Below are 96,998 nucleotides of genomic sequence, written 5' to 3' on the forward strand. Positions count from 1 at the left end.
CGGCTCGCTGAGCGCCATCCCGTTCATCTGGGGCGCGAACCCGTGCAACTATCGCGCGGACAAAATGGACGCAATCGGGAGCTGGCACGACCTGCTCGACCCGAAGCTCAAGGGGCGCATCACCCTCATCGACGACGCGCTCGCCAACGTCGCGACGGGCGCGCTCGCGCTCGGCCACCAGGATCCCTCGAAGCTGACCAGCGCGCAGCTCGATGAGGTCGGCGGCTTCCTGCGCAAGCTCGTCGATCAGGCCAGAACGGTCGCGCCGAGCTACGGCGACATGCTCGAACTGCTCGTCTCGGGCGAGGCCTACGCCGGTTTCTGCGGGTGGAGCGCGCTCGACCTGCGGGCGAAGGAGAAGGGCGTCGACGTGCGCTCGGCCTACCCCAAGGAGAAGGTGATGGGCGTCGTCGACTCGTTCGCGATCCCGCGCGGCGCCCCGAACAAGGGCACGGCGGCCGCCTACATCAATGAGTTCCTGTCGCCCGAGATGCAGCGCTACGTCGCGACCGACCTCGCGGCCGGTCCCGTGGTGGCGAACGCCGCCGAGGTGCTGAAGGGCGAGAAGAACCTCACCTTCGATCCCGACAAGCTCGACGAGCTCATCAAGGAGAAGCTGCTGTTCATCAAGGCTGCGCCGCTCACTAAGGAGGGCGACTACGTCACCCGCCAGGACTGGCTCGACCTCTGGGAGAAGGTCAAGGCCTGACGGCCGAGGGCCGGTGACGGAGACGTACTGATGAAGAGACTTATAGGCGCGCCGGGAGGCGGCGCGAGGCAGGTCCTCCTGGTCCTGCCGATGACGGCGCTGATCGTCGCCGTGCTGTTCGTGCCGGCGGGCATGGGGCTGTGGAAGTCGTTCCAGTCGAGCAGCATCTACCAGCTCGAGACGACGTTCAGCCTGGCGAACTACACCGAGTTGCTCGGCGACCCCGTGTTCTGGTCGGCCGTGCAAACCTCGGTGTTCATCGGCCTGATGACCGCGCTCGTGACGGTGGTGCTCGGCTACTGGCTCGCGCACTTCATGCGCTTCACCCGGCCGGCTTCGGCTCCGGTCATCTTCTCGGCGCTGCTCGTCGCGCTGATCGGCGGCTACCTCGTGCGCATCTACGCGTGGCGCACCCTTCTCGGCGACTCCGGCGTGATCAACACCGCACTGATGGGCCTCGGCATCGTCAAGGAGCCGCTCGGCGGCCTGCTGTTCTCGCCGTTCGCGATCTTCGTCGCGCTCGGCTCGATCTACCTGCCGTACGCCGCGCTGCTCATCTCCGCGGGCCTCGGAGGCGTCGGCGCCGACGAGATCGAGGCCGCTCGGGATCTCGGCGCGAGCCGATTCCGGACCTACCGCGGAATCGTCGTACCGATGGCCGGGCGTTCGATGTTCCAGGCCTTCATCCTGATCTTCCTGCTAAGCGCCTCGGACTACGTGATCCCGCAGCTCGTCGGCGGGCCGCGCACGCAGATGGTGGGCTCGGTCATTTACACGGCACTCGTGAGCGGCGGCAACGCCGGCCAGGGCGCGGCGATCGCGTTCCTCTCGATGCTGCTGTTCGGGGCGATCATCGGTCTGGTCTGGTTCGCCGCCAGGGGGATCGGCCTGATTCCGAAGGCGGTGGCGGGATGAGGGCCATGCGCAGCGCGGTCGGCTGGTTCGCGGTCGGCGTGCTCATCGTCTACCTGCTGGCGCCGATCATCGTCGTCTTCCTGTTCGCCTTCCAGGGCTCGTCGAACACGACGCTGCCCTTCACCGGCCCGAGCCTGCGCTGGGTGGGGAACGTCTTCGGCGACGAGCGGTTCCGCTCGGCGCTGTTCGCGAGCCTCAGGGTCGGCGCGGCGACCGCGGTGCTCTCGGCGCTGATCGGCCTGCTCGCGGCGCTCGCCACGAGCCGCAAGATGCGGGGCAAGGGCGTGTTCCGCGCGATCGCGATGCTGCCGCTCGTCGTCGCCCCCGTCTTCATCGGCGTCTCGATGCTCGTGAGCGCCGGCGACTTCGGCCTCGACCTCTCGCTCTGGCTCGTGCTCGTCGCGCACGTGCTGCTGACGGCCCCCATCTGCTGGGCCGTGCTCGACTCCGCGTTCGAGCGCTTCGACGTGCTGACCGAGGAGGCGGCGCGGGATCTCGGCGGCAACGCGCTGCAGGCGTTCCTGCACGTCCGCCTGCCGGCCATCTGGCGCTCGCTCGTCGGCGCGGCGATGATCGCATTCGCGTTCTCCATCGAGGAGTTCGCGGTCACCAACTTTGTGGTCGGCTCCACCCCGACCCTGCCGATCCTCGTGTGGGGCAAGATGCGCCGCACGATCGACCCCTCGATCAACGTGGTCGCAGTGACCATCCTGGTGCTGATGCTGCTCGTCGGCATCTTCGGCTGGCTGATGGTGCAGCGGTCGAGCCGGAAGGCGGCTCAGGCGCTCGAACTCGAGGAGGCCCCGGTGCCCGCTCCGGGAACGACCGCGACGGAGCTGATCCTCGTGATGGAACAGGAGAACACACATGTCTGATTCGACGCAGGCGGCCGCGGGGGCCGCTGCGGGCGCCGCGCCCGCGATCGAGATCCGCGGCCTCAAGAAGAGCTACGGCGACTTCACCGCGATCCCGTCGCTCGACCTGACGGTCGAGGAGGGCGAGTTCCTCTCGCTGCTCGGCCCGAGCGGTTGCGGCAAGTCGACCCTGCTGCGCATGATCGCGGGCTTCGTGAGCCAGGACGAGGGCAGGATCCTCGTCCGCGGCCAGGACGTCACCGACCTGCCGCCCGAGCGCCGGCCCTCGAACATGGTGTTCCAGCGCTACGCGCTGTTCCCGCACATGACGGTCGCCGAGAACGTCGGCTACGGGCTGAAGCTCAAGGGCTGGGACCGGAAGCGGATCGCGGCGAGGGTCGCCGAGATGCTCGAGCTCGTGAGCCTGCCCAACGCCGGGCGGAAGATGACCAACGAGATCAGCGGCGGCCAGGCGCAGCGCGTCGCACTCGCGCGGGCGCTCGCCCCTGCGCCGTCGGTGCTGCTGCTCGACGAGCCGCTCTCTGCCCTCGACCGGGCGGTGCGGGCCGACCTTCAGAAGCAGCTGGCTAGGATCCATGCGGAGACCGGGACGACGTTCCTGTACGTCACGCACGACCAGGAGGAGGCGATGTCGCTCTCGACGCGGATCGCGCTCATGGAGGCGGGCGAGATCGTGCAGCTGGGCGCCCCGGCCGAGCTCTACCGCCGGCCCAAGGGCGGCTTCGCGGCCCGTTTCATCGGCGACATCAACATCCTCACCTGCACGCCCGACGCCGGTGCGGCGCCGATCGCGCACTGGGAAGGGCTGACGTTCGGGCTCGACGCGGAGCCGAAGTCCGGCGCCGGCACGGTCGAATGCGTGTTCCGCCCGGAGGATCTGGTGCTGTACGCGGGCGACCGGGTCGGTGCAGGCGGGGCGATCGACGCCGCCGATCCTGCCGGTCCGAGCCTGCCCGTCGAGACCGTCGACAGCACGTACCACGGCTTCTACTGGGTACACCGGGTGCGGGTCGAGCGCACCGACCACTTGCTGACCGTGCGCGAGATGGCCCGCGATTCGATCGTGACGGCTAGCGGCCGGCTGCGGGTGCGCTTCCCAGCGGCCGGCGTGCACAGAATCGACTGAGGACCTCCGCCGGTTGAGCGAGGAGCGCAGCGACGAGTCGGAACCGGCGGCCCTGATTCCGGCTCGCGGGCTCGCTCGACCGGCGGAACGCCAGAATCAACGAACGAACAGAAAGAGGCACAACGTGTCCAACGCATTCGACTCCTACGTCTACCGCCGGCTCCGCGAGCAGGGCATCGAGAAGGAGCTCGCGTTTCCCCGCGAGGAGTACGAGGGCCGGGTGCAGCGCGCGATCCGGACCGCGAACGATCTCGGGCTCGACGCGCTGCTGCTCACGACCACGCCGTCGATCGGGTACGTGACCGGGGCCGACACGTGCATGCCGCCGACCTACCTCGCGGCGCTCGTCACGGCCGACGGCGACCTGGTGATACAGTGCGCCGAGCCGGAGGTCGGCACGATCCTGCGGCACAGCATAGTCGACGACCTCATCGTCTTCCCGTGGACCGACGTGGCGAGCGCCGCCGGCGCGATGGTGCAGCTGCTGCAGGAGCGCGGGCTGTCGTCGGCTAAGATCGGCATGGAGCTGTCGAGCCCCGAGAACTTCGGACCGAGCGGCACCGACGTCGCCACCTATCAGGAGCTCACGAGCCTGCTGACGGGTCTCGAGGTCGTCGACGTCGCCGGTGAGGTGATGGAGCTGCGCCTCATCAAGAGCGCCGCGGAGCTCGACATGATGCGCGCGGCCGGCAGGATCAGCACCGAGGCCGCGCTGCACGCGCTCGGCGTCGCGGCCGAGGGCGTGAGCGAGAACGAAGTCGCGGCCGAGGCGTACGCGTTCGCCACGCGCGCCGGCAGCAACGCCATGTCGATCGATCCCATCGTGGCGACGGGCGAGCGGACCGGGCTGATGCCCCACCTGCCCTACCGCAACAACATCCTGCGCGCTGGCGATCCCGTGTTCCTCGAGATGACCGGGACCGTGTGGCGCTACAACGCCCCGATCATGCGCTCCGCCGTGATCGGCAGGCCGTCGAAGCAGGTCGAGGCGCTCAGCGTCGCGACCCTCGAGGTCCTCGATATCCTGTTCGCGGCGATCAAGCCGGGGCGCACCGGCGATGACATCGCGCGGCTCGCGGTGCCGGTGTGGAAGCAGGTGCCCGACGCGTTCTTCCACGGGGGATACGGCTACGCCATCGGCATGGGCTTCCAGCCGACCTGGACCGAGAACCCCGTGTACATTGAACTCGGCGGCGAGCGCGTGCTCGAGCCCGGCATGACCTTCCACCTCGCCATCAATCCGTGGGTTCCGGGCGGCGAGGGCATCGGTTTCAGCGAGAGCATCGTGGTCACCGAGTCCGGGTGCGAGCTGCTGACGCTCGGCACCGGACGTGAGCTGCTGCGGCGCTGAGGCCGTGGGCGGCGAGGCAGAGGAACGACACAGCGAAGTGGAGCAAGCATGGGGGCTCGGATGACCGGGCGGTGGCCCGGAGGGGGCTGGACGCGCCGCGGCGTGCTCCGCGCGTTCGGTGTCGGGATCTCGGCGATCGGATTCGGGGCCAGCCTGAGCGGCTGCTCCGACCCGCGCCTCTCGCGCGGGCCGATCGACGCGGGAACCGGCGGCGCGTTCCGCGTCGGGGTCCGCGGCGGCAGCAGCGCCGACGTGCTCGACCCGCACCGGATCCAGTCGGACATCGACACGGCGCGCACGATCAACCTGTTTGACTCGCTCGGGCAGATCAACCCCGACGCGACGATGTCGAACCAGCTCGCCCAGGAGATGGTGCAGCGCACCGACGGCATGGAATGGACGTTCCGGCTCAAGGACGGGTTGACGTTCCACAACGGCAAGGACGTGACGGCCGACGACGTCATCGCGACGCTCCGCGGCATCGTCGACCCGAAGAAGCCGAGCCCGTCGGCCCCGCTGCTCTCCGCGATTGATATGAAGGGCCTCGCCAGGGTCGACAAGCTGACCGTGCGGGTGCCCATGCTGCGCCCGAGCGTGATCCTGAGCGACACCCTCGGCCAGTACATGACCTTCGCCGTCGTGCCGGAGGACTTCGACCCGCGGAAGCCGGTCGGGGCCGGCCCGTTCAAGCTGAAGTCGTTCACGCCGGGCAAGGAGAGCGTCTTCGAGCCGTTCGCCGACTACTGGCAGGGCGCGTCGAAGATCGACCAGCTGCACATCCTGAACTTCGCCGACGAGCAGGCGCAGGTGAACGCCGTGATTAACGGGCAGGTCGACGCGGTCGCGGGCCTCACCGCCGGTTCGATGCGCCTCATCCAGGCGCAGAACGAGGTGCGGCTCTCGGTCGAGGACGAGGCGGGATCCTGGGCGGCGCTCACCATGCTGACTACGGTCAAGCCGTTCGACGACGGCCGGGTGCGCGCGGCGCTGCGGCTGTGCGCCGATCGCGAGCAGATGCGGAAGGCCGTCTACAGCGGCCGCGGGACCATCGGCAACGACGTGCCCTCGATCTGGGATCCCATGTACGACCGGCGGATGGCGCAGCGAACCCAAGATCTGCGGCGCTCGCGCGAGCTGCTGCGGGAGGCGGGGCACGACCGCCTGTCGCTCGAGCTCACGGTCGCCGACGTGTTCAGCGGCGCGATCGAGCAGGCCACGGTGTTCGCCGAGCAGGCGCGCGAGGGTGGCTTCGACATCACGCTCAAGAAGCTCGACATCTCGACGTTCTACGCCGACTACGGCAAGTGGCCCTTCTCGGTCGACTGGTTCTACTACAATCCGTACCTGCAGCAGATCTCGATGAGCTACGACTCCGACGCCGGCTACAACACGACCCAGTGGCGGAACGCCCGGTTCCAGGAGCTGCACACCGAGGCGCTGCGCACGGTCGACCGCTCGGCCAGGGAGCGGATCGTGCACGAGATGGTGCGGCTCGAAAACGCGGACGGACCCATGATCCTGTCGCTGTTCGCGCCGACCATCGACGCGGTACGCAAGAACGTCTCCGGCCTGAAGCGCTCGCGGACGGGCATGTCGCTCGGCTGCTACGACTTCCGTGGCGTGACGGTGGGGGTGTGAGATGACCGGGACGACGACCAGGGCCATCGCGGTCCGCGCGAAGGCCGGCGGCGGATCGCGCCGTCACCCGGTACTCGCCATGCTCGCGAGCCGCATCGGGCTCGGGATCCTCACCCTCTGGGTGGTCTCCGCCGTGATCTTCCTCGCGACCAACGTGCTCCCGGGCAACGCGGCCCTCGCGATCGCCGGCCGCGACGCGACGGGCGAGCGGCTCGCGGAGGTCTCGCACCGGCTCGGGCTCGACCGGAGCCTGCCCGAGCAGTACGCGAGCTGGATCGGCGGAGTGCTCCGCGGGGACCTTGGGAACTCGCTCACCTCGGGCCTCCCGGTCTGGGACACGGTCGAGCCGCGGCTCGTGAACTCGGCCGTTCTGGTGCTCGCGGCGGGTGTCATCAGCACCCTGCTCGGGGTCTGGCTCGGCGCGGTCGCGGCCAGGCGCCGCGGTCGGGCGGGCGACTACGCGCTGTCCGTCGGCTGGCTGTCCGTGGCCGCCCTGCCCGAGTTCGTGATCGGCATCGTGCTCGTGATGCTGTTCTCGACCATCGTCGTGCAGTGGTTCCCCGCGGTCGCCCTCATCCCGGCAAACCTGTGGCCGTGGGAGAAGCCCCAGGCGCTGATCCTGCCGATCGCGACCCTCGTGCTCGCGAACACCCCGTACACCTTCCGCATGATGCGCGGGGCGATGGTCGAGGCGCTCGAGAGCGAGTACGTGCAGATGGGGCGGCTCAAGGGGCTCCGCCCGCGCACCATCCTGTGGGTGCACGCCCTGCCGAACGCCCTCGCGCCTATCGTGCAGGCGATCGCGCTGTCGTTCGCGTTCCTCGCGGGCGGCGCGGTCGTGGTCGAGTACCTGTTCGCCTACCCGGGCCTCGGGTACGGCTTCGTGGAGGCGGTGAACCAGCGCGACCTGCCGGTGATCCAGCTCATCGCGCTGCTGCTCGCCGGCTTCTACATTGTCATCAACATCGTGTCCGACGTGCTCGCGCTGCTCGCGAGCCCGCGGCGCAGGATCGGGAGGTAGCCCGTGTTCTTCGACACCATCCGCACCCCGCGCGGGATCGTGGGCCTCGTGCTCACGGCGCTCGTCGTGCTCGTCGCCGCGCTCGGCCCGGTGTTCGCGCCGCACGACCCGGCCGCCTTCGTCGACATCCCGTTCTCCGGGCCCGGGCCGGACGCGCCGTGGGGCACCGACGTGCTGGGCCGCGACGTGCTCAGCCGCGGGCTCGACGGTGGCTGGCAGCTGCTACTGACGGCGTTCGCTGCCGGCGGGGTGGGCGTGCTCGTCGGCGCGCTCGCAGGCATCGCGGCCGGCTATCTCAGGGGGGCCTGGGACGGGACCATCATGCGGCTCGTCGACGTGCTGCTCTCGTTCCCCGCGCTTGTGCTCGCGCTGTTGCTCATGAGCATCGCCGGCGTGAACACCTGGCTCATTGTGCTCGCGGTGGCCGTCGGCCACGCGCCGCAGGTCGCGCGCGTGATGCGCTCCGCGACCCTGAACGTCTCGGAGCGGGACTTCGTGCGCGCGGCCGAGTTGACCGGGCAGCCCCGGTGGCGCACCATCGTGCTGGAGATCCTGCCGAACCTGACGAGCCCGCTGATGGTCGAGCTCGGGCTCCGAATCACCTACTCGCTCGTCATCATCTCGTCGCTCGCGTTCCTCGGCTTCGGCCAGGCGCCGCCCGCCCCGAGCTGGGGCATAATGATCAACGAGAACCGCATGGGGCTCATCGTGAACCCCTGGAGCGTCGTCGTCCCGGTGCTGCTGATCGGCTGCCTGACGATCGGCTTCAACCTGCTGACCGACGCGTTCGCCGAGGTCGCGGTCGGGGTGCGCCGCTCCCGCCGCGCCCGTGCCGACGCGGACGCCGAGGGCAGCGCCGGCGCCGCAGAGACCGTTCGGGAGGCGAGCGATGCCTGAGTCGAGGATCGAGCGGGGCGGCTTCGCCCTCGAGGTCGAGGGGCTGCGCGTGAGCACGGTCCTCGACGACGTCGACATCATCGAGGACGTGTCTTTCCGGGTGCGCGCGGGCGAGATGCTCGGTCTGGTGGGGGAGTCCGGCTCCGGCAAGACGACCGCGGCGCTCGCGCTGCTCGGCTTCGTGCGCCGAGGCCTACAGATCGCCGACGGGACGATCCGGGTCGGCGGAGCGGACGTGCGCGCGACGAGCCCGGAGCGGCTGCGCCGCCTCCGCGGGCGCGAGATCTCCTACGTGCCCCAGGATCCGGCGAGCGCGCTGAACCCCGCGCTCACGATCGGCCGCCAGCTCGCGGAGGTGCTGAACGACGGCCGCGGCCTGCGCTCGCTGTCGGCCGAGCAGCGGGAGCGGCTCGAGCAGATGCTGGCCGAGGTGCGCTTGAACGCCGTGCCGGATCTGCTGCGCAAGTACCCGCACCAGCTCTCGGGCGGCCAGCAGCAGCGCGTCGGCATCGCGATGGCCTTCGCCAACCGGCCGACGGGCATCGTGCTCGACGAGCCGACCACCGGCCTCGACGTGACGACGCAGAAGGTGATCCTCGAGACGATCCGGGAGCTCTGCGCGAGCTACGGCGTCGCCGGCATCTACGTGAGCCACGACCTCGCGGTCGTCTCGAACGTGGCGGCCGAGACCGCCGTCATGTACTCGGGCCGGATCGTGGAGCTCGGGCCGACGGCGTGCGTGCTCGAGCGCCCCACTCACCCCTACACCCGCGCCCTGCTCAAGGCGATCCCGTCGCCGACCGAGGCCGAGGTGCTCGAGGGCGTGCCCGGCTACCCGCCGGCGCCGGACGCGCGACCGGCTGGCTGCGCGTTCGCGCCCCGCTGCGCGCTCGTGGTCGACGCCTGCCGCGCCACGGTGCCGGAACTGCGGCGGGCGCGCGACGGGGTGCTCGTGCGCTGCATCCGGGCGGAGGATCCCGAGAACCTCGGCCTCACGCCGGACCGCCGCCCGGTGATCACGCTCAAGGCGCGCACCGGCGAGCCCGTGCGGCTCGCCGTCTCCGACATGCGGATCCGCTACGGGCAGACCGAGGTCGTGCACGGCGTGAGCTTCGATGCGCGTCCGCGCGAGTGCACCGCGATCGTCGGTGAGTCGGGCAGCGGAAAGACCACGCTCGCGCGCAGCCTCGCCGGTGCGCACTCGAACTGGACCGGCACGGTCGCGCTCGACGGCGCGCCGATCGCCGCCGGCGTGCGGGGGCGCGACCGCGAGACCCTGCGCCGGATCCAGTACGTGTTCCAGAACCCGTACGAGTCGCTCAACCCGCGCCGCACGATCCGGCAGAGCATCGAGCAGCCGCTGCGGCAGTTCACGGGCCTCGGCCGCGCGGAGCGCCAGGCCAGGACCCTCGAGGCGATGGCCTCGGTGTCGCTGCCCGAGCGCTTCCTGAACCGGTACCCCGAGCAGCTGTCCGGCGGCGAGCGGCAACGCGCGGCGCTCGCGCGCGCCATCGCGGCCGAGCCCGAGGTGCTCATCTGCGACGAGGTCACCTCCGCGCTCGACGTCTCCGTGCAGGCCAGCATCATTGATATGCTGCGCCGCCTGCAGCGGGAGCGCGGCCTCGCGATCGTCTTCATCACCCACAACATCGGGGTGGTCCGCAGCATCGCAGACCAGGTGCTCGTCGTCGCCGACGGCGAGGTGGTGGAGCAGGGCTCCGCCGCCGAGGTGCTCGACCACCCGCAGCACCCCTACTCGGTCCGCCTGTTGGCCGACGTCCCCAAGTTCGAAACGGAGTCAGCGCATGTCTGAGACGCGGTACGTATCCATCAATCCGGCGACCGGCGAGGAGTTCGACCGCTTCGCCGAGGCGAGCGACGCCGACATCGAGCGGGCGCTCGCCGCAGCGGCCGCCGCGCAGCGCGAGCTCCGCGAGATCGGCCTCGAGGGGCGGGCGGCGCTGCTGCGCCGGGTCGCCGAGATCTACCGGGAGCGCGCGCAGGAGCTCGGCGAGCTCGTGGTCCGCGAGATGGGCAAGCCCGTCGGCGAGGCGGCCTGGGAGGCCGACCATTGCGGCGACATCTACGGCTACTACGCCGAGCACGGGCCCGCACACCTCGCCGACGAGGAGATGGCCGACCCCTACGGCGGCGGCGTCGGCGTGATCCGCTCCGAGGCACTCGGCCCGCTGCTCGGGATCATGCCCTGGAACTTCCCGTACTACCAGGTGGCCCGGTTCGCGGGGCCGAACCTGCTCGTCGGCAACCCGATCCTGCTCAAGCACGCCCCCATCTGCGGCAGCTCCGCCGCGGCTATGGAGGAGATCTTCCGCGAGGCTGGCTTCCCCGAGGGCGCCTACCGCAACCTCTACGCGAGCCACGGGCAGATCGCGCGGATCATCGCGGACCCCCGCGTGCACGGCGTCTCTCTCACCGGCTCCGAGCGGGCCGGCGCGGAGATCGCGGCGCAGGCCGGCCGCGCTATGAAGAAGGTCGTGCTCGAGCTCGGCGGTTCGGATGCGTTCGTCGTGCTCGACGACGCCGACGTCGACGCCGCCGCCGCGGCGGCGGTGCGCGGGCGGTTCGGCAACGCCGGGCAGGCCTGCACCTCGTCGAAGCGGCTCATCGCGGTCGACGCGGTTTACCACCGCTTCGTCGCCGAGCTCGAGCGGCTGGTCTCCGGGATCGCGATCGGCAATCCGATGGATCCCGGGACGGACATGGGGCCGCTCTCGTCGGCAGCCGCTCGCGACGAGGTCGCGGCGCAGGTCGCCGACGCGGTCGCGCACGGCGCGACCGTGCGGGTCGGCGGCGCCGCCCCCGCCCGTCCCGGCTTCTACTACGAGCCGACGCTCCTCACCGACGTGACGCCCGAGGCGCGCATCTTCCGCGAGGAGGTGTTCGGCCCGGTCGCGGTTGTGTACCGGGTAGCCGACGAGGCCGCGGCCGTCGCGCACGCGAACGACGCCGACTTCGGGCTCGGCGGCACCGTGTTCTCGGGCGACCCCAAGCGCGCCTGGCGGGTCGCCGGGCAGCTCGAGACCGGCATGGTGTGGATCAACAGCGAGCCGCAGTCGGCGATCGACGGGCCGTTCGGCGGTGTCAAGCGCTCGGGCACGGGGCGCGAGCTCGGCCGGTTCGGCCTCGAGGAGTTCTCGGCGCGGAAGATGATCCGCCGCCTGGCCGAAACCTGAGCTATGGCTGTACGGGCGGATTCTTAGTTGGAGGCGCAGCCATTCCTGCCGAAGACCTGCATTTGAGCCCTCTAGCTGTACTGCCCAGGGACGTTGGTTGGGTGAATGTGATGACTCGCTGGAGTCGTTGACTCATGGGTGAGGACCTCCGGTTGCACAGTGGAGTTGCTTAGACAACCGCTGTAGCGACCAGGAGGTCCTCATGTCCCACGCTAATGCCGCTTTGACTCCACGCCAACGACTGCGGGTCGCGCGTCTGATCATTGAGCAAGGATGGCCGGTGTCCCGGGCCGCCGAACAGTTCAACTGCTCCTGGCCCACCGCTAGGCGCTGGTCTGAACGCTACGCCGCGATGGGTGAGCCGGACATGACGGACAGGTCCTCGCGCCCGCACCGGGTGGCGAACCGGACCCCGCAGCAGGTCGTGCGCAAGGTCGTTCATCTGCGCTGGAAGCAAAGGCTGGGACCGGTCGCGATTGGAGCGAAGCTGGCTTTGCCTGCCTCGACGGTTCACGCGGTCCTTGTGCGGTGCCGGCTGAACCGGTTGCATCACGTGGATAAGCGCACCGGAGAGGTCATCCGCCGGTACGAGCACGACAAACTTGGGGCGATGATCCACGTCGACGTGAAGAAACTCGGCAACATCCCGAACGGGGGCGGCTGGCGCTACGTCGGCAAGCAACTGGGTCACCGCAACCGTGCAACGACGCCCGTCAGAACCGGTAGCCGCAGTCACCCCAACATCGGCACGGCCTACGTGCACACGGTAATCGACGACCACTCCCGGGTCGCCTACGCTGAGATCCACGCCGACGAAACCGCCGCCACCGCAGTAGCCGTCCTGAAAAGGGCTGTGTCCTGGTTTGCTTCCCGCGGCGTCACCGTCGAGCGGGTCCTCTCCGACAACGGCTCGATGGCCTACAAATCCCACCTCTGGCGGGATACCTGCAGTGAACTGAACATCAAGGTCAAGAAGACCCGTCCGTAGCAAACAAACGGCAAGATCGAGCGCTTCCAGATCGAAGTCCACCGTGTTTGTGCGGGCGGCGTGTCTGACGCGACATAAAGTCAATTATGTGTGTGTGTAATCAGACATTGCTCGGGGTGATCTCGGTAATGCATCGTGGTGGGTAAGACGGTGACAGCCGTCACAGGAACCAAAGGAGGTGACTGTGCGCAAACAGAGACGCATCAGGCACACACGCATACGACGGACGGTGGCACTGGTCGCAGCGGCAGGGGCAGTGGCGGTCTTCGCGTCCGGCTGCGCGGCCGGGCTCGGCGGGCCGGCGTCGGCGCGGGCGGCCCAAGACGGCGAGGTCCGCTTCACCTTCGCGCCGGACCCCATCTGGGACTACATGCACGACACCGGTTTGGTCGACGAGTGGCAGGACGAGACGGGCTACCGCATCGAAACCAGTGCCACATGGGACGAATTCGGGCTGTTCGCCGGCGGTCACGCCGACATCATCTCCACCGCGTCCTTCGAGGTTCCCTATCTCGAGGAGCAGACACAGCGCGAGACCGTCATCATCGGCCGCTACAACGCCGAGCGCAGCCGCATCCTGGTCCGCTCCGACGACCCGGCGCAATCCCCGGAAGACCTACGGGGCAAGCGACTCGGTGTGTTCACCACGGTCTCGGGCACGCTGGTGTGGAGTGCCCTGATCAAACAGATGCACGACATGAATCTGGTTGACGGTGACTTCGAAGTCGTGGTCGCCGATATCCAGAACCTGTCGAATCTGTTGGCGCGTGGCGAGATCGATGCCTGCATCTGCTATCCCGATCTGTCCGCCCGTGAACTGCGTGACGGTTCGGTGCGCCCGCTCTACGAAGGGAAATCCTCGGCTGACCTGTTCGCCGAACTCAACGCACCCGGCCACGACGGCCCCATGGGCAACGTGTTCGTGGCGCGCAAGGACTGGGTTGACGAACATCCTGACGAAGTGTCGGCGTTTCTGGATCTGTGGGACCGCGGCGTCGCCGAATGGCAGAAACATCGTGAAGAGATGATCGAGATGTATCCCCAGCACTTCGCCGTCGCCACGCCCGAAGACATCGAGTTCATGAAAAAGTATGTGGCTGAACACGACTGGGTGGTCAACGAGGTGCGCTTCGATCAGAAGTGGGCAGAGGACGAGAGTTCGATCTTCGACCTGATGCGCAGCACCGGGATCATCGGCGACGACGTCAAGGATCCGCAGTTCCTGCCGACTCAAGGAGTGCACCAGTGACCCAGACGATCACTCCGCCAGCAACGGGGGCGGAACAACCGGCGCCCCGGGGTCGGTGGAGCAAGAACCCGGGACAACCGACCGGGCCACGCCGGTGGGTGGTCTCGGGCATCGCGTTGATCATGGCGATCGGCGGCTGGGCGACGGTGGCCGCTTGGGTCAACGATCCGATCCTGCCGCGGCCGGCGGAGGTGCTCGAGCATGTCATTCAGATCACCATGTCCGGCGAGGCGTTCACCAACTTCGCATCGAGCATTTCCAAGATCGCGGCCGGTTTCTTGTTCGCCATGGTGGGCGGCCTAGTAATCGGATTCGCCATGGGCAGAAGCAAATTCATGACCTCCTACTTCTCGTTGCCACTGTTCGTGCTCGGCAACATGCCGGGTCTGACGTACGCGGTCTTCGGGTTGCTGATCTTCGGGGTCGGCGCCGGCGGACCCATCGTGGTCTCAGCGCTGGTGGCGCTGCCGTTCATCGCGATGAACGTCGCCGAGGGGGTGCGCTCTGTCGACGGCAACCTGCTGGCGATGTGCGAGGCATTCAACCGCAACCGCCGAGACGTGCTCCGCCATCTCTACTTGCCGGCGTTGGCCACCTTCGTCTTCGCCGGAGTGCGGTACGGCTTTGCGATGGCGTGGAAGGTCGAGGCGCTCACTGAAGTGTTCGGGGCCAGCGACGGAGTTGGCTTCATGATCCGCAAGGCCTACCAGGAGTTCCAAGTTGCCGACATGCTGGCTTGGACAACACTTTTCATCATCACCATGATCCTCATCGAGCGCGGTCTCGCCTACCTTGAAACTCGCTTCTTCGCATGGCGGAAGGACCTCGCATGACCGTGACCATTCCCACCGAACTGCCGGCCTGGCAGCGTCACCTGAAAACCCAGGGCATGTCTGCCATTGCCGTCACAGCCGCGCTGCTCAGCATCCTCGCGGTCTGGCAGATCGCGGTCCTCGTCGGCAACCGGGTGCCGTCACCGGTGCAAACTGTCGAGCGCCTGGTCTCCGAGGCCGCGATCGGCGAACTGTGGCACAACCTGGCCATCAGCATGAACCGCTTCGTCTTTGGATTGGTCCTAGCGCTGGTGGTGGGTGCGGTGATCGGCGTGCTGATGGGCATGTCGAAGCTGGCCGATCTGGCGTTCTCCGATCTCAACGCCGCCGCCCTGGCGATTCCCGCGGTGATCTGGGCACTCTTGACCACCATGTGGTTCGGCTTCGGATGGCTCACGCCGGTCGTGACGGTGTTCCTGTCCGGGCTGCCGTTCGTCATCGTCAACATCGCCAAGGCTACCCGCGCGGTACCAGCTGATCTGGTCTTGATGGCACGGTCGTTCGGCGTCCCTCGAATGCACATCCTGCGCCACATCGTGGGCCCCGCCGTCGCTGGCTCCACCGTGGCGGCCGTCCGGTTCGCCATCATGAGTGCCTGGAACGGTCTGCTGCTGGCGGAATGGTTCGGGTCCACCTCCGGTGTCGGATGGCGGTCCCGGTACTGGTACGACGCCAATCAGCTCGACGGGTTCTTCGCCTGGGTGCTGGTGTTCATCCTGCTGCTCGTCATCGCCGACCTTGTGCTCCTCGGCCCCATCGAGCGCTACGCGACCCGCTGGCGCTCGGCCTAACCCCCCAACTACGAGAGGCAACCCATGGGTTCCATCGAAATTCGTGATCTGGTCAAGGACTTCCACGATCGGCAAGGCAACCGCACCCGCGTCATCGACGGTATCGACCTGACGATCTCCGGCGAGACGTTCGTCTCCGTCGTCGGCCCCTCGGGCAGCGGCAAGACCACCCTGCTCAACATCGTCTCCGGCATCGAGACCCATACCTCGGGCACGGTGAACCTGCGCTCAGACGGCGACGACGCCCGCATCGGCTACGTGTTCCAGGACGCCCGGTTGCTGCCGTGGCGCACGGTGATGGCCAATCTCGGCTTCGTGCAACACGAGCGGGTCGGCTGGCAGGAGCGGGCCCGGCACTACCTGGGCCTGGTGGGGCTGAGCCACTGCGCCGACCGCTACCCGGCTCAGCTGTCCGGCGGACAGCAGCAGCGTATCGGCATCGCGCGGGCGTTCGCGGTGGAGCCCGATGTGCTCCTGATGGACGAGCCGTTCTCCCACCTCGACGCGATGACCTCCCGGACACTGCGTGAACACCTGGAGCGCCTGTGGCTGGAGTCGCGGCGCACCGTCATGTTCGTCACGCATGACGTCACCGAAGCAGTCCAATTGTCCGACCGCATCGTGGTTCTCGAGCCCGGCGGCCGCATCCACGAGATCATCGACGTCGACCTGCCGCGTCCCCGCAAGGCCTCCGATCCGGCCGTCGCGATGCTGCAGGCTGAGGTCCTGGCCCGGTTCGAGGCGCTCGAAGCGCGTCAGGCCGGCGTCGCATGACCTGCATCTCGGTGAGCTCCCGCTGTCCACCGAGACCGAGGCGATGAGCGATCCGGCCCGGATGCTCGCCGACACACTTTATTCGTACCGTCTCAACCTAACCAGTTTGGATGACTGACTAAAAGGAATAATGGAGGGATACCTCCAACAGCTGACTCAGACGACTCGTGGCGACCAGAAACTAATGTTTCTATGCCGGCACGAGTCGTCTGTGGCGGCATAGGAGAATCCAATACGAAGCATTGCCATAGGTGATGGCGCATGCAGCTCTGTGAAGCACCGAGTCAGCAGTTAGCTGTTCGGCAGCCCCCTGGCTACCTTTTTGTAGCGGCCAGCCACTTCGCGTTGAGTGTTCAAGCCCCACTTAGCGTAGATGTGATGGATATAGGTGACGACAGGGCGCGGCTTGCCTTGCCGATCACCGTCCGCATGCGAGACTAAGGTGAGGATTGTACTCCCTTGCATAAACCGCCGATAACAAGCCTTCCATCAAGCTACCGCGGTACCGGCTATAGCGCGTCTGCTCACCGGTGGGGGAGTGTTCTAGTCCAGCTTGGCGTGGCGCACGTACTGGTAGACCGTTTCCCTGCTGATCCCGTAGTCACGGGCAAGGACGGCTTTCGGAACTCCGTTGCCGGCGTGATGGACCAGCTCGGACGCCCGTTCCGGCGTGAGGGTCTTCTTCCGTCCTGTGTAGGCGCCGCGCTGCTTGGCCAGGGCGATGCCTTCGCGTAGGCGTTCCCTGATGAGGGAGCGTTCGAATTCAGCGAAGGCCCCCATGACGGGGAGCATGAGGTCGGCCATGGGGGAGTCCTCGCCGTTGAAGACCAGGCTCTCTTTGACGTATTCCACCCGCACGCCTTTCCGGGTCAGGCCCTGGACGAGAGCACGCAGGTCGTCGAGGTTGCGGGCGAGGCGGTCCATGCTGTGCACGACCGCGGTGTCCCCCCTCGCGGGCGAAACGCAGCAATTCCGTGAACTGCGGCCCGGCTGTGTCTCTGTCGGAGGCCTTGTCTGTTAAAGGCCCTGTCCAGAACCCTGCCTTCGAGCTGTTTCTCGTTCAGGTCAAGCGTGCTCACGCGTACATACCCGATCCGCTGTCCAGTCGCCGCTGCCTCCAAACCCGCATCCTGTCAGGTTGAGTTCTAGGCTCGTCCCAGAGGAAGGTCAAGACCTATCGCTCGGGTTCGTCAGGTTGGGGTGTCCCCCTGCCTGCCAAATGGCATTCCCGTGCTGCGCCCGGTGCCGCAGACGAGTTCCTATGCATCCCGGTAGCGTGCAGCACCTTGGTGTGCCAGCACCGTCATCCCGAGATCCAGTTTCGAGACGATGGAGCGCACGGTGCTGAACGAAACAGACGCCCCAACTTCGGCGGCGGCTGTGCGAACCTTGCGTGCGAGGGCCGCCACCGTCAGGGCAAGTTTCGCCAAGGCTAGGCCTTCGACAAGGGTTACCATCTGCGGATTGGCACGGCTTCAGGGCCCGGTCACGTCCTGGCGAGGCTGGTCAAGCCCCCAGATTTATAGATGGAGTGCAAGTGCTGCAAGGTGCGCTGTACTGCCGCCAGCTGCTCGATCAGGTGCCGGATGGACCGACCGAAGTATCACCGACGAACTCAGGTGCCTCGTAGGTGCTGAGGAGGGGGAGGGACGTCCCCTGGATATTGGGCATATATCTCAATGCCGTCGGTCTTGAAGACCATCTCTCGGGGTGACACGCCCTCCGCAGAGACCCACAATATTGAGCTGTCAAGCATTACTGTCTCTACAGTTCCTGTCCGGATAGTCTTACCGTTGCGTCGGACTTCGACGTGCTGCCCCAGGACGCGCCTCCAATCCGGTTGCAGATGTAGATCCATGTTCTCCCATTTTCTTTTTGATTCGTGGGTGTGCTGGCTCGGTACGGAACGCCCTTTGGGTGGATGCTGATTGGGCGCGTCTACAACTTAAGTCTTGGCGTTGTCGGTGGGCATCAGGTACAAGCCCCCTCCTGAACGGCAAAAGGCGCGGATGCGAACTGCGGGTGGAGGAAGCGGGCGTGCGTCGAAGTGCGTTCTCAATTCTCCGGCGCCCTAGCCAAGAACATGATGAGGCGCTCCCAAACGTGAAGTTATGCTTCACTGCAAGCTGCCCGGAGTTTGCATTGAACCCCACCCGGTAGATGTCTGAGTCACAGAGGTAACGGCCAAGCCTTACGCCCGTTGGCGACCAAATCCGGGCAAGCCATGGATCCAGCGCGAAAAACGGCCGGGAAGGGGGACCCGGTCGGCCGGCAGATAGAAATCCGGATCCGTGCCACCTCCGAGAGGAAGGTAGAACTCCATGGGCGGTGCTGGCGCATGCGCCACTTGGGTCTTGTCCTGCTTTTGCATCTGATCCTCTCGGGGGTGTTAACGATGATCTATTTGAAGTCTGCCGGTTGGACGTACTCCACTCTGTGACAGGCTCTCAAGCGCAGGGCTTACCCATTCGGCCCGCCGCGTAGCGACTGCATGGGATCTCCTATGGTGACCTCTTTTGTGAATTTCTCAGCAACCCGCTGGAGGAGGTCACCCAGTCCCTTCCGACTTGGTCCGACTCTGCACCGATGAGGCGCGACTGCATGAGGAGTGCTGTCATGCCTCTGCCTTCCATGGAACGGCGCTGAAGCCCGTTCCAAGTGCGGAACTAGCGGCTAGGCGTTGGCCGTGCTCGGCGATGTTCGCTAGGGCACTGAGTCTGGTGAGTTCCCACCGTTGCAGCCTCTCGGTTGGCAGGGGCTGGCGGGAGTCCCATCCGCCCAGTGCCAGGGCCAGAATAGTGGCGTCGGCGAAAGCCTTCGAGGTTCCTGATGCGGTATGTGGGCGGACAGTTCCGGCTGCATCACCGATGAGGCAAGCCCTGCCATGCCGCATACGCATCGGCTTCAAATCCTGCACCGGTTGCAGGAACGTTGTGGACGAGAGGACTAGTTTACTGAGCAGTGCTGGCAGAGCTGTTTCTGCCAGGGCATGGAGAGTGCCGAGTACATCAGCTGTCGCAGCACCAGGAGGTAAGAATGCCTTGTACTTCCTCCCCGACCTGCCCGTCAAAATTGGCGCAAGGTCGTTCAACGCCGTGTTGACATACCATACCCAGTTCACACGCCGGTGGCCTGGACGAAGATCACCATCAGCCCCAGGAACTAAATAGCAGAGGAATTGCATGCCCGGGGCAGAATAGGAGGTGAACCGGTTGGCGAGTTCATTCACCATGGCCTCGGGCAGCTCTGCCTCGCGCTCGAGCCCTCTCCACGCCACGTAGCCTGAGTACGTTGGTTTATCCACCCCGCCCAAGAGCGTCCTGGAAGTTGAATTAACCCCGTCGGCAGCAATCAGAATATCCCCGGATGTGCTGTAGCCGTCCGCGAACTCGAGGTTGACTCCGTCGTCCCGGACATTAGCAGCAGTGAGGGCACTGTTCCGTCTATAACAGGAGCCACCGATGAGCCGGCGCAGCACGCCATACATTGTGTCCCACGCTGTCATTTGTTGAGCCATGACGTGAACCGACCGATCACCGGATCGTGTCAGCTGGTGCCGCTCTTCGAGTCGTACAGAGACCGACAAAGGGTCTACTCCTTCTTCTTCAAGAAGCAACTCGATATCTGGCTGCATAACCACGCCTGCGCCCCGCGATTCCATGACGGCAGCCGAGCGCTCGTATACCGCTACATCTGCGCCGATACGACGCAGTCGTACTGCAGCAGCCATTCCGCCTACAGAACCGCCCACGACAACCGCTCGGAATGCTGCCTGGTTCACAGCGGCCCATCCGTCGGGCGTCTCGTCGCCCACTGGCGCCCGTCTGTGAGTGGACCCTCGCATCGGCGGCACCGGAATTGCGCGGCTCGCGAACGGGATGGCAGCGTTTCGCTGGCTGGATTGGTCACTGTTTACTCGCTTCTTTTCACATGGTTACTGCATATGGCTACTGCCGGTCCGTCCTCTGTTCGCGGCGCTTTCGGATGCTTTGGACTTGCGGCTGCCGCCGCTCCGCTCCGTGTGGGGACTGCTTCTCGAGCGGCGGCGCCAAAAATCGGGTGTATAGAAAGATCAGTGCGAGATGGCACGCTCTGCTCCCGCACCGGTCATGGACCGCACTTCCATCTCTGCAGTTTTTGCTACGTCCGGCACCTCCTTTGACAGCACGGTGCCTAGCCAACCCGCCAGAAAGGCCAACGGAACGGACACGATAGCGGGATTGTCGTAGGGGAACCAAGCGAAGGAAGCCTCCGGAAACATGGCGCTGGCCAGGGGCCCTGCTGAGCCGACGGGAGTTGAAATGGTGGGGGAAAATACGATGAGCCCGATAGAACTGACCAGGCCCGTCGAGATTGACCAGAGGGAGCCCTGTGTGTTGAACCGCCTCCAATAGAGCGAAAAGAGAATTGACGGGAGATTCGCGGAGGCCGCGACGGCGAACGCCAACGCAACGAGGAACGCCAGGCTCATGCCTTTTGCGAAAATTCCACCGACAATCGACAGAGCGCCGAGGACCAGTACCGTTATTCTGGCGATTCTGATCTCTTTGGCGGGGTCCGCTTTGCCGTCTTTGATGACGGAGTTGTAGATATCGTGGGCGAAGGAGGCAGCGGCGGTGATGGTCAGGCCGGCAACCACTGCAAGCGTTGTGGCGAAGGCGACGCCGGCCACCACGGCGAGGAACACCGTCCCCCCCACCCCACCACCTGGCAGATAGTACGAAAGGGCCGGGGCTGCGGCGTTCGAGCCGCCGGGCATGAGCTTGATGGCTCCCTGCCCACCGGGTACCAGGGCGGCGGCACCGTATCCGAGGATCAACATGCACATGTAGAAGGCCCCGATAAGGCCGATGGCCCAGGTTACAGACTTGCGCGCCGCGACGGCAGTGGGGACGGTGTAAAAACGCATCAGCACGTGCGGTAGGCCAGCGGTTCCGAACACTAATGCGATGGACAAGGAGATAAAGCCGATCGGATCTTTGTACTTGTCCCCGGGGGCGAGCATTTGAGGCCGGTTGTTTGCTTCCGCCGCGGCACCCATGACGGCGTCAAGGTTGAAGCCGAACAAGGCAAGAACCCACACAGCCATGACCAGGGTGGCCGCGATGAGCATCACGGCCTTGATCATCTGCACCCAGGTTGTCCCCTTCATTCCGCCGATGAGGACGTAAAGAATCATCAGGACGCCCACGACGACGATGACGGCGTTCTGTGCCAGTTCTGACGAGACGCCAAGAAGCAGCGACACCAGTCCGCCAGCTCCGGCCATCTGGGATAGCAGGTACAGGATCGATATGACGAGTGTAGAGATCGCGGCCGCTAGGCGAACGGGCTTTTGTTTCATGCGGAAGCTCAACACATCGGCCATGGTGAACTTGCCCGTGTTGCGTAGCGGCTCGGCTACGAGAAGGAGGGCAACCAGCCACGCGACGAGAAATCCAATCATATAAAGCATGCCGTCGTATCCGTTGAAGGCGATGGCTCCGACAATTCCCAGGATTGAGGCGGCGGAAAGGTAGTCTCCGGCGATGGCCAGGCCATTTTGCCTGCCTGAGAAGGCCGCACCCCCGGTGTAAAACGAACCAGCGGTATTCGATTGTTTGGCGGTGACTCGCACGACAACCGTGAGTGTCACCAGAATAAAGGCCACAAAGATTGCGATGTTGAGTGCCGGGTTTCCGAGGGTTTCGTTCGGGCTCAATGCGCTTCCCCTTCCAAGCTGGCGCGAATACGGTGCGCGATCGGATCAAGCCTTTTGTTGGCGTGGCGGATATAGAGCCCGGTGATTATGAATGTAGTCACGAACTGGAGTAGTCCGAGAAAGTGTCCGATGTTGAAGTAATTGCCGAAGAAGGGGGTGGACATGAAGCCCGTGGCATATACCGACAAGAGAACGAACCCGAAATACCAGGCGAGGAAGAAGGCGGTCATGGGGAAAGCGAAACGGCGGAACGTTCTTCGGAGCTCACGGAATTCATCTGATTCCCTGGCCCTAAGGAAGGCGTCCTGGGGGATTACGGGCTGCTGAATGACCGTTCGTGCTTCCGGAACGGGAGGTGGTTGTAGCATCGAATCTTCCTATGGGTTGTTTTCAACTGCACGTCCCGTCGCCAGGCGTGTAGACGGTAGCGGCTGAGTGGCTGATGCTCTGGCCGATTTGAAGAAGTCCCCAGGGCTCCCTTGGTTCCGGCTACGGTTCGCGTGGTTTTTGAGTTCTCTGAAGTCGCTCGGATCCTTTCGGTTAAATCCGCCGCCCTAGTGTTTGCTTCTGGATGAGGGGTGCCGTGTGGACACCTCCCCTGCGGGGTCCATGAAGGCCGAAGCGCATCGCGGGGTCGCCAGGGGTCCACTTGTTCAGATGTTGAGCGCCGTCGCCCATACGTCCGACACGGTCGACCAGCGCATGCCCGGTTTTAAGCTGGGCGGGTTCCCAGGCAATTAGGGCAGCCTGGACGTCACCGGCCGACTGGCCGAGCGCTTCTGCCAGCGCCCATCCGTCGGCAGCCGCTTTTGCTGTTCCTGCGGCCGCGTGGGGCCTCGCGGCGAAGGCGGCGTCACCCAGGACTGCCACCCGACCGTCAACCATGCTCCAGGACCGGACGTCCACGATCCGCTGGATGTAAGGTTGCGCCGTTCGGCGGATGAGTTCCGTCGCGGCGGGCGCAAGGACGTCTGCCGCATCCTGCATTTCCTGCACATAGCGGTCTTGCACGAGCCCCGGCGGTACAGAGACTCCGCTGCGTGCTCCGAGTTTGTTGATGAACATCTCGTCCACCTCCGGTCCCTCCTGCACGTTGCGGTACCAGACGTAATTTAGAAGTCGGCCGCCAGCGCTAAAGCTCTGCCGCGGCCCGGGGATCGGGTACATGCAGATGTGGGTGTTCGGAGCGAAGGAGTATGTCAGTGCGTTTCCCAGAAGTCCGAACGTCTCTCCCGAGACCTGGCTTTCCGGTACGGTGCCGCGCCATCCGATGTAGCCCGCGTAGGTCGCGGGCACGTCTCCATTGAGACGCTTTCGTCCAACAGAGGAAATCCCATCCGCGAAGACCACGAGCTCGGCACGCTCGGTTCGGCCGCTTGCGAAACGTACCTCCACTGCCTCCGAGTCTTGGACGAAGTCCAAAGCGGATTCGCCCAACACGTAGTTAGCCCGCGAGAAGTCGTAGAGAAGTGCACTGTATAGGGTGCTCCAGGAGCTGTAGCTCCAGTCGGCCGGTTCCTCGTGCAGGATCTCGTTCCCCGGGCCTAGGTACCGTAGCCATTCGGTCGCCGTGCTGACGTCTGCTGGTGTGAGGTGGCTGCGCTCCTTGAACCAGCGCAGCATCTCGGGCTGCAGGACGATACCTCCTCCCCGCCCGTCCAGCTCAGAGGAGCTGCGTTCAAAGATGGTGACCGCGAATCCGAGATCCTGCAGGAGCAGGCCGGCAGTCAGGCCTCCGATAGAGCCGCCGATAACCAGGGCGCGTGCGCCCTCATACGACTTGTTCATGAGATGACCTCCAAAAGCAACACCTGGGACCCTGCGAGCGGTCCCGGATGTTGGCATAACGGTGTGTGTGTCTTCAAGTATGGGGTTTGGAATAGGATCATGCCATGTGCCTGAAGACATACAAATATCGTAACTATGTCTTTGGATACACTGGTATTGATGGCCGTTAAATTGCGTTTTGGGACCATCGGGCATCTTTTGACGCGCTGCCGGCTCACGGCACAGGTCTGCTCGATGCCCGGTTCGAGGGGCAGCCATGGCATCTTCCGAAATTCGTATGGGGCGGGTTGCGTTCACGCTTTGGATATAGTCTGCGGACAGGCCGTGGGGGATCCCTCGATCAGCAGCGCTCGGGCCACGTGGTCGGGGAGCGTAATCGGACAGAAGTCGTACTAAGGGCTGGCCGGCAGAGGAGGCGGCCGTCGGCGGGGCGTCGGAAGACGTACGCCCGCGACGTCGGGGCCCGCGGTAGAACCTGGCCTACCGTTCGCAGGATGGCCAGGCCGTCTGGGAACAGTCGGTCCGGGAAACATCGGCCGCTTTCGGTGCATGGTCCAACGCGTCCAATTTCACCCCGGTCCGCTCGGCGACGTCGCACGTGAGCTGCACAAATCAGCCCCAACCCCGGGCGCTTCCTGTCACACGCCGACGTTGCACTGCCATCGGCACTACCGACCTACGCTCGATTCAAGGACCGTTCAGATGTTCCTCGTCAAGCAGTCGCTCGGTGTCTGTCCACAGTTGCGCTTGCAAGTCGACGTCGTCTCCGGGGCTGATAGGAACGAGGCGCTTAGTGCCCTTCACCGTGTAGTACCCGCCGCTTCGGCCTGTGAAGTCGGGGTCGGTGGCGAGTTTCACGATGAGGCCGGCACCATGGGCAGGGTCGCCAATGTGCAGGCGGGTCAGAATCTTCCCGAGAGGGGCGGCAAAACTGAGTTCGCGGCCGAGTCCGGTGACGTTGAACCCGGGGTCGAGGCAGTTTGCGGTGACGCCGGTGCCATCGATACGTCGTGCGAGTTCGAGAGTGAACATGATGGCAAACAGCTTGCTCTTCCCGTAGAGCGAGGAGGAGCCACGAGCGGTGAATGGTTCCGTGTCGGTGAGGTCTTCGGGCAGCCTAAGCACACCATGCCGACGCGATGCCTCTGAGCCGACGGTCACAATCCGCGCACCGGGAGTGCTGGCAAGGGACGGCAGGAGCTCGCGGGTGAGCAACCAGGCAGCGAAGTAATTCACCATGACCATTTCAGGGTACCCGTCGCGTGTGATGCGTTGCTCGAAGGCGTGGACACCCGCATTGTTAATGAGGACGTCTATGTGGCCATACTGAGAAGCGATCTCTTTCCCGACCCTACGGACATCTGAGGTGCGGGTCAGGTCGACGAGGAAGATGTCAACCTGGGCGCCGGGTGCTACGGTCGTGATCTCGGCGCGCGCGGCTTCAGCTCGTTCGAGGTTCCGGGCGGTCAGGACGAGGTTCGCGCCCCGCTTTGCTAGTTCAATGGCGGCGAGGCGGCCGAGGCCGCTTGTCGCACCGGTAATCACAATAGTTTGGGTGCGTTTGATGGTATCCATGACGTGGCGACTTCCGTTTCAGATGAAGGGTGGCTGGAGTCCGGGTGTCAGTCGGAGGTGAAGGGTGATCTGCTTCGAAGCATGTGGCCGGCGGCTCTGGAGGGACCAGGAGCGCGACTGCGCCGCCGCTGCAAATACTGGCGGGATGAGGATCCTAGTGCTCAATCCGCTTACGAATGCAGTGCTGGTGTGACCCCTAGAGATGGTCCGTGACCTGAATGGTCAATCCACCCAGCCGCACGCACACTCATTGCGGCAATCGGAATCGTTTGTGTGGGGCCGGACATCGGTGTCCCTCAGGGCGAACGCGCCCCGCGATATGATGGGCATTTACCCAACATACGGAAATGATGGAGAAATGTCCACTATATTGCCGTCGAGTGCGGAGCCATCCTCAGATCAGTCTGGGCGCAGGGACGCCGCGCTTGCCCTCGGTGTCGAGCTTAATGCTCTCCTCAGCGCCTCCCGCGCACTCACTGAGCGTACGGCCGCCACATTTCATCCGGATCTACAGCCGGCCGCCTTTCACCTCGCGCGGTGGCTCTATGCCTATGGTCCGGCAAATCCCAGCACGCTAGCCGAAGCGGTGGCGATGGATCGCAGTTCCACGAGCAACCTTATCGGCCGCATGAAAACCCTCGGACTCATTGAAAGCACTCCAGATCCCTCCGATCGTCGCGCGGTCAAAGTCTCGCTCACTTCGGCAGGCGAGTCGCGTGTCGTCGACGCGCTCGACCTCCGAGGGGCCACATTCTTCGAACGAACTAGAGACTGGTCAATTGATAACCTCCGGGCTTTTACTTCATTGCTTCACTCGTTCAACGCATCCCCAGAAAAATAGGAGTCGGGCGACGGCCGATCCGAGGTCCCTCCCATCGAGACGACCAGCGTGTTGAAGGCATGCGGATGCTTTGGTTCGACTGGCATTCTTCCGGATCTAGGTATCCGCCGCGAATACTTGGCTATTTCCCCGTGGGCCGTGGTTGGTGCTTTGCCGCTGCCTGGCTTTGACGACATCTTCGACTTCGAGGGCCATTGAGATGCGCGTGAGGTCGGAAACGCGTGAGAGGTTAAGTGCGAGCAGATCCTCGATCCGCCGACGGGCGTCGACGACGATGTCTTCCGGGGTATGCAGCTGCTCCGCCGTCTTACGCGCATTGAGATTATTATGAATGAGAGCTGACAATGTCGACAGAAGTAGCGAATCTTGGGTTGCGTCGTTGGCACGTAACGGGCCAAGCACGTCGTCGGCATAGTGGCTCAGAGCGGATACATTCGGGAGCTGAAGCAAAAGCCCAACCAATCCTAGATCGCTCAGCATGCGAGTCCCGGGGGGAGCCTTGCGAAGGGCTGCCAGCTCTATGGCTCCGCGGGCCGTTGCAAACGCCGCAGGATAGTCAGCGATGCTTGTGACCGGTCCCGTGATGGCAGCGTGCGCGCCGTCCGTGATTTGGGTTCGTTCTGAAGCGATTCGCCTGACTTCGTCGCCGATGTACCGCACTTCGTTGATCGGCGTCGTTGGCCCCAGCGGCCAGAGAGCAACGGCGTGCCCCTCATGAAATCCGAGCAGCGGTTTTGGTGAGACTTCTCGCGTCATCCGTGCGAACGTGGGGACAAGCCCGTAGGGTATAGCGCCCAGGTTATGGGGTTCAACTCGGGCTGCGACGACTGCGTGGGGAACTGCCAGATCGTGGCCGAGGCGTCCGGCTTGGGCCAAGAGTGCTGTGGGGTGGCCTTTGCCTGAGAGGAGTTCGGAGAGAATCTCGCCAGTGTTCCGCCACTGCGCCTCGGTCTCCATCCGTGTCCGGAGGAGCTCCAGGGCCAGGGGCGCTCCGGCCCGTTCCATCGTCTGGCGATCCAGCGGTCGTAGCTCGGAGACCTTCCCGCTTGTCCATATCCACGCGATAACCTTCTCATTGATCAGCACCGGCACCCGAACAACACTCAGTTCCCCTGTTGGATCCGGCAGATAGACATCGGCCAGCAATCCTGCATTCCCTGCGGACATGACCTCAGGGAGCGGGAGGCCGGCGGCGTCCGCGAGGAGGGCGGTTGGGAGCGAAACGCCATCACGTTCGGTTTGGAAGAGGAACGTCCCGTTGGTCTCGCACACGGCGACAGGACGATCGAGGATCTCGGCAAGGGCTTCGCCAAGGCCTCTGACTCCGCCGCCTTCGAGCGTCAGGGCCATTAACCGCTCATGAATCGCTTCGGCTTGCCTTTGCAGTTCATACCGCTCCTCGAGCGACTCATTCAGCCCGTTGAGGACCATGATCCTCTTCGTCTCTTCGGAGCGCAGACGACTCGTGGTGATGGCTACAGACGCTTGGTCTGCCAACATCAAAAGGCGCGATTCTTCTGGCTTGGTGAAGTGATGGGGGGACCGGGTGTAGCAGTTGATGGTCCCGAGTGTTTCATCTGCGGAGTTTAACGGCACTGAGATCATGGAGCTGAATCCTTGGTCTCTTGCCGCAGCTCTCCACTCGAGCATCGCCGGATTGCTTCCGAATTCTTCGATCTGCACGGGAATGCCCATGGCGAACGCTTGTCCCGACGGCGTGGGGGTGTGCACACCGTGAAGACGGATCGGGTGCGTTGCGTTCACTTCTCGGACGTAGTCGGCCGACAGGCCGTAGGAGCCTTCGATCACCAGGACTTGCGACGTCGCGTCCGGGATAGTGACGGCGCAGAAGTCGTAGGACATCAATTTGCAGGCGGTCTTGGCGATCAGGTCCAACAACTCGCCCAGCGAAACGCCCTGGTTGACTGCCGCACCGATTTGGGCAAGCGCCTGCAACCATCCTTGAAGATGCTGGGCCATACGATCAGGTCCCATTTTCACACTTAGAGTTTTTCACGGTTTCCCCCGCTGGGCGAGAATCCCGAACAACCGGCCGCGGGCACTTACATGCCTCCGCGTCGCAGCCGCGGACCGGCTGGCGGCCGTCTTCCATTGGTCGGGGCGTCTAGCGCCCAGAACACACGGCTTCTCCGCCTGATGTCGCGGGTGGCCGCTCGAACCAGGGCCTCCCACTTGCGAGGATGTGAGGCCCTGGTGGTCTGACGCCTGGGTAGGAAGAGCCCGTTACCCGGTGTAGGGGTCGGCGATGCCGATGTATTGGGTGGTGGTGTATTCGGCGATGCCTTCGGTGCCGCCTTCGCGGCCGAGTCCGGATTGCTTTACCCCGCCGAACGGGGCGGCCGCGTTGGAGATGACGCCGGCGTTGAAGCCGACCATGCCGAATTCGATCTGTTCGGCCACGCGGAGCAGCCGGTTGAAGTCGCGGCTGTAGAGGTAGGAGGCGAGGCCGTATTCGCTGTTGTTGGCGAGGCGGATGGCGTCTTCTTCGGTGGTGAAGGTGGTGACGGGGGCCACGGGTCCGAAGATTTCCTGGCCGAGGATTGCGGCGTTGTTGGGGACGTTGGCGAGGACGGTGGGCGGGTAGAAGTAGCCCGCACCGTCCGGGAGTGTGCCGCCGGTGAGGGCGGTGGCTCCGGCGTCGACGGCGGCGGTGACGAGGGCGTGGACGTCGTCGCGGGCGCCGGCGTCGATCAGGGGTCCGACCTGGGTGGCGGGGTCGGTGCCGCGGCCGGTGGCCAGGGCACCCATGGCGGCGGCGAACTTGGCGGTGAACTCCTGCGCGACGGACTCCTGGACGAGGAACCGGTTGGCGGCGGTGCAGGCCTCGCCCATGTTCCGCATCTTCGCGGCCATGGCACCTTCGACGGCCTTGTCCAGGTCGGCGTCCTCGAAGACGATGAACGGGGCGTTCCCGCCGAGTTCCATCGAGGTGCGAAGGACGTTTTGCGCGGCGTCGGCCATGAGTCGTTTGCCCACCGGGGTGGAGCCGGTGAAGGACACCTTCCGCAGCCGGGAGTCCTTCAGCAGGGGCCCGGAGATCCCGGACGCGGAAGCGGAGGAGACGAGGTTCAGAACTCCGGCGGGCAGGCCGGCGTCGAGCATGGTCTGGGCGAAGTACTGGGCGGTGAGCGGGGTGAGCTTGGCGGGTTTGAGGACCATGGTGCAGCCGGCGGCGATCGCGGGGGCGACCTTGCGGGTGGCCATGGCGAGCGGGAAGTTCCACGGCGTGATCAGCAGGCACGGGCCGACGGGTTTGTGCTGGACCAGGATCTTGTTTTTGCCCTCGGGGGTGGTGAGGTAGCGGCCATAGTCCCGGACGGTCTCTTCCGAGAACCAGCGCAGGAACTCCGCGCCATAGGCCACTTCGCCGCGGCTCTCGGCCAGAGGCTTGCCCATTTCCAAGGTCATCAGCAAGGCGAAGTCCTCGGCCCGTTCGGTGACCAGGTCGAAGGCCCGGCGGAGGATCTCGGCACGAGCCCGCGGGGCGGTGCGCGCCCAGGACGCCTGGACCTTGTCCGCGGCGTCCAAAGCTGCAACCGCGTCCTGACTGGTAGCCGAGGCTAGGGTGGCGAGCACCTCCCCGGTGGAAGGGTCATGGACCTCGAACGTGCCGCCGTCAGATGCATCACGCCACTGGCCGCCAATGAGCAGGCCAGTGGGCACAGTTTCCAGCAGATCGAGTTCAGTAAGTACGGGGACAGACATGTTTTTCCGTTCTCAAGAAGGTTGCAGTGCGCAGCCGTTCGAGGGTAGTTTCAAGCGGCAGAAGCGCTGCAGGCGGCCTTAGTAGGCTTTGACTCTTTGCTCCACCACCAAATGAATGAGCGCGAACACGTGATCTTCGTCGATGGCTCTCAGCGCCGCTTCGATTGCGGCAGGGATGTCGGCATCGCGTTCTACTCTGATGCCGTAGCCGCCGAAGGCCTGGGCCATGAGCGCGAAATCGGGGTTTTTCAGCTGGGTGCCGGAGACCTTTCCGGGGTAGTGGCGTTCCTGGTGGGTGCGGATGGTGCCGTACTCCTGGTTGTCCATCACGATCACCAGAGGAGTGGCGCCATACTGTGCTGCAGTGGCGAGCTCCTGGCCGTTCATGAGGAATTCGCCGTCTCCTGCGATGGTCACTATGCGCCTGCCGGGGTATTCAAGGGAAGCTGCGATGGCGGAGGGAACGGAGTAGCCCATGGAGCCGTTGCGGGCGCTGATCATGGAAGCGTAGCGCTGGGTGGGGAAGTAGCGGTGTGCCCAGTTGGTGTGCTCACCCGCCCCAAGAGTGACCATCGCGTTGGCGGGCAGCGTAGGCACTAGGTTGGCCATCAAAGTGTCCATCCGGGCCGGACCGGAGGACGGGGCCGCTGGCGGGAGGGCTGAGAAGGATTCCTGCTCGGCGCGCATCCTCGTCGTCCAAGCCTTCCATTCCTCCTTGACCGGCAGTTCGATCTTCGCCAGGTCCCTGACGAATACGTCCGGTTTAGCGACGATCTGGTAGGAGACCGGGCCGGAGCGGCCCCGGAGGGACGGGTCGATGGTGACGAGGAAGTTCTTCTTCTTCCAGTCCTGTCGGCAAAGAAAGCCGTCGGTAATAACGTCGCCCGGGACAGTGCCCACAAAAATAAGCAGGTCAGTTTCCTCAAGCAGGTCATACGTGGGGCGGGGCCGGCCGTAGCCTATAGGCCCGACGTAGGAGGGGGAACTGAAGGGGACTGTCCCTTCGGTGCGCCATTCTGCTGCCGCTGGAATGTGGTGTTTTTCCAACCAGGAAGTGAGCTGGTCTGCGCCGCCCTGGGTCCAGTCGTTACCACCGGTGACGAACAGGGGCTTGCTGGATGCGGCCAACGCCTCTGCCAGTGCAGCCGAGTCAACTATGGTCATTCCGCCGGTGGCTACCGGGATGGGGGGATGGAGCTCGGCGGGGATCTGCTGACGGATGACGTCCTCAGGCAGGCCGACGACGACGGGGCCGGGCCGGCCGTTCATGGCCGCGAACAGTGCTTCGGCGACGATTTCGGAGGCCCGCTCTGCATGATCTAGAACCATTACCCGCTTGGCGCCGGTGTCGAACCAGGCTTTGATGTCGAATTCCTGGAAGGCCTCGCGGTCCCGGTGGGCGAAGGGGATCAGCCCCACAAACAGCACCATGGGGGTAGAGTCCTGCCATGCCGTATGCAGCCCGACGTGCGCATTGGCAGCACCCGGACCCCGAGTGACCATCGCAATGCCAGGAATTTGGTTCATCTTGCCGTCGGCCTCGGCCATATAGGTGGAACCACCCTCGTGGCGACAGACGATGGTCTCAATCGGCGAGTCATGAAGACCGTCAAGGACATCGAGAAAACTCTCGCCCGGGACAACGTACGCGCGCTTTGTCCCATGGGCTACCAACGTATCGACAATGACATGTCCAGCTGATTTTGAAGTTACCGCCTGGTTATGCAGAGCAATGGGTGTGCGGTTAGCCATGGTCTGGCTCATAGTTAATGGCTTTCGTTTGATTAATGTTGTTAGAGCGACTGGATGCTTCGCTTCGAGCCTTCAGATGACCGCTATCAAGACCGACTTCCTCGTGGCCCGCAAGCCATAATGCTTGGTAGTAGTCGTGAAACTTCGGTCGAGCACAAAAAACTTTCTTCAGCCCTCCAGCTCCAGGTTCTGGGGTGACATCGATTTTTCAGCGAGGGGAGTGTGCGTTGGCTCAGCAAGCAGCAAGCCATTCGCGCCTTTCAATCCTTTGGCCAAAGGGAACCGCGGAGGTCACTGCTATCGTGAATGACCAATAATCGTGCTGGGTGATCACTACTCCAGCATTGCCGGACAGTTGAGCCTCCAGTCCGGCGATTTCCACTGCCTTGGCTATGTCGGATTCGAGGGTGGCTGCATCGTTGCCGTCGACGCAAAGAACTAATTCTGAAGCTTGGAATATGGTCATCACACTTTCTCCATCATTAGCGCCTATATTCTTCCTGCGGCTTATGCGCGGTGGACGAAGCCACCCTCGAATTCGATGTTCTCGGTGCAGTGCTGCCCGGCGGCACTGCTGCCCTTCGAGTCAGCTGCGGACAACATGAACCTTCGACGGGTTCGAGCTTTTGTACGAGTAAAAGCCCGGTGAGTCATTCATTGCTTACCTATGAAGCACCTGCACTTGCCCTGACGAGTCTTTGGAAGCCGCGGGCGTATTGCTGCGGAAAGCGAATTGGTTCTCCGAGATCAGCCGCCGCCCGCTGCGCCCAGTTTGGGTTGTGAAGCAGCTCCCGTGCGAGGAATACTGCATCAGCACTGCCAGAAGACACGATTTCTGATGCCTGGCCCGGTTCAGTAATCAGTCCGACTGCAGCTGTGGGTATGGCTGCTTCCCGCCGAACCTCTTCGGCGAACTGCACCTGATAGTTCGGCTTCACCGGGATCTTTGCGTCCGGCGCTATGCCGCCGGTCGAGACATCCAATAGATCAACCCCGTGTTCGCCAAGAATCCTTGCCAGCATGACGGTCTCTTCCCTAGTCCAGCCGCGTCGTGGGTCATCTGTGTCGCCGGCAAGCCAGTCTGTGGCCGAGACGCGAAAAAACAGTGGTTTGTCGCCAGGCCACTCGCGCCGTACGGCATCGACGACCTCGATGGCGAACCGCATACGGTTGGTCAGGGAACCCCCATATCGATCGGTGCGGACGTTTGAGAAAGGTGACAGGAACTGATGTATGAGATAACCATGAGCGCCGTGTAGTTCCAGGACATCGAACCCTGCGTTGTGTGCGCGGCGAGCACCTGCTCCGAAGGACTCGACGAGAGAGGAAATTTCGGCCGTTGTCAGCTCTCTTGGCGCCGGAAGGCTACCGAAAGACTCTGAGCTTGGTCCGACACGGTCCCACTGCCTTTCGATATGATTTCCGGCATTCCACGGGCGGCCTGTCGAGGCTTTTCGTCCTGCGTGCACCAGTTGAATGCCAACAGCAGTTCCGTGCTCATGAAGGAAATCGATGATTTTCCCATGGGACCGGGCCTGGTGGTCGTTCCACAGTCCCAGGTCGTACTCACTGCTGCGGCCTTCCGGTTCGATTGCGGTGGCCTCCACCATCGCTAGGCCAACCCCGCCTATTGCACGTGCGGCAAGGTGTTGAAAGTGCCAGTCTGTCGCGATGCCGGTATCGGGCCCGGTGGGGGTGGACGAGAACTGCATCATTGGGGACATCCAGACGCGGTTATTGATCGTCAGTCCACGCAAAGTGATGGGATCGAACAAACTTTTCACAGTGTCACCGACGCAGGTATCTTCGCACCGAGAAAGGTTTCCCCATTGCGCAGCAACGAAGCCCTGTCCAATCCGCAGCGGTCCACAAACGATGCCACGTCAGGTTGGGCCATATCGAACGGGTAGTCCGTTCCGCATAGGATGCGTCTTTCATCGGCGTGGGAACGCAGCAAATCCAAAGTTTGGACGTCGTGGGTGACCGTGTCGAAGTAGGCTGCCTTGAATACTTCCCGCGGGTTTCGTGAACTGTTGGCCCGGACATCCGGTCTTGCCTGCCAGGCGTGTTCCCATCGCCCCAACAGGGCAGGCGCGCATCCGCCGCCGTGGACGAAACATATCCGAAGATCTGGCAGTTCTTCCAGGACGCCGCCCAAGATACTGGATGCTACAGCTGTCGCGGACTCCACCGGATTGCCGATGAGGTTCGATAGGTAGTGGGATGACCATTCGGGTCGAGGTAGCTGCATCGGATGCACTAATACCGCCAAACGGTGCTTTGCAGCGGACTGCAGCACTGCCCGAAGCACTCCGGTATCCAGTGACGCGCCGCGTAAGACGGGGGGAATCGCAATCCCGGCGAGAGTGCCGGCTGCTGCAATGTCAGCTATCTGGTGATCAGCGGCAGCAGAATCATCAAGCCTGACTAGCCCCAGGCCGGAGAGGCGGCCGAAGGACTGGGAGACAACCTTTGCCAAGGCATCGTTATACGTGTTGATGTAGTCCTCAGCCGCAGAGTCCACGGCGAATGCGAAGGGCGGTGGTGACAGTGCCCGAAGTGCGATGCCGTTGGCGTTCATGTCGGCGATGATGGCGCCTGTGTCGCTCATTGCCTCGGCCCGGATTGACAATGGCAGGTCGCCCAAGAACAGCTCGCCGTCCTGATCCCGCATCGCTCCAAACGGAGAGCCCGGGGGGAGCCCGAACAGGTCGGTGGGGAGCCAATGTGCGTGGACGTCTACCAGGTCCGCGGTCATCGGGTCACCAACGCCAGCGGTACGTTTTCGGAGTCGAGGTGTTCGACCGTGGTGAAGATTAGGTCTGAATCACCGATGTTCTCGATGTCGTGAAGAAGGTACTGCCCTGCCACGAAGCGGAAGTGCCGGGTTTCGCCAGCCGAATATGACACGTCACGGGTAGTGCCGTCGTGTGTGTGCTGGCGGCTGGAACCCGCAGTGACTGCGGTCCAGAAGTAGTCCAAGACATGACGGTGCGCATGCCAGCGTTCACCAGGTGAAAGTCGGATTTCCCAGACGCGTACACGGTCGTTCTCGCTGAGGAGCTTCGACCCCACCTCACCGTCATGGGCGTGGGCGTCGAATTCTCTGCGGAGTTCTTCGGACCATCCTTCGAAGTTCTTTCCAACGAGGGTTCCGGCAAGGGGGAGATCACTGAGGAAGCTATCAGTAGTCATGAGTGAGCCTTTCGATGGTGGTTGTGAGCTAGTGGCCCGGTCCGTAAAGACCGAATCGGAGATCCTTGTCTCCTGGAGTCCAGGTGTTGGTGAACTGGGATCGATCGCCCATGGCTTTTACGCGCGTGAGCAGGTTGCTGCTCAGCTCAAGCTGGCCGGGTTCCCACTTCTCCAGGGCCTCGGCTACGTTGCCGGCTGCGGCGGCAAGGGCATCGCTCAGCGCCCACGCGTCGGCGGCAGCTTTGGCTGTGCCGGCAGCAGCATGAGGTCTTACGCCACAGGCTGCGTCTCCAATAAGTGCAACCCGGCCGTTGACCATCCTCGATGCACGGGAATCCCACACGACCTGTATGAAGGGCGCCTCGGTAGCGGTGACCACTTCTGCGGCTGCTGGGGCGAGGATGCGTGTGGCGGAATCGCGCATCTCGTCTACGTATCGATCTTGCACCTGGTTGGGGTGCACTGACACCTTTCCCAGGAATCCCTGTTTGCTGGTGAGCATTTCGTCGAGGTCAGGCCCGGCGGTTACGTTCCGGTACCAGACGTAGTTCATGAGACGTTGGCCCTTGGCGACGCCTCGCTCGCTGGGGATGGGATACATGGTGATTTGGGAGTGAGGAACGACGTTGTAGGTCACTGCATCATTGAGCAGGGCAGCTGTCTCGGGGGTTAGGTTGGCTTCGTCGACCGTTCCGCGCCACCCGATGTAGCCCGAGTAGTCGAGGGTGACATCGGGGTCAATCCGGGCTCGGTTGGCTGATGTTACACCGTCAGCGATCACGACGAGAGATGCCACTTCCCGCCTGCCGCTAACGAAGCGAACGGTCACAGAGTCCTCGTCCTGATCAAATCCGCAGGCAAATTCACCGAGGTGGTAGTGCTCGCGCCCGAAGTCTGCGAGCAGTGCCCTGTAAAATGTCCCCCAGGACGTATGGGACCAGGATCGGGCGTCTCTATCAATTAGGCGGTTGTCGGAATCAATGTACTGGACCCAGCTTGTCGTGGTGCTGACATCTTCTGGTCGCTGTGTACTGCGCTCACGAAACCATCGCAGAGTGTCCGGCTGCAGAACAATACCGCCGCCGCGTCCGTCCAAATCGGATGGTGTCCGTTCATAGATATCGACTTCAAATCCGAGGTCTCGGAGTAGCAGGGCGGCTGTGAGTCCGCCAATGGATCCTCCAATGACAACTGCTCGCGATCCGCTGTAGGCGTTCATTTCGACGCTCCTTCAATTGAAACGGGGTCGGTGGAGAGGTGGGATGGGGCATCAGTTGGGAGTTCGGCGTTGCGAGTTTCAGGGGCGAAATACAAGCCAATAAGGGCGATGACTCCCGTAGCGGCCAATACCGCTGTCGCCACGCCGAGGTTGCCGCCGAACCAGGACGTAGCTATCACGCCTGCGACCAGCGGGCCGGCAGCGGTGATATACCGCCCGATGCTGTTCGCCAAGGCAATCCCGCTCGCCCTCATACTTGGGGAAAACATTTCTGGGCCGTAGACGAAGTTTCCGGAGAGTGCTCCGAACAGTCCGAACCCGACGATGGGGATGACGATCAAGTAAGTGGTGTAGGTGTGTTCGAACGGGAAGAGGTACGCAATGCTGAGCCCTGAAATTATGAAGCTGACCAGGAACGCTTTGCGCCGTCCAATGGCGTCAGCGAGGAAGCCCCATGAGGCATACCCGAGGATTCCGCCGGCGTTGAACAGCATTGATGAGATTGCAACGCGGTGGTTGCCCACTTGGGTGGAGAGCGATTCGGCGAGAGTCATGTCACGAATGATTTGGGGGTACCACGTCGAAACGCTCCAGAATGCCAACAGGGAGCCGGAGGCAAGGGCGGTGCAGATGAGTGTTGCCCGCAGATGTGGTGGTGACAGGAGCCGGCGTAGGACGAATTGGTCTTCTGGTCGGCCTGTGGCTTTACCTTTGCGCTCCTTGCGCTCCTTGATGACCGTTTTGATTTCTTCAGGTTCGGGAACATAGCGGCGCAGGAACCACACGAGAAATGCGGGGACGACTGCCAGGACAAGCATGAACCGCCATCCGTGATCGCTGAGCAGAGCGTATGCCAATGCGGCCATGAAGAAGCCGGCTGCGTAACCAGACATCATCACACCGCAGGCCCGGGCGCGGTACTTGTTGCGCCAGACTTCTGCAACGAGTGCTGCCCCGACCGGCGCTTCAACGCCGGATCCAAGACCGGCAATGAATCGAAGAATGCCGAGCTGCCACCATGTGTCGGCAAATGCCGCCAGTGCTGTGAAGACGGCATAAGTGAGGATGCCGATCGAGAGTACCCGGACTCGACCAAAGTAGTCGGCGAGTACACCGAAAAGGATTCCGCCGGTCGCCCACCCGGCAAGGAACAGGGCTACGGTCAGGCCACCGTAGACTCCGATCTGACCGGGGCTGACGACGATGCCGGAGTGAGGCAGCAGGTCTGTCATGGCAGGCCCTAATACCAGTGCGTAGAGGCTGCCGGCGAATCCGTCGAGTGCCCATCCCATGGTGGTGCCAAAAAGCACTAGCCATTGCACCCGGGTGATTTGCTGCCGCCAGCCGAGACTAGCAGCTGGTCCGCTATTTGATGTCACGATATTGTCCAATCGTCAAGGGGCGAGTGACTCAGTTGAGTCGCTCGGGGGCGTTGGTCCCGTACCAGTCGACGTCATCGTCGGCGATGCGGACCACGATCGTTTTTATCCAGGTGAAGTCGTCAAAGGACTCTGTCCCTGCGTCCTTTCCAGTTCCGGATTCCTTGATGCCGCCCCAAGGCAGCGACGGTTCAAGTCGGTGATGATCATTGACCCAGACCATGCCCGACTCAATGGATGCCGCGACACGATGGCCGCGGGCCAGGTCGCGGGTCCAGACAGCGGCGCCTAAGCCGAAGCGGTTGTCGTTGGCCATTTCAATGGCTTCCGCTTCTGTGTCGAAGGGGACAACGACAGCGACAGGGCCGAAGATTTCCTCTTGGGCGACGCGCATCGAGTTGGTTGCGTCAGCGAAAACTGTGGGCTGCAGGAAGAACCCATCGCGAAGATCGTCCGGCAGGTCCGGAATGCCGCCTCCTGCGGCGAGCCGGGCACCCTCCTGCTGACCGATTTTTATATAGTCAAGAACTTTGCGGCGTTGCAGGTCGCTGATCATCGGCCCGATTTGAGTTTCGGGCTGAGCGGGATCACCAATTCTGATTGCATTTGCCCTCGCAACCAATGCGGAGACAAACTCGTCGTACCTTTCCCGCTGTACAAGGAAGCGTGCGCCGGCGACGCACGACTGCCCGGACGCAACAAACGCGGCGAAGGCAGCTCCCTCGGCCGCAGCCTTCGGGTCGTAATCGCCAAACACTATTACCGGGGTCTTGCCACCTAGTTCAGCTGTAATGCGTGCGAATCGCGCCGCCGTGGTTACGGCAGCGGACCGCCCAGCCTCGGTGCCGCCCGTCAGCGTAATTTTGGCAACGTCAGGGTGTTCGGTTAGTCCGATCCCGGCTTCCCGACCCCCCGTCACAACATTGACCACTCCTTCCGGGACGCCAGCATCCGTGATGATACGGGCGATCGCAAGGGTGGTGAGCGGTGTGAGCTCGGAGGGCTTGATGACAACAGTGTTCCCCGTTGCCAAAGCAGCAGAAAGGCTCCTGGCAAGGATCAGCGCAGGGTGGTTGAAGGGGGTGATGATCCCACAGACTCCAAGGGGAGTCCGCTTCTGATAGGTCAGGTAAGGTCCGTCACTCGGAAGGACTGCTTCCCGTTGGGCAGCGAGCAAAGCCGCATTGTAGCGGAACCATTCCGGCACCCGAGACAGCTGCGCCCTGGTCTCAGTGATTGGACGGCCGTTATTTTGTGTCTCAAGTGTGAACAAGGACTCGCTGGCTACTTCGAGGGCGTCCGCCGCTCGGAGCAGTACTTTCGCTCGCTCCGTCCGGCTCATACGCGGCCACGGACCAGATTCGAAAGCGGTCCTAGCAGCGGCCACGGCCTTGTCAACGTCGACTCGACCCCCGTCAGGTACCGTGGCGATCGCTCGTCCTGTCGCCGGATTTGAGATGGTCAAAGATGCACCGCTGTCGGCGGAAACATCCTTGCCGTCGATAAACATAAAGTGCTCGGTCATGTTTCTCTCGTTTCATGGTGTTCAGCAGCTCTGCTGCCATGTATTCAGGGAAGATCACTACCAGTATGCGATTCAGATCACGTCACGAATATGTCTCTCCGAACATACTTATTGCCTCTTAGTGTTTTTTCCGACACTTATCGGTACAGTGTGACCATGAGGGAATCGATGAGCAAAGCAAGCAATGAGGGCTCGCTCGAGGTCAGGCGATGGCTGGACAGCGTTCGTATCATTACTCAGACCGTTGCAACAGGGCAGCCCCTCATAGAGGTACTCAACCTCATTGCTGAGACGGCCGCGTCCCTGATGGGCTACGAGTTTTGCGGCGTACTTCTACCCGACGCCTCTGGCCGAAAGCTCACCATTGAGGGATCGAGCGGCCTATCTGTGGAATACATCGATCACGTCAACGCAGATCACCCGGTTCTCCTCCAGCAGGATGCTTCCGCCGAAGCCCCCTCCAGTACGGCGTTTCGAACTGGAAAACCTGTCGCTATCGCCGATATCCAGGCCAACCCGCAATTCGCGCCCTGGGGAGGAGTTGCAAAGGAGCAGGGATACCGCTCGATGATCTCTGTCCCCTTGATGGAGTCCCAGGACACCGTCATAGGCACATTGAACTGTTACCGCGCTAGTGTTCACGAGTTCGGGCGCCAAGAAATCGCGCTACTCGCAGTCCTCGCCGACCACGCTGCTATCGCACTCACCACCGCCCGGCTGCGGTCCGCCGAAGCTGCACGGCTGGAGGAACTTGTTCTCCTGAACCGAGAACTTCAACTCCAACGTGACCTGTTGCAGAAGTCCGAGGACATCCACCAAAAGCTCACGGAAATTGCCCTAAGGGGAGCTGGCGTCCCCGGCATTGCCACCGCCCTCTCAATCTTGATTTCACGGGCCATCCTGATCGAAGACATGCAGAGAACCATGATCGGATCTTCAAATCGTGCCGCTAAATTTCCCGACGATCGAACCAGGGCTGACAAGCGTGAGGATGAAACCAGCGAATTCTTGAGGCACCCAGTGTTGCTCGATGAAAACGAAGTTGCTCGAATCTGGATTGCAAGCGGGCCTGAACCACTAACAGCGATCGATAGCCGCGCGGTCGAACATGCAGCAGTGGTCACATCGCTCGAAATCCTACGAATACGTACAGCTGAAGAGGCGCGGTGGAGACTCCAAGGCGAAGTCCTCAATGATCTTCTAAGCGGGGAGCCCTCTGCGATGACGAAGATAGTAGCCCGTGCAGAACGCCTCGGGCACGATTTGACCGTCGAACACTTTATGGTCGGTGTTTCTCTAGCGCCCGTAGGGCAAAGCGACCTGAATGCTGGCCTCCAACAAGCCCTCCGCAGAATCAACGCGTGGACTGAACAGATCAGGCCACGTCCCCTATCCGCGGTGCACCACGATCGGATTATCGTTCTTGTTCCTGCCTCTATTGTTCATTCGATTCAGGAGGCGGATCTAGCCGAGAGAATCCGCAAACTCGCCGCTTCACGTCGCCCCCAAGCCGTCGCGACAGCAGTATCACTTGGGCCCTGTCGAGAACTAAATGCTTACTCTCGGTCCTACCGTTCTGTAGCTGGCGCCCTGGACATGCTCGCACTCACGGGGCGGTCCGATGTGTCGGTCACGCTGGCCGAGCTTGGCCTTGTAGGTTTACTGCTGCAGCTCGACGACGCCAATCAGTTGCTTCAGTATGCAGACCGCACGCTCGGGCCGGTGCGGGCCCACGACTCCTCGCGAAAAACTGAGCTGGTCGAAACCCTTCGAACCTACTTTTCAACCGGGCTAGTAAGTGCTGACACCGCTCGCCTTCTGCAGGTACACCCGAACACGGTTAAACAGCGCCTTAGACGCATCCAGACTCTGACCAATAAAGATCTCACCCACCCCAATGACACTATGGAGCTGGCGGTTGCGCTAACGGTCGGCGACGTTGCTCAGGCAAGCCCTGACCGTTGAGGAGACGTAGTTGCTGCTTCTTTTGGGCAAGGCAACCGAGTGCAGGCCCTTGAAGGTCCGCTCCGGCGCCCTGGCGTGATAGTCGCAGCAGAGGCGGGCGCAGAATGGATGTATCTGACGACATGAGAGGCAGCCAGTCCCGGCAGCAAGACGGATTCAGTACCCGTCTTGTCATCGAACCGACACCGGGCTCAAGGCCTCCGAACCGGAGAACAGTGACCGGAGCGTCCGTGCCCGGCTGATCGGCATGGATCCCACGATCGCCGGCATCAACCTCCACGTCGTGGCCGACTGGGCCTAAGGTTCCGGAGAAAATGCTCGCCGCTTCCGCCCGCACCCGCTCACACCCCAGTTATCAATCCATGCGGTCGCCCTGCCGTCGAGGGCGGATTCACCCCCGATGAGCCGCCTGCACGTTGACGTGCCCACACAACATCGCCCGCACCATCACCGTCAAACGCCGGGTCACGTCAGCGCTGCCTGCACCGGCTGCCGCGCCAGGGCACCTAATAAGTGCCCGTTCCAATTCGGCGCTCATCACCGACAGCATGAGGTTGGCCATGGGGAGTCCTCGCCGGTGAAGGCGCGCTGAGTGCTTGACGCACTCAATGCGCACACCAGGACGCAGCGCGTTTCGTGCCTCGTTTACGCGCGCTTCACCTGTCAGGCCTCGCGGCGTCCCGTCGGCGCCGCGAGACCACTGATAGTCCAAACCCTTAAAACCCTATTCGGTAGCACGCTGGGGTTGAAACGAACGGTCTGGGTTCCAGAAGAAGAGTGGCACGTGACCGCGTACAGCCGGTCAGGTCCGCCGTTGTAAGTGATCTCGAGGCCGAAAGTGTCCGGATCGATCGCGGGCACGGACCACTCGCGCATTTTCCGTCTTGGTGCCTTCGAGCTTGCGCAGCCTTACTTCGCGAGCGAGGTGTCGTAGAAATCCAAGTACCCTTGAAAGTCCATACCGAGGTGCTGGACCTTCCGCCCGGAGGCAACTAGCTGTCCGGCCTCCCATAGGGGGATGACGAAACCCTGCTCGATGAGTGCGTCCTGGACGTCGCCGAAGAGCGCGGCGCGGGCACTCGGGTCGGTCTCTTGGGTAGTTGCGTCGAACAGCGCCAGCACGCCTGAAGATTTGAGCGTCTCGGCGTCCAGGATGCGCGTTGCCGTCGAGCGGACGATGTCGGGATCGACGTCGGTCAGCGACGTGACATAGAAGTCATAGTCGTGTGTGCTGATCGTCTGTAGCAGACCGGCCTGCAGAAGGTCGTTCAGGTTGATGACGATGCCGAGGTCCTTCATCTGCTGTTGGAACAACTGAAGCATCTGCGAATAGGGCGCACCATAGGTTGAAGTGAAGTTGAGGTCGAACTCAGCACGCACTCCATCCTTTTCCCGAACACCATCGGATCCTGCGACCCATCCGGCGTCGGTGAGGGCCTTCTCGGCACGCTCTGGGTTGAATTCAAGCAGCGTGCTCTCGTCCTTGTATTGCGGCAAGTTGGTAGTGAGGACGCTCGAGGCTGCGGCGTAATGATCGCCGAGAATGGCCTTGACGGCGCTAGAGCGGTCGAATCCTGTCCGTAGCGCTTCCAGCATGGCCGTGTCTCTCAGTCCAGGACGTGCGGAGTTGGCGAGCAGTGACACCGCCATTCCGGGCTGGGTGCCGAACATCACCGTCGCGCTCTTCTCCAGCACCGGGATATCCTCTTTCGCGACGTCGATCACGACGTCAGCCTGACCGGACTGCAAGCTGCCACTTCGTGCATTGGACACGTTGACTATTTGGAAATTTATCGCGTCCAGGTGGGCAGGGCCTTCGTGGTCTGCCGTTGCGTTCCCCCACTGGTAGTCCCGACGCTTCACGAGTTTGGCGGTCTGGCCTTGGGTGTATTGATCGAGAGTAAACGGCCCACTCCCGATGTAGTCGCCAGCGCAGCGCTCATCCCGAGTCTTCTTTGCGGACGAGACCGAAAGAATTCCTAGCGTGTTCGTGGTTGCGCCCGCGAGGAAGTGCGGTGCCGGGGCGCCGAGGACCACGCGCGCCGTCTGCGCATCCACGACCTCGGTTTTAACATAGTTCCGAAGATACCCGGCACCGCGGAACGACGAAGTCAGGAGATTCTCGGTGAGGTAGTCAAGCGTGCTCTTGACTGCTTCGGCATCGACCGGCGTTCCGTCGCTGAAAGTGGCTCCACCACGTAGATGAAAAGTGAACTCCGTGGAATTCTCGTTGACTTCCCATTTCTCGGCCAGCCACGACTTGATCTCACCAGTGTCCCGGTCCATTGATACCAGGGAATCTGCAATGGGACGCGCAATGGCGCGCTCGTTCTGGGAGAAAGCCACAGCAGGATCGATGCATGTTGCCTGAGCCGCCAGAAGCACTCGCAGCGTCCCGCCCTCAGCGGGAGGGGAATCAGGATCGGCGGCGCCTCCACCTGGTGTGCATGCTGTCAACGCCATCAGGGACAGCGTCGCCACGGCCGCGGTGCCGATGAGGCGACCGCGAAGGCGGGGGATTACGAAAAGTGTCATGACTAGCCCTTCTATTGCATGGAAAGCAGGAAATCAGCTGCAGTCTCCGATTAGAGCTCGGCCTGGAATGGCCGACAGCAGCGTGCGGGTGTATGGGTCTTGGGGGTTGCCGAACACAGCCGGCGTTTCCCCCTGTTCGACGACTCGCCCCTTTCGCATCACGACGACACGATGGGCGATCTGGCGGATGACCGCTAGATCATGCGAAATGAACAGGAAGGAGACACCGCGCTCCCGCTGGATACGAGCGAGCAATTCTAGAATTTGCGCCTGCACAGAGACATCCAGTGCAGAGACTGCTTCGTCGAGAACGACCAAGCGAGGAGACAACGCCAGCGCGCGCGCGATCGCGACCCGCTGACGTTGCCCACCGGACAGCGTTGCGGGGCTGCGCTCCAGATAGCTTTCGTCCAGCGAAACAAGCTTGATGAGCTCAACAGCGGTTTTCCTGTGCTCGGCCCGATCGCCGATTCGGTGGATGAGGAGCGGTTCCGCGATTGCCTGCCCGACCGTCAGGTGTGGGCTGAGGCTGCCGAACGGGTTTTGGTAGACCATCTGCATCTCGCGGCGCAGCACACGGAGGGCTCGACCCTCCGTATGCTCGATCGCTGTTCCGTCGAACTGGATACTGCCGTTGTCCGCCTGTTCGAGCCGGAGCAGCAGCCGGGCGGCGGTGGATTTGCCGGAGCCTGATTCGCCAACGATGCCGACGGTCTCTCCTGCGAAGACGTCGAACGATACGTCGTCGACCGCAGTGAATTCCTTTCCTCCCTGAGTGCGGAACGTCTTCCGCAACTCGGTCACTTTCAGCAGCGGCCGTCGCTCACCCAGTTGCGGCCACCCCGTGAGCGGCGCGTAGAGAACAGCGCTTGACAGCCCAGGAGCAGCGGCAAGCAGGCGGCGTGTGTACGCATCGCTCGGTGAACCGAGCACCTGATCGGTGGGGCCGTCCTCGACAACGACGCCCTTGTTCATGACGACTAAACGCTGAGCGCGGTCTGCCGCGACCCCGAGATCGTGAGTGATCAGGAGCATCGATGCCCCGATGCTTGCCGTCCTGTCGCTGATGTAGTCAAGAATGTGTTTCTGGACGGTCACGTCGAGCGCGCTGGTCGGTTCGTCTGCAATCACCAGCTCAGGTGTGCACGCAAGGGCAATGGCAATGAGCACTCGCTGCCTCATACCTCCTGAGAGCTGGTGAGGGAACTGCTGCGCGACGCGCGTCGCGTCGGGCAATCCCGCCTCCGCGAGCATGCGAATGACCTGCTCGGTGGGGTCTTCGCCAAGGTGCCCGTGTACGGCGAGAGCTTCAGCTACCTGCCGACCGATCCTGATCAGAGGATTGAGTGAAGCCATCGGGTCCTGCGGTATGAGGGAGATGCGAGCACCACGGATGGCGCGCATTTGCCTGTCCGAGCGTGAGCCGATGTCATTGCCCTGCAGATCGATTCCCCCGCTGTCTATGGTCCCCCGTCCCGGGAGCAGCCGTACGACGGCCTGCGCCGTTGTGCTCTTCCCGGATCCGGATTCCCCCACGATTGCAACCGTCTCTCCGACGCCGACGGAGAGTGAAACGCCGTGTAGAACCTCCGTTTTTACCCGACCGACCTGGTAGGACACCCGAAGGTTCTCTATGGATAGAAGCGGCAATGCGGCTGGGGTCTCAGTCATGTTCATCGTGTGCCTCGGTTCTTCTGGAGCTCGCGGGCAACTCGGTTGACGGACACCGCGAAAACAGCAATTGTCAGGCCAGGCAGGGTGGCGATCCACCACCCGGTTGTCAGATAGGGCTCGCCCGCCGAAACCACGGAGCCCCACTCCGGAGTTGGAGGTGGAGCGCCGAAACCCAGGAAGCTAAGTGCCGCAATTGCCAGGATTGCTTGTACGAAATCGAGCACAGCGAGAACCAGGACGGACCCTATCGAACTAGGCAGCACGTGACGGAAGACGATGTAAGCGACCGGGGCACCCATAGAGCGTTCCGCGTCCACGAAGGTCAGCTGACGAATCCTCAACACCTCCGATCGCATCACACGCGCAACCGAACCAATCATGGCGATGCCGACGCCGATGGCGAGCGGCATCGAGCCGAAGCCGACGGCTGTGACTACGGTCATGGCCAAGACCAGCATCGGGATCGCGAGGACGACGTCCACTACACGCATTAGGAATCCGTCGACAACCGGTCCTAGGAACCCGGCGAGTAAACCGATCAATCCGCCGAAGACGAGTCCGATTGCCACAGCGACGAGCGGCGCGATGAGCGACACCGGGGTTCCTTCGACGACTCGCGAGAATACGTCCCGGCCGAGTTCATCGGTCCCGAAGAGATGGGCCGCACTCGGCGGCAACAGTATTTCGCTGACGTCAGCCCGGATCGGGTCATAAGGGGAGAAGGCGTCCGGCGCAAATGCCCACAGCAGGACCACACCGATAATGATCCCTGAAACGATGAGTGTGGGTTTCCTCAAGAGGTTCACTGCGGCTAACGGCCAGGCACTGCCCTTCTTGTTGCCGGTCGGCGTCGTGTTAGGCAACAGCACAGCAAGGCTGTTCTTATCCCCAGCAACGCTCATGCGCTCACCCTCTCTTCGATTGCGGCCTGCTCTGGCCCGTTGACTGTCGATATTCTTGCCGCCTGCGAACGTAGACGGGGATCGATCAGCGGGTAGAGAAGATCTACAAGGAGCGTCGTGATCACGTAGACGCCGGCCACTAACATCACTGCACCGAGAACCATTGGGATGTCTTTCGATTGCACCGAGTTCTGGAGTGCCATGCCGATCCCGTTACGGGAGAAAATTGTCTCCGAGACGGTCGATGCAGCGAACAGCGACCCGACGATCAAACCCATCACCGTCACCGTCGGCAACAGAGCGTTGCGAGCAGTATGGGACAGGAAGACCCGCAATCTCGACAGGCCCTTCGCTCTTGCTACCGGAACGAAGGGCTCGTTCGAAGCCGTTCGCAGGGATTTCGCGAAGACCTGGGCGATAGTAGCCGCTGCAGGGATGGCCATCGTCACTCCGGGGAGGACGAGCGAAGCAAGCCCCTGTTCCCCTGATGCGGGGAACCAGCCCAGCGTGAACGAGAAAATCTGCATCAGCACCAAACCGACCCAAAAGGTCGGCGTGGCGACACCGATTGGCGGCAGCGCGTCAAGCATCGAGCCCAGCAGGCGCGACCGGGTGTAGGCAGCCAATCCACCGATGAGCAGGCCGAGCGCGACAGCTAGAATCAAAGCGAAGGCTGCCAGTAGGGCCGTGCTGGCGAAGTTCGCTGCAAGTAGCCCCGCCACTGGCTGCTTGAACACGAATGACATGCCCAGATTGAATGTGACCACACCCCAGAGCATGCTGAAGTACTGGACGATTACTGGTTGGTCGAGCCCGTACTGAGCCCTGATCGCAGCTAGCTGCTCTTCAGTTGCTTCAAGCCCGCCGGCACCGCCCGCGATAACTTGTGCGGGGTCTCCTGGCACGATGAAGAGCGTGATGAACACCGCCGTAAAGACTGCCCATAGCACAAGCACAGCGAACATCACCCGCCTCGTGACGTATGACCGGGCAAGCCGGGTTAGGACGTTCATGTGAGGGTCCGCTCCTTGCCAGCACTTATGAGTACTGAGATAGCAGCACGACGCGCCCTCCGGGCTTTGTGTTGCCCTTCGAGGTCTGCGATGGTTGTGGACATTTTGGTCTCCTGCTGTTGCTCTAAGGCGGGCACCTAGAGGGTGATTGGGTTTAGCCTGATGGTTTGCGGTCCGACGGAGGAGTCGAAGGTGACCGCGTACAGTCCGTCGGGTCCGCTGTTGTAGATGATTTCGGTGCCGAGCTCTTTTGTGCTGGCGACATCACCCAGCCACTTCTGAAGGTCGGCTTCGGTGCCGCCGATTTCAATGGATGTGACACCACCGCCTTTGACGTCGCCGGTTCCTTCCTGGATGGGTGCCAGGCTCGAATGCCTGCTCAACTCCGAAACGTAATAGAGGTTTGGCTTCCCCAGCCGCCAGGAGTTCCAAAAATCGGGCGTGTGCGGAATTGGTGGTTTGTCCGCCGTAGGGACCATGGGAACTTTGCCACCGGAAATACCTTCCATTGGCGTGATTCCGTGCGCCTTGGCGAATTCCTGGATTTCGTCTAAAGAGTCGCTGCGCAGGCACAGACCGGCGAAGCAGTCACCGGAAGCTGTTTGACGCTCCAGTTCCAGAGCCATGGGAGTGCGGTCGGTGATCATCCGGTGATCAACAATGCTCTCTACTTCGATGTAAACGTGGTTGCCCAGTGAGACGATTTTTTGGCCCAACCCTAGGCCGGGGAAGTAACCGCCGTCGGAAGAACCGATGCCGGTTTCGCGACTGAGTTCTACCGTGGTGCGGTACAGGTTGTCTGACCAGACAGCAATGTGATCGAGTGTGATCACTTATGGCTCCTTAGGTTTGAGAATTTGCAGGTTCGTCTCCATAGCCCCGAATAAGGACCGTAACGAGGCGGCATCGGCTGGTTTGCTGAATGCACGTGTGTTGGAGGGGGTACTTCAGGGGTCACCCAGGTGCTCGGCCCCTTTGCCCGGTCGGTCCGGCTCATGCGAGTCCATGGCCATGATTCGAAAGCCACCCGGGCGGCAGCCACGGCCTTTGTCGACGTCGACACTGTGGCTACCGGACGAGCCGTTGCAGGGTTTGAGATAGTCAGTAACGCTCCGCTGTCTCAGGAACATCCTTGCCGTCGATGAACATAAATTGCTCGAGTCTGAGTGCCCTCGTTTCTTGCAGTCCGTCGGCGTTCTGGAAAAGAATCCATATCAGTATGCGATTCAAATCACACGAAACGTATGTTTCTAGAAACACAGTCTTGCTATTAATATGTGGTCAGAAATATGACAAGGATATGACTCGAGGGCATAAGCCCCTCCTGGCGTGCTTTCCTTGGGGAGATTGGCTTCGGCGCCCGAGTGCCGATTAGACGCGTCGCGGGTACTTGCCGCGAAGCTCTGGCTGCGGCGATGTACTGGGCATGTGCGGAGGCCGAATCAACGGCGTGGCGTTCATTGTGGTGGGCGCGTAGCCGAGGTCGCAGCGATGATCGCCACGGGCGCGAGCTTTGTGAGATCGCAGAGGGTACCCGAGTCCCGCGGCCCGGGTACTGCATATTCTGCCGAGGCCGTACTGCCAGGTGTCCTAAGTGGATGTGTCGTCCGGGTGAGGCTTCGCGGAATACCCTGTTGCTGCTGGGATGCGAGGCTGTCAGGCCATGTGCCGGGTTGGCGGCGAGTTCCCGCAAAAGCTTGTCGAGCGGGTCCGATTGCCTGATGTGAATGGTCCGAGCTGGATGATGACCAGTTCGTCGGTCACGGTAACGTCGTCCCAGATTAGCCGGGTAATGTTTTCAGCCTGTTGGCCGAAGACCAAGATGGGATCGCCGCGACCCTGTCACGCGCTTGGATACCGTCGTTGTCGATTACTCATTTGAGCGCGTCGTCCTGCCCTGGTTTGGAGAGACTTGGGCTGGTGCCGCGATGGTCAGCCCGGATGGGGCGGCTTTTTGTTTTGATCGCCCATAAGAAAGCGCTCGGCGATTTTTCGGGTTGTTTGGTCCTTCTGCTTGGCAAATGTCCAATGGGACCGCCGCAGCCAATGCAGTTTGATGTCGTGGCTGGTGAGCCAGTGAAGGAGGTCGATGGCGACGGTGACTTCCTGTTTGGCTCGCAGGAAGGTTCCGCGGGTTACCTCGTTCATATGATTCATTCGTCGTTGGTGTGCCAGCGGATGTAGCGGCGGATCACCTCAAGGTTCTGCTTGTCGCTGATGCGTCCGATAGCCTCGGCCATCATCAGTATGGGTTGCAGACCGGGGGCTTCAATATGTTTTTCGAGCCATAATTTTGTCCTTAGCAATGCCTTTTGGTGACATTTCCAACTGACACGCACGTAAGAACAGGCCGCGCCGGGATCCGGTGCGCCGTCGAACAGGCTCGATCCCTGCCTAGGACTCTAGCGCCTAAGCAACCCAAAACGGGGGAAGGCGTATCACCGGGTCCTAATCTGCAAATTCTGCAATCGGATCACTTCTTACTTTACGTAATCGCGGCTAGCGGCAGCGGCTATGGGAATCCGGAGAGTAGCCGGAGCGCGGGACTGAACTTCGCGGCCAGCCCAAGGTTCGGGTCCTCATAATGAACCGAAGCTCCGGTCAACCTCTATTTGTTTGGGGCTTCGCCAATTGACAGGCACGTGGGTGTTGCATCCCGGCGATCCAGATGGCGACCACCAGTGCCGGGCGTCGTTGCGTCGTTGTTTCTAAGTATCCAGCGGAGGTGCTGAGAGGCGCCTTGAAGTGTGCAAGTACCGGTAGCGGACGTCGACGGGCCAAAGTCCTTCTATCTGGAGAAGCTGGGCTTTGTCCTTGACCACGATGTTGAGCACACCCCTGGGATGAGGGTCGAACAGTTGACCCCGCCAGGTTCGGCTGCTTCACTCACCATAGGTACGGGAAAAGACGCTGGCAGCCTGAGGGGCTGCAGCTCGTCGTATCCGAGATCGGAGCGGCGCGCCGAGCTCCTGAGCCGGAGTGCCGATCTCAGTCAGATCCAGGACATGGGCGGCGTGCAGTTTGCCTACTTCGGTGATCCGGATGGCATCCGCTGGGTCATCTAAACAACAACGATTCTGCCGCCAGGGATGTGTATAGTCGGGCCACATCGCAGCTCGCCAAAAAGGCGGTCCTTGTCACCGCCATTTGCGCCGATCCCCGCGTCATTTCTAAGGCCGATAACCTATGTTATGTAAGGTAGTACTCTGCATATCTCATCAGATGAATCGTCCGAGTCCTCTCCCGGCGACGCAGCCAATGAGCTGGGAGAGGTCGCGGATTTCGAGACCATCATCTCCCGGGTTGCGCCGTTAAGGTAGGCGACCACCGCCTCGAGCTTTAGCACGGTGCATAGAGCCTTTTCGTTGCCATCGGAACCAGCCCTTCGATTCTCAGGCGGGATACTGCCCCACCAGCTTCTCGGCAGCAGTTCCCGGCGGCCCAAGCTCTATCCCCGTGTCTTGACTATGGGGCCAAGTGAATTGCACCTCCGAAAGCCGGATTCCCATTTCGAATCCAACTTTCGGAGGTGCAGTTCACTCTTTCGCTCACCATTTCCCTTGTTCTGGCGGGTGTTACGCCCACAGACCCGTTTCCGGGTGGGAACTCTCCACCGTGTAATGCACCGTTTGAGCACTGATCTGACCGTTGCGGAACACGAAGGTGTCGACGCCGTCACGGATCCGGGTTTGAGCACTGGTGGCTGACCAGGTCAGCAAGAGAATGTCGCCGGCGAATTTCGTGGTGAGCTCCCACTTCGCCTCGGGGACAGCCTCGATTAGCGCCGCTAGTCCGGATTTCACCCCGGGTCGCCCGTGCAGCACTCCTGCCGGGGTGAGGAAGACGGCATCCTTGGTGTAGTTCTCGACCACGAAGTCGAGGTTTCCGGTGGCGAGCCGTTGGGTGTGATCGGCGAACACCTCCTGGGGTGAACGCCACGTCGATGTCTTTGTCATCTCACTCTCCGAGGTCGGCGACCGCTGCCGCGGCAAATCTGTGGTCCTGTTCGGGGGCGCCCCCGCCGACACCGATGGCACCGACAAGGCGTCCGCCTCGATGAATCGGGATACCGCCAGCGATAAAAAGAAGAGGCCGGTCAAGCGCGGTCTGCAGTGAGTAGAGCGGACCATCGGGCTTCACTGCGGCCACAACATCGGCGGTTGCTGAATCCAGCTGCAGAGCCGTGTACGCCTTCCGGGTGCTGGTCTCGCCGGAGATAAGCACTGCTCGATCGTCACGAAGGAACGCGAGCAGACCGCCTCCTCCATCTACTACCGAGATGCTCACGGCGACGCCTGCATCTTTTGCGGCGCTCCTTGCTGCGGCGATAAGCCGCTCGGCATCAGCCGTAGTCAAGTGGGTGGTGCTGGTCATGGTGTCTCCTGACGTGGGCAACGGCCATTCTGATTTATTAAAAAAAGGGTGTTCAATTATTGCATGCGCCGTTAATTGATGTGTGCAACATCACGGTGTGTGGTCACAGGGCTTTTTCACGAGGTTAAAAGTGCCCGGTTCGCTGGATCATGCGGTTTTCGGCCCCCTCGACTACGGTCTGGGCCTCAACACGGGGAGGGTTGAGCGCGTCACCAATCATGAAAGCCACGCCAAAAGCATCGCCACCTTCTTCATCGCCGGACAGTCCGGCCTGGCCGAACCGGTGCTCTCCATCGGATCGCTGACCCCGAGGCTCGGCCACAGCGGCGCCCCCACGGCCGTCATTGTTCAATCTGCCTCTACCAGTCCACACCCAGCACCAGATTGCGGGGCAGGCCGTGGACGGGCAACCCGCGAACCACGTTGAACCCGGGGTTCCAGTCCTACGTCAGGCGACCACCACACTTCATACCCTCTAGCCGTTGAATTCTGCGGGGTGGGGACCGGTCCGGCCGTCCCGTTCGAGGCCGTCTACGACGGTCAGTTCGTCCGGGGAAAGTTCGAAGCCAAATACGTTTAGGTTCTCGCGGATCCGCGACGGGGTGACCGATTTGGGGATGATGATGCGTCCTTGCTGCAGGTGCCAGCGCAGGATCACCTGTGCCGGGCTCCGGCCGTGCCGGGTCGCGATTTCAAGGATGGCCGGGTCGTCGAGAAGACCACCCTGCGCCAGAGGGCTCCAGGCCTCGGTGGCAATACCGTAGGCGGCGTTGAACGCCGCGACATCCTCCTGCTGCAGGGCCGGGTGCAGTTCCACCTGGTTCACTGCCGGCACCGTTCCGCCGAGGTCGATCAACTTTTGTACGTGTTCGGGCAGGAAGTTGGAAACGCCGATTGCGCGGACGCGGCCGTCGGCCAGCAGCTTCTCAAGGGCCAGCCAGGACTCCGCATATTTGCCCAGTTCGGGCGCGGGCCAGTGGATGAGGTAGAGGTCCAGGTAGTCGAGGCCGAGCTTGTTCAGGCTGGTCTCGTAGGCCGCGAGGGTGGCTTCGTAACCGAGGTCCGCGATCCAGAGCTTGGAGGTGATGAACAATTCGTCGCGGGCAATCCCGGATTCTGCCAGGGCGCGCCCGGTGCCAGCTTCGTTGCCGTAGATGGCGGCGGTATCGATGCTCCGGTATCCGGCGGCGAGAGCCGCGCTGACCGCGGCGGTGGTGTCGTCGTCGGATACCTGGAAGACGCCGAAACCGAGCTGTGGCATCTGCACGCCGTTGTTGAGGGTGACGTTGGGAATGGTAGTCATGGTTTCTCCTGGGGGTTGCGTTGGTAAACGAGTTGGATGGTCAGAAGGAAGGATGTTTGGCTAGCGCACGGCGGGGGATTCGACGGCTGCCGGTCCCATTGTTGATGCGGCAACGTCTTGCGCTGTCGTCAGGTCATTTTGCAGGCGTCGGGACTCGCGCCGTCTGCCGTCGGCGGCGGCGATGACCATCACGGCCAGGCCCAGCAGGGTGGTGCCGGCGCCGGCCCAGATCGGGGAGGTGTAGCCGAAGCCGGCGGTGATGGTGATTCCGCCGAGCCAGGCGCCGAGGGCGTTGCCGATGTTGAAGGCGCCGATGTTGGCGCCAGAGGCCAGGGTGGGAGCGCTGTCGGCGTACTTCATCACGCGCATCTGCAGGCCCGGGACGGTGGCGAAGCCGAAGCCGCCCAGCAGCACCATGGATACGATCGTCATCGGCTGGTTATTCGAGGTGAGCGCGAAGACGACGAGGACAGCCACCAGCAGGGCAAGCACCACGATCAGGGTGCGGTCGACGTTCTTATCGGCGGCTTTGCCGCCGGCGGTGTTGCCGATGAAGAGGCCGACACCGAAGAGGACGAGCAGCCACGGCACGGTGGAGGCGGCGAATCCCGTGACCTCGGTCAGCGTGAAGGCGATATAGGTGAAGGCGCCGAACATGCCGCCGTAGCCCAGGACCGTGACCAGGATGGAGAGCCACACCTGGCCGGAGCGGAAGGCGCGGAGCTCGCTGCGGAGACCGCCGGGGGCGGCGTCTCCCGCACCTGTCTTGGGGACGAGCGTCAGGATGCCCACGAGCGCAATGACACCGATGCCCGTGATCGCCCAGAAGGTGGACCGCCAACCTGCGGCCTGGCCCAGCATGGTTCCGAACGGAACCCCCAGCACATTTGCTGCGGTCAGGCCCGTGAACATGATGGCAATGGCCCCGGCCTTTTTGGTGGGTGCGACCATGCTGGCAGCTACCACCGTCCCGATGCCGAAGAACGCACCGTGGGACAGGGCGGCGATGACGCGGCCGGCCATCATCAGCCAGTAGTCCGGCGCGATGGCCGAGACCAGGTTGCCGGCAATGAACAGCACCATCAGCACCGCCAGGACCGGCTTGCGCTCGAAGCGCGTCACCGCCGCCGTCAGCAGCAGTGCGCCCACGACGACAGCGAGGGCGTAGCCGGAGATCAGCCAGCCCGCGGAGGCCTCGCTGACCTGGAAGTCCGCGGCCACTTCGGGCAGCAGGCCCATGATGACGAACTCGGTGAGTCCGATCCCGAACCCGCCGAGGGCGAGTGCTATCAGGCCAACAGGCATGGAAAGCTCCTTCAAACTGTACGGAAAGATATATGGGGCGTATGCTTTTAGTTGCAGACGCGTTATTTATTGTTGCACACACAGATAGCATGCGCAAGCAACTACTTTTAGTGCCGGCGCTGGACAGACTGAAGGAGAACGACCCGATGGGCATTAAGGACGACGCCGTTGAAGTCCGAGCACAAGGCTGGCGGGCCCTCGCGGCCCTGCACGGACTGATCGAATCAGAGCTGGAACGCTCGCTGCAGGCCGAGGCCCAGCTCTCCGTCGTGGAATACACCGTGCTCGACGCGCTCAGCCGCCAGGACGGCTGGCATATGCGCATGCAGCAGCTGGCCCGCGCCACGGCGCTCAGCGCCAGCGCCACCACCCGCCTGGTCAACAGACTCGAAGACCGCGGCCTGCTCACTCGCATCCTCTGCGCGGACGACCGCCGCGGAATCTATACGGAGCTCACCCCAAGTGGCATTCAGCTGCTGGAGCAAGCCCGGCCCATCCACGACACCACCCTCGAGCGGGCGCTGGCCCAAGCGCAGGACGTGCCCGAACTCGCGCCCCTGGTAGACACCCTCCCCCGACTGCACGCCGGCGCCTGAATCGGCCGTTCACGATTCATCTCGCAACAACGTTGTTGCCGGCTGACTGTTGCCGCAGTGTGGGGTGCTAAGCCAGCCGAAGCAGGTCTCGTAGGCCGTCAGCACCGACGGGTCGTCGATGTGGGTAATCGGTCCAAATCAGTGAGGGCCTGAACCGATCAGGCAAATTCGGGTCGGTTTCAACCAAGAGGCTCTCGAAAACTTCTTATTCATCTGAACGAATGAAGTCAGCGTCGGCGGCGGATACACATACGAGCCACGCCATTACCGTAATGCCCTCTGAGTCCTTAAAGTCGGCGAAGGAATCCGGAAAGCAGGCCGGACCAGTAACGAAAAAACCTTCCATTTGGCTTCCCGGTACCAAAGGCCCCTTAGGACCCAAGACATCTCCAGCAAGGAGTGGTTTGCAGGCCCTTCGCATTTAGGCATGGTTAGTCGATTTGATCCGGTAGCCGGGAGCGGACGTTTAGCTGGCGGATACTAATGACCGACGCAGGCTTATTGCTTCTGCTGGCCCCCACTTTCGAACCGCGCACGCCGCGAGAACATAAAGCTGGGCCGTCAGCCCTGCCGTGCGACGAGTAAAACGCCCCCAGTCACCCGCCGTCGTCCGCCCAAAAAGAGATGCGGAAGAAGCACTCGTTGGTCAGTCGGTTTCGGGGCCAGTGCAGTACGGGCAGCTCAGATCTGCGGCGCCACCGGTGCATGGCTCGTCATCGATGAGGGAACGCTCCTGTTCGAGGCTTCTCTGGCCAGGATCGGATCGCATACTTACGAGTCCGCGATGGTGACGGCCATGGTGCCCAGCCCCCGTATATCGACCCTAATCCGGTCTCCGGGGTGTACCGGTGTCGGCACTGTCATGGTCCCGCTGAGAATTGTCTGCCCTGCTTCGATGCGCTTCTTTTGCGTAGACAACTGTTCGACCAGCCAACTCACGGCGTGCAGCGGATTGCCCATGACGTTCGTCCCCCTTCCGCTCAAGCTTTGTTGACCGACTTGAACGTCGACCCGAATTGAACTCACATCGAGGTCCGTACTAGAGATGCGCGGGCCCATTACGATTGCAGCTGCATTGGCGTTGTCGGCCACGATCTGACCGAGCCCGGGCTGGCCACCCGACCACCGGCTGTCGACGATCTCGAGCGCTACTGAGATCGTTTCGGTCGCAGCCATTACCTCCCTGGCGGTTACACCTGGGCCCTCCAGTGCCGTGCGCATGATGAATGCCACCTCAACTTCGACCAGGGGGGCATGCATTCCGGCCAAGGATATCCGGTCAGCCCCCTCAAAGACGGACCTTTCCCAAAGTAATCCCGCGATGGGCTGTGATGCTGAGAAAAGCTCCTGGGAAGCGGGTGAAGTGAGGCCGATCTTGTATCCAACGACGTTTTCGCCTGCCTGCTCGCGCAACTGCATGACAGCCTGCTGAATAATGTATCCCGTCTCAACGGTAATATCCCGATCTGAATCTGTCGGCTCCAACCGCCCTAAGCCCCTCTGAGCAGCGGCCAAACTCTCCGATATGCCTTGGACATCGTCCGTCTGTGATGCCGCCACACTGGTAATTCGACCACTCATGATTTTAGTTCCTGACTTATATCTACGAAGTTGACGGGACGGGCGCAGGTTCGTTGGGGCTGTGCCAGATGGAAACAAGAACTTGCGATTCTGTGTCACGTAGCTGCGTTGCGTGAGTGCGTGACGGGACCGAGGGCGTCATTTATTCCAGGCGCCGACATTTCGGACGATGTCTGTTACGTCATACAGCGTACGAGAGCACATTCGCGCAGTCAAGGTTCGTGGCACCTTGGCTCGATTGCGCCGTGCGGTCGACGATGACCCCGCGCCGATTGACCCTAGTCTCACCATGTGCCATTATTTGTTTTACATACCGGAGCTCGTCCTATATATCGGACACCCCAAGGATTTATGTATCACGACGTACGTCCCAGAATCACAACCGAAGGCTGTCCGAGTGCCATGGCGGGCCTCATGCGGAATGGAACTCTCGGCGGGCAGTTCCGGGACCTATCTATTGATTACAAAGGTGACTAGTCAATGAATCTCGGCCTAAAAGACAAGACCGCGCTGGTATGTGCCTCCACATCGGGTCTGGGCCTGGCGACCGCCAGAGCCCTGGCCGCCGAGGGCGCCAGGGTCATCATCACCGGCCGCAGCCAGGACCGCGCCAGTGAAGCGGCAGCGACCATCCCCAATGCCATCGGCATCGGCTGCGATCTCGTCGCCGAAGGCGCCGCCGAAGACCTCCACGCAGCAACCGTGGCCGCCCTGGGCAGCGTCGACATTCTCGTACTCAACGGCCCGGGACCTGCCCCGGGAACAGCGGCCGGGACCACCGGGGACGGCATCAAAGAAGCCATCGCCACCCTGGTCATCCCCCAGCAAAAACTCGTCCAACTGACGCTGCCGGCCATGCGCGAGAACAAATGGGGCCGCGTGCTGAGCATCTCCTCCACCAGCGTTCAATCACCGATAGCCAATCTGGCCCTGTCCAACCTCGGCCGGGCAGCCCTGGCCGGCTACCTCAAAACACTGGCCCCCGAACTCGCCCCCGACGGCATCACCGTCAACATGCTCCTCCCCGGCCGAATCGCCACACCCCGCGCGGCACAAATAGACCAGGCAGCAGCACGACGCACCGGCACCCCCCTGACAGAGATCCAGGCAGCCTCCAAAGCCACCATCCCTGCCGGACGCTACGGCGAACCCGACGAATTCGGCGCCGCAGCAACCTTCCTCTGCAGCACACAAGCCAGCTACATCACAGGCACAGCCCTCCGCTGCGACGGCGGAATGACCCAAACCCTCTAACCAAACCCCACCCCCCCACCCGTGAAACGGCCCGAAGAAGCATCCCTAACAGGATGCCGACCATCGGGTCAGGCCGGTTCAACGTTGCCTCGATGGGCATGGCATGAGGGGGTGTGAAATCCAGAAAGCGGTGAACGACGGCGTGACCGATAACAACAAGACTCAGGTCTCTGAGAGCTCGATTAAACGCGTAGCGGTAGCAGGCCTGATCGGCAGCACCATTGAGTGGTACGACTTCTATATCTACGGGCTCGCTGCTGCTCTGGTGTTCGGGCGTGAATTCTTCCCTGACTTCTCGCCGGTGGCGGGAACGCTGGCCGCCTTCGGAACATTCGCAGTAGGTTTCGTAGCCCGCCCCCTGGGCGGGCTGATTTTCGGGCACTTCGGTGACCGAATCGGGCGCAAGCGCACGCTGGTTCTGACACTTTTCATGATGGGGTTCGCGACAGTCCTGATTGGAATCGTGCCGAACTTCAACACCATTGGTCTCTGGGCGCCGATCATCCTCGTCGTCGTTCGCTTCGTTCAGGGCTTCGCTGTCGGCGGCGAATGGGGCGGGGCGATCACGATGGTCGTGGAATCGTCACCTGTCCGGAAAAGAGGATTCTATGGAAGCCTCCCCCAGATGGGTGTGCCCTTAGGCCTGGTCCTGTCCAGTGTCGCCTTTGCCCTGGCCGGAACGTTGCCGGAGGAGGATTTTGTCAGTTGGGGATGGCGCATTCCCTTCCTTATGAGCGCGGCCCTAATCGGTGTCGGAATGTTCATCAGGTTGCGTATTTCGGAAACACCGGCATTTACTGAGATGAAGAAGAACGGCACCGAATACCGCCTGCCGGCGTGGGAAGCGATCCGCAACCACTGGCGCGCCATCGGACTGACCGCCGGCATGTACCTGGCAGCAGGTGTCCCCTTTTATGTTGTCACCGTTTTCGTCCTGTCCCATGGCACGAATGACTTGGGAATCCCGAGGAGCGTGCTCCTGACCAGCATGCTCATCGCCGCCTGCTTGGAAGCATTCAGCGTCCCGTTCTTCGGTGCCCTCTCCGACAGGCTTGGTCGTAAGCCCGTGTTCATGGGGGGAGCAGTCTTCATGCTCCTTCTGGCGTTTCCCTTCTTCTGGCTTCTGGCTTCCGGCGTGACCGGACTGATCTGGGTCGCGATGATCCTTGCTATAGCGGTGGCGCACGGGGCCATGTACGGACCCACTGCAGCTTTGTACGCAGAAATGTTCGGCGCCGGCGTCCGTTACACGGGAACGTCGCTCGGATACCAGCTCGGTGGCGTGGTAGCCGGATTCGTTCCCATCGGCGCGGGCGCCCTGGTGAGCTCGGCGAATGGCGCTTCATGGCCGGTCGCGCTCATGTGGATGGCGGCCGCGGCAATCGGTGTTATCGCCATCGCGCTGACAAAAGAGACCCGTGGCAATGACCTCCTTGATGTCGCGAGGGTCGGCAACACCGAGCCGTCCAAAGTACTGCAGAAATAGTCATGGCAGCAGAAATACTCGCACGCTCCGGCGACCCCGCAGATCGAACCCCATGTCCGTTTCGGCAGCCCGGTGAACAACCCGACGCCGACACCGTCCAGCAGCGTCACATCGTTCGAAAATGCGTGGTGTCCAGCGCCTGCGTGGTGCCGTAGCAGTTCACTTTTGAACCCCCCCATGCCTGCCCAGAGAGGACATCCCTTGTATAAGTTCGAGAATTTTCCGGTCGAAGCTGAACCAGATCCCGCCATGTCAAACAGACACATCGAACGTCAGTTGCCGAGGTGGGCAGAACTCAAAGATGTGCTGCGGTTCCGTGCACCCGATTTTCACCCTGTCAGGCGTCGGCTCAACGCAGCTTTGAGCATCCAGGACCTCCGACGGATCGCCAAGAAGAACACGCCCTTGGCGGTTTTTGACTACGTGGACGGTGCCGCATGTGCAGAGGTAACAGCTGACCGTAACCGGAGGGCTTTTACTGACGTGCAGTTCATGCCTGAGACGCTGCGATCTGTTGCGGATCCCGACTTCTCCTCGGAATTGCTGGGGAAAAGAATTGCCCTGCCTTTGGTGTTCGCACCCACGGGCTATACCCGCATGATGCACCATGAAGGCGAGATCGCAGTAGCGAGGGTTGCAGCGCGCAGTGGGCTGCCGTACACGCTCTCGACAGTGGGCACGTCCTCCGTGGAGGAGGTGCAGGAGGCTGCACCCACGGGAGAGAACTGGTTCCAGCTCTACCTCACGAATAACGAAGCTCTTAACGCCGACCTGGTGGGTCGGGCGCTGGCGGCAGGCTTCACTACAGTCGTTCTGACGGTAGATACTCCCATTGCAGGGCATCATTTGAAGGACATGCGCAATGGACTCACCATGCCTCCCGCGCTTTCCCTGAAGACGTTCTTCGATATGGCCCGCTATCCGCAGTGGTGTTTCAACAAGCTCACGACGCCCAGCATCGGATTTGCCTCTCTGAGAGAATTCCCGGGGACCTCCGTGGACGTTGCGAAGATTCTTTTCGAACCAGGCCTGAACTTTGACCACCTTGCCTGGCTGAGGCGGACATGGCCTCACAACCTTCTGGTAAAGGGCATTCTGGACACTGAGGACGCTAAGAAGGTGATGGAAATGGGAGCCGACGGTGTCGTTGTCTCCAATCACGGCGGGCGCCAACTGGACCGCACTCCGGCCACACTGCGTGTTCTGCCCGCAATTCGGGAAGCCGTCGGCCCGGAGGCCACGGTCCTCCTGGACAGCGGAATCACCCATGGGCAAGACATCATTGCCGCGCGGGCGTTGGGTGCCGACGCTGTCATGATCGGACGAGCATACCTCTATGGGCTCATGGCAGGCGGGGAGCCCGGCGTACAGCGAGCAATCGAAATACTCAAGGCCGAGTACCGCCAGGGTCTACAACTTCTTGGTTTGAGAGCTACTGAGCAGATCCGTCGACAACACATTTATGACGACCGCCAGCTCACTGAACTGACCTGATGGCCGGACTCTCTGCATACAGACGCCACTAGATGCCCCACCCGCGCGCTGATGGCAGCGTTGGCTCGGCCGGGGGCGGGGTGCGGGGATACCTGCCCCCGGCTCCGCTAGCGTGTTGACAGAGAACCCAGACTCGTGGACACCTCACGCGCCCCCCTCACGACCAGCTTCCGGTAGTCCTCTCTCTGTTTTTCTCCCCATCGCATGGTGGGAGTCGAGATGCTCATAGCCGCGATACAGGCTCCCGAACGGTCAAGGATGGGGGCCGCGACACAGGCGACGTTCTCGTTGGACTCACTGTTCTCTTCGCCCCACCCGCGTTCCCGTGTTGTCTCAAGCTCCGTAAGTAGCCGTTCCTTGCTGTTGATACTCTGCGCAGTCATTGCAGGGAGGGAGTCATCATCGGGGAACAGTGCGTTGACTTCATTCGAGTCCAGGGCCGCGAGAAGCACCTTGCCGCCGGCGGTGCAGTGGGCCGGGATGCTACTTCCCACGTCTGAGACGAGGCGGATGGAGTGAGTGCTGTCAATGCGGACGATGAACACCGCAAATCGCCCCTCCCTGATAGCGACCTGAACCGTCTCCCCGCATTCCGCCGCGACCCTTCGCGCACTTTCGCGGCTCATGCCAACCAGGTCCAGATCCCGCTCGTACGCACCGCCCAGGCGGAATGCCCGCACGCCCAGTGCGTATCGGCTTGGCGGTTCAGAGACTGCCTGAAGGTAACCGCGGTCCGCCAATGCCCCCACCAACTCGTGTGCGCTGGCGCGGGGGATGCCCAGCTTCTCTGTGATTTCAGGGACGCGGAGTCCGTTATTGGGTTCCAAAAACAATTCGAGAATGTCCAGTCCACGACGGAGCGCGGGGGCGGTGATTCGGTTCATGACTTCCTACCTTGAGCTGCCATACCGGAACAAGGCGACATGCGCACCATGTCAGACCATGTCTGATCCATCAGACATAATCATATACTTCATTGACCCAAGAAGGGGGATGCAGGTTCCGGCGCAGAGCCTCAGGAGCGCGAGGACCACGCTAATGACGATGCCAGGACGGTTTGCCGAAAGGTTGCCACCAGCGGGCGCAGGTCCACCTGATGCCATACAGCCCACAGGCGAACAGATACGTCATACCAAGGTAGCTCCCTCAGCACCACCCCATCCGGGGCGCCTCGCATGGCGCTCTTTTGGACCATGGCTGCACCCAAACCTGAGGCCACCAGACCCAGCGCGGTCAGGGGCTCTGTGGTCTCGAGACGTATATCCGGTGTGAACCCGGCCTGGACGCAGGATGCCAGGAACGTATCGCGCCAACCAGGATGCTGGGTATTTTCCACCGCGATCCACGGCTTGTCTTGAAGGTCCGCCGGCGTGATGGTGCTGAGGCAGGCCACCGGGTCGTCCGAGGGCAGGGCCAGCAAGAGTGGGTCCTCCACGAGGTTCACGGAGAGAAGATCCGGGTCATCAGTGTCGGGCGGATCGCAGACGAAGGCGATATCCAGGCTGCGCTGCCGAAGACCCTCGAATTGTTCGGCTGGCTGCATCCCGTACAGGGCCACGTGCACTCCGGGTTTCTCGGTCCGCAATGCCCGGAGCGCCCGGGGCAGCAGACCGGTGTGCATGGCATCCGCTACGTAGCCTATGCACAGCCCGCCTTCCTCGCCACGACCCAAACGCCGGCCGAGGTTTTCGAGCCTGTCTGCATGGCGAATGACGGCCCGGGCTTCGGCCAGGAATATGGCGCCATCGGAGGTCAACCTAATGCGCTGCTGGGCGCGGTCGAAAAGCCGGAGGCCGAGCTGCTTTTCCAGCTTGGCGATTTGTCGGCTCAGGGGTGACTGGGAGATGAGGAGAAGCTCGGCCGCACGGCCGACGTGTTCTTCCTCGGCGACGGCGACGAAATAGCGGAGTTGGCGGAGGTCGATCAATTCGGACCTTTCGGGACTCAAGTATGGCTTTATGAGTCTTGGACGGACTCACATTTTCATCATACGCTGAGTGGCGTCAGGGTCGATGGCGCAGGTTCCAACGCATCTCCCCCAAGGCCTTCCCCCAATTTCTAAGGAAACAAATCTCATGAGCATCAAATCTCTTCTCCCCGGCGCCCTCGGCTTCGGCACAGCCCCGTTGGGCAACATGTTCCGCGCTATCCCTGAAGAAGAGGCTGCCGCAACCGTCGCCGCAGCCTGGGACCAGGGCATCCGGTACTTCGACACCGCTCCGTTCTACGGCGCGGGGCTGGCTGAGATGCGACTCGGTGAAGTGCTCGCCGGTCACTCGCGGGAGGAGTACGTATTAAGCACCAAGGTCGGCCGGGTCATTCTCGATGAAACCGAAGATCCCTCCGCCCGCGATCTGGGCGAAAAGGGCGGCCTGTTCGAGCACGGCCGCCCCAACAAAATGATCAACGACTACACCGCCGATGCGACCACGCGCTCGATCGAGGACAGCCTCAAGCGACTGCAGACAGACCGGCTGGACATCGTCTGGGTCCACGATGTTGCGCAGGACTTCTACGGGGACGAGTGGTTGGCAGTATACGAGTCTGCACGCACCGGGGCCTTCCGCGCCTTGACCCGCCTGCGAGAGGAAGGCGTCATTAAGGCATGGGGTCTCGGCGTCAACCGTGTGGAGGCTCTGGAACTGACCCTGGATCTGGACGAGCCCAAACCCGACGCCTTCCTCCTTGCCGGCAGGTACACCCTCCTGGACCACGATCGGGCACTACAGCGTCTCCTTCCCGCGGCCGCCGAGCATGAGGTTGACATCGTCGTTGGCGGACCGTACAGCTCCGGCGTCCTGGCTGGCGGCCGCCACTTCGAGTACCAAGAGGCCGCTCCGGAAATACTCGCCAAGGTCGAGCGCATCAAGAACCTGGCCCGGCACCACGGAATAAGCATTAAGGCTGCGGCACTGCAGTTCTCACTTGCGCACCCCGCGATCGCTGCGGTTATCCCCGGTGCCACCAAGCCGAGCCGCATTGCCGAAGACGTCGCCGCGCTGAATGAAAAAGTTCCCGCCCCGTTCTGGTCCGCTCTTCGTGAAGAACGGCTGATCTCGCCTTCGGCCCCCGTCCCGGCCGACGCCTAATCCACGCAAGGAGAACAAATCATGGCAACAACCTCGGTATCAGTTGAAGTCCCCGCATCTGCCGAACAGGTATGGCAGCTCATCGGCGGGTTCGATTCATTGCCCGACTGGCTTCCATACATCCCCGGGAGCGTCCTCTCCGAAGGAGGCCGGGTTCGCCGTTTGGAAAGCCAGGAGGGCGGTCTCATCATCGAACGGCTGGAATTCTTCGACGACCGGAACCGCACATACAGCTACTCGATTACCCAGGCACCGTTCCCGGTCACGGCCTACTACTCGACGCTGCGAGTCTACGAACTGCCGGTAAAAGAAACTGCACGAGTGGAATGGTCCGGCACCTTCACCCCGATAAATGTCAGCGACTCCGAGGCCGTGGCCCTGTTCCACGGCATCTATTCAGACGGACTGAAAGCCCTCCAGGAGACGCTCGCGTCCTGACGTTCTGTGACATCCCGGCTACACCCACGATCAGTGGCCAAGGCGCCGTGAAAAGTGACCTCCAGTGGTCCAACGAAAGAACCTGGGAATCACCCTTGAGTTGAAGGGTGGGTGGCGACGCCCACCCTTCAATCCGGGTATCCGCGCCGCTCCGCACTTCCAGACAGCGCCGGGACCCGTCGCTTGAGGCCGGTAGAATTCCAGCAATCCGCCCGCCATCACTCCCCCCGACCCGGCGGTGATCAGCCTCAACCGGTGTGTGCCGGTCCCGGGTTGGCGGGCGACGGCTGAGATTCTCCCGGGGGCGAAAGAATCCTCTGCGTCATCCGATCGCCTCCTGTACGCCGCACAGGGCTGAACGCCCGGGACCCGGCGGCAGGGGTCCGGCAGATGACGTCATCAAAGGCCGCAGACATTGACCAAACACCGCGGCTATGAAATATTTGATCTACATACCGGATGATGTCTTATATATTAGACATGGCAAGGTGGTGCAGATTCTTGGCCCGGCATGTATCCCCGGACGCCAACCGGTTCCATGCCCGTGCCCACGCATCCCTCCGGGACCTATCTATTGATTGCAAAGGTGACTAGTCAATGAATCTCGGCCTAAAAGACAAGACCGCGCTGGTATGTGCCTCCACATCGGGTCTGGGCCTGGCGACCGCCAGAGCCCTGGCCGCCGAGGGCGCCAGGGTCATCATCACCGGCCGCAGCCAGGACCGCGCCAGTGAAGCGGCAGCGACCATCCCCAATGCCATCGGCATCGGCTGCGATCTCGTCGCCGAAGGCGCCGCCGAAGACCTCCACGCAGCAACCGTGGCCGCCCTGGGCAGCGTCGACATTCTCGTACTCAACGGCCCGGGACCTGCCCCGGGAACAGCGGCCGGGACCACCGGGGACGGCATCAAAGAAGCCATCGCCACCCTGGTCATCCCCCAGCAAAAACTCGTCCAACTGACGCTGCCGGCCATGCGCGAGAACAAATGGGGCCGCGTGCTGAGCATCTCCTCCACCAGCGTTCAATCACCGATATCCAATCTGGCCCTGTCCAACCTCGGCCGGGCAGCCCTGGCCGGCTACCTCAAAACACTGGCCCCCGAACTCGCCCCCGACGGCATCACCGTCAACATGCTCCTCCCCGGCCGAATCGCCACACCCCGCGCGGCACAAATAGACCAGGCAGCAGCACGACGCACCGGCACCCCCCTGACAGAGATCCAGGCAGCCTCCAAAGCCACCATCCCTGCCGGACGCTACGGCGAACCCGACGAATTCGGCGCCGCAGCAACCTTCCTCTGCAGCACACAAGCCAGCTACATCACAGGCACAGCCCTCCGCTGCGACGGCGGAATGACCCAAACCCTCTAACCAAACCCCACCCCCCCACCCGTGAAACGGCCCGAATGAAAGTCCTGCAATGAATTTTCCGACCTTAGTGACGGCGTCCGAGGCAGCGACGCGCTTGGAATTAGAGGAACGATTGTCGGCAGCGGTGGCGTCAGCTGTCGAGCTGGCAATGCGGGACAAAAGACGGGGGGTGCTGATCACACGGCACCACGCCTCGCGTTTTACGGTGGAACTTAGCCTGGACGTTCCCTACGGGATGACCCTCGAAGATGATCAGAGCGCCTCAACGAACGCGCACGGATCAAACGGTTCCGCCCGCGCTTAGCCCTTTCCAGCCATCACTCTCTGTGCGCGCACCACGAAGGTTCATGGTCATGAGCCCAAGGGCGCGCCAGAAACCCTGACGGCTGCAGAGACTACAACCCACTTCGCCCTAGCCAACCATTTTCGGAATCAGCAGAAACAGGAACGAAAAATGAAGCCATCCGGCCCCACGAATCCAAATATCCCGAATGCGGAATCGCAGACGGGTTCGCGATGAGCCAGGCCGTGGCTCGTCCCCTGCTCGCCAGGTCTGGCCCGGGCACTGCCACCATACGGAAGTCGGCCGGTCATGTCATTGTCGACTCCCTTGTCTCACATGGGGTCAAGCGGACCCATGTGGTTCCCGGCGAGAGTTTCCTCGACATCCTGGACGGTCTACATGAGTCGGCGATCGAAACGATAGTGTGCCGGCATGAGGGCGGTGCCACATACATGGCCGAAGCCGACGGCAAGATTAACCAGATCCCCGGCGTCGCGATGGTAACCAGGGGCCCGGGCGCCGCCAATGCGCACGTCGGTCTTCATACCGCCTGGCAGGACTCCACCCCGATGGTGCTTTTCGTTGGGCTCATTCCGTTTGCCCACCGGGACCGTGAAGCCTTCCAGGAATTCGATATCAAAGCCTGGTTCGACACCGGCGCCAAGCGCGTCATGGTCCTGGATCACGCTGAGCGGGCTTCGGAAATTGTCGCGGAAGCCTTCTTTGCCGCGATGAGCGGACGGCCGGGCCCGGTCGTCATCGGCGTGCCTGAGGACGTCATCCGAGAACAGATTCCTGCCGAGCTGCACCCGCCAATACCGGTAGCCACCGGCGGGATGACGAGCGTGGATGCCGAAGCCCTCGCTGCCGCCCTGGCCTCGTCCAGCAAACCCCTCTTTGTGACCGGTGGAAATGACTGGACCCAGAAGGGAGCTGACCAGCTCTCGCAGTGGCTGGAAAAGCACCACATTCCCGCGGCCGCGGAGTGGCGTACCGAAGGCACTGTCCCGTTTGACTCCCCCTCCTATGTGGGTCCCATCGGCTACGGACGTCCCCGCCCGACGTACGACCTGTTGGAAGAGACAGACCTGCTGGTCTTTGTAGGGACGGTTCCGGGGGATGTCATCACAGATGGCTTCCTTGTCCGACAGGACTGGGCCAAGAAGAACTTCTTGGTCACCATCGATTCCTCCCTCCGGGGCCGATCAGGTGCCGTTTCCCACCATATTGTCGCCAAGCCCGACGTCTTCGTCCGGGACCTGACGAAGATCGAGCTTCCCGTCAGGGAGGATTGGAAGGTCTGGACAAAACGGATGCGTGCCGAGCAGGAGTCCTTTTCCGCCCTCCCCCCGTCAGCTCCGGGCATCGGACAGGCCCGGATGGATACCCTGATGGCGAACCTCGTACCAACCTTGCCGCCCGACGCCATGGTGACCCTTGGTGCCGGCGAGCACACCAACTGGGCGCACCGGTACTTTCCCACCCAGCGCTACGCCTCCATGATCAGCGCCCGCAACGGATCCATGGGATACTCCGTCCCTTCTGCCATCGCGGCATCCCTTGCCTATCCAGGCCGGCGGGTGGTGACCATCGCCGGTGACGGCGAGTTCCTCATGAACGGTCAGGAACTCGCTACCGCGGCGCAATACGGCGCCACTCCTCTGGTTATCGTGATGGACAACCAGGAATACGGCACCATCCGCACCCACCAGGAACGGCACTACCCCGAACGGATCTCCGGAACCCAGCTCAAGAACCCGGACTTCGCCCTCATGGCCCAGGCCTTCGGCGGCTTCGGGATCAGAGTCGAGCGGGACCACGACGTCCCCGTCGCTATTGATGCAGCCCTGAAAGCCATCGACGAAGACCACGTGTTCGCCCTGATCCACCTGATCGTCGAACAGCGGGTCAAGGCATATTAGGACCCGTGGCCCTTGTCCAAGGGCCCGCACCGCTGAATTCTGAACGCCTCATTGAACGGAAGAAAAACATGTCAGTGCCCGCACTTAGAGAGCTCGAACTGCTGGACTCCGTACCGACGGGCCTTCTCATCAACGGTGAGTGGCTCCCCGCCGCCACCGGGAAAACCGTCGACGTCGAAGACCCTGCCACCGGCAAGATCCTGTTGAGCATCGCCGACGCCGGCGCCGAGGATGGCATGGCTGCCCTGGACGCAGCCGCCGCCGCGCAGGACCACTGGGCGCAGGTCCCGGCACTTGAACGCGGAGAGATCCTCCGCCGCGCCTTTGAACTGCTGACGGAACGCGCCGAGGACTTCGCCCTTTTGATGACCATGGAGATGGGCAAGCCACTGGCCGAGGCCCGCGGCGAGGTCACCTACGCCGCCGAATTCCTGCGCTGGTTCTCCGAGGAAGCCGTCCGTGCCTTCGGCCGCTACTCCGTCTCTCCGGACGGCAAGTCCCGGCTCCTGGTCACTAAAAAGCCCGTAGGTCCCTGTCTGCTGATCACCCCGTGGAACTTCCCGCTGGCGATGGCCACCCGAAAGGTCGCCCCGGCCGTCGCCGCCGGCTGCACCATGGTGCTCAAACCTGCCGCCTTGACGCCGCTAACGTCGCAACTGTTCGCCGCCGTCATGATGGAAGCCGGGCTTCCTGCCGGTGTCCTGAACGTCATACCCACATCCACGGCAGGTGCCACCGCGGGACCGCTGATCAAAGACTCCCGCCTGCGAAAACTCTCCTTCACCGGGTCCACCGAAGTGGGCCGCCGTCTGCTCGCCGACGCCTCCGAGACCGTCCTGCGAACCTCGATGGAACTCGGTGGAAACGCCCCGTTCGTGGTCTTCGAAGACGCCGACATTGATGCCGCCGTCGCCGGGGCGATGCTCGCGAAGCTGCGGAACATGGGCGAGGCCTGCACCGCAGCCAACCGGTTCATCATCCACGAATCGGTCGCGGACGAATTCGCGGAGAAGTTCGCCGCGAAAATGCGTGACATGACCACCGCCCGCGGCACCGAGCCCGAGTCCACGGTCGGGCCACTGATTGATGCCAAGAGCCGGGACAAGGTCCACGAACTCGTCACCGACGCCATCGACTCCGGCGCCACCGCGGTGACCGGTGGGGCTGCAGTGGACGGGCCGGGCTACTTCTACCAGCCCACCATCCTCACCGGCGTCGCCGAGGGCACCCGAATCCTGTCAGAAGAAATCTTCGGACCCGTCGCCCCGATCACCACCTTCTCCACCGAGGACGAGGCCATCCGACTGGCAAACAACACCGAATACGGCCTGGTCGCGTATGTCTTCACCAAGGACCTGAACCGCGGCATCCGGATGGGCGAACGCCTCGAGATCGGCATGCTCGGCCTGAACGCCGGCGTCATCTCCAACGCCGCAGCACCCTTCGGCGGCGTCAAGCAATCCGGCCTCGGACGCGAAGGCGGCCTCGAAGGCATCGAAGAATACCTCTACACCCAATACATCGGCATCGCCGACCCCTACGCAGCGGGCAAGTCCTGACGCTGAAACCCCACTAAACCGCCAAGCCCGGGTCCTGTTGCCTCGCAACTACAGGACCCGGGCCTGGCTCGCTGCGGGAGATCTCGCATAGACCAACCGGTCAAACGCGGCCGAAAACCAGACCCACATGGGAGCCTGCGAAGGTCGGGGGCCCGAGGGCGCATAGCCCGTTTGCGCCAGATAATCCGGCCGGAAATCAAAGCCAGCGCTGTTGTCGCCAAACAGCTGAGCCAAAGTCTGACCGACAGGTTCCCCGTGCTCAGGATACGCACCACTACGTGAAGGACACCGGCGCTTGGTCAGTTAACCCCTGGCCATGACCGAGCGTTGTGCCCACGGCCATGCCAGGCCCTTTGGGTGTGGTCTCATCTCCGGTCGCTAACCGGTGACGATCGGGACCGCAAAAGAACGCACCCCGGCTATACACATGCGTCCATCAGGCTGCCATCATGTCCGCCGGCCAGCGTGTCCGCTGACCGGAGGGAAGGGCCGCAGAATAAGCGCTTCACCGTGGCCTCCGATCCGCACGTCCGCTTTCCGGACGATGCTAACGGACTGCTACGGTATCGACTTGTCAAAGAAGCCGACCTGGCGGATTTACCGTGAACGCCGGCAGGCGCTCAGCAGAGATATCCTTGCTGAGCGCCTGCCTGACTTCGGCGGCCGAATCCGTCCGAGGTGTTACACCGGTCCCGCGAAACCGCCCCGGCCGGAACCCTTCAGGATGTGATTTGGCCGGCGGTCCCGCTGGTTCTCACTCGGGCGTGCCGGGCGTACTTAGGTGTCCATCGACTCGCAGAGTGATCTGCATGGGGTTACTGTCCTGCAACTGGCGGGGCAACAGGTGCTGGGGGACGCCTTGGTAGGCGACAGGACGCAGAAACCGGAAAATTGCTGCCGTTCCGACCGAGGTTGACGTCGGTGCCGTGGTGGCAGGATAGGGGCCACCATGCTGTTGTGCGTATGTCACAGAGACCCCGGTCGGCCACTGATTCCATAGAACTCGTCCCGCCTTACGGGCCAGGAGACGGATGAGTTCGGGCGCCACGGCATCGTCCTCCTCCCCGTGCACGGTGGCGGTCAACTGTCCGTCGATGATGGCAGCAATTTCCACTAGCTCGGACTCTTCGCCATAACGGACCACCAGGGCAGCGGGTCCGAAGCACTCGGTGAGGAGCGCCTCGGGGTCCGCGAGAACATGAGCTGCGGTCGTCTGAACAAGGGTGGGCGCTGGAGGGTTCTCGTAGGCCGCAGGCCCCATCACCACCGGTTTCACGTCTGGATGTGCGGTCAGCGCGGCCAAGGAGTCTGTGTAGCCGGCTTGAATCCGATCGTTCAGCAATAAAGTCGCTTCCGGGAAGGAAGCAGCTGCCAAACCGGAAACGATATCGGAATCAGCGGGAACGAGCAGGATCCCTGGTTTTGTACAAAATTGCCCTGCTCCCGCTGTGAACGAGTCCACGAAGTCGGTGACGATCTGCGCGCCCCTCTTTCGCGCGGCCGAGCGAGTCACGAACGTGGGATTGACACTTCCCAGCTCTCCGTAGAACGGTATTGGCTCCGGGCGAGAATTTGCCAGATCGAAAAGAGCCCTTCCGCCAGGGATGGAGCCTGTGAATGAACTGGCTTTTACCCGGGGGTCAAGGAGGGCAGTCCTGCCTTGCGCGGTGCCGAAGATAACCGCGAACAACCCCGGCGGTGTTCCCGCGTCTGCCAGGGCAGACGCGACGATGTCGGCGGTCAGAAGCGATAGCCGAGGGTGACCGGAATGTGCTTTGACGATAACGGGGCAGCCGGCCGCCAAGGCGGACGCTGTGTCACCGCCGGCGACGCTGAAGGCAAAAGGAAAGTTGCTGGCCGAGAATACAAGCACAGGACCTATCGGCTCCAAACCGCGGCGGATCTCTGGACGGGGGCCCATGCCCCAGGACGGATCCGCGTGATCGATTCGTGCGTCGAGATAACTGCCTTCTTCTACTACGTCGCCGAAGAGGCGCAGCTGGAAGGTTGTTCGTTTGAGTTCCCCTCGGAGCCGCGCGAAGGGGAGGTGGGTTTCCTCATGGGCGACGCCGATAAGTTCCTCAGCCGCCTGATCGAGATAGTCGGCCACGGTCCGGAGTGCCGCTGCGCGTTCAGGTATGCCGGTTTCGGCCCAGGAGGAAGAGGCGGCGGCTGCCTGAGCAAGGATTTGGTCGAGTTCGGTGGTTGTGGTGGGTGCGGGGGTGGTGCTGGTCAATGCCATAGGTTCCTCGATGAGCTGTGGTGGGGGTGGGGTTCTGTCGTTCGCCCTAGGAGCCGCGGGTTGCGAGACGAGGTCAGGCGGAGGGTCAGTGGCGGGGGGCGAGATTAACGTTCGATGTGCTGCCGTGTGGGGTTCAACGACTGGTTGCCTGCCATGGGGTCCGCCTCATCCGGCAAAGGTTCCTGGGACGGGTACTTTTTGCCCAGTTCGGAAAGGCTCAAGCGATAGGTTTCCTTCATCACCAGCACGCAGACGACGGAGACGGCGCACATTGCAACCATGAACAATGCCACTCCGACGTATGACCCCGTCTGGGACATAACGTACGCGGCGACAATCGGTGTGGGTGCGCTGGCGGCAAGTCCGCCGATCGTATAACCGAAGGAGATGCCGGAGTAGCGGATTTTAGTCTCGAATGCTTCTGCGAAGAATGCGGCCATCGGCCCGTATGAAGCGGAAAACACCAAGCAGAAGACGACGAAGCCGATGAGAGCCAGGACATAGGAGCCTGAGTTGACCAGCCAGAACCACGGAAAAGTGAACGCCAGCATGGCAATCACTCCGCCAAGGAACACAGGTTTCCGTCCCAGCTTGTCCGAGAGCCTGCCGAACAGCGGCAAAGCAACGAACGTGACTGCCATGGCAATCAGCACAATGCTCAGCATCTCGTTGCGCGAGAATCCGACTGTCTGAACTCCGTAGCTCAGGCCGAACACAGTGGCGCCGTAGAAGGTGACACCAATGGCGAAGTAGGCGCCGCAGATCAACAGCGACTGCTTCGGGTAGTGGCGGAGCACGACAGCAATCGGCAGTTTCTCGACTTTTTCCTGTTTTTTCAACTGGTCAAACGCCGGGCTTTCAATAACCTTCAACCGGACGATGAGACCGATCACCACGAAAATTCCACCAACCAGGAAGGGTACCCGCCAACCCCAGGCAAGAAATGCCTCCGAGTCGAGCCCAGCCATCAAAAGGAAGACAGCGTTCCCGAGCATCAGCCCGGCAGGGACACCCATCTGCACCCAGCTGCCGTAGTAGCCACGCTTGTTGGGCGGAGCGTGCTCCACCGTCATCAGGATGGCCCCACCGACTTCTCCGCCCAGGGCAAGCCCCTGAACGAAGCGCAAGGAGACAAGGATGATCGGTGCCGCCATCCCGATCGTCTGATACGTGGGAAGGAGACCGATCGCCAACGTCGTTAGTCCCATCAGGGTCAACGTAATGATCAGCATCGACTTTCTGCCAATCCGGTCGCCAAAGTGCCCAAAGACGATGCCTCCGAGCGGACGGGCTATAAAGGCCGCGGAAAAAGTGGCGAACGCCAACAGCGTTCCCACCAACGGGTCGAAATCAGGAAAAAAGATCTTGTTGAATACCAGGCCGGCAGCAGTTCCGTAGATGAAAAAGTCATACCATTCCACCGTAGTTCCGACACCACTGGCCAAAGCGACCTTCTGGATCTGGGACATTTTTGACAACTTAATGGCCTCCTTGCCATAGCGGAAAGTCCGAAAGACGGACTCCCAAGCAGAATCAGGTGTCTTATATTTCAGACACTATCTGATATATAGACACAGTTTCGCACGCCGCAGAACCCGGGGTCAACCACGTCCGTGTCGTACGTCACGGCTTGACCGCCCCAACGGCCGGAGCTACTGTTGTTTCACAGAGCGGACAACGTCTGGCATTTCGGAACAAAAGTAGGGCATCGTCTGCTGGTCCGCAAACCGGCGCATCAGGATTTACTGTCCACGCAGGGCGACCCGATTCGGTCATAATGCCCGACGCCGCCCCGGCTTACCCCCTACTAACCAAACGGAGACCATTATGAGAGCAGCAGTTCTGTTTGAGACGCGGACCCCACTCCGTATCGAGGACCTCGACCTGGAAGGCCCGGCCCGCGGAGAAGTGCAAATCCGTATAAACGCGGCCGGAGTCTGTCACAGCGACTTTCACTACATGAACGGGGACCTTAACGGTCGACTCCCGGCTGTCCTCGGCCACGAAGGGGCCGGAACAGTAGTAAGTGTCGGTGAAGGTGTCACACGGTTTGCGCCCGGTGATTCGGTCATCACGACCTGGCGCCCCCGATGCGGGGACTGTGAATTTTGCACCAGCGGCCGCCCCGCCCTATGTGTCGTGGGAAGGGTGCAGGCCACCACCGGTGGCCTGCTCGACGGCACCTCACGCCTCAGCCTGAACGGTGAAAAGGTTCATCACCTCATGGGAGTTTCGTGCTTCGCCGAAGAAAGCGTCCTTTCCGAGCGGTCGCTGATCCGCATATCCCCCGCCATACCGCCGGAAATCGCGGCAATCACGGGATGCGCCGTCATCACCGGAGTAGGCGCGGCCCTAAATTTGATGAAGGACGCCACGGGCGAAGCTGCCGTGGTCATTGGCGCCGGCGGAGTCGGTCTCAGCGCCATCATGGGTCTGAATCTCATCGGCGCCCACCCCATAATTGCCGTCGACACCGTCGACACGCGCTTGGAACTCGCCCGGCAGGTCGGCGCGACCCACACGATCAACTCGACCAGCCAAGACCTCGAGGCTGAAATCGCCAGCATCTGTCCGAACGGCCTGAAATGGGCGCTGGACGCCGTGGGAATCCAATCCACACTCTCTCAGGCAGTCAACGCCGTGGGTACCTCCGGGACAGTGGTCGCCGTCGGTCTCGGCAGAACTGGTGCATCCTTTGAAGTCCCAATCAACGCCCTCGTCCAGCAGGAAAAGCGGATCATCGGAAGCCTCTATGGCTCATCGAACACCCAGGTGCAGGTACCGAAAATCCTCGATCTCTACACCGCAGGCAAACTCCCGCTCGACAAACTGATCGGGAACACGTTCGATCTCTCGCAGATCAACGACGCCTACGACGCTCTAGCATCAGGCTCCACAGGACGGGCTGTCATTCTTCCCAGAAGTAACTAATGGAGAGCTCGCATCAAACGTGCCGGTCTGATCGTCAACAGCACGGTCCCCGGGAAACAATGCCGTTCCGACCGTCCGGTCCTCTACAAATTGGAAGCCCTCGGACCCGCAGGCGGCTCACGCTCGAGGGGCTCTCTGATTCCCACCTGGGTGGACCTACGCCACAACCTAACGCGTCATGGGTCGCTCGTGGCATGGCATACAAGACCGGGGTCCACAAACTCGAAGTCAACCCCAGCGAGACACTCGTTCCTGGATCCGTCCTTCGATGAGCCAGCTCCACATCCCGTATATCGATGCTGACGAAGTCTTTGCACTGTTGTCGCCTCTGGAGGCTGTCCAGGCTGTGGAGACCGCCCTACTGGGTGGGCTTGATCCTTCAAAGGATTGTCCCCGCGGTGTTGTTCCCGTAAGGAACGGACAGTTCCTGTTGATGCCCGCTGATTCCGGGGCAGTAGCAGGAGTCAAAGTCGCCACGGTATCCCCCGGTAATGCCGCCCTCTCAATCCCACGGATCCAGGGCGTATACGTACTCTTCGATGCTCAGACGCTAACTCCCACGGCAATCCTGGATGGCACAGCTCTCACCACCCTTCGGACCGCGGCCGTTTCCGTTGCTGCCGCCCGGCTCTTCCTTGAACGCAGGCCAGGCCCCCTGAACGTCGTCGTATATGGGACGGGTCCCCAAGGAGTAGCGCATGTCCGTTCCCTTATGGCACTCGAGAGCCTGCACATTCAGCGGGTCACGCACGTAGTTAGGACTCCCCGTGCCGTTAAAAACTATCCCAACATCGTGCTCCGCGTCTGTTTGACCGCTTCAGTCGACGAAGCCCATGCGCTTCAAAATGCCGACGTCGTGATCTGCGCAACGTCCGCCAAGGAGCCTCTCTTCGATTCAGCGCTCCTGCACCGGAATCCTGTCGTTATCGCCGTGGGTTCGCATGAACCCGACGCGCGGGAGGTCGATTCCAACTTCCTCGCCCGCGCTGTTGTGGTTGTTGAGGATGTCGACACAGCACTGCGCGAGTGCGGCGACGTGATCATTGCAGCTGCTGAAGGCAGGATCGATGCCTCCAAGCTCGTTCCTATGACCGCCGTCATCAAGGGCGAAGTCGACCCCCCCGGCGGCCCAATCCTCTTTAAGAGCTCGGGAATGTCATGGGAAGACCTCGTGGTCGCAGAAGCAGTGGCTGCGCGTCAGGTGGGAATCCATGCAGAACCTGTTTCCCCATGAGGTCTGTCTATTAGCCGAGATCTGACGATCATTCTGGGGAACCGGCCCCGCGGCGTGCAGTCTGTCTTGTTAGGCAACACCCCAGACTGACGTCAGCCGGTCACTCAGCCACCGTCAGAATAGGGTCCAAAGTCGATTCCCGCACCGTTCAACCGAGCAGTCTTAGACCCAAACCTGACAGAGTGGCCCGGAAATTCAGCGCCTACGTAAGAAGTGCCCGGGGATTGACCCTGCAGCAGTATCTGGACAACTTGGGTTGGAGCGTTGGAGATGCCGGCCATCGCTTCCCCACGCTCACGTTTTTACGAGGAGAATACGTGCCGTACAGGGCTGCTGAACAGCGCCGTCCACCATGCCGCACTGTTCGCAGTTGTAAGCATCGTGCGCCTGGAATTGAATGTCCCGGACTGCCGCGGCGGACTCTGGGGACATGCCAGGTTGAGTTGTCTAAGGTTTTCTCTGCTCAGCGGATTAGGTGAGACAACCGCTCATCGGAGCTATCTTGCTGGCTATGTCGCACTGTCCACGGAGTCGGCCTCGGCCCATTCGAGGGCGGCGACGATGTGTCCCTCGTCGGGGAGTGCTTTTTGTTCGGCCGGGGGAAGTCGGTCGTAAGTGTAAGCGGCTACCGCCATGGGTGATGTGGAGCGCCCGAGACTGTATCGAACGCTGCGGTCGTTCTTGGTGCCGCAGATGAGGATGCCGATGGTTTCTTTATGGTGGTCGCGCCGGAGCATGTCGTCGACGAGAGCGACGTAGAAGTTGAGTTTGCCGGCGTACTCTGGCTGGAATTTGCCCGTTTTCAGCTCGATGACAACGTAGCGGGATTGTTCGATGTGGAAAAACAGCATGTCCACGTAAAAGTCGTCACCGTCGACGTCGAAGTGGACCTGCCGGCCGACAAAGGCGAATCCCGGACCGAGCTCGCGGAGGGTCTCGGTGATCCTGCTCGTGAGAGCGTTCTCGAGGTCGCGTTCCGCTACTTCGCCGGAGAGGCCGAGGAATTCGAAGTTGTAGGGGTCTTTTGCCACCTGCTGAGCAAGCTCGGAATCTCGCGCAACAAGGTGTTGCGCGAAATTCGAGGGCGCTGCCCCTGTCCGTTCCAGGGTCTTGTTCATGATCATGTTCATGAGGACGTTCCGGGACCACCCGTACTCGACCGCCGCCGATGCGTACCAGTCCCTGTCCTTCTGGCTCTTGATCTTGTCGAGCAGCACAGTGATGTGGCCCCATGGCAATTGCGCAACAGCCTGTTGCGCAATTGAGCTCCCCGTCCAGGCCCTGGCGAAAGTGGTCATATACTGCAGGTTCCGGGGTGAGAATCCCTTCATCTCCGGGAACTCAGCACGGAGGTCCTCGGCCAGTCTTTTGATGACCCCGCTCCCCCAGCCCATTCTGTCCTGCTGTGCACTCACGTCGTTCCCGATAGACCAGTACAGCTCGATCAGTTGGGTGTTCACGGTACGAAGCGCCTGCGTCCGGGCCGCTCGGACTCGGAACTTCAGCTCACCAAGGAGCTCGGTGTAGCCGGTGGGGAGGGAGAGGTCTGCGTCAGCCATAGGCTTGATCCTATCGATAAGCCCTATGCGGGCTGGAGATCCGTAAAGGGTCACCCTGGCACGGCTAAGCAGCGCCCTGGCGGGAATTTGGGCCTGCCGCTGGGCATGGGCCAGCCAGGGGATCGGCCCTCTTTGCCCGGGTAGCCGCCCGCTCAGGCAGCAGCACTTCATCCCAAGAGTGTTGTCAGGGACCGCTGGCCGATCTTAACCTTGGTCCACCTTGGAGAGGAAGAGTTATGGACGGCGGACTCGCACTCCTGGAATCTGAGCCTGCCACCGGCGCCTGCCCACACTAATCGGGGCTCCCACTGTCGCGGCCCAAGACACCGCCTAGCAACCCTGCAAACGCCGCGGGCAGAACTACCGCACCCACAAGTTGCGGTAACAAGCATTCCGGCATCATCATCGATACCCCGCCTACCACCACAGCAGGGGCGCCCACGCAGACTATGATCCACGGCCGGTGACGTCTGAAATACGACCAAAAGGCCGCACCAAGGGAGGTGACTATTCCGCCCAACATCAACAGTCTGCCGATACGCAACTGCTCTGGGCCCGGGCCGACAAGGAAGAAGAAGGTCCGCTCCAAGGCCAAACCGGTGAGGATGATCGATACAACGACCAGGGCAGCCCACAACAACGCCCTCGCCCACCACTTTCGGCGGAGCATCGTGTCAGGGGGCCGCGTTGTCATGACAACTACGTACCCACAACGCTGTATCAGTGTCGGAAGCTGCGACTATTAACTTGTTGACATTGTTCTACCTGCACAGGCCCCGGCTGGCCAGCCTTGTTTTCCCCTGTTGGTTCTGGTGAGCAGCTTCTACTTCCCGCGAGGCAAGTACTGCTGGTTTCGGTGAGGTCGTGGCCCACGTCCCACAGCGCGTTCGCTATGTACGCATGGGCGTTCCCCAGGATCGCGGGACTGTCCTTGAACCGGGCCAGTCCGGTGTTGCAGTTCCGGCAGAGCCGTCGAGGGGTAGAACTCCTTGCATCTGGGGCACATCTCCATCACGCACCTGCTCCGGGGGAAGTCAGGGTCGTCCCGGTGTGTGTCCGAACCGCTCCCGCGCAGTTCGAGCGGACGTGCCGAGGGCGGCACCGATAGCCTCCCAGGAGTCTCCGTTCGCACGGGCTGCGCTGACGGCGGCGTCGAGCTCGGCCTCGGCCTTCGCGGCGGCCGTCCGGGCAGCGGTGATCCGGCGGAAGTCCGCGGCGTCCCTATCAACGTGAGGCGCCGGGCTCAGGCGAAGGAGAGTACCACCCACCCGCAGCGGCACGGCCAGGTGCTCGACGTGCAGGACGTAACCCTCATCGGGCTCCCGCTGTACGTAGACGGTGAGGACGACCTTTCCCTCGCTGTCATCAAAGTCCACTTTCCCGTAGCTCTCACTCGGGCCAACAGGCCAGGGGCGCGGCTTCAACCGCTCTCCAGTTTCGTACGGTGTCGGCTCGTATACGGGCTCTCCGACCCGGAAGCCGGGCGCTTGTGCTTCGCGAGGGGTCATACTGACCGTTCTCCTTCAAGTTGTCTTGCCACTGCACCCCAACGCGTAGGGGCCCCAGCAAGGGCTCTCAGCCGGGTGTGCGATACAGCTTCATATTCGATTCCCTCATCCACTTGATCACTTTGATGTTCGCGGCATGCGGGCAGCGCTCTAGTACAAATACCAGTACAAGTCACCGCCGGTTGAAGCGCACGAGTACCCGGTACTCGATTCTCCCCGCCAGGAGGTAAACGACCATGCAACTGAACAAACGTAAGAAGGGAGACGGTTTGCACCATCTCCCTTCTTATTTTTATTGGTCCTATCGCGTAGGACCATTCTTGGCCCGTTCAGTCCCCACTGCTGCCCCTGTGCGCGACTTTCTGGCCTTGGTAGCACCCTTGCCAGTGGTGACTGCCGCGCTGGGGTGTGTACCCTCGCTGCGTGCGGCAGTGAGTCGCCCTCGGATCTGGGCTTCATTGGCGCCGGTGTCCTCCAGGGCCTCCGCGAATTTTGCGTGGTATTCGGCTGAGCCGTAGCCGGTAGCTGATGCGGTTTCTGCTTTGAGTGCCTGGTCTTTAAGTTGGCTGCTGTCGTTGCCTGTGACGCGGTTTTCGATTTCGCGGCCGACGCCTTCAAGGCGGGCGAAAAGTTCCTTCTCTGCCCGTTCATACCGTTGCTCCACTGATGCCACTTGAGAGCCTGTGAATCCGCCTTCGGCCAGGAGTTTGGTTTCGTGCATCTCCTTGGCTGCTTTCACGAACTGGGGATCAGTGAAGTGGGATTCGTCGGCACCGTTGATGTTCGCGGTGGTTTCTTTGCGCAGCTGCTCAATGTCGGGGCCGTTGATTCCGTCCTTGCCAATGAGGAACAGCCGCTCTTTGATGTCTGTGTCTGCAGCCGCAGCAGCTGTGGGCGTTTTCGCATTATGCGCGCGCTGCAGGGCCTGTGCCAGTTCGGGGTTTGCCAGGTATTCCACGGGTACCTGGTGGCGCTCCATTTCAGGTGCGAGCTTCGTCGCCTGGGCTCGAAGTTCTTCTGCCTGTGCAGCCGCGATCAGCTGCATGGCTTTCTCGTGTTCGGCGGCGGCTTTCCGTGCTTCTTCCTGGCTGCGTGCCAGCTCGTCCTGCCGGGCCTTCTCGGTTGCGATAGTCGCGATTCCCGATTCGGCGGTGTCCGTGCCGACGTCGTGTGTGTCGATGCCGTACCGGGCGAGGACTTCTTCGCGGATCTTTCCGGCCGCTTCAAGGGCGGCAGGGTCGTGGTCTTTCCAGCCTTCCGCGATCGCGTGTGCCGTGGCGATGTCGGCCGGCTGGGCTTTGTCCCACCACTCATCCTTCTGTAGGGGTGCGAGGACAGCGAGGGCTGAACTCCGTTCCGCGGTAAGGCGCGCCTGGGCTTCGTGCGCCGCTTGGGAGTCAAGGTCTTCCTGCTGTCGCTGGGCTTCCTGCCGGCGGCGGGCCAGCGTCTCGGCGATGCGTGAGGCCATCGTCAGGGATTGCCGCATTCCGTTGTCGAAAAAGTCGTCGATGCCGTCTGATTCACTCATGGTGTTCCCCTTGCACTAGTGGTGTGATTCTTATCGGTCGAGTCCCGGCCCAGTATCGCGGCTGGGCTGATAGGTCTTCGGTGGTGTTGCGGGTGTAGGTGTTCTGGCAACCACCGAACCGGGACGGATCGGTGCCATGCCGCGGCGGGCAATATCGATCGCGCTGGGCACCACTGCAGCCTCAGCTGCAGGCTGCTGCTCGGCACCAACCAAAACCGCCTTAGGCATGGTCGCGGTGAACGGGGCCAGCTGCTCCTCAACCACCGAACGGATGCGCTGAGCCTCACGGGTCCGCCCGGACTGGGCGTGCATCTCGTACACCGCGAAGGCCGTGTTGATCAGCTGCACCATAAGTGCTGTTTGAGCCGCTGTTTTGTTCTTACTCGACGCTGCCATGAACAGCATGGCCGTGCCGGCAATGGATGGCAGCGCGACGGGTTTGCCGTGCTGTCGGGGGGCTCGAAGTTGGGCGGTGCGGGACAGTTCGGCAGCTGTGGCGGCCAGCGGCCCTGGCGTAGCCTCCAGCCGGTATGACCAGGCTGCAAAGGCACCGGAAACCTCGCGCGCTGCCTTCGCCCAGGTTGCGTGATCGTCACGCGGAATGGTGCGCAGCTGGTCGGCCAGTGCTGTGGCGTTGCGGGTGTACTCCACCCACACATCAGCTGACGGGGTCGCGTTCTCGGGACCGGTCTTGGAGACCTTGCGCTTGTTGCGCGCTGCCGCATTCCATTCCGCCGCGGCCTCGGTAGCCTGGTGCGGCGAGTCCAGCCATTCTTCACGAAGTGCACCGAGCTTCAGGTCGGAGGCGAGGGTTCCGCCGCCGAACCAGATCGGCCGCTCCCCCGGCTTGGGGCGTTCGGCGACGGAGTAGCCAACGATGACGTCGGTGGTGTTTTTCGCGTAGCGCGGCCGGAGCAACAGGCCGGTGTCGCGGGCGCGGCGGACGAACTCCGCTTCGGTCGCTGACGCGCTGGCGCTGGCGCGGACTTTCCTTGCCAGCGAGGCGCGGTGCATTTCCCGGTCGTCCCGGGCGGCCGTGGCCTTCTCCGCCCGGTCATAGCCACGGGTGGCGTGCACGGACGAGAGCTCTTCGAGCCCGTACTTGGTTTCCAGATCCCGGCAGGTCTTCTGTGCGCGCTGGTAGTCACCGTGGGTGGAGGCCTTGGTGCCGTCTTCACGGACCAGGGACACGGCGATGTGGATGTGGTGGTTGCCGTTCTCACTCGTTCCGTGGTTGATCGCGACCCACCGGCACTGGGCCTTGCCGCTGGCCTCGGTGAAGCCCATGGCGTCAACGAAGTCATTCGCGATGTCCCCCCACTGCTGGTCCGTCAGGGCGCCTTCTTCGGCGCGGAGGCTCAGCGAGCAGTGCCACACATCGGCTGGCTTGTGACCGTTCGGTACGCTTTCTTTCTTGACCGGGTCCCAGCGGAAATCCTTCTGCAGAATCTCGACGCCGAAGGCCTTGCGGGGCTGGTCCAAATGCTTCGCAATCGCGACCGCGTCATCCTTGTCCAGGACACCGTCGTCGTACCAGGCCATGATCGCCGCGTCCCCCGCGACCAGGTGCGGATCCGTGTGCGAGTTCTTCGTCTTGTCCGCGTCAGTGGAGGCCAGGTAGAGCAGCAGCCCGGACATCCGGGAGCCACGGGTGATGTTCGGAATCATTCCTACATCAACCCCTCAATCGTCCGGTCAATCCGCATGGCAACCTCGCGCACATACGCCAGGGCAGCCTTCGCATCCTGGGGGAATTCGTCACCGGCGTTGGCGTGCCGGGCGATCTGGTTCACGTTGTTCGACACCCGGGCCAACAACGTATGGATCGCCATCAGTTCAGCCATCGCCGCCTTACGCTCCGTCGGCGTCTCCGACCCCTCCGACAGCGCTGCCGTGAGGATCAGGTTCGGGACCGTGACCTTCTCCCTGGCAGCCCGGGCAACCAGGGCGGCTTCTTCCTCGGCGGTGACCCAAAGGTCACGGCGCTTCTTGGACCCGGCTGGTTTGTTCTCACGCCGCCGCTTGGAGATGCGGGAACGGGAATCAATCTCCTCAGACACGCACTCCCCCAATCCCTTCAAACGGCCCAGCGCAGCGACCCCGAAATCGGGGACCACACGACCAGTGTGCCAAGCGAACAACCACAGGGCCGTGAGCGACACGCCATTTACACCCGTGTAAATGTATAGCTTGCTCCACCGAAGTTGGCTCACCCTCCTTTCCGCGGCTCAGTCGCTAATCGGGTCTGGAATCGGACCACCGCGCGCGTGGCTCCCCCGAAACGGCCCACTGGTGTGGTTACCGTTGGTGCATGCCAACCATCGATATCGAACAGACCCGCAACCAAGCCCGCGCCCTCCTGGACTCACGCATCGAGTCCGTCACGAACCTGGTCAAGACCAGACAGCGCATCACCGAGCTGCGCGAGCAGCTCGCCGACGCAGAACGTGAAGACAAGCGCGCCTACGTGCGCGCCACCAAAGACGGGTGGAGCCCCGAGGAACTGAAGAAGCTCGGGCTCGAATCCGGCGCCGCCACGCGCCGCCGCAAAACGGCCACCGCCGCCACGTCGAACGACACTTCCCCGTCCTCCACTGGAGGGTCTACCGCGGCGGAGTAGGACTGCCCCTCGACCACATGGGCACGGCAAAAGCTAAAACCTTCGGGCTTTTCCCGCACACATGTGGACGACGGGACCCACCTGACCGGCTGCACACAAACGCCAGGACACCCAAGGCGGGAATGTCACCGCCGGGACCGGCGAATGTGCACAGCCTAGGCACGCTGACATCACCACCGGGCCCCTTCCCCATGGACCAAGACCGGCGTCGCCGGCCAACCCGTCCCGGGGTCAGGTTTCCTTCAGCAGGGACAACACCCATCCGCCGAGCGGGGCAACCTTGAGTGGCGATGGAACCGAACCGATGGCCTGGCTTCTAAGACGCCCGGGGGGCTTCCAGCCCGGTCACCGGCAGGGACAACCACGAACTGCAGGCGACGCTCATCACCACCAAGTACCGCAGGCCCGCGTGATCCAAGTAATGGCATCAACCGCACATCCCAGGCATCACAAACGTCCCCCATGACGTTGAAGGCCGGCACCCGATGGGCGCCGGCCTTCATGCTGCTTTGGGAACTGGATTGGTTAGCTGCCGCCGGGGGCGTCGCCGTCCGGGATCTGCCCTGAAGCGATGCGCTCTGCAGTCTTCTCATACGCGGCTTCAATGTAAGCCTCCAAGTCGTCTTGCCGTACCCGCCAGACGTTCCGTCCGCCGAACTGCGCCGCGCGCAGCTCGCCGCTTTTCACCAGCGCATAAATCGACGGCATGCCCAGGTTCAGGATCTCCTGGACCTGCTCAAGGGACAGCATCCTTGGCAACGGCAACGGCGCCGGGCCCTTCACCTGGTTCATTTCTTCCATCCGCTTTCCCATCGCTATGCGCCCTCGTTCCGGTGTTGCATCTCATCCATAGTTCTCTGCCCACGGCGCAGCTCGCCAGCCTTCACCGGAGGCCACGGCTTGCCGCCGTTGTACTTGCGCTGCAGGCGCTTCACCTCACGCATCGTCGCCCGGACAATGAAGTCCGACACGCTCGCATCGCCTTCCTGCAAACCCGCCGCTCTGAACGCGGCCCGGACCTGCCCGGCCTGCTCCTCGGTGTAGTACGGCGTGAACGCAGGAAACCTTTCCGGCTTCTTCACCATTTATGAACAAACCTGCTTAGACCGCACGCAGTGCCCTCGGCCACGGATGCAGGCTGTCCAAGAATCCCTTCCCCAGGGCCATGGAACCGTCCTCGTTAAAACGGACATCGGAGTGCTCGTGGCTGCCGCCTGCATGAGCGACCGCGGCCAGGACAAGGTCAAGGTTCTCCCTGTCCAGCCCCGACACGAGGTCACCCAGGACGACGGGAACATCCTCCGCCAGCGACGCCGCCAACAACAAAACCCGACGTTCCCCACCGGAGAGCACACCCGTCCCCTCCGGGACAGCTGCGAAATCGATCCATGCATTCACTTGGCCGGGCCCTTGGGGCTCAGTGCTTGTGTGGACCCAAGGGTTACCAGGGGCAGCAAACTTCCCACCAAAGCCCCGGATCAACAGCTCAGTGGCAGCCTCGATCGTGTACACGCCTTTTGCCCAGGCACGGAGGTCATCTGCATGTGTCATGGTGGTTTCCTTTGATCGAAGAAAGGTATGGAATCAGCGGCGGGAGGGATCAGATGCGCTGCATAGAGAGCCCTGACAACCATGGCCCTGGGCCCTAGCCCAGGCGCCGCTTTCCCGGTTACGGTCCCATTCGCACACGGTGGGGGAAGGGGCTCGACGCCGGTTGCCCGTCGCAGAGCTCGCACCCATTTCTGCAGCTCTAGGCTTCCGTGCGGCGGCGAAGAACTGTAACGAGGGTCCAGGCAGCTGAAAGCGCAGCAATGAGCGCGGAAACAGCCATCAGTACGTTGCCGGTCTGGCGCAGTCCGTCCAAACCTGTTCCTGGTTCTATCCATACGGTAAGGGCGCTCGAAACACCGGCAAGGGTGGTCAACAAACTGCCCCAGATCAGCCAGCCTCTGCTGGCACCGATTCGGACCATGAGGAAAAAGCACAGTCCCACAAAGAGGACGACGGCAATGGATGCCAGTGACGTATTCATCGTTTCCATGAGAAACCTTTCGAGTGGATGATTCATCTTGTCCGTTGGGTTTAGCGTATCTGCCGGCCCTGACGGAAAGCGGCTGTTATTCGGTGAGGCTGTTCCGGCCGTCTTCCGAGACGTCACGGGCAAAGAGGTGCCGGGGTGCGTGCCCGTCGGAGGCAGAAACGCCATGCTCCAGTGTCTCTGTTGGTGCGTGCGAGTTCCCTGAGTATCCGGCCAACCCGCGACTTGGTGTGTCCGGGCCAGCGTATCTGCTGACCCCGACAGTTGTACTGCTTAGAACGGGGGCTCGGAATCAGGCCCGCTGCCCCAGCCGCCGCCGACGTTGCTGGTGGCCGGGATGCCCCATGGGTCGTCCTGCGGGGCTGATTGCCCGGCCGAACTGCTGTTGCCCTGGAAGCCGTTGCCATTCCCGCTTTGTCCGCTCTGGGAACTCCGCTGGGTGCGGTTAACCTTGGCGTTCGCGTACCGCAGGGACGGGCCGATCTCGTCCACTTCGAGTTCGATCACGGTGCGTTTCTCCCCTTCCTTCGTTTCGTACGAGCGGGACTTCAGCCGGCCCGAAACGATGACACGCATGCCCTTGGTGAGGGATTCGGCGACGTTCTCGGCAGCTTCCCGCCACACCGCTGCCCGGAGGAAGAGTGTTTCGCCGTCCTTCCACTCATTGGAGGCCCGGTCAAATGTCCTGGGGGTGGAGGCGATGGTGAAGTTTGCCACCGCGGACCCCGAAGGGGTGAACCTGAGTTCGGGATCGTTGGTGAGGTTTCCGATGACGGTGATCGTGGTTTCTCCGGCCATGATGGTTGCTGCCTTCCGTGAGGTGTTGCTGGTGTCGTGTGGGTTCTCGTGCTGTGGCTCGTAGGGGTCTGGCAGGGCTTGGTATGGATCTTCGAAGGGGACGTTGATGGTGCCCTCCGGGTTGGCGTCCAGGCCGAACCAGTCAGCGTCGCTGGATTGCCGTGGGCTGAGTTGGAACCGCTCCCCTGCCGTTGTCTCAGGCATGTGCTGACGCTGCCGTGTGGTTCATGTTCGCCTGAACGAGCTTGTCGCGGCGCAGCCCGGACCAGTGGTCCTGGTCATCGGAGTTGTTCACGACGACGGGCGCCTGGGAATAGCCGAGCTCGGCAGTGATGTATTCCAGGGCAGCCGGCACTTCAGTGATGTCCACGGCCGTGTAGCTGATGCCCTTGTCCTCGAAGTAGGACTTGGTCCTGTCGCAGTTCGGGCATTCTGGTTTGGTGTAGACCGTGTATTCGGTGGGTGAAGAAGTCATTTTCAGTACCTGGTTTCGTATCTCAAATTAGTTTCGTTCGCCTGTCTGACTTGCTGCTTCAATTCTACCAATCATTCAACTGAATGAATAGGCTTTCAGGCGCTGATTCTAGGCATTTTTGGCCTGAATTTTGTGTAAATTTCTGCCATTGCAGTGGCGGGTCCGTCAGCTGACAGGCGTTTAGCCCCGCGCTCCTGGTCCTCGGAATAGAGCCGCAGTAAGAGCTGCCACCCCCACCCAGGACGCTAATCGCCGCCCCCACCCCGGATCCCCTGCCGGTCGTCCATGGACATGTTCTTGAAAAGTAAGCTTGCTTTCTATTAGATTGGGGTGAGCTTCTCCGCATGTCCCCCAATTTGCGGAGCCGGCGCTTAGGAAGACCCCGCATAACTTGACTCGTGCTGCGGGGTTTTCCGCTGTCTGCACCATTCGTGAAAGTTCAACCGTGAGAGGGAGATTTCTATGGCCCAGGGTGATATTGAGACGTACTACGAAGATGGCGCGTGGAAGAACAAGCGCGAAGGCACAGGCCGGGCGTTCGGCGCCGGCTACAGCACCAAGGATGAAGCAGTGGCAGCAGGCCGGGAGGCTGCGCAGGTTGACAAGGTGGAGCACGTCATCAGGAACCAGGACGGCCAGATCGGCTCCAAGAACAGCTACGGCAACGATCCCCGGAATGTCCCGGGCTGATTGCTAAGCGACACCCTGGCGCTCCGGCGCCTGGGACACAAGAAGGGCCGGCTCAAAATGAGTCGGCCCTTCTGCGTTCTCCTCGGCAAAGGAAATCTACGGATTGAGCCTAGCTGAATGTTTTCCTTGGTGCCTGCAGCTTCCGGGTGGACGTCGTGTCCCTGTAGCGCGGCACCTGGTGCTGCGGTTGCTGGGTGCGTTGATCGGCGGTCGGCCGCTGGTGAGTGGCTGCTGTGGTTCGCCTTGGGCGGCGGACCGCCCGACTTCTGAAAGGTTCCTGACCCTTCCGTGGTGAGTGGCCGGGGTCTTGCCGGGCGGGGTTTCCGCCCGGCAAGGGTGTTTATGCGGCCGCGTCGTCCTCGGTTGGCTTCTGGCCGTCGAGGATGATGTTCTCGACCTCGCTGGGGGTGTATCCCCACGTGACCAGCTGGTTCAGGTAGTCCCGGTGGGTCTGGGACGGGGACCGCCATGAGTCTTTGGCGATGGTCTTTTCATATCCTGCGCAGACCAGCGCGATCAGGGAGAACTCGGGCCTCGCTTCGGTTTTGGCGACGTGGTCCCGGAGCGGGTTCCATCCCCACCGGTTAGCCTCTTCGACCTTGGCCCCGACCATTTCGGCCGCGACCTTCCCGTCGTAGCCGCTGGCGGTTTCGGAGTGGTGGGTGATGGCGTGGACGGTGAAGTACTGCCAGCCTTTGGGTGCCTGCTTCCTGGCCAGCAGGGTTTTGACGAACTCGCGGCGGACCTTTGTGGCCGATTCCATGGCCTTGTTGTTGGCGATCAGCGTTTTCCGTTCAGCCTTCTGTTCCTCGGTCATCGGGCCCTTCTGTGCCTGCGTCCCGCTCCCGTTGTAGCGTTCGTACTTTGGGGTGAAGCCCAGTTCCTTCCAGTCGCTGATGACAGGCTGGGCGGTGTGCTGGCCCCGGTAGTCGGTGCTGATCACAAAGGCTTTGGCGTCCTCGTCGGTGGCCGGTTCACCGTCAGCACGTTTGGCCGCTGAGACGTACAGGTTCTCCTCGTCCGCATAGTGTCCGGCGTCTTCGACGATGGCCTTGCCCTGGGCGATCAGTTCTTCGATCAGGGCGGCGAGCTGGGCTTTGGATTCGCGGTCGTCCCGGATTTTCTGGGCGATGTGGTCGAAGTACTGCGGTTCGTCGCGGATGACTGATTCGAGTTCTTCGATGGCGTCCTGGTCTCCTTCGAACTCGGTCATCACCAAGGCCATGTCGAGGGTGTAGCCGCTCTCGAGGGCCTTGGTCCCGGTGGTGGATGCCTTGGCTTTGAGGGCGTTTTCGACTTTGGCCTTGGTCCTGCCGGTTTTCTTGGCGATCGCGGCCGCCGAGACGCCGATCAGGGACAGCTGGTGGTAGGCGTCAGCTTCGTCCGCTTCGGTCAGTTCGGCTCGCTGGATGTTCTCCACGACCTGTGTGACGATGCGTTCTGCTTCCTCGGGTGAGTCGATGAGCAGGACCGGGATGAGGGGCCGTTCGGCTTCGACGGCGGCCCGGGTGCGGCGCTGGCCCATCAGGACGTGGACGGTGCCGTCGTCCTTGCGGTGGGCGATTACCGGTTCCATCACGCCGTGTTCCTTGATGCTGGCGATGAAGTCAGCGGTCAGGGCGGCGTCTTTGCGGACGTTGATGTCCACGGTCAGTGTTGCCGGGTCGAGCACTTCAAGCGTGGGTGTTGCGTTCATGGTGTTGCTCCTTCTTGCCGAGAAGTTGGGTGCGTGGGGCGACCAAAGGTGACCGGCCAGCTCCCCTCTCCCCCGTTGTTTTTTGGCTGCTGGCGAAGCTTGCGGAGCTGTGGCCGACGGAGGCCTGTCTACCCGCAGGGCAAGGCACGGAAAATCTTCGGAGGAAATCAGCGACGCAGGAGCGCCGGAGAAGAATTTCCGGGGTGCAGGCCCCGACGAAGGAGGGGCTAGAAGGGGCCGGAGCGGGCACGTACAATCCGAAGGACAGCAGCCAAAAAACGTCGTAGACACACCAGGTTCAGGGGGTCCGGAGCTCTGCGACGGCGCGCGCTGGACCCAACTGCCGGCCGCGCCAGCGGACGCCCAAACGAGTGCGAGCCCTGCGAGCATGCCTTTGTCCCTGAGTAGGGTGGGGGCATGAGCGATCCATTTCCGCACCTTGGCCGCGGCAGTGAGGCTCGGCGCGGCAGCGCGTGGAAGTCACCACGGGTCCGCCGGATCCTGGCTGTGGTGTTCACTATTGCCGCGTTCGGGTCGGTGGTGCTGGTGGCTGTGGACCTGATCGTTGGTCGGCCTGCTGCCGGCGACCTCTTTATCGCGTTCCTGAACAGTCTCGCGGCCGCGGCCTTGTGGCGGCTTGGTTCTGAAAAGCAGCGGACATGACGAAGGGCCGGCACGTTGACGTGGCCGGCCCTTCGTGGTTTTTCCTCGGCAAAAGGAAATCTGGGTGCAGCGTCAGCGCTGCGCTGGGTTACGGCTCGTCGAGCCGGTGGTCTTCCAGGGGAAAGTCTACGGGGCCGGTGGGTGGGCTGGCGGTGAGCAGGCGCAGCTCCAGGAAGTCTTCGATGGGGCTCGCGTCGGGGGCGACGGTGTCGTCCTCGGTCATGCGGATCTCGTTGGCCACGCCTGTTTCCTTGCCTGCTGTAGGACTGCTTGTGTCCTTTCACAGTAGTGGCAGTTTCTGCGGGCTGGCTGGAAGTGGCTGCGCCCGCGGCAGCGTTATCGCGGCCGGCGGAGCGCTAGCGGGGGAGGCCGCCGCGCACCTGGGGAAGATCCGACGGGGAAGGCCGGACCCCTTGGGTGGGTCCGGCCTGTCCCTTAGCGGTTCAGCTGGCGGTCATAGGACTTCTTCGGGTCCCGCACACAGTCGGCCAGAAGTCCGCGGTTGACCAGTTCGGCGAATAGTTCAGCCAACCGGTATTCGGCGACGTCCTCCAATGCGAGCTTGAAGTACCGGGCGGCGAAGCTGGACTTTCCTTTGAGCCATTCCAGCCAGCCGATCAGGCACAGCATGGGGGCGCGCTGCCCTTCGGGGGTGGCTTTCATCAGTTCGAAGGCGACTTCCTGGGCGGTGTCCACGCGAGCCCAGTCCGGGCGGGTAGGAAACACTCCCAGCATCACCGAGGTGAACTGGTCGGGGGCGTGGGTGATGATGTCACCCATCATGTAGTCCCGGATGGTGGGGTGCTGGAACGCTCCTGCCAGCTCCTGCGCGGTCTGCGTGGTGAGGGTCTTGGGGTTGTCCAGAACCTCGGCCCACTTGGCACGTCTTGCTTCCAGGTCCTCGGGCCAGCCGTCCGGCTTGTGGGCGGCGATCGCTTCACGTACCGTCTCGTCACCGGTGAACGGCGCCGGTGCGGTGAATCCGGTGACGTTGCTTCCCCGGTAGATCAAGGCGGCGTTGCCGTTGCTGGTGGTGATGGCATCCAGCGGCTTGTCCGGGCAGCAGGTCGTGTCCTCGCAGAGGTAGTTCCTCCACAGTTCGGAGGTCACCAGCCATGCGTCCTTCAGGGGCATCCCTGCGGTGTCCAGTTCGGTACGCAGTGCCTGCACGTGTCCGGAGTAGGGGCGCTGGTTGCGGGCGGTGTTTTCGTCCGTGTAGATCACCAGAATGGTCCCGGTCGCTGCCTCGTCAGCGGTCAGGTAGCTGACCAGCGTCTGGGCAAAGGCCACAGGCTCCAGACCGAACGGAGCATCCATGCGGAGGGTGGCGCCGAGCTTGTTGCCCTGCATGGTTACAGCGACGAAGGATTCCGTCGGGGCCTCGCCCAGCGTGTGCGGGATGAAGGCCAGGATGTCGGCCGGGCGGGTGAATTTGATGAAGTCGTTCATGGTGTTGCTCCTTCTTGCCGAGAAGTTGGGTGCGTGGGGCGACCAATGGTGACCGGCCAGCGTCCCCTCTCCCCCGTTGTTTTTTGGTTGCTGGCAAGCTTGCTTGCTCGGCGGCCGACGGAGCCCTGTCTACCTGCAGGGCAAGGTGTGGGAAATTCCCGAAGGAAATCAGCGACGAAGGAGCGCCGCAGGGAAATTCCCGGACCGCAGGCCCCGGAGGAACGGAGGGGCTAGGCGGGGTGGAGCGGACGCCTAGAATCCGCAGGACAGCAACCAGAAAACGTCGTAGACAGACAGGGCCAGGGGGTCCGGAGCTCTGCGACGGGGCGCACTGGACCCAACTGCCGGCCGCGCCAGCGGACGCCCAAACGGGTGCGAGCCCTGCGAGCATGCACTTTTCCCTGGTCTCCCGGATCCGCCCAGTCCGGCCCCAGCTCGGGGCTTGCCGCCGACGCCAGGTGATTTCTTCCCTTCCAATGGCGGGAACGGCGGTCCGCCGCGGGCAACCACCGGCCCGAGCCGGCCACGTGCGGCGGACCGCCCGCACTGTGCCACCCCTGGGTGCGCACAGAAGGGAAGCACCCACCTACCCGCTTGAGTAAGTGGGAGCCTCGGTTGGCTAGTTCATCCTTGGCCGGTGGTCCGAGCGAACAGGACGGCCACCAGCTCGTTGTGCCAGTCCAACGGCAGGGTCAACGCGGGCTCCCGTGATCACGGCGTCGGCCATCGCGCGGATGTGCCCGGCGAGATCTTGCGCGGCGGCCGCGCTGTAGGACTCGGGAGACTTATCGACGAGCTTGGCGAGGGTTTCGAGGAAAACAACAGTCTGCGCGATCTTTTCAGTGATTCGGTGGGTTCTGTCATGGTTCTGGTCCTTTGGTCGGAACGGGCCGGGCCGGGGCCTTGCCGGGCGGGTTTCCGCCCGGCAAGGGTCGCGGCGGTTAGGCGGCGTGGACCGCGTAGGGCATGCGGTACCGGCTGGGCAGCTCGGCGGCGGCTTCGGGCAAGTCCGCCGGGCCGTGGGCCTGGCCGTTCTTCCAGTGGAAGAACGCCTGTTCGGTGATCGCATCCCACTGCCGGGCCTTGGTCCGGTAGTAGGTGCAGGTCACGTCGCCCTCGCAGTACGTGGCCACGCCGAACAGGTTCCCGATGTTGTCAGCGGTCCGCGTGGCCGCGACCATGACGTAGGGCCACTGGCCCACGTCCCAGCCCTCATTCCCCCAGCTGGGAATCACAGCCCAGCCGTGTTCGCCAATGAGTTCCATCCACTCGTAGCCGCCGTTCAGGTGGTAATCCCCCAGCACGGTCACGCCGTCGATAGTTTCCCCGGTGTCCTTGAGGATCACCGTCTTCTTGGATACTGCGTTCATGGTGTTGTTCCTTCTTGCCGAGAAGTGGGGTGGCGGGGCGGCCAATGGTGACCGGCCAGCTTCCCCTCTCCCCCCGTTGTTTTTTGGTTGCTGGCAAGCTTGCTTGCTTGGCGGCCGACGGAGGCCTGTCAACCCTCTGGGCAAGGTCAGAAAAATCTTGCGGGATCCGAGCTGGCGAGGATCCCTGGCTGAAGAATTTTCGGGCCGCCGGCCCCGACGAAGGAGGGGCTAGACGGGCTGGAGCGAACGCCTAAAATCCGCAGGACAGCAACCAGAAAACGTCGTAGACAAACAGGGCCAGGGGGTCCGGAGCCCTGCGACGGCGCGCACTGGACCCAACAGCCGGCCGCGCCAGCGGACGCCCGAAACGAGTGCGAGTTCTGCGAGCCGCTGCGTTGAACGGGTTGTGCCCACTGGCGGTCAGGTGGAGCCCTCCGCACAGCTCGAAGCTGTCCCCCTTGGGTACAACCCGTCCCGTTTCCCGGTCTCGGCACGATCCTGTATCGGAAGCAACATGGTGGGGAAGAGCGAATGTCCGCCCTCGCGAGTACACTGAATGAATCGAACATATATTCGAATAAAGGTGTGTTGTGGGCGTTATTGTTGGTCCCCGTGTGATAGATGCGGGCGTGTCGTTGTTGTCGGTGCTGGTCTCCCCGGTGCCGGTCGCTGCGGGGTTCCCGTCGCCGGCGCAGGACTACTTCGACGGCCGGATAGATCTGAACGAGCACCTGATCAAGGACATCACCAGCACCTTCGTTGTCCGGGTCACCGGTGACTCGATGGAACGGGCAGGGATCAGCGACGGCGACGAACTCATCGTCAACCGGGCGCTCGAACCCAAGGACGGTTCCGTGGTCATTGCGATCCTGGACGGAGAATTGACCGTCAAACGACTGCGGATTACTGCCACCGGGGTCGTGCTGCAGGCCGAGAACCCGGCATACCCGGACATCCGGGTCCCCGCGCTCTCGGACCTGCTCATCTGGGGCGTGGCCACCCGTTGCCTTCATTATGTGTGAGGCCGGCCATGACTAAGCCGGCTGTGACGCGGCGGATGCCGCAGATCGCGCACGTGGATGTGAACTGCTTCTACGCGTCCGCGGAGCGGGCCTTCGACCCGTCCCTGGACGGCAAACCCGTGATCGTGCTGTCCAACAACGACGGCTGCGCAGTCACCCGCTCCCCGGAGGCGAAGGCCCTGGGGATTCCTATGGGTGAGCCCTGGTTCAAACTCGCCCCACGCGCGAAGGAATGGGGCCTTGTCGCGCTCTCCAGCAACTACGAGCTGTACGGGGACATCAGCGCCCGCGTGATGGAACTGCTGGGCCGATACTCGGCCTGGCTGGAGGTCTACAGCATCGACGAGGCCTTCCTGGGAGTCAAAGGCACACCCGCCGAGCTGCTAGCCCTCGGCCGGACCATGAAAGCCACCGTCCGACGGAACGTCGGCGTCCCGGTCTGCGTCGGGATCGCCGCCACGAAGACGTTGGCGAAGCTGGCCAACAAATGGGCGAAAAACAACCCTGTCTTCGGCGGGGTCTGCCACTGGGACTCCGTCCCCGCCACCGAACGGGAATCCCTGATGGGGCGGCTGTCCGTGGTGGAGATCTGGGGAGTCGCCGCACGGCTGACCCGGCGGCTGAACGTGATGGGTATCTTCTCCATCCTTGACCTGTCCCGCGCCGACGCGGTCATGATCCGGGACAGGTTCTCCGTGGTCATGATGCGCACCGTACTGGAACTGCAGGGAACCCCCTGCATCCCGATGGAGGAAGAACGCATCGGACGGGACCAGCTGAACTTCTCCCGCTCCTTCGCCACCCCCATCACCACGGCCGCCGGCATGCGCCAGGTGTTGAGTGTGTACGGGCAGCAGGCCTCGGCCCGGCTGGCCAAACACGGGCTGCAGGCCAAAGTCCTGACCGCGTTCGCCGGCACCTCCCACTTCAACCCGAAAGACACCTCCTACCCTTCGGTCTGCATCCCGTTGCCGATGCCCACCGCGGACCCGGTCATCCTGACCAAGGCCTCCCACGCCCTCCTCCCCCTCATCAACGAGGGCGTCAGGTACGCCAGGGCCGGGATCATGGTCACCGACCTCCGCCCCACAGGGAACCAGCCACCCCTGTCCCTGTTCGAGAACCCGCACGAGGAACGCCGCGTCGGCACCCTCCTCGAAGACGTCACCAAAAAGTACGGCCGCGGCTCCATCGGCCTCGGCCACGCCGGGATCCGCAGCGGTCCCGACTGGACCATGAAACGCGACATGCTCTCCCCCAGATACACCACCCACTGGGACGAACTCCCCCTCGTCAAAGCCGCCTAGCCCTTCTGCCTCACCAATGAACCAAGCACCACATGAAAGAACCCCATGACTCTGACTCCTGAAGCCCCCGCACTGACCCGCGACATTCAGGTCCGCACGGACCCGACAGGCAGACCCCTCGCACTCCGGCACGAGGGCCGGATCTGGGTCGTCGACCCGGACACTGATTCCCAGCACTGGTTCACCCGCGACTCCTGGTGGGACACCCGCCGCACCGCAGCTGTCGGTAGCGGTGACCTCGTCAGCGTCGAATACTGGCGGATCCAGGCACGGTCCGGATCCTCAACCGCAGCCCTGCGGACATTCACGCTGCGCCGCCAGCCACTCGCCACCACGTGGCTCCTCGAATCCATCAACGACGGCGCCTGATGCCGGCACCGATCATCGGCCGGCCGGTCAGCGACCAGGTCTGGGCGGACCTCAGGGCCGAATTCACCCTGCCCACCCTGGAGCAGGTCCGACGCCGGCTCACCGAGCTCATGGATGATCCGGAACCAGTGTTGCAGCAGCTGGTCCGCATCTTCCTTGGCGACGGCACTTACTGCCCGGGCTTCCAATTCCTCGCCGGCGGCCAGCTGCACCCCACCATGACCTCCCTGTTCCGGCACGCGCTGGAACTGCAGATACCGCACAACTACTTCACCGCCTGGATGATCACGCCCGCCCCGGAACTCGGTGGAGTCCGGCCCGTGGACTCGCTCCGTGAGATGGTGCGGCTGCGCAGCGCCCTGGAGGCTTTTGCCGCCGACCTTCCGGGCATCCGGCAGCCAACACGGAGAGCGGTTTAGGCTGATCCGGTGGAACTCATCGGAACAATCCAGCGCGCCGACGGCAGCATCGACTACATCGCCACCCAGGGCGACAGCTACGACAACGCCAAGGCCGCCCTCGAGGGCGCGATTCCGGAAGGCACGCAGCTGATCGCCATTCGCAAGGACAACTGACCGCCATGCCCGACGAACACAGGCGAAAGGCGCCGCACCCGGAATGGGTCCAGATGTACCGCCAAGGCATCCCCTCGCCGAAGATCGCTGCCGCAGCCGGCGTAGCCAAAAGCACCGTGCGCTACCACCTCCACCTCGCAGCCAAGGCAGACCCATCCATCCGGGACGAATATCAAGCGGCGGCCGGCGCACCTTCCCAGCCCTCCGGCGCGGGGCTGCGGAACATGGAAGACCTCATCGCCCTGTACGAAACAGAAGGCAGACTGCCCTCATTCAAGGGCAAGTCCCCCCGTGAACGGGCACTGGCGGTGTGGCTGCAGCGACGGCGGCAGGACGCCGACCGGGGTGGCCTCTCCCCCATCTACAGGGAAGGCCTGAAGGCAATTCCCGGCTGGGATCAACAGCCGGGCCGCAAAGCCAAGGATGAAGCACGCTGGCACCAGCGCCTGGCCGAACTGATGAACTACATGGCAGCCAGCAACGACTGGCCCCGGCACAAAAACACCGAAAGCCACCAAGAATGGACCCTGGGCATCTGGCTACACACCCAACGGATGAAACACCGATCCCGCGAACTGGACCAGGACTAGGAAACGCAGCTGAACACACTTCTTCCCGGCTGGAGAGACGGCAGAACGCGCGGCCGCCCGCCAAGATCCCCCAACATCCGCCGGGGCCGAATAGCCGCAGGGACCATTGAGCTGCCGCCTCGCTTCCCGCACCGGATCAGCGGGATGAAAGGGCCGATCACTGACAACTGAACCCCGCATGCGTAGCGTGAGGACATGGGACTCATCTACGACGACCCCAAGCTGGCCGCGCTGACGCTCACGCGCATCGCCGCCGAGGAATCCGAAGGCCCCACCGAGCTCACAGGACGCATGCACGCTGTCCTTGATGACCTGGTACAACGCAACGGAGCAGGCTATCTCGCAGAACTAGTCATCGTTCTGGCGCGTGCCCGGTTTATCACCCTTGACGACCTTGCCCGCACCACCGGGACCGACACCGCTAAGTTGCTGGACGAGGCCGAAGTCGAGACACTCGAAGGCCTCGACGATGGCAACTAACCCGCCAGCCAGGACCGGCCTTCCACCCGGACTTAAACCTCCATTCAAGGTTGCACTGGCCCGGGCCGTTGCGAAAATGCCCAACGCCGGCACCCTGCCGGGGACTCTGCTCTTTGAACCCAAATGGGACGGATACCGCTGCATCTGCGTCCGGGATAAAAAGAGTGCCACGCTGTGGTCCCGGCAAGGCAAGGAACTGACACGCTACTTCCCTGAACTTTTCTCAGCGATCGCTTCGGCCGTTCCACCCGGATGCGTGATCGACGGCGAAGCCGTGATCTGGAGCCGGGGCCGGCTGAACTTCGACGCCCTCCAGCAGCGCTTAGGCGCCGGACCAAGGACCCTGCCTGGGCTGGTCATGGCAGCGCCTGCCAACTATGTTGCCTTCGACGTCCTGGCCGTAGCCGGGCATGACGCCAGGGAACTGCCTCTGAGCGACCGGCGCGCGCTCCTGGAAGAACTAGCCACGGGCTGGGAAGCGCCGCTGTCCCTCTCCCCCACCACCACGGACCGCAATGTAGCCGAGCAATGGCTCGAAGAGCTGCCGCATACCGGGATAGAAGGGCTGGTACATCAATTCCCTGTTGAATTAGCGTGTTGATGCGGTTCAAGAGGGGTGTGAGTGGTGCGAGGATGGCGTATTTTTTG

The 96,998-nt window shown here is 62.5% G+C and carries 85 protein-coding genes and 2 pseudogenes (1 of these 87 only partly in view); 40 read left to right on the plus strand and 47 right to left on the minus strand.

Annotated elements, in window-relative coordinates:
• From V9L18_RS14725 to V9L18_RS14795, 15 genes and pseudogenes are all read left to right on the plus strand, one after another.
• Window positions 1-709: the 3' portion of an ABC transporter substrate-binding protein gene (locus V9L18_RS14725; protein WP_337347913.1), read on the plus strand. The gene continues 500 nt to the left of window position 1, outside the view; the window shows 709 of its 1,209 coding nt (coding positions 501-1,209); its start codon lies off the left edge, out of view; the stop codon is at window positions 707-709.
• A gap of 90 nt (window positions 710-799) precedes the next feature.
• Complete coding sequence (locus V9L18_RS14730) at window positions 800-1,624, plus strand: ABC transporter permease (protein WP_337347914.1); 825 nt, start codon at window positions 800-802, stop codon at window positions 1,622-1,624.
• A 5-nt stretch (window positions 1,625-1,629) separates the two neighbouring features.
• Window positions 1,630-2,499, plus strand: a complete 870-nt coding sequence (locus V9L18_RS14735) for an ABC transporter permease (protein WP_337347915.1) — start codon at window positions 1,630-1,632, stop codon at window positions 2,497-2,499.
• Window positions 2,492-3,625 carry an ABC transporter ATP-binding protein gene (locus V9L18_RS14740; protein WP_337347916.1) on the plus strand — a complete coding sequence of 378 codons (1,134 nt, stop codon included), beginning with the start codon at window positions 2,492-2,494 and terminating at the stop codon, window positions 3,623-3,625. Before V9L18_RS14735 ends, V9L18_RS14740 begins: the two co-directional genes overlap by 8 nt.
• A gap of 124 nt (window positions 3,626-3,749) precedes the next feature.
• The gene (locus tag V9L18_RS14745; RefSeq protein ID WP_337347917.1) at window positions 3,750-4,976 is read left to right on the plus strand and encodes a M24 family metallopeptidase; all 1,227 of its coding nucleotides are present in this window, start codon (window positions 3,750-3,752) and stop codon (window positions 4,974-4,976) included.
• A gap of 60 nt (window positions 4,977-5,036) precedes the next feature.
• On the plus strand, window positions 5,037-6,614 hold the full coding sequence (locus tag V9L18_RS14750) for an ABC transporter substrate-binding protein (protein ID WP_337347918.1): 1,578 nt from the start codon (window positions 5,037-5,039) through the stop codon (window positions 6,612-6,614).
• Between the two features lies 1 nt (window position 6,615).
• On the plus strand, window positions 6,616-7,635 hold the full coding sequence (locus V9L18_RS14755; RefSeq protein ID WP_337347919.1) for an ABC transporter permease: 1,020 nt from the start codon (window positions 6,616-6,618) through the stop codon (window positions 7,633-7,635).
• A 3-nt stretch (window positions 7,636-7,638) separates the two neighbouring features.
• The gene (locus V9L18_RS14760) at window positions 7,639-8,532 is read left to right on the plus strand and encodes an ABC transporter permease (protein WP_337347920.1); all 894 of its coding nucleotides are present in this window, start codon (window positions 7,639-7,641) and stop codon (window positions 8,530-8,532) included.
• The gene (locus V9L18_RS14765) at window positions 8,525-10,345 is read left to right on the plus strand and encodes an ABC transporter ATP-binding protein (protein WP_337347921.1); all 1,821 of its coding nucleotides are present in this window, start codon (window positions 8,525-8,527) and stop codon (window positions 10,343-10,345) included. The genes V9L18_RS14760 and V9L18_RS14765 overlap by 8 nt, the downstream gene beginning before the upstream one ends.
• A complete protein-coding gene (locus V9L18_RS14770; protein WP_337347922.1) occupies window positions 10,338-11,726 on the plus strand; it encodes an aldehyde dehydrogenase family protein in 1,389 nt (462 codons plus the stop codon). Before V9L18_RS14765 ends, V9L18_RS14770 begins: the two co-directional genes overlap by 8 nt.
• A 202-nt stretch (window positions 11,727-11,928) precedes the next feature.
• Window positions 11,929-12,774, plus strand: a pseudogene (locus V9L18_RS14775) (IS481 family transposase); the annotation flags it as partial.
• 169 nt (window positions 12,775-12,943) lie between these two features.
• Window positions 12,944-13,963, plus strand: a complete 1,020-nt coding sequence (locus V9L18_RS14780) for an ABC transporter substrate-binding protein (protein ID WP_337347923.1) — start codon at window positions 12,944-12,946, stop codon at window positions 13,961-13,963.
• Window positions 13,960-14,796 carry an ABC transporter permease gene (locus V9L18_RS14785; RefSeq protein ID WP_337347924.1) on the plus strand — a complete coding sequence of 279 codons (837 nt, stop codon included), beginning with the start codon at window positions 13,960-13,962 and terminating at the stop codon, window positions 14,794-14,796. Before V9L18_RS14780 ends, V9L18_RS14785 begins: the two co-directional genes overlap by 4 nt.
• Window positions 14,793-15,587, plus strand: coding sequence for an ABC transporter permease (locus tag V9L18_RS14790; protein WP_337347925.1), 795 nt, complete (start codon window positions 14,793-14,795; stop codon window positions 15,585-15,587). Before V9L18_RS14785 ends, V9L18_RS14790 begins: the two co-directional genes overlap by 4 nt.
• A gap of 24 nt (window positions 15,588-15,611) precedes the next feature.
• Window positions 15,612-16,361 carry an ABC transporter ATP-binding protein gene (locus V9L18_RS14795; protein WP_337347926.1) on the plus strand — a complete coding sequence of 250 codons (750 nt, stop codon included), beginning with the start codon at window positions 15,612-15,614 and terminating at the stop codon, window positions 16,359-16,361.
• 543 nt (window positions 16,362-16,904) lie between these two features.
• Here the strand turns inward: V9L18_RS14795 and V9L18_RS14800 are convergent.
• The 7 genes and pseudogenes from V9L18_RS14800 to V9L18_RS14830 form a co-directional block, all read right to left on the minus strand.
• Window positions 16,905-17,482 (minus strand): annotated as a pseudogene (locus V9L18_RS14800) (recombinase family protein).
• Between the two features lie 138 nt (window positions 17,483-17,620).
• A complete protein-coding gene (locus V9L18_RS14805) occupies window positions 17,621-17,818 on the minus strand; it encodes a hypothetical protein (protein WP_337347927.1) in 198 nt (65 codons plus the stop codon).
• A 1,157-nt stretch (window positions 17,819-18,975) separates the two neighbouring features.
• Window positions 18,976-20,205 carry an FAD binding domain-containing protein gene (locus V9L18_RS14810; RefSeq protein ID WP_337347928.1) on the minus strand — a complete coding sequence of 410 codons (1,230 nt, stop codon included), beginning with the start codon at window positions 20,203-20,205 and terminating at the stop codon, window positions 18,976-18,978.
• A gap of 228 nt (window positions 20,206-20,433) precedes the next feature.
• On the minus strand, window positions 20,434-22,062 hold the full coding sequence (locus V9L18_RS14815) for a solute symporter family protein (protein ID WP_337347929.1): 1,629 nt from the start codon (window positions 22,060-22,062) through the stop codon (window positions 20,434-20,436).
• Window positions 22,059-22,292 (minus strand): DUF485 domain-containing protein, encoded by a 234-nt coding sequence (locus V9L18_RS22080; protein WP_443197955.1) that lies wholly within the window; start codon window positions 22,290-22,292, stop codon window positions 22,059-22,061. Before V9L18_RS22080 ends, V9L18_RS14815 begins: the two co-directional genes overlap by 4 nt.
• Window positions 22,293-22,602: 310 nt before the next feature.
• Window positions 22,603-23,850 (minus strand): FAD binding domain-containing protein, encoded by a 1,248-nt coding sequence (locus V9L18_RS14825; RefSeq protein ID WP_337347931.1) that lies wholly within the window; start codon window positions 23,848-23,850, stop codon window positions 22,603-22,605.
• A 687-nt stretch (window positions 23,851-24,537) separates the two neighbouring features.
• Entirely contained in the window at window positions 24,538-25,425 is an 888-nt protein-coding gene (locus V9L18_RS14830) for an SDR family NAD(P)-dependent oxidoreductase (protein WP_337347932.1), read from the minus strand.
• Between the two features lie 358 nt (window positions 25,426-25,783).
• On the opposite strand from V9L18_RS14830, the gene V9L18_RS14835 reads away from it, so the two are divergent.
• A complete protein-coding gene (locus tag V9L18_RS14835; protein WP_337347933.1) occupies window positions 25,784-26,266 on the plus strand; it encodes a MarR family winged helix-turn-helix transcriptional regulator in 483 nt (160 codons plus the stop codon).
• Between the two features lie 96 nt (window positions 26,267-26,362).
• Here the strand turns inward: V9L18_RS14835 and V9L18_RS14840 are convergent, their stop codons facing one another.
• The 10 genes from V9L18_RS14840 to V9L18_RS14885 all read right to left on the minus strand — a co-directional run bounded on the left by V9L18_RS14840 (window position 26,363) and on the right by V9L18_RS14885 (window position 39,047).
• Window positions 26,363-28,261, minus strand: coding sequence for a helix-turn-helix domain-containing protein (locus V9L18_RS14840; RefSeq protein ID WP_337347997.1), 1,899 nt, complete (start codon window positions 28,259-28,261; stop codon window positions 26,363-26,365).
• 249 nt (window positions 28,262-28,510) lie between these two features.
• Complete coding sequence (locus tag V9L18_RS14845; RefSeq protein WP_337347934.1) at window positions 28,511-29,992, minus strand: NAD-dependent succinate-semialdehyde dehydrogenase; 1,482 nt, start codon at window positions 29,990-29,992, stop codon at window positions 28,511-28,513.
• 78 nt (window positions 29,993-30,070) lie between these two features.
• Complete coding sequence (locus V9L18_RS14850) at window positions 30,071-31,756, minus strand: thiamine pyrophosphate-dependent enzyme (RefSeq protein ID WP_443197956.1); 1,686 nt, start codon at window positions 31,754-31,756, stop codon at window positions 30,071-30,073.
• Window positions 31,757-31,976: 220 nt separating this feature from the next.
• Entirely contained in the window at window positions 31,977-32,210 is a 234-nt protein-coding gene (locus V9L18_RS14855; RefSeq protein ID WP_337347936.1) for a hypothetical protein, read from the minus strand.
• 199 nt (window positions 32,211-32,409) lie between these two features.
• On the minus strand, window positions 32,410-33,528 hold the full coding sequence (locus V9L18_RS14860; protein ID WP_337347937.1) for an NADH:flavin oxidoreductase/NADH oxidase: 1,119 nt from the start codon (window positions 33,526-33,528) through the stop codon (window positions 32,410-32,412).
• Complete coding sequence (locus V9L18_RS14865) at window positions 33,525-34,502, minus strand: amidohydrolase family protein (RefSeq protein WP_337347938.1); 978 nt, start codon at window positions 34,500-34,502, stop codon at window positions 33,525-33,527. Before V9L18_RS14865 ends, V9L18_RS14860 begins: the two co-directional genes overlap by 4 nt.
• Complete coding sequence (locus V9L18_RS14870; RefSeq protein ID WP_337347939.1) at window positions 34,499-34,939, minus strand: hypothetical protein; 441 nt, start codon at window positions 34,937-34,939, stop codon at window positions 34,499-34,501. Before V9L18_RS14870 ends, V9L18_RS14865 begins: the two co-directional genes overlap by 4 nt.
• Before the next feature lie 28 nt (window positions 34,940-34,967).
• Complete coding sequence (locus tag V9L18_RS14875; protein ID WP_337347940.1) at window positions 34,968-36,158, minus strand: FAD binding domain-containing protein; 1,191 nt, start codon at window positions 36,156-36,158, stop codon at window positions 34,968-34,970.
• Window positions 36,155-37,549, minus strand: a complete 1,395-nt coding sequence (locus V9L18_RS14880) for an MFS transporter (protein ID WP_337347941.1) — start codon at window positions 37,547-37,549, stop codon at window positions 36,155-36,157. The genes V9L18_RS14875 and V9L18_RS14880 overlap by 4 nt, the downstream gene beginning before the upstream one ends.
• A gap of 19 nt (window positions 37,550-37,568) precedes the next feature.
• Entirely contained in the window at window positions 37,569-39,047 is a 1,479-nt protein-coding gene (locus tag V9L18_RS14885) for an aldehyde dehydrogenase (protein ID WP_337347942.1), read from the minus strand.
• A 171-nt stretch (window positions 39,048-39,218) separates the two neighbouring features.
• Here V9L18_RS14885 and V9L18_RS14890 point away from each other — a divergent pair, with 171 nt between their 5' ends.
• A complete protein-coding gene (locus V9L18_RS14890) occupies window positions 39,219-41,027 on the plus strand; it encodes a helix-turn-helix domain-containing protein (protein ID WP_337347943.1) in 1,809 nt (602 codons plus the stop codon).
• 909 nt (window positions 41,028-41,936) lie between these two features.
• On the opposite strand, the gene V9L18_RS14895 is transcribed toward V9L18_RS14890, so the two are convergent.
• The 6 genes from V9L18_RS14895 to V9L18_RS14920 all read right to left on the minus strand — a co-directional run bounded on the left by V9L18_RS14895 (window position 41,937) and on the right by V9L18_RS14920 (window position 49,299).
• Window positions 41,937-43,562: an ABC transporter substrate-binding protein gene (locus V9L18_RS14895; protein ID WP_337347944.1), complete on the minus strand. Its 1,626-nt coding sequence runs from the start codon at window positions 43,560-43,562 to the stop codon at window positions 41,937-41,939.
• A gap of 33 nt (window positions 43,563-43,595) precedes the next feature.
• Window positions 43,596-45,233 carry an ABC transporter ATP-binding protein gene (locus V9L18_RS14900; protein WP_337347945.1) on the minus strand — a complete coding sequence of 546 codons (1,638 nt, stop codon included), beginning with the start codon at window positions 45,231-45,233 and terminating at the stop codon, window positions 43,596-43,598.
• Between the two features lie 2 nt (window positions 45,234-45,235).
• Window positions 45,236-46,138, minus strand: a complete 903-nt coding sequence (locus V9L18_RS14905; protein WP_337347946.1) for an ABC transporter permease — start codon at window positions 46,136-46,138, stop codon at window positions 45,236-45,238.
• Window positions 46,135-47,151: an ABC transporter permease gene (locus V9L18_RS14910; protein WP_337347947.1), complete on the minus strand. Its 1,017-nt coding sequence runs from the start codon at window positions 47,149-47,151 to the stop codon at window positions 46,135-46,137. The genes V9L18_RS14905 and V9L18_RS14910 overlap by 4 nt, the downstream gene beginning before the upstream one ends.
• 137 nt (window positions 47,152-47,288) lie before the next feature.
• Window positions 47,289-47,984, minus strand: a complete 696-nt coding sequence (locus tag V9L18_RS14915) for a VOC family protein (protein ID WP_337347948.1) — start codon at window positions 47,982-47,984, stop codon at window positions 47,289-47,291.
• 1,099 nt (window positions 47,985-49,083) lie between these two features.
• A complete protein-coding gene (locus V9L18_RS14920) occupies window positions 49,084-49,299 on the minus strand; it encodes a hypothetical protein (RefSeq protein WP_337347949.1) in 216 nt (71 codons plus the stop codon).
• Window positions 49,300-49,898: 599 nt separating this feature from the next.
• On the opposite strand from V9L18_RS14920, the gene V9L18_RS14925 reads away from it, so the two are divergent.
• Window positions 49,899-50,216, plus strand: a complete 318-nt coding sequence (locus tag V9L18_RS14925) for a glyoxalase (protein ID WP_337347950.1) — start codon at window positions 49,899-49,901, stop codon at window positions 50,214-50,216.
• Window positions 50,217-50,726: 510 nt separating this feature from the next.
• Here the strand turns inward: V9L18_RS14925 and V9L18_RS14930 are convergent.
• From V9L18_RS14930 to V9L18_RS14945, 4 genes are all read right to left on the minus strand, one after another.
• The gene (locus V9L18_RS14930; protein WP_337347951.1) at window positions 50,727-51,107 is read right to left on the minus strand and encodes a nuclear transport factor 2 family protein; all 381 of its coding nucleotides are present in this window, start codon (window positions 51,105-51,107) and stop codon (window positions 50,727-50,729) included.
• 1 nt (window position 51,108) lies between these two features.
• The gene (locus V9L18_RS14935) at window positions 51,109-51,525 is read right to left on the minus strand and encodes a GlcG/HbpS family heme-binding protein (protein ID WP_337347952.1); all 417 of its coding nucleotides are present in this window, start codon (window positions 51,523-51,525) and stop codon (window positions 51,109-51,111) included.
• A 475-nt stretch (window positions 51,526-52,000) separates the two neighbouring features.
• Window positions 52,001-52,828 carry an aldo/keto reductase gene (locus V9L18_RS14940; protein WP_337347953.1) on the minus strand — a complete coding sequence of 276 codons (828 nt, stop codon included), beginning with the start codon at window positions 52,826-52,828 and terminating at the stop codon, window positions 52,001-52,003.
• 60 nt (window positions 52,829-52,888) lie between these two features.
• On the minus strand, window positions 52,889-54,133 hold the full coding sequence (locus V9L18_RS14945; RefSeq protein ID WP_337347954.1) for an MFS transporter: 1,245 nt from the start codon (window positions 54,131-54,133) through the stop codon (window positions 52,889-52,891).
• Between the two features lie 146 nt (window positions 54,134-54,279).
• Between V9L18_RS14945 and V9L18_RS14950 the strand changes: the two genes are divergently transcribed.
• Window positions 54,280-54,729 (plus strand): MarR family winged helix-turn-helix transcriptional regulator, encoded by a 450-nt coding sequence (locus tag V9L18_RS14950; RefSeq protein ID WP_337347998.1) that lies wholly within the window; start codon window positions 54,280-54,282, stop codon window positions 54,727-54,729.
• Between the two features lie 771 nt (window positions 54,730-55,500).
• Here V9L18_RS14950 and V9L18_RS14955 read toward each other — a convergent pair.
• Window positions 55,501-56,289, minus strand: coding sequence for a 2-keto-4-pentenoate hydratase (locus V9L18_RS14955; RefSeq protein WP_337347955.1), 789 nt, complete (start codon window positions 56,287-56,289; stop codon window positions 55,501-55,503).
• Window positions 56,290-56,790: 501 nt separating this feature from the next.
• Here V9L18_RS14955 and V9L18_RS14960 point away from each other — a divergent pair.
• The 3 genes from V9L18_RS14960 to V9L18_RS14970 all read left to right on the plus strand — a co-directional run bounded on the left by V9L18_RS14960 (window position 56,791) and on the right by V9L18_RS14970 (window position 60,544).
• Window positions 56,791-57,564 (plus strand): SDR family oxidoreductase, encoded by a 774-nt coding sequence (locus tag V9L18_RS14960; RefSeq protein WP_337347956.1) that lies wholly within the window; start codon window positions 56,791-56,793, stop codon window positions 57,562-57,564.
• A 142-nt stretch (window positions 57,565-57,706) separates the two neighbouring features.
• Window positions 57,707-59,050 carry an MFS transporter gene (locus V9L18_RS14965; RefSeq protein ID WP_337347957.1) on the plus strand — a complete coding sequence of 448 codons (1,344 nt, stop codon included), beginning with the start codon at window positions 57,707-57,709 and terminating at the stop codon, window positions 59,048-59,050.
• A 165-nt stretch (window positions 59,051-59,215) separates the two neighbouring features.
• Window positions 59,216-60,544: an alpha-hydroxy acid oxidase gene (locus V9L18_RS14970; protein ID WP_337347958.1), complete on the plus strand. Its 1,329-nt coding sequence runs from the start codon at window positions 59,216-59,218 to the stop codon at window positions 60,542-60,544.
• A gap of 107 nt (window positions 60,545-60,651) precedes the next feature.
• Here the strand turns inward: V9L18_RS14970 and V9L18_RS14975 are convergent, their stop codons facing one another.
• The gene (locus tag V9L18_RS14975; RefSeq protein WP_337347959.1) at window positions 60,652-61,428 is read right to left on the minus strand and encodes an IclR family transcriptional regulator; all 777 of its coding nucleotides are present in this window, start codon (window positions 61,426-61,428) and stop codon (window positions 60,652-60,654) included.
• 131 nt (window positions 61,429-61,559) lie between these two features.
• Window positions 61,560-62,492 (minus strand): LysR substrate-binding domain-containing protein, encoded by a 933-nt coding sequence (locus V9L18_RS14980; protein WP_337347960.1) that lies wholly within the window; start codon window positions 62,490-62,492, stop codon window positions 61,560-61,562.
• A 127-nt stretch (window positions 62,493-62,619) separates the two neighbouring features.
• Here V9L18_RS14980 and V9L18_RS14985 point away from each other — a divergent pair, with 127 nt between their 5' ends.
• The 5 genes from V9L18_RS14985 to V9L18_RS15005 all read left to right on the plus strand — a co-directional run bounded on the left by V9L18_RS14985 (window position 62,620) and on the right by V9L18_RS15005 (window position 69,206).
• Window positions 62,620-63,633 (plus strand): aldo/keto reductase, encoded by a 1,014-nt coding sequence (locus tag V9L18_RS14985; protein WP_337347961.1) that lies wholly within the window; start codon window positions 62,620-62,622, stop codon window positions 63,631-63,633.
• 21 nt (window positions 63,634-63,654) lie between these two features.
• Entirely contained in the window at window positions 63,655-64,071 is a 417-nt protein-coding gene (locus V9L18_RS14990; protein WP_337347962.1) for an SRPBCC family protein, read from the plus strand.
• 597 nt (window positions 64,072-64,668) lie between these two features.
• Complete coding sequence (locus V9L18_RS14995; RefSeq protein WP_337347963.1) at window positions 64,669-65,442, plus strand: SDR family oxidoreductase; 774 nt, start codon at window positions 64,669-64,671, stop codon at window positions 65,440-65,442.
• Between the two features lie 516 nt (window positions 65,443-65,958).
• The gene (locus V9L18_RS15000) at window positions 65,959-67,647 is read left to right on the plus strand and encodes a thiamine pyrophosphate-dependent enzyme (RefSeq protein WP_337347964.1); all 1,689 of its coding nucleotides are present in this window, start codon (window positions 65,959-65,961) and stop codon (window positions 67,645-67,647) included.
• Between the two features lie 68 nt (window positions 67,648-67,715).
• Window positions 67,716-69,206, plus strand: a complete 1,491-nt coding sequence (locus V9L18_RS15005) for an NAD-dependent succinate-semialdehyde dehydrogenase (RefSeq protein WP_337347965.1) — start codon at window positions 67,716-67,718, stop codon at window positions 69,204-69,206.
• Window positions 69,207-69,960: 754 nt separating this feature from the next.
• On the opposite strand, the gene V9L18_RS15010 is transcribed toward V9L18_RS15005, so the two are convergent.
• Complete coding sequence (locus tag V9L18_RS15010) at window positions 69,961-71,448, minus strand: aldehyde dehydrogenase (NADP(+)) (RefSeq protein ID WP_337347966.1); 1,488 nt, start codon at window positions 71,446-71,448, stop codon at window positions 69,961-69,963.
• A gap of 104 nt (window positions 71,449-71,552) precedes the next feature.
• Window positions 71,553-72,917: an MFS transporter gene (locus V9L18_RS15015; RefSeq protein ID WP_337347967.1), complete on the minus strand. Its 1,365-nt coding sequence runs from the start codon at window positions 72,915-72,917 to the stop codon at window positions 71,553-71,555.
• A gap of 358 nt (window positions 72,918-73,275) precedes the next feature.
• Here V9L18_RS15015 and V9L18_RS15020 point away from each other — a divergent pair, with 358 nt between their 5' ends.
• Window positions 73,276-74,379, plus strand: a complete 1,104-nt coding sequence (locus tag V9L18_RS15020) for a Zn-dependent alcohol dehydrogenase (RefSeq protein WP_337347968.1) — start codon at window positions 73,276-73,278, stop codon at window positions 74,377-74,379.
• A 268-nt stretch (window positions 74,380-74,647) separates the two neighbouring features.
• Window positions 74,648-75,613, plus strand: a complete 966-nt coding sequence (locus tag V9L18_RS15025) for an ornithine cyclodeaminase family protein (RefSeq protein ID WP_337347969.1) — start codon at window positions 74,648-74,650, stop codon at window positions 75,611-75,613.
• A gap of 509 nt (window positions 75,614-76,122) precedes the next feature.
• Here V9L18_RS15025 and V9L18_RS15030 read toward each other — a convergent pair.
• From V9L18_RS15030 to V9L18_RS15050, 5 genes are all read right to left on the minus strand, one after another.
• The gene (locus V9L18_RS15030) at window positions 76,123-77,172 is read right to left on the minus strand and encodes a PDDEXK nuclease domain-containing protein (RefSeq protein ID WP_337347970.1); all 1,050 of its coding nucleotides are present in this window, start codon (window positions 77,170-77,172) and stop codon (window positions 76,123-76,125) included.
• Window positions 77,173-78,206: 1,034 nt separating this feature from the next.
• Window positions 78,207-78,680, minus strand: a complete 474-nt coding sequence (locus tag V9L18_RS15035) for a hypothetical protein (RefSeq protein WP_337347971.1) — start codon at window positions 78,678-78,680, stop codon at window positions 78,207-78,209.
• A 301-nt stretch (window positions 78,681-78,981) separates the two neighbouring features.
• Window positions 78,982-80,208, minus strand: a complete 1,227-nt coding sequence (locus tag V9L18_RS15040; protein ID WP_337347972.1) for a hypothetical protein — start codon at window positions 80,206-80,208, stop codon at window positions 78,982-78,984.
• A gap of 30 nt (window positions 80,209-80,238) precedes the next feature.
• Window positions 80,239-81,876: a relaxase/mobilization nuclease domain-containing protein gene (locus tag V9L18_RS15045; RefSeq protein WP_337347973.1), complete on the minus strand. Its 1,638-nt coding sequence runs from the start codon at window positions 81,874-81,876 to the stop codon at window positions 80,239-80,241.
• Between the two features lie 2 nt (window positions 81,877-81,878).
• Window positions 81,879-82,268 carry a MobC family plasmid mobilization relaxosome protein gene (locus tag V9L18_RS15050; protein ID WP_337347974.1) on the minus strand — a complete coding sequence of 130 codons (390 nt, stop codon included), beginning with the start codon at window positions 82,266-82,268 and terminating at the stop codon, window positions 81,879-81,881.
• A 251-nt stretch (window positions 82,269-82,519) separates the two neighbouring features.
• Between V9L18_RS15050 and V9L18_RS15055 the strand changes: the two genes are divergently transcribed.
• Entirely contained in the window at window positions 82,520-82,828 is a 309-nt protein-coding gene (locus V9L18_RS15055) for a hypothetical protein (protein WP_337347975.1), read from the plus strand.
• Between the two features lie 525 nt (window positions 82,829-83,353).
• On the opposite strand, the gene V9L18_RS15060 is transcribed toward V9L18_RS15055, so the two are convergent.
• The 6 genes from V9L18_RS15060 to V9L18_RS15085 all read right to left on the minus strand — a co-directional run bounded on the left by V9L18_RS15060 (window position 83,354) and on the right by V9L18_RS15085 (window position 86,139).
• Window positions 83,354-83,629 (minus strand): helix-turn-helix domain-containing protein, encoded by a 276-nt coding sequence (locus V9L18_RS15060; RefSeq protein ID WP_443197957.1) that lies wholly within the window; start codon window positions 83,627-83,629, stop codon window positions 83,354-83,356.
• Window positions 83,630-83,643: 14 nt separating this feature from the next.
• Entirely contained in the window at window positions 83,644-83,913 is a 270-nt protein-coding gene (locus tag V9L18_RS15065) for a ParB family protein (protein ID WP_337347977.1), read from the minus strand.
• 16 nt (window positions 83,914-83,929) lie between these two features.
• A complete protein-coding gene (locus V9L18_RS15070) occupies window positions 83,930-84,379 on the minus strand; it encodes a hypothetical protein (protein WP_337347978.1) in 450 nt (149 codons plus the stop codon).
• 199 nt (window positions 84,380-84,578) lie between these two features.
• Window positions 84,579-84,869 (minus strand): hypothetical protein, encoded by a 291-nt coding sequence (locus tag V9L18_RS15075; protein WP_337347979.1) that lies wholly within the window; start codon window positions 84,867-84,869, stop codon window positions 84,579-84,581.
• A 270-nt stretch (window positions 84,870-85,139) separates the two neighbouring features.
• Window positions 85,140-85,868 carry a single-stranded DNA-binding protein gene (locus tag V9L18_RS15080; RefSeq protein WP_337347980.1) on the minus strand — a complete coding sequence of 243 codons (729 nt, stop codon included), beginning with the start codon at window positions 85,866-85,868 and terminating at the stop codon, window positions 85,140-85,142.
• Entirely contained in the window at window positions 85,861-86,139 is a 279-nt protein-coding gene (locus tag V9L18_RS15085) for a glutaredoxin family protein (protein ID WP_337347981.1), read from the minus strand. Before V9L18_RS15085 ends, V9L18_RS15080 begins: the two co-directional genes overlap by 8 nt.
• Window positions 86,140-86,601: 462 nt before the next feature.
• Here V9L18_RS15085 and V9L18_RS15090 point away from each other — a divergent pair, with 462 nt between their 5' ends.
• Window positions 86,602-86,829: a DUF2188 domain-containing protein gene (locus V9L18_RS15090; protein ID WP_337347982.1), complete on the plus strand. Its 228-nt coding sequence runs from the start codon at window positions 86,602-86,604 to the stop codon at window positions 86,827-86,829.
• 340 nt (window positions 86,830-87,169) lie between these two features.
• Here V9L18_RS15090 and V9L18_RS15095 read toward each other — a convergent pair whose 3' ends face one another.
• The gene (locus V9L18_RS15095; RefSeq protein ID WP_337347983.1) at window positions 87,170-88,525 is read right to left on the minus strand and encodes a ParB/RepB/Spo0J family partition protein; all 1,356 of its coding nucleotides are present in this window, start codon (window positions 88,523-88,525) and stop codon (window positions 87,170-87,172) included.
• Between the two features lie 417 nt (window positions 88,526-88,942).
• On the opposite strand from V9L18_RS15095, the gene V9L18_RS15100 reads away from it, so the two are divergent.
• A complete protein-coding gene (locus V9L18_RS15100; protein WP_337347984.1) occupies window positions 88,943-89,188 on the plus strand; it encodes a hypothetical protein in 246 nt (81 codons plus the stop codon).
• 88 nt (window positions 89,189-89,276) lie between these two features.
• Here V9L18_RS15100 and V9L18_RS15105 read toward each other — a convergent pair whose 3' ends face one another.
• The 3 genes from V9L18_RS15105 to V9L18_RS15115 form a co-directional block, all read right to left on the minus strand.
• Window positions 89,277-89,429 carry a hypothetical protein gene (locus tag V9L18_RS15105; protein ID WP_337347985.1) on the minus strand — a complete coding sequence of 51 codons (153 nt, stop codon included), beginning with the start codon at window positions 89,427-89,429 and terminating at the stop codon, window positions 89,277-89,279.
• 194 nt (window positions 89,430-89,623) lie between these two features.
• On the minus strand, window positions 89,624-90,637 hold the full coding sequence (locus tag V9L18_RS15110; RefSeq protein ID WP_337347986.1) for a DUF4192 domain-containing protein: 1,014 nt from the start codon (window positions 90,635-90,637) through the stop codon (window positions 89,624-89,626).
• Between the two features lie 941 nt (window positions 90,638-91,578).
• Window positions 91,579-92,007, minus strand: coding sequence for a hypothetical protein (locus tag V9L18_RS15115; protein ID WP_337347987.1), 429 nt, complete (start codon window positions 92,005-92,007; stop codon window positions 91,579-91,581).
• Between the two features lie 590 nt (window positions 92,008-92,597).
• Between V9L18_RS15115 and V9L18_RS15120 the strand changes: the two genes are divergently transcribed.
• The 8 genes from V9L18_RS15120 to V9L18_RS15155 all read left to right on the plus strand — a co-directional run bounded on the left by V9L18_RS15120 (window position 92,598) and on the right by V9L18_RS15155 (window position 96,951).
• Window positions 92,598-93,029: a LexA family protein gene (locus tag V9L18_RS15120; RefSeq protein ID WP_337347988.1), complete on the plus strand. Its 432-nt coding sequence runs from the start codon at window positions 92,598-92,600 to the stop codon at window positions 93,027-93,029.
• A gap of 8 nt (window positions 93,030-93,037) precedes the next feature.
• Window positions 93,038-94,336, plus strand: coding sequence for a Y-family DNA polymerase (locus V9L18_RS15125; RefSeq protein WP_337347989.1), 1,299 nt, complete (start codon window positions 93,038-93,040; stop codon window positions 94,334-94,336).
• Window positions 94,337-94,381: 45 nt separating this feature from the next.
• Complete coding sequence (locus V9L18_RS15130; protein WP_337347990.1) at window positions 94,382-94,705, plus strand: hypothetical protein; 324 nt, start codon at window positions 94,382-94,384, stop codon at window positions 94,703-94,705.
• A complete protein-coding gene (locus tag V9L18_RS15135) occupies window positions 94,705-95,124 on the plus strand; it encodes a hypothetical protein (RefSeq protein ID WP_337347991.1) in 420 nt (139 codons plus the stop codon). The genes V9L18_RS15130 and V9L18_RS15135 overlap by 1 nt, the downstream gene beginning before the upstream one ends.
• Before the next feature lie 9 nt (window positions 95,125-95,133).
• A complete protein-coding gene (locus tag V9L18_RS15140) occupies window positions 95,134-95,280 on the plus strand; it encodes a hypothetical protein (RefSeq protein WP_337347992.1) in 147 nt (48 codons plus the stop codon).
• Window positions 95,281-95,285: 5 nt separating this feature from the next.
• Window positions 95,286-95,870, plus strand: coding sequence for a helicase-associated protein (locus V9L18_RS15145; RefSeq protein WP_337347993.1), 585 nt, complete (start codon window positions 95,286-95,288; stop codon window positions 95,868-95,870).
• Between the two features lie 195 nt (window positions 95,871-96,065).
• Window positions 96,066-96,350: a hypothetical protein gene (locus V9L18_RS15150; RefSeq protein WP_337347994.1), complete on the plus strand. Its 285-nt coding sequence runs from the start codon at window positions 96,066-96,068 to the stop codon at window positions 96,348-96,350.
• The gene (locus V9L18_RS15155; protein ID WP_337347995.1) at window positions 96,340-96,951 is read left to right on the plus strand and encodes an ATP-dependent DNA ligase; all 612 of its coding nucleotides are present in this window, start codon (window positions 96,340-96,342) and stop codon (window positions 96,949-96,951) included. The genes V9L18_RS15150 and V9L18_RS15155 overlap by 11 nt, the downstream gene beginning before the upstream one ends.
• Window positions 96,952-96,998: the final 47 nt, after the last annotated feature.

Origin of the sequence: Pseudarthrobacter sp. CCNWLW217, from assembly GCF_037203985.1 — a bacterium.
In the GTDB taxonomy this organism is placed as follows: Bacteria; Actinomycetota; Actinomycetes; order Actinomycetales; family Micrococcaceae; genus Arthrobacter.

Excerpts from the sequence above, each read along its gene's own strand:
- V9L18_RS15040 (WP_337347972.1), bottom strand. The coding sequence starts at position 80,208 with ATGAGTGAATCAGACGGCATCGACGACTTTTTCGACAACGGAATGCGG.
- V9L18_RS14940 (WP_337347953.1), bottom strand. The coding sequence starts at position 52,828 with ATGACTACCATTCCCAACGTCACCCTCAACAACGGCGTGCAGATGCCA.
- V9L18_RS14935 (WP_337347952.1), bottom strand. The coding sequence starts at position 51,525 with ATGACCAGCACCACCCACTTGACTACGGCTGATGCCGAGCGGCTTATC.
- V9L18_RS15080 (WP_337347980.1), bottom strand. The coding sequence starts at position 85,868 with ATGCCTGAGACAACGGCAGGGGAGCGGTTCCAACTCAGCCCACGGCAA.
- V9L18_RS14735 (WP_337347915.1), top strand. The coding sequence starts at position 1,630 with ATGCGCAGCGCGGTCGGCTGGTTCGCGGTCGGCGTGCTCATCGTCTAC.
- V9L18_RS15010 (WP_337347966.1), bottom strand. The coding sequence starts at position 71,448 with ATGGCATTGACCAGCACCACCCCCGCACCCACCACAACCACCGAACTC.
- V9L18_RS14810 (WP_337347928.1), bottom strand. The coding sequence starts at position 20,205 with ATGCGAGGGTCCACTCACAGACGGGCGCCAGTGGGCGACGAGACGCCC.
- V9L18_RS14750 (WP_337347918.1), top strand. The coding sequence starts at position 5,037 with ATGACCGGGCGGTGGCCCGGAGGGGGCTGGACGCGCCGCGGCGTGCTC.
- V9L18_RS14985 (WP_337347961.1), top strand. The coding sequence starts at position 62,620 with ATGAGCATCAAATCTCTTCTCCCCGGCGCCCTCGGCTTCGGCACAGCC.
- V9L18_RS14845 (WP_337347934.1), bottom strand. The coding sequence starts at position 29,992 with ATGTCTGTCCCCGTACTTACTGAACTCGATCTGCTGGAAACTGTGCCC.
- V9L18_RS15045 (WP_337347973.1), bottom strand. The coding sequence starts at position 81,876 with ATGATTCCGAACATCACCCGTGGCTCCCGGATGTCCGGGCTGCTGCTC.
- V9L18_RS14835 (WP_337347933.1), top strand. The coding sequence starts at position 25,784 with ATGTCCACTATATTGCCGTCGAGTGCGGAGCCATCCTCAGATCAGTCT.
- V9L18_RS14920 (WP_337347949.1), bottom strand. The coding sequence starts at position 49,299 with ATGAACGAGGTAACCCGCGGAACCTTCCTGCGAGCCAAACAGGAAGTC.
- V9L18_RS15150 (WP_337347994.1), top strand. The coding sequence starts at position 96,066 with ATGGGACTCATCTACGACGACCCCAAGCTGGCCGCGCTGACGCTCACG.
- V9L18_RS14950 (WP_337347998.1), top strand. The coding sequence starts at position 54,280 with ATGGGCATTAAGGACGACGCCGTTGAAGTCCGAGCACAAGGCTGGCGG.
- V9L18_RS14995 (WP_337347963.1), top strand. The coding sequence starts at position 64,669 with ATGAATCTCGGCCTAAAAGACAAGACCGCGCTGGTATGTGCCTCCACA.
- V9L18_RS14855 (WP_337347936.1), bottom strand. The coding sequence starts at position 32,210 with ATGACCATATTCCAAGCTTCAGAATTAGTTCTTTGCGTCGACGGCAAC.
- V9L18_RS14840 (WP_337347997.1), bottom strand. The coding sequence starts at position 28,261 with ATGGGACCTGATCGTATGGCCCAGCATCTTCAAGGATGGTTGCAGGCG.
- V9L18_RS14865 (WP_337347938.1), bottom strand. The coding sequence starts at position 34,502 with ATGACCGCGGACCTGGTAGACGTCCACGCACATTGGCTCCCCACCGAC.
- V9L18_RS15030 (WP_337347970.1), bottom strand. The coding sequence starts at position 77,172 with ATGGCTGACGCAGACCTCTCCCTCCCCACCGGCTACACCGAGCTCCTT.
- V9L18_RS15145 (WP_337347993.1), top strand. The coding sequence starts at position 95,286 with ATGCCCGACGAACACAGGCGAAAGGCGCCGCACCCGGAATGGGTCCAG.
- V9L18_RS14805 (WP_337347927.1), bottom strand. The coding sequence starts at position 17,818 with ATGGTAACCCTTGTCGAAGGCCTAGCCTTGGCGAAACTTGCCCTGACG.
- V9L18_RS14885 (WP_337347942.1), bottom strand. The coding sequence starts at position 39,047 with ATGTTTATCGACGGCAAGGATGTTTCCGCCGACAGCGGTGCATCTTTG.
- V9L18_RS14905 (WP_337347946.1), bottom strand. The coding sequence starts at position 46,138 with ATGAGCGTTGCTGGGGATAAGAACAGCCTTGCTGTGCTGTTGCCTAAC.
- V9L18_RS14895 (WP_337347944.1), bottom strand. The coding sequence starts at position 43,562 with ATGACACTTTTCGTAATCCCCCGCCTTCGCGGTCGCCTCATCGGCACC.
- V9L18_RS14730 (WP_337347914.1), top strand. The coding sequence starts at position 800 with ATGACGGCGCTGATCGTCGCCGTGCTGTTCGTGCCGGCGGGCATGGGG.
- V9L18_RS15130 (WP_337347990.1), top strand. The coding sequence starts at position 94,382 with ATGACTCTGACTCCTGAAGCCCCCGCACTGACCCGCGACATTCAGGTC.
- V9L18_RS15110 (WP_337347986.1), bottom strand. The coding sequence starts at position 90,637 with ATGAACGACTTCATCAAATTCACCCGCCCGGCCGACATCCTGGCCTTC.
- V9L18_RS14770 (WP_337347922.1), top strand. The coding sequence starts at position 10,338 with ATGTCTGAGACGCGGTACGTATCCATCAATCCGGCGACCGGCGAGGAG.
- V9L18_RS14765 (WP_337347921.1), top strand. The coding sequence starts at position 8,525 with ATGCCTGAGTCGAGGATCGAGCGGGGCGGCTTCGCCCTCGAGGTCGAG.
- V9L18_RS15075 (WP_337347979.1), bottom strand. The coding sequence starts at position 84,869 with ATGGAAACGATGAATACGTCACTGGCATCCATTGCCGTCGTCCTCTTT.
- V9L18_RS15035 (WP_337347971.1), bottom strand. The coding sequence starts at position 78,680 with ATGACCCCTCGCGAAGCACAAGCGCCCGGCTTCCGGGTCGGAGAGCCC.
- V9L18_RS14945 (WP_337347954.1), bottom strand. The coding sequence starts at position 54,133 with ATGCCTGTTGGCCTGATAGCACTCGCCCTCGGCGGGTTCGGGATCGGA.
- V9L18_RS14825 (WP_337347931.1), bottom strand. The coding sequence starts at position 23,850 with ATGAACAAGTCGTATGAGGGCGCACGCGCCCTGGTTATCGGCGGCTCT.
- V9L18_RS14755 (WP_337347919.1), top strand. The coding sequence starts at position 6,616 with ATGACCGGGACGACGACCAGGGCCATCGCGGTCCGCGCGAAGGCCGGC.
- V9L18_RS15070 (WP_337347978.1), bottom strand. The coding sequence starts at position 84,379 with ATGACACATGCAGATGACCTCCGTGCCTGGGCAAAAGGCGTGTACACG.
- V9L18_RS15055 (WP_337347975.1), top strand. The coding sequence starts at position 82,520 with ATGCCAACCATCGATATCGAACAGACCCGCAACCAAGCCCGCGCCCTC.
- V9L18_RS14910 (WP_337347947.1), bottom strand. The coding sequence starts at position 47,151 with ATGAACGTCCTAACCCGGCTTGCCCGGTCATACGTCACGAGGCGGGTG.
- V9L18_RS14960 (WP_337347956.1), top strand. The coding sequence starts at position 56,791 with ATGAATCTCGGCCTAAAAGACAAGACCGCGCTGGTATGTGCCTCCACA.
- V9L18_RS15155 (WP_337347995.1), top strand. The coding sequence starts at position 96,340 with ATGGCAACTAACCCGCCAGCCAGGACCGGCCTTCCACCCGGACTTAAA.
- V9L18_RS15025 (WP_337347969.1), top strand. The coding sequence starts at position 74,648 with ATGAGCCAGCTCCACATCCCGTATATCGATGCTGACGAAGTCTTTGCA.
- V9L18_RS14900 (WP_337347945.1), bottom strand. The coding sequence starts at position 45,233 with ATGACTGAGACCCCAGCCGCATTGCCGCTTCTATCCATAGAGAACCTT.
- V9L18_RS15085 (WP_337347981.1), bottom strand. The coding sequence starts at position 86,139 with ATGACTTCTTCACCCACCGAATACACGGTCTACACCAAACCAGAATGC.
- V9L18_RS14875 (WP_337347940.1), bottom strand. The coding sequence starts at position 36,158 with ATGAACGCCTACAGCGGATCGCGAGCAGTTGTCATTGGAGGATCCATT.
- V9L18_RS22080 (WP_443197955.1), bottom strand. The coding sequence starts at position 22,292 with ATGACCGCCTTCTTCCTCGCCTGGTATTTCGGGTTCGTTCTCTTGTCG.
- V9L18_RS15115 (WP_337347987.1), bottom strand. The coding sequence starts at position 92,007 with ATGAACGCAGTATCCAAGAAGACGGTGATCCTCAAGGACACCGGGGAA.
- V9L18_RS15135 (WP_337347991.1), top strand. The coding sequence starts at position 94,705 with ATGCCGGCACCGATCATCGGCCGGCCGGTCAGCGACCAGGTCTGGGCG.
- V9L18_RS15060 (WP_443197957.1), bottom strand. The coding sequence starts at position 83,629 with ATGGAAGAAATGAACCAGGTGAAGGGCCCGGCGCCGTTGCCGTTGCCA.
- V9L18_RS15125 (WP_337347989.1), top strand. The coding sequence starts at position 93,038 with ATGACTAAGCCGGCTGTGACGCGGCGGATGCCGCAGATCGCGCACGTG.
- V9L18_RS14740 (WP_337347916.1), top strand. The coding sequence starts at position 2,492 with ATGTCTGATTCGACGCAGGCGGCCGCGGGGGCCGCTGCGGGCGCCGCG.
- V9L18_RS14830 (WP_337347932.1), bottom strand. The coding sequence starts at position 25,425 with ATGGATACCATCAAACGCACCCAAACTATTGTGATTACCGGTGCGACA.
- V9L18_RS14890 (WP_337347943.1), top strand. The coding sequence starts at position 39,219 with ATGAGGGAATCGATGAGCAAAGCAAGCAATGAGGGCTCGCTCGAGGTC.
- V9L18_RS14870 (WP_337347939.1), bottom strand. The coding sequence starts at position 34,939 with ATGACTACTGATAGCTTCCTCAGTGATCTCCCCCTTGCCGGAACCCTC.
- V9L18_RS14930 (WP_337347951.1), bottom strand. The coding sequence starts at position 51,107 with ATGACAAAGACATCGACGTGGCGTTCACCCCAGGAGGTGTTCGCCGAT.
- V9L18_RS14975 (WP_337347959.1), bottom strand. The coding sequence starts at position 61,428 with ATGAACCGAATCACCGCCCCCGCGCTCCGTCGTGGACTGGACATTCTC.
- V9L18_RS14790 (WP_337347925.1), top strand. The coding sequence starts at position 14,793 with ATGACCGTGACCATTCCCACCGAACTGCCGGCCTGGCAGCGTCACCTG.
- V9L18_RS15015 (WP_337347967.1), bottom strand. The coding sequence starts at position 72,917 with ATGTCCCAGATCCAGAAGGTCGCTTTGGCCAGTGGTGTCGGAACTACG.
- V9L18_RS15095 (WP_337347983.1), bottom strand. The coding sequence starts at position 88,525 with ATGAACGCAACACCCACGCTTGAAGTGCTCGACCCGGCAACACTGACC.
- V9L18_RS15020 (WP_337347968.1), top strand. The coding sequence starts at position 73,276 with ATGAGAGCAGCAGTTCTGTTTGAGACGCGGACCCCACTCCGTATCGAG.
- V9L18_RS15000 (WP_337347964.1), top strand. The coding sequence starts at position 65,959 with ATGAGCCAGGCCGTGGCTCGTCCCCTGCTCGCCAGGTCTGGCCCGGGC.
- V9L18_RS14850 (WP_443197956.1), bottom strand. The coding sequence starts at position 31,756 with ATGAGCCAGACCATGGCTAACCGCACACCCATTGCTCTGCATAACCAG.
- V9L18_RS14795 (WP_337347926.1), top strand. The coding sequence starts at position 15,612 with ATGGGTTCCATCGAAATTCGTGATCTGGTCAAGGACTTCCACGATCGG.
- V9L18_RS15005 (WP_337347965.1), top strand. The coding sequence starts at position 67,716 with ATGTCAGTGCCCGCACTTAGAGAGCTCGAACTGCTGGACTCCGTACCG.
- V9L18_RS14990 (WP_337347962.1), top strand. The coding sequence starts at position 63,655 with ATGGCAACAACCTCGGTATCAGTTGAAGTCCCCGCATCTGCCGAACAG.
- V9L18_RS15100 (WP_337347984.1), top strand. The coding sequence starts at position 88,943 with ATGAGCGATCCATTTCCGCACCTTGGCCGCGGCAGTGAGGCTCGGCGC.
- V9L18_RS15065 (WP_337347977.1), bottom strand. The coding sequence starts at position 83,913 with ATGGTGAAGAAGCCGGAAAGGTTTCCTGCGTTCACGCCGTACTACACC.
- V9L18_RS15090 (WP_337347982.1), top strand. The coding sequence starts at position 86,602 with ATGGCCCAGGGTGATATTGAGACGTACTACGAAGATGGCGCGTGGAAG.